General features: G+C 42.3%; 99 protein-coding genes and 2 pseudogenes (1 of these 101 cut by a window edge). 7 read left to right on the top strand and 94 right to left on the bottom strand.

The window, feature by feature from the left end; genetic code table 11:
* Positions 1 to 109 precede the first annotated feature (109 nt).
* From NFR56_RS01625 to NFR56_RS01565, 13 genes are all read right to left on the bottom strand, one after another.
* Entirely contained in the window at positions 110 to 3,649 is a 3,540-nt protein-coding gene (locus NFR56_RS01625; protein ID WP_251457257.1) for a family 20 glycosylhydrolase, read from the bottom strand.
* Between the two features lie 161 nt (positions 3,650 to 3,810).
* Positions 3,811 to 4,944 carry a molecular chaperone DnaJ gene (dnaJ, locus tag NFR56_RS01620; protein ID WP_003004734.1) on the bottom strand — a complete coding sequence of 378 codons (1,134 nt, stop codon included), beginning with the start codon at positions 4,942 to 4,944 and terminating at the stop codon, positions 3,811 to 3,813.
* A 270-nt stretch (positions 4,945 to 5,214) separates the two neighbouring features.
* Positions 5,215 to 5,847 carry a DJ-1/PfpI family protein gene (locus tag NFR56_RS01615; RefSeq protein ID WP_118095882.1) on the bottom strand — a complete coding sequence of 211 codons (633 nt, stop codon included), beginning with the start codon at positions 5,845 to 5,847 and terminating at the stop codon, positions 5,215 to 5,217.
* A 214-nt stretch (positions 5,848 to 6,061) separates the two neighbouring features.
* Positions 6,062 to 7,885 carry a molecular chaperone DnaK gene (dnaK, locus tag NFR56_RS01610; protein ID WP_251457254.1) on the bottom strand — a complete coding sequence of 608 codons (1,824 nt, stop codon included), beginning with the start codon at positions 7,883 to 7,885 and terminating at the stop codon, positions 6,062 to 6,064.
* Between the two features lie 138 nt (positions 7,886 to 8,023).
* Entirely contained in the window at positions 8,024 to 8,548 is a 525-nt protein-coding gene (gene grpE / locus NFR56_RS01605; protein WP_301355021.1) for a nucleotide exchange factor GrpE, read from the bottom strand.
* 24 nt (positions 8,549 to 8,572) lie between these two features.
* Positions 8,573 to 9,607, bottom strand: a complete 1,035-nt coding sequence (gene hrcA, locus NFR56_RS01600) for a heat-inducible transcriptional repressor HrcA (protein WP_251457251.1) — start codon at positions 9,605 to 9,607, stop codon at positions 8,573 to 8,575.
* A gap of 168 nt (positions 9,608 to 9,775) precedes the next feature.
* Positions 9,776 to 10,549 carry a M15 family metallopeptidase gene (locus tag NFR56_RS01595; RefSeq protein ID WP_251457237.1) on the bottom strand — a complete coding sequence of 258 codons (774 nt, stop codon included), beginning with the start codon at positions 10,547 to 10,549 and terminating at the stop codon, positions 9,776 to 9,778.
* Positions 10,539 to 11,240 (bottom strand): histidine phosphatase family protein, encoded by a 702-nt coding sequence (locus NFR56_RS01590; protein ID WP_061591473.1) that lies wholly within the window; start codon positions 11,238 to 11,240, stop codon positions 10,539 to 10,541. Before NFR56_RS01590 ends, NFR56_RS01595 begins: the two co-directional genes overlap by 11 nt.
* Before the next feature lie 123 nt (positions 11,241 to 11,363).
* Entirely contained in the window at positions 11,364 to 12,053 is a 690-nt protein-coding gene (locus tag NFR56_RS01585) for a histidine phosphatase family protein (RefSeq protein WP_251457234.1), read from the bottom strand.
* Positions 12,054 to 12,134: 81 nt separating this feature from the next.
* Positions 12,135 to 13,472, bottom strand: coding sequence for a PFL family protein (locus NFR56_RS01580; RefSeq protein WP_070595600.1), 1,338 nt, complete (start codon positions 13,470 to 13,472; stop codon positions 12,135 to 12,137).
* A 17-nt stretch (positions 13,473 to 13,489) separates the two neighbouring features.
* Complete coding sequence (locus NFR56_RS01575; protein ID WP_003004214.1) at positions 13,490 to 13,756, bottom strand: ACT domain-containing protein; 267 nt, start codon at positions 13,754 to 13,756, stop codon at positions 13,490 to 13,492.
* Between the two features lie 284 nt (positions 13,757 to 14,040).
* Positions 14,041 to 15,162, bottom strand: coding sequence for a VanZ family protein (locus tag NFR56_RS01570; protein ID WP_251457232.1), 1,122 nt, complete (start codon positions 15,160 to 15,162; stop codon positions 14,041 to 14,043).
* Between the two features lie 137 nt (positions 15,163 to 15,299).
* Entirely contained in the window at positions 15,300 to 15,896 is a 597-nt protein-coding gene (locus NFR56_RS01565; protein WP_251457230.1) for a rhomboid family intramembrane serine protease, read from the bottom strand.
* A 325-nt stretch (positions 15,897 to 16,221) separates the two neighbouring features.
* Here NFR56_RS01565 and NFR56_RS01560 point away from each other — a divergent pair, with 325 nt between their 5' ends.
* Positions 16,222 to 16,425 (top strand): CsbD family protein, encoded by a 204-nt coding sequence (locus tag NFR56_RS01560; RefSeq protein ID WP_003016236.1) that lies wholly within the window; start codon positions 16,222 to 16,224, stop codon positions 16,423 to 16,425.
* A 287-nt stretch (positions 16,426 to 16,712) separates the two neighbouring features.
* On the opposite strand, the gene NFR56_RS01555 is transcribed toward NFR56_RS01560, so the two are convergent.
* The 20 genes and pseudogenes from NFR56_RS01555 to rlmB all read right to left on the bottom strand — a co-directional run bounded on the left by NFR56_RS01555 (position 16,713) and on the right by rlmB (position 29,635).
* A complete protein-coding gene (locus NFR56_RS01555) occupies positions 16,713 to 17,414 on the bottom strand; it encodes a DUF3169 family protein (protein ID WP_251457228.1) in 702 nt (233 codons plus the stop codon).
* A 14-nt stretch (positions 17,415 to 17,428) separates the two neighbouring features.
* Entirely contained in the window at positions 17,429 to 17,779 is a 351-nt protein-coding gene (locus NFR56_RS01550; protein WP_049499704.1) for a PspC domain-containing protein, read from the bottom strand.
* A 13-nt stretch (positions 17,780 to 17,792) separates the two neighbouring features.
* Positions 17,793 to 17,975 carry a hypothetical protein gene (locus tag NFR56_RS01545; RefSeq protein ID WP_061591346.1) on the bottom strand — a complete coding sequence of 61 codons (183 nt, stop codon included), beginning with the start codon at positions 17,973 to 17,975 and terminating at the stop codon, positions 17,793 to 17,795.
* Positions 17,972 to 18,181 carry a helix-turn-helix transcriptional regulator gene (locus tag NFR56_RS01540; protein WP_251457260.1) on the bottom strand — a complete coding sequence of 70 codons (210 nt, stop codon included), beginning with the start codon at positions 18,179 to 18,181 and terminating at the stop codon, positions 17,972 to 17,974. The genes NFR56_RS01545 and NFR56_RS01540 overlap by 4 nt, the downstream gene beginning before the upstream one ends.
* A 616-nt stretch (positions 18,182 to 18,797) precedes the next feature.
* Positions 18,798 to 19,082, bottom strand: coding sequence for a hypothetical protein (locus NFR56_RS01535; protein WP_227038813.1), 285 nt, complete (start codon positions 19,080 to 19,082; stop codon positions 18,798 to 18,800).
* A gap of 69 nt (positions 19,083 to 19,151) precedes the next feature.
* Positions 19,152 to 19,286, bottom strand: a complete 135-nt coding sequence (locus tag NFR56_RS09855) for a hypothetical protein (protein ID WP_003004655.1) — start codon at positions 19,284 to 19,286, stop codon at positions 19,152 to 19,154.
* A gap of 45 nt (positions 19,287 to 19,331) precedes the next feature.
* Positions 19,332 to 19,670 carry a Cd(II)/Zn(II)-sensing metalloregulatory transcriptional regulator CadX gene (gene cadX, locus NFR56_RS01530; RefSeq protein WP_000711078.1) on the bottom strand — a complete coding sequence of 113 codons (339 nt, stop codon included), beginning with the start codon at positions 19,668 to 19,670 and terminating at the stop codon, positions 19,332 to 19,334.
* An 11-nt stretch (positions 19,671 to 19,681) separates the two neighbouring features.
* On the bottom strand, positions 19,682 to 20,296 hold the full coding sequence (locus NFR56_RS01525; RefSeq protein ID WP_338146941.1) for a CadD family cadmium resistance transporter: 615 nt from the start codon (positions 20,294 to 20,296) through the stop codon (positions 19,682 to 19,684).
* 299 nt (positions 20,297 to 20,595) lie between these two features.
* Positions 20,596 to 22,659, bottom strand: coding sequence for a heavy metal translocating P-type ATPase (locus NFR56_RS01520; RefSeq protein WP_002893754.1), 2,064 nt, complete (start codon positions 22,657 to 22,659; stop codon positions 20,596 to 20,598).
* Position 22,660: 1 nt separating this feature from the next.
* The gene (locus NFR56_RS01515; RefSeq protein ID WP_002893755.1) at positions 22,661 to 22,939 is read right to left on the bottom strand and encodes a DUF6110 family protein; all 279 of its coding nucleotides are present in this window, start codon (positions 22,937 to 22,939) and stop codon (positions 22,661 to 22,663) included.
* A 180-nt stretch (positions 22,940 to 23,119) separates the two neighbouring features.
* Positions 23,120 to 23,710 (bottom strand): annotated as a pseudogene (locus NFR56_RS01510) (IS256 family transposase); the annotation flags it as partial.
* 487 nt (positions 23,711 to 24,197) lie between these two features.
* Complete coding sequence (locus tag NFR56_RS01505; protein WP_000126416.1) at positions 24,198 to 25,247, bottom strand: DUF389 domain-containing protein; 1,050 nt, start codon at positions 25,245 to 25,247, stop codon at positions 24,198 to 24,200.
* A complete protein-coding gene (locus NFR56_RS01500) occupies positions 25,244 to 25,567 on the bottom strand; it encodes a potassium channel family protein (RefSeq protein WP_001253404.1) in 324 nt (107 codons plus the stop codon). Before NFR56_RS01500 ends, NFR56_RS01505 begins: the two co-directional genes overlap by 4 nt.
* A gap of 13 nt (positions 25,568 to 25,580) precedes the next feature.
* Positions 25,581 to 25,922: a hypothetical protein gene (locus NFR56_RS01495; RefSeq protein ID WP_000397556.1), complete on the bottom strand. Its 342-nt coding sequence runs from the start codon at positions 25,920 to 25,922 to the stop codon at positions 25,581 to 25,583.
* On the bottom strand, positions 25,847 to 26,149 hold the full coding sequence (locus NFR56_RS01490) for a TMEM175 family protein (protein ID WP_004240734.1): 303 nt from the start codon (positions 26,147 to 26,149) through the stop codon (positions 25,847 to 25,849). The genes NFR56_RS01495 and NFR56_RS01490 overlap by 76 nt, the downstream gene beginning before the upstream one ends.
* Positions 26,150 to 26,502: 353 nt before the next feature.
* Positions 26,503 to 26,895 carry a 30S ribosomal protein S9 gene (rpsI, locus tag NFR56_RS01485; protein WP_000075973.1) on the bottom strand — a complete coding sequence of 131 codons (393 nt, stop codon included), beginning with the start codon at positions 26,893 to 26,895 and terminating at the stop codon, positions 26,503 to 26,505.
* An 18-nt stretch (positions 26,896 to 26,913) separates the two neighbouring features.
* Complete coding sequence (rplM, locus tag NFR56_RS01480; RefSeq protein ID WP_002876943.1) at positions 26,914 to 27,360, bottom strand: 50S ribosomal protein L13; 447 nt, start codon at positions 27,358 to 27,360, stop codon at positions 26,914 to 26,916.
* A 152-nt stretch (positions 27,361 to 27,512) separates the two neighbouring features.
* Positions 27,513 to 28,376 (bottom strand): DegV family protein, encoded by an 864-nt coding sequence (locus NFR56_RS01475; protein WP_003010076.1) that lies wholly within the window; start codon positions 28,374 to 28,376, stop codon positions 27,513 to 27,515.
* Entirely contained in the window at positions 28,376 to 28,888 is a 513-nt protein-coding gene (locus NFR56_RS01470; protein WP_003004212.1) for an NYN domain-containing protein, read from the bottom strand. The genes NFR56_RS01475 and NFR56_RS01470 overlap by 1 nt, the downstream gene beginning before the upstream one ends.
* Before the next feature lie 18 nt (positions 28,889 to 28,906).
* The gene (rlmB, locus tag NFR56_RS01465; protein WP_003010074.1) at positions 28,907 to 29,635 is read right to left on the bottom strand and encodes a 23S rRNA (guanosine(2251)-2'-O)-methyltransferase RlmB; all 729 of its coding nucleotides are present in this window, start codon (positions 29,633 to 29,635) and stop codon (positions 28,907 to 28,909) included.
* A gap of 96 nt (positions 29,636 to 29,731) precedes the next feature.
* On the opposite strand from rlmB, the gene NFR56_RS01460 reads away from it, so the two are divergent.
* The gene (locus NFR56_RS01460) at positions 29,732 to 30,694 is read left to right on the top strand and encodes an aromatic acid exporter family protein (protein WP_070594805.1); all 963 of its coding nucleotides are present in this window, start codon (positions 29,732 to 29,734) and stop codon (positions 30,692 to 30,694) included.
* 114 nt (positions 30,695 to 30,808) lie between these two features.
* Positions 30,809 to 34,030 carry an LPXTG-anchored zinc carboxypeptidase gene (locus tag NFR56_RS01455; protein ID WP_251457224.1) on the top strand — a complete coding sequence of 1,074 codons (3,222 nt, stop codon included), beginning with the start codon at positions 30,809 to 30,811 and terminating at the stop codon, positions 34,028 to 34,030.
* Between the two features lie 327 nt (positions 34,031 to 34,357).
* On the opposite strand, the gene NFR56_RS01450 is transcribed toward NFR56_RS01455, so the two are convergent.
* From NFR56_RS01450 to NFR56_RS01405, 10 genes are all read right to left on the bottom strand, one after another.
* Complete coding sequence (locus NFR56_RS01450) at positions 34,358 to 36,025, bottom strand: alpha-glucosidase (RefSeq protein WP_251457222.1); 1,668 nt, start codon at positions 36,023 to 36,025, stop codon at positions 34,358 to 34,360.
* Between the two features lie 66 nt (positions 36,026 to 36,091).
* Positions 36,092 to 37,222 carry an ABC transporter ATP-binding protein gene (locus NFR56_RS01445; RefSeq protein ID WP_118228587.1) on the bottom strand — a complete coding sequence of 377 codons (1,131 nt, stop codon included), beginning with the start codon at positions 37,220 to 37,222 and terminating at the stop codon, positions 36,092 to 36,094.
* A gap of 124 nt (positions 37,223 to 37,346) precedes the next feature.
* Positions 37,347 to 38,207, bottom strand: a complete 861-nt coding sequence (locus tag NFR56_RS01440) for a helix-turn-helix domain-containing protein (protein WP_049485640.1) — start codon at positions 38,205 to 38,207, stop codon at positions 37,347 to 37,349.
* Positions 38,204 to 38,602 (bottom strand): Mini-ribonuclease 3, encoded by a 399-nt coding sequence (locus NFR56_RS01435; protein WP_003004765.1) that lies wholly within the window; start codon positions 38,600 to 38,602, stop codon positions 38,204 to 38,206. The genes NFR56_RS01440 and NFR56_RS01435 overlap by 4 nt, the downstream gene beginning before the upstream one ends.
* On the bottom strand, positions 38,595 to 39,938 hold the full coding sequence (gene cysS, locus NFR56_RS01430) for a cysteine--tRNA ligase (RefSeq protein ID WP_049483812.1): 1,344 nt from the start codon (positions 39,936 to 39,938) through the stop codon (positions 38,595 to 38,597). The genes NFR56_RS01435 and cysS overlap by 8 nt, the downstream gene beginning before the upstream one ends.
* 20 nt (positions 39,939 to 39,958) lie before the next feature.
* Positions 39,959 to 40,825 (bottom strand): GNAT family N-acetyltransferase, encoded by an 867-nt coding sequence (locus NFR56_RS01425; RefSeq protein WP_118228586.1) that lies wholly within the window; start codon positions 40,823 to 40,825, stop codon positions 39,959 to 39,961.
* 12 nt (positions 40,826 to 40,837) lie between these two features.
* Positions 40,838 to 41,455 (bottom strand): serine O-acetyltransferase, encoded by a 618-nt coding sequence (gene cysE, locus NFR56_RS01420; RefSeq protein WP_003018264.1) that lies wholly within the window; start codon positions 41,453 to 41,455, stop codon positions 40,838 to 40,840.
* A 24-nt stretch (positions 41,456 to 41,479) separates the two neighbouring features.
* Positions 41,480 to 43,702 (bottom strand): polyribonucleotide nucleotidyltransferase, encoded by a 2,223-nt coding sequence (gene pnp, locus NFR56_RS01415; RefSeq protein WP_251457219.1) that lies wholly within the window; start codon positions 43,700 to 43,702, stop codon positions 41,480 to 41,482.
* Positions 43,703 to 44,159: 457 nt separating this feature from the next.
* Entirely contained in the window at positions 44,160 to 44,897 is a 738-nt protein-coding gene (locus NFR56_RS01410) for a hypothetical protein (RefSeq protein ID WP_134974606.1), read from the bottom strand.
* Between the two features lie 17 nt (positions 44,898 to 44,914).
* Positions 44,915 to 46,198, bottom strand: coding sequence for a DUF6287 domain-containing protein (locus NFR56_RS01405; protein WP_251457216.1), 1,284 nt, complete (start codon positions 46,196 to 46,198; stop codon positions 44,915 to 44,917).
* Positions 46,199 to 46,352: 154 nt separating this feature from the next.
* Here NFR56_RS01405 and pepF point away from each other — a divergent pair, with 154 nt between their 5' ends.
* A complete protein-coding gene (gene pepF / locus NFR56_RS01400) occupies positions 46,353 to 48,149 on the top strand; it encodes an oligoendopeptidase F (RefSeq protein ID WP_251457213.1) in 1,797 nt (598 codons plus the stop codon).
* 50 nt (positions 48,150 to 48,199) lie between these two features.
* On the opposite strand, the gene trxA is transcribed toward pepF, so the two are convergent.
* From trxA to NFR56_RS01365, 7 genes are all read right to left on the bottom strand, one after another.
* A complete protein-coding gene (gene trxA / locus NFR56_RS01395) occupies positions 48,200 to 48,514 on the bottom strand; it encodes a thioredoxin (protein ID WP_003013593.1) in 315 nt (104 codons plus the stop codon).
* Between the two features lie 12 nt (positions 48,515 to 48,526).
* Complete coding sequence (locus tag NFR56_RS01390) at positions 48,527 to 48,751, bottom strand: DUF4649 family protein (RefSeq protein ID WP_024054957.1); 225 nt, start codon at positions 48,749 to 48,751, stop codon at positions 48,527 to 48,529.
* A 434-nt stretch (positions 48,752 to 49,185) separates the two neighbouring features.
* On the bottom strand, positions 49,186 to 49,455 hold the full coding sequence (rpsO, locus tag NFR56_RS01385; protein WP_003004251.1) for a 30S ribosomal protein S15: 270 nt from the start codon (positions 49,453 to 49,455) through the stop codon (positions 49,186 to 49,188).
* 263 nt (positions 49,456 to 49,718) lie between these two features.
* On the bottom strand, positions 49,719 to 52,406 hold the full coding sequence (locus NFR56_RS01380) for a Cna B-type domain-containing protein (RefSeq protein ID WP_251457210.1): 2,688 nt from the start codon (positions 52,404 to 52,406) through the stop codon (positions 49,719 to 49,721).
* Between the two features lie 370 nt (positions 52,407 to 52,776).
* A complete protein-coding gene (locus tag NFR56_RS01375) occupies positions 52,777 to 53,505 on the bottom strand; it encodes a pseudouridine synthase (RefSeq protein ID WP_251457207.1) in 729 nt (242 codons plus the stop codon).
* A gap of 2 nt (positions 53,506 to 53,507) precedes the next feature.
* Entirely contained in the window at positions 53,508 to 54,659 is a 1,152-nt protein-coding gene (locus NFR56_RS01370; protein WP_251457204.1) for an MFS transporter, read from the bottom strand.
* Between the two features lie 105 nt (positions 54,660 to 54,764).
* Positions 54,765 to 55,928, bottom strand: coding sequence for an MFS transporter (locus NFR56_RS01365; protein WP_251457201.1), 1,164 nt, complete (start codon positions 55,926 to 55,928; stop codon positions 54,765 to 54,767).
* 144 nt (positions 55,929 to 56,072) lie between these two features.
* On the opposite strand from NFR56_RS01365, the gene NFR56_RS01360 reads away from it, so the two are divergent.
* Together NFR56_RS01360 and def are read left to right on the top strand one after the other, a co-directional pair.
* Entirely contained in the window at positions 56,073 to 56,765 is a 693-nt protein-coding gene (locus NFR56_RS01360; protein ID WP_251457198.1) for a cyclic nucleotide-binding domain-containing protein, read from the top strand.
* A 54-nt stretch (positions 56,766 to 56,819) separates the two neighbouring features.
* Positions 56,820 to 57,434 carry a peptide deformylase gene (def, locus tag NFR56_RS01355; protein WP_251457195.1) on the top strand — a complete coding sequence of 205 codons (615 nt, stop codon included), beginning with the start codon at positions 56,820 to 56,822 and terminating at the stop codon, positions 57,432 to 57,434.
* 53 nt (positions 57,435 to 57,487) lie between these two features.
* On the opposite strand, the gene NFR56_RS01350 is transcribed toward def, so the two are convergent.
* From NFR56_RS01350 to NFR56_RS01215, 28 genes and pseudogenes are all read right to left on the bottom strand, one after another.
* Entirely contained in the window at positions 57,488 to 58,492 is a 1,005-nt protein-coding gene (locus tag NFR56_RS01350; RefSeq protein WP_251457192.1) for an NADH-ubiquinone oxidoreductase chain 4L, read from the bottom strand.
* A gap of 83 nt (positions 58,493 to 58,575) precedes the next feature.
* Positions 58,576 to 59,244, bottom strand: a complete 669-nt coding sequence (locus NFR56_RS01345) for a DUF443 family protein (protein WP_251457190.1) — start codon at positions 59,242 to 59,244, stop codon at positions 58,576 to 58,578.
* Positions 59,245 to 59,311: 67 nt separating this feature from the next.
* Entirely contained in the window at positions 59,312 to 59,980 is a 669-nt protein-coding gene (locus NFR56_RS01340) for a DUF443 domain-containing protein (protein WP_251457187.1), read from the bottom strand.
* 334 nt (positions 59,981 to 60,314) lie between these two features.
* Positions 60,315 to 61,556: an aminopeptidase gene (locus NFR56_RS01335; protein WP_251457183.1), complete on the bottom strand. Its 1,242-nt coding sequence runs from the start codon at positions 61,554 to 61,556 to the stop codon at positions 60,315 to 60,317.
* A gap of 101 nt (positions 61,557 to 61,657) precedes the next feature.
* On the bottom strand, positions 61,658 to 64,510 hold the full coding sequence (locus tag NFR56_RS01330; RefSeq protein WP_251457180.1) for an AAA family ATPase: 2,853 nt from the start codon (positions 64,508 to 64,510) through the stop codon (positions 61,658 to 61,660).
* A gap of 319 nt (positions 64,511 to 64,829) precedes the next feature.
* Complete coding sequence (locus NFR56_RS01325; protein WP_251457177.1) at positions 64,830 to 64,979, bottom strand: hypothetical protein; 150 nt, start codon at positions 64,977 to 64,979, stop codon at positions 64,830 to 64,832.
* 14 nt (positions 64,980 to 64,993) lie between these two features.
* On the bottom strand, positions 64,994 to 65,671 hold the full coding sequence (locus NFR56_RS01320) for a DUF8309 domain-containing protein (protein ID WP_251457174.1): 678 nt from the start codon (positions 65,669 to 65,671) through the stop codon (positions 64,994 to 64,996).
* 37 nt (positions 65,672 to 65,708) lie between these two features.
* Positions 65,709 to 65,976: pseudogene (locus tag NFR56_RS01315) on the bottom strand (type II toxin-antitoxin system YafQ family toxin).
* Positions 65,969 to 66,232, bottom strand: a complete 264-nt coding sequence (locus NFR56_RS01310) for a type II toxin-antitoxin system RelB/DinJ family antitoxin (protein WP_251457171.1) — start codon at positions 66,230 to 66,232, stop codon at positions 65,969 to 65,971. Before NFR56_RS01310 ends, NFR56_RS01315 begins: the two are co-directional and overlap by 8 nt.
* Positions 66,233 to 66,333: 101 nt before the next feature.
* A complete protein-coding gene (locus tag NFR56_RS01305) occupies positions 66,334 to 68,211 on the bottom strand; it encodes a DUF262 domain-containing protein (protein ID WP_251457168.1) in 1,878 nt (625 codons plus the stop codon).
* Positions 68,205 to 69,515 (bottom strand): DUF262 domain-containing protein, encoded by a 1,311-nt coding sequence (locus NFR56_RS01300; RefSeq protein ID WP_251457166.1) that lies wholly within the window; start codon positions 69,513 to 69,515, stop codon positions 68,205 to 68,207. The genes NFR56_RS01305 and NFR56_RS01300 overlap by 7 nt, the downstream gene beginning before the upstream one ends.
* Before the next feature lie 96 nt (positions 69,516 to 69,611).
* Positions 69,612 to 74,006, bottom strand: a complete 4,395-nt coding sequence (locus NFR56_RS01295; protein WP_251457163.1) for a PolC-type DNA polymerase III — start codon at positions 74,004 to 74,006, stop codon at positions 69,612 to 69,614.
* A 196-nt stretch (positions 74,007 to 74,202) separates the two neighbouring features.
* Complete coding sequence (locus NFR56_RS01290) at positions 74,203 to 74,607, bottom strand: DUF3592 domain-containing protein (RefSeq protein WP_251457160.1); 405 nt, start codon at positions 74,605 to 74,607, stop codon at positions 74,203 to 74,205.
* Between the two features lie 145 nt (positions 74,608 to 74,752).
* Positions 74,753 to 75,307, bottom strand: a complete 555-nt coding sequence (locus NFR56_RS01285) for a hypothetical protein (protein ID WP_134974595.1) — start codon at positions 75,305 to 75,307, stop codon at positions 74,753 to 74,755.
* Between the two features lie 195 nt (positions 75,308 to 75,502).
* Positions 75,503 to 75,805: a DUF4176 domain-containing protein gene (locus tag NFR56_RS01280; protein ID WP_134974594.1), complete on the bottom strand. Its 303-nt coding sequence runs from the start codon at positions 75,803 to 75,805 to the stop codon at positions 75,503 to 75,505.
* Positions 75,806 to 75,862: 57 nt separating this feature from the next.
* A complete protein-coding gene (locus NFR56_RS01275; protein WP_338146940.1) occupies positions 75,863 to 76,513 on the bottom strand; it encodes a DUF443 domain-containing protein in 651 nt (216 codons plus the stop codon).
* A complete protein-coding gene (locus tag NFR56_RS01270; RefSeq protein ID WP_251457148.1) occupies positions 76,507 to 78,045 on the bottom strand; it encodes an OmpH family outer membrane protein in 1,539 nt (512 codons plus the stop codon). Before NFR56_RS01270 ends, NFR56_RS01275 begins: the two co-directional genes overlap by 7 nt.
* Positions 78,046 to 78,147: 102 nt before the next feature.
* Positions 78,148 to 78,444: a DUF4176 domain-containing protein gene (locus tag NFR56_RS01265; RefSeq protein WP_251457145.1), complete on the bottom strand. Its 297-nt coding sequence runs from the start codon at positions 78,442 to 78,444 to the stop codon at positions 78,148 to 78,150.
* A gap of 98 nt (positions 78,445 to 78,542) precedes the next feature.
* Complete coding sequence (locus NFR56_RS01260) at positions 78,543 to 79,103, bottom strand: hypothetical protein (RefSeq protein WP_070590432.1); 561 nt, start codon at positions 79,101 to 79,103, stop codon at positions 78,543 to 78,545.
* A gap of 19 nt (positions 79,104 to 79,122) precedes the next feature.
* Positions 79,123 to 80,475 (bottom strand): hypothetical protein, encoded by a 1,353-nt coding sequence (locus NFR56_RS01255; RefSeq protein WP_134974678.1) that lies wholly within the window; start codon positions 80,473 to 80,475, stop codon positions 79,123 to 79,125.
* A gap of 1 nt (position 80,476) precedes the next feature.
* Positions 80,477 to 80,833, bottom strand: coding sequence for a DUF3958 family protein (locus NFR56_RS01250; RefSeq protein WP_049491009.1), 357 nt, complete (start codon positions 80,831 to 80,833; stop codon positions 80,477 to 80,479).
* On the bottom strand, positions 80,833 to 81,186 hold the full coding sequence (locus NFR56_RS01245) for a TIGR04197 family type VII secretion effector (protein ID WP_049491010.1): 354 nt from the start codon (positions 81,184 to 81,186) through the stop codon (positions 80,833 to 80,835). Before NFR56_RS01245 ends, NFR56_RS01250 begins: the two co-directional genes overlap by 1 nt.
* Before the next feature lie 12 nt (positions 81,187 to 81,198).
* Positions 81,199 to 85,620 carry a type VII secretion protein EssC gene (gene essC / locus NFR56_RS01240; RefSeq protein ID WP_134974677.1) on the bottom strand — a complete coding sequence of 1,474 codons (4,422 nt, stop codon included), beginning with the start codon at positions 85,618 to 85,620 and terminating at the stop codon, positions 81,199 to 81,201.
* A gap of 3 nt (positions 85,621 to 85,623) precedes the next feature.
* Positions 85,624 to 86,913, bottom strand: coding sequence for a type VII secretion protein EssB (gene essB / locus NFR56_RS01235; RefSeq protein WP_251457142.1), 1,290 nt, complete (start codon positions 86,911 to 86,913; stop codon positions 85,624 to 85,626).
* Between the two features lies 1 nt (position 86,914).
* Positions 86,915 to 87,157 carry an EsaB/YukD family protein gene (locus NFR56_RS01230; RefSeq protein WP_003013697.1) on the bottom strand — a complete coding sequence of 81 codons (243 nt, stop codon included), beginning with the start codon at positions 87,155 to 87,157 and terminating at the stop codon, positions 86,915 to 86,917.
* Positions 87,158 to 87,613: a type VII secretion protein EssA gene (essA, locus tag NFR56_RS01225; RefSeq protein WP_024054630.1), complete on the bottom strand. Its 456-nt coding sequence runs from the start codon at positions 87,611 to 87,613 to the stop codon at positions 87,158 to 87,160. It lies immediately after the preceding gene.
* Positions 87,610 to 90,633, bottom strand: coding sequence for a type VII secretion protein EsaA (gene esaA / locus NFR56_RS01220; protein WP_251457139.1), 3,024 nt, complete (start codon positions 90,631 to 90,633; stop codon positions 87,610 to 87,612). Before esaA ends, essA begins: the two co-directional genes overlap by 4 nt.
* 131 nt (positions 90,634 to 90,764) lie before the next feature.
* The gene (locus NFR56_RS01215; protein WP_031576577.1) at positions 90,765 to 91,052 is read right to left on the bottom strand and encodes a WXG100 family type VII secretion target; all 288 of its coding nucleotides are present in this window, start codon (positions 91,050 to 91,052) and stop codon (positions 90,765 to 90,767) included.
* Between the two features lie 477 nt (positions 91,053 to 91,529).
* On the opposite strand from NFR56_RS01215, the gene NFR56_RS01210 reads away from it, so the two are divergent.
* A complete protein-coding gene (locus NFR56_RS01210) occupies positions 91,530 to 92,081 on the top strand; it encodes a hypothetical protein (RefSeq protein ID WP_251457136.1) in 552 nt (183 codons plus the stop codon).
* A gap of 53 nt (positions 92,082 to 92,134) precedes the next feature.
* On the opposite strand, the gene NFR56_RS01205 is transcribed toward NFR56_RS01210, so the two are convergent.
* The 16 genes from NFR56_RS01205 to NFR56_RS01130 form a co-directional block, all read right to left on the bottom strand.
* Positions 92,135 to 93,985 carry a proline--tRNA ligase gene (locus tag NFR56_RS01205; RefSeq protein ID WP_251457133.1) on the bottom strand — a complete coding sequence of 617 codons (1,851 nt, stop codon included), beginning with the start codon at positions 93,983 to 93,985 and terminating at the stop codon, positions 92,135 to 92,137.
* Positions 93,986 to 94,000: 15 nt separating this feature from the next.
* Entirely contained in the window at positions 94,001 to 95,260 is a 1,260-nt protein-coding gene (gene rseP / locus NFR56_RS01200) for an RIP metalloprotease RseP (RefSeq protein WP_021154371.1), read from the bottom strand.
* A 36-nt stretch (positions 95,261 to 95,296) separates the two neighbouring features.
* On the bottom strand, positions 95,297 to 96,100 hold the full coding sequence (locus tag NFR56_RS01195) for a phosphatidate cytidylyltransferase (RefSeq protein ID WP_023919527.1): 804 nt from the start codon (positions 96,098 to 96,100) through the stop codon (positions 95,297 to 95,299).
* 9 nt (positions 96,101 to 96,109) lie between these two features.
* Positions 96,110 to 96,859, bottom strand: coding sequence for an undecaprenyl pyrophosphate synthase (locus NFR56_RS01190; RefSeq protein WP_003009971.1), 750 nt, complete (start codon positions 96,857 to 96,859; stop codon positions 96,110 to 96,112).
* A gap of 154 nt (positions 96,860 to 97,013) precedes the next feature.
* Positions 97,014 to 97,340, bottom strand: a complete 327-nt coding sequence (yajC, locus tag NFR56_RS01185) for a preprotein translocase subunit YajC (RefSeq protein WP_003004444.1) — start codon at positions 97,338 to 97,340, stop codon at positions 97,014 to 97,016.
* Between the two features lie 156 nt (positions 97,341 to 97,496).
* Entirely contained in the window at positions 97,497 to 97,742 is a 246-nt protein-coding gene (locus NFR56_RS01180) for a hypothetical protein (protein ID WP_251457130.1), read from the bottom strand.
* A 225-nt stretch (positions 97,743 to 97,967) separates the two neighbouring features.
* The gene (locus NFR56_RS01175) at positions 97,968 to 100,097 is read right to left on the bottom strand and encodes an AAA family ATPase (RefSeq protein WP_070845809.1); all 2,130 of its coding nucleotides are present in this window, start codon (positions 100,095 to 100,097) and stop codon (positions 97,968 to 97,970) included.
* Between the two features lie 356 nt (positions 100,098 to 100,453).
* On the bottom strand, positions 100,454 to 100,753 hold the full coding sequence (locus NFR56_RS01170) for a hypothetical protein (RefSeq protein WP_049523162.1): 300 nt from the start codon (positions 100,751 to 100,753) through the stop codon (positions 100,454 to 100,456).
* 18 nt (positions 100,754 to 100,771) lie between these two features.
* Positions 100,772 to 101,152, bottom strand: coding sequence for a hypothetical protein (locus tag NFR56_RS01165; protein ID WP_049474433.1), 381 nt, complete (start codon positions 101,150 to 101,152; stop codon positions 100,772 to 100,774).
* The gene (locus tag NFR56_RS01160; RefSeq protein WP_134974673.1) at positions 101,131 to 102,732 is read right to left on the bottom strand and encodes a lipase family protein; all 1,602 of its coding nucleotides are present in this window, start codon (positions 102,730 to 102,732) and stop codon (positions 101,131 to 101,133) included. Before NFR56_RS01160 ends, NFR56_RS01165 begins: the two co-directional genes overlap by 22 nt.
* Before the next feature lie 2 nt (positions 102,733 to 102,734).
* Complete coding sequence (locus NFR56_RS01155; protein ID WP_070594768.1) at positions 102,735 to 103,121, bottom strand: DUF1310 family protein; 387 nt, start codon at positions 103,119 to 103,121, stop codon at positions 102,735 to 102,737.
* 186 nt (positions 103,122 to 103,307) lie between these two features.
* Entirely contained in the window at positions 103,308 to 103,706 is a 399-nt protein-coding gene (locus tag NFR56_RS01150; protein ID WP_070594767.1) for a DUF1310 family protein, read from the bottom strand.
* A gap of 107 nt (positions 103,707 to 103,813) precedes the next feature.
* Entirely contained in the window at positions 103,814 to 104,578 is a 765-nt protein-coding gene (locus NFR56_RS01145; RefSeq protein ID WP_003016067.1) for an amino acid ABC transporter ATP-binding protein, read from the bottom strand.
* A 19-nt stretch (positions 104,579 to 104,597) separates the two neighbouring features.
* A complete protein-coding gene (locus tag NFR56_RS01140; RefSeq protein ID WP_134974671.1) occupies positions 104,598 to 105,284 on the bottom strand; it encodes an amino acid ABC transporter permease in 687 nt (228 codons plus the stop codon).
* Positions 105,285 to 105,287: 3 nt separating this feature from the next.
* The gene (locus NFR56_RS01135; protein WP_003004525.1) at positions 105,288 to 105,980 is read right to left on the bottom strand and encodes an amino acid ABC transporter permease; all 693 of its coding nucleotides are present in this window, start codon (positions 105,978 to 105,980) and stop codon (positions 105,288 to 105,290) included.
* Positions 105,981 to 106,046: 66 nt separating this feature from the next.
* Positions 106,047 to 106,401, bottom strand: partial view of a transporter substrate-binding domain-containing protein gene (locus NFR56_RS01130; RefSeq protein ID WP_003004175.1) — the final stretch only. It continues 524 nt past the right edge of the window; 355 of the gene's 879 nt are visible here — the last part of the coding sequence; the start codon falls outside the window, past its right edge; the stop codon is at positions 106,047 to 106,049.

Genomic DNA, 106,401 nt, shown 5'->3' with positions numbered 1-106,401 from the left:
TACAGCCCTACTCAACTGTGCGGAGGTGGGACGACGAAATCGAATTCTAACGAATTACCGATTTCTGTCCCACTCTCCGAACTTCGACCTGTTACAAATCTACTAGGTCTTAGTCTCTTTTTTTATTTTTCAAGTCCATTCCTGCTGCTCCTAAGATCGCCCCTAGTAAAGCGAGTCCCAGAGCAGATTCCACTCCTGTTTCTGGAAGTTGCTTGTTAGAAGATACTGCTTCTGAACGAACCTCTTTTTCCACAGCTGCTGGAATTGGCGTTGGGGTATTTACTGATGCTACTGGTTGATCTTTCGAAATCACTTGAGGTGTTGAAGGATCTGAAACCATTTTGTTTACAAGCACATCTGACTTCACTGGTGCTTCTACTGAAGGGCTTGTTGGGATCACGACTTCTTTGGTACCGACTTCAACAATTTCTGCAACTGGCTCTTTAGCAACTTCTGTAGCGATCACTTTTCGACTTTGATCAAGTGCCGAAACCTCTACATACTCAAGATCTTGCCCTTTAACCCCAGCCTGGATCACTCTGCGTTCTCCTTTAGCGAGATCTGGATTGGTCCGTTCCACAAGGTCAAAACCAAGTTCTTTTTCTACGATTTCAAGACTTGGTTTGTCTTCCACTAGGGCTTTGACGTCATTTTCAGCCAAGCTACCCACTTGCGTAATTGGCTTGAGCCCTGCAAGGGCTTGGGTCAGAGTGGCCACTTCTTGATCCACCTGATCTTGATGAGCACGGCTCACATTCCAATTCAAGCTATCTAAGACTTTCGCAAGTGCTGCGCGAGATTCTGGTGTGTAAATATCTAGATCTGTTGGCACCGTAGCAACTGCTTTTCTAAGAGCAGTGAAGTCTGCTTTGAAATAGTCCTTGTTATGGTTGGCAAAAGCTTCCATGAGATCAAAGACATTTTTTTCAATGTATTCTTCACTTGGGGTATCACACCAAACAGCTACCATGCTACCGACCATAGGCAAAGATGTTTCAGGATATGTTGTACTTGGGAGTTGTCTAAATGGAGTAGCGGCTGCATTGGCAATCGCTTTTTCAATATAACCACCACCTGTTTCAGGTGTTCTTCCCAAAACATAATACCAGTCTCCGTTGGTGTTAAGGAATTTGTAGCCCTTGTCTGCTAGGTACTGCGGTGATGCGAGGTTATAGCCCCACCATCCTTTAGACCAGTAGGAAATCAAGACGTCCTTGTCAAAAGCAACATCATCTTCATCTCCATAATAGAAGCCATCGTTAAAGGCCATTGGCTGCAAGCCTTTTTCACGCGCCATAGCTGCAAGACTATTGGAATACTCCGCAAATTTACCATAGAGGTCATACCACTTGAGGTAGTACCAACCTTGCGCACTGGTAGCGTCATTGGCATATTCATCTGTTCCGTAGTTAAAGATCTTAGACTTGTCTTTGAAGTAGTCCATGTACTTGCCAATTAAGGCTTTGGTAAAGTTGACTGCTGCCTCATTGGTCAGATCCATGGTTGTTTTTGAAACCGTATCAAAGCTGGCTTGTGGGTTTTCAATGCCCAATTTTTCCATGGCCACCAACAAAGCATCCATGTGGCCAGGACTATTGACTGCCGCAATCAAGCCGATTCCTTTAGCAGTCGCATAAGCATGGAGTTCATCCATTTCTGTTTGGGTCAAGGCTTGGCCATTTGGATCATCGTAATAGGCCTTGGTGCCTTCTAAAATGGCCTTTTTCACATCATCACTAGCATAGGTTTTGCCATTGGCTTCCACCGTCATATCATCGAGGACGAAGCGCATGCCATCATTTCCGACAAGGAGGTGCAAGTCAGAATAACCCAGCTCACTGGCCTTGTCTACGATCCGTTTCAACTGATCCAGCGAGAAGTATTTGCGACCTGCATCGATCGAGATGACCTTCTTCATGGCGAGTTTTTCTGCTGCTTCTTTTGCAGCAACTTCTTTCGCGTAGCTTTCTGTATACACCAAAGCATCTTGAGCTGCTTTGAGATGATCGATCAAGGTTTTGGCCTCTGCTCGAGTCGTGTCTGCTCCTGCCCCTTCTAAAGCTTTTTTGGCTGCCGTAAAGGCTACTAGGGATTCCGGTGTATAGTGATCCAAATCAGTTGGAGCTTCTGAAAGAGCTTTTTCGACCACTTCAGGATCTGCTACAAAGTAGTCCGCATTCTTGTCCGCGAAGGCATGCATGAGCTTAAAGAGAAGGTCTTTTTTGTAGGTTGCGGATGGCGTATCTGCCCAGGCAGCTACCATGCCACCGATGAAAGGCACCTTGGCCCCGTCATTTTTTTGAACCACATCAATCGCTGACTTGGAAATTCCTTCGAGGCCTTGATCAAGGTTGTACCAACCAGATCCAGCCTTGTCCCGTCCAAGCACATAATACCAAGCATCATTGGTATTAAGAATCTGATGACCTAGTTCAGACAAGAGTTTTGAAGAAGCGACATCATAGCCGTTCCATCCACCTGTCCAGTAGGACACAATGATATCCTTGTCAAAAGTACCATAGGAAGTATCGCCATTGTAGTAGATTCCATCATTGAAGGCCATTGGTTTCATCTTGTGTTTTTTCACAATAGCTGCTAGATCATTGGCGTATTGAATGAATTTTTCATAGCCTTTTTCTGGATAGCCTTCACCCGGCCAATGCTTGCTGGCTTGGAGAACCTGCCAACCATGGGCATCTGTGGCATCGTTGGCATATTCATCCAAACCAATATTGAAAATATCTGCCTTGCCGCTGAAATAAGCCGCATACTTGTCTACCAAGGCCTTGGTAAAGTCTAAGGCTTTTTGGTTGTCCAAATCAACTGTCCGAGCTGATTTCTTTGTACCAAAATAATTAAAGTGAGGGTTTTCAATGCCCAATTGTTCCATGGCCGTCAGAATCGCATCCATGTGACCTGGACTATTAATGGTTGGGATGACACCCACTTTCTTCGATTTGGCGTAGGCCAAAATATCATCCATTTGAGCCTGGGTCAAGGCTGTCCCGTTCGGATCATCGTAATAAGCCTTCGTCCCTTTTTCAACCGCATCCGTCACGGCTTGGCTAGAATAAGAAGTATCTCCCACTTTCAAAGACATATCATCCAGCACAAAGCGCAAGCCGTCATTTCCAACTAGAAGATGCAAGTCTGTATAACCCGTCTTACTAGCTTCATCAATGATTTCCTTGATTTGGTCAGGCGAGAAATACTTGCGACCGGCATCGATCGAAACAATCTTTTTCTTGGCTAATTTTTCTTCTTGGTCAGGATCTTTAGCAGGCGTTTCCGTCGCTGCTGTCGTTGGTTGAGCTGCCACATCCGACTCTGCGACAGAGCTTGCTTCTTCGCGAATCAAACGGTCAAGATCTGATACCCGCAATTCTCGATCAGGCAGTGTCGGTTGACTTTGATCGACGATTGGGGCAGGAGCCGTTGGTTTTTCTACTGTTGGCTGAGAAGCTTCCTCATTGGGGGAGAGCGTCGCCTCGCCTTCGCTTGGCTGAGTTGGAACTGTCGTTGCAGGACTTTCAGTAGTCGTCGGTGTATCTGCAGCTACAACATGAGCACCAGCAAAAAATCCTATGAGCACCGAAGCAGCTCCTACTGCATACTTGCGAATCGCATAACGTGGTTGATGTGATTTCATCAGGACCTCCTAAATTGTCTTTGTAATCGTTTTCTTAAATTTACCACGATATCTTAATAAATTCAATGAGGGGTCACATTATTCTTTAATTAGGAGAGGAAGTTCTTGGATTCGATCCAAAATAAAACGAGCCCCTTACTCAAAAGGAAACTCGTTCATTCTTATAAATCATCTAAAGCATCTTTGACCTTATCAAAGAACCCTTTTTTCTTTGGGTTGACCTTCAAATCACTTGCTTCCGCAAAGGCTTGAAGGGCTTCTTTTTGCTTGTCGTTTAAACCAGTTGGGGTGACGACATTGACAGATACATATTGATCCCCCATAGCACCACCACGTAAGCTTGGAGCCCCTTTTCCACGGAGGCGGAATTTCTTACCGGTTTGGGTTCCTTCAGGAATGACCAAATCGACATCTCCGTGAACAGTTGGTACATGAACCGTATCTCCAAGAGCTGCTTGGACAAAGTTCAAGTCTAACTTGTAGTAGATGGTTGAGCCATCTCGTTCGAAGCGATCGCTCGGCTCAACATTGACAACAACATACAAGTCACCATAAGGTCCACCGTTAAAGCCAGCTTCTCCTTGACCAGCTAAGCGGATTTGTTGACCTGTTTCAACTCCTGCGGGAATCTTGACGTTCACGCTATGAGCTTGTTTTTCATGACCTGTTCCACGACAAGTCGTACATGGATCTTTGATTTCTTGACCACGACCATGACAGACATCACAGGTCACTTGACGGCGCATCATCCCAAGAGGGGTTTGCGTATCCACATTGATGACTCCAGAACCATGACAGCGTCCACAAGTCACCGGACTAGTCCCTGGCTTAGCCCCAGAACCATGACAGGTATGACAGCTAGCTTCCCGATGGTACTTGACTTCTTTTTCCGCACCAAAAATCGCTTCTTCAAACTTGAGATTGACGCGGTATTGGAGGTCATCCCCTTGACGAGGAGCATTTGGATTACGACTTGCACCACCACCAAAGAAGCTAGAGAAGATGTCTTCAAAGCCACCAAAGCCAGCACCATCAAAGCCACCAAAACCGCCTGCTCCACCACCGAAGCCACCATTGGCACCCGCAGCACCATATTGGTCATAAGCAGCCCGTTTTTGTTCGTCACTCAAAGTCTCGTAAGCTTCTTGAACTTCCTTGTACTTTTCCTCAGCACCAGGCTCCTTGTTGATATCTGGGTGATATTTTTTAGATAATTTCCGATAGGCTTTCTTGATCTCATCTTGAGATGCATTCTTTGAAACGCCCAAACGGTCATAAAATTCAGTATTGTTCATAATTCAAGATACAAAGGGCGTTAAACGGACACAGCCAAAATAGGAGTTTTGACGACGGACGCTTGCGTCCTAGAAAAATCTATCTTTTTGGCACAGTCCGTAGCCCGTGTTCGATTGCGAACACTCTTTGTTCCTTTCTATTGATGTTGTGAATCAAACCACGATTTAGGTCGGGTTCAGTTCCTTTCTTTTATATTGAGTAAGAATTTCTGGAACCCGTGTTCAGTTACGAACACTCTTTGTTCCTTTCTATAATTTTCATGTAAATCTTTAGAGGCTGTTTTCTATACTTCGCTTCACTTGATCAAACTCTTGGTCCGATAGAGTAAATATCAAATCCTCTTCTGAGTAGTCGTTTCGTTCTTTAAAATAGTTGTCCGTATTCTCTGCCAACCCTAAGCTTAGAATTACTTTTCTTGCAAACTCTTGATGGGCAAAACCGATAGCCGTAATGATTTGTTTATCTTGCACAACCAGTTTGGGTTGGAAATTCTCACGTGGAAGAAATTCAAAATAATCAAAGAAGTTTTGCCAAATTCCACCTGTAAATTTCGTGTCCTTCAACAGACCTGCTTTCGCTAATAAAAGAGGCGCTGAAGAAATGGCTGCAATGAGGACATCTTGCCCACCAAGGTCCCTCAAGAACGAAATCAATTTCTCATCCTGTAGAGCAGGTCCAATGTTAACCATTCCGGGCAAAATCACACAAGAATACTCTTCTATACGGATTTGATCTAGTGTTTTCGTTGGTTGACAGGGCAAACCATCCTCAGAGACCACCATCGAATGATCTGAAGCGGCATAATCAATCGTACTATCAAAAGACAGAGCTAAAGTACTCGTTAAAGCAGTTATCTCATAAAGAGAAAAATTAGGATAAATGATACAAAGTACTTTTTTCATACGCAACATCCTCTATTTTACCGAAAAACAGAGGCTGGGTTGCAACCTCTGGATTTCTTCTTATACTTACTAGTTTAAGTTTTAAAAATCAAACTAGTAATGCTGAATTGAGCACGCCCTAACCTCTTGGTGAAAAAGATAAATCTTTCTAGAAACTAAAGTTTCTGCGTCAGATTTCCTATTTTCACTGTGAGGTTTTAACGGGCTTTGCATCTTATTTTTCTGTAAACTCTCCGTCTACGACGTCATCGCCTGCGTTGCCTGTTGCTTGTGCGCCTTCTGCTCCTGCTTGTGCTTGTTGCGCTGCTGCAGCTTGTTCGTAAAGTTTAACAGCCAATGCTTGTGCTTTTTCGTTCAAGGCTTCAAGTTTTGCTTTCATTTCTTCAAGGTTACCTGATTCTTGAGCTTTTTTAAGATCATCAAGTCCTGCTTGAGCTGCGTCACGTTCTGCATCAAAGCCTTTGCCTTCAGTTTCTTTGATGGTCTTTTCAGTCGCAAAGATAGCTTGGTCTACTTCGTTACGAAGGTCTACTTCTTCTTTACGTTTCTTATCCGCTTCAGCGTTTGCTTCTGCATCTTTCATCATGCGGTCGATTTCTTCGTCTGTCAAACCTGAGTTTGATTGGATAACAATGGTTTGTTCTTTTTGAGTTCCAAGATCTTTCGCTTTAACAGATACGATACCATTCTTATCGATGTCAAATGTTACTTCGATTTGTGGGATACCACGAGGTGCAGCTGGGATATCAGTCAATTGGAAACGTCCAAGAGTCTTGTTATCTGCTGCCATTGGACGTTCCCCTTGAAGAACATGGATATCAACGGCTGGTTGGTTGTCTGCTGCAGTTGAGAAGACTTGTGATTTAGATGTTGGAATAGTTGTGTTACGGTCGATGAGTTTTGTGAAGACTCCACCCATTGTTTCGATACCAAGTGACAATGGTGTTACGTCAAGAAGGACAACGTCTTTCACATCACCAGTGATGACACCACCTTGGATCGCAGCACCCATGGCAACAACTTCATCAGGGTTCACTGATTTGTTTGGTTCTTTACCAGTTTCAGCTTTAACAGCTTCAACAACGGCAGGAATACGAGTTGAACCACCGACAAGGATAACTTCGTCGATATCTGACAAGCTCAAACCTGCATCTGAAAGGGCTTGACGAACTGGAGTTTTCGTACGTTCCACAAGGTCACGAGTCAAATCATCGAATTTCGCACGAGTCAAGGTCATTTCCAAGTGAAGAGGTCCAGCAGCTCCTGCAGTGATGAATGGCAAGCTGATTTGTGTTGAAGTGACACCAGAAAGGTCTTTCTTAGCTTTTTCAGCTGCATCTTTCAAACGTTGAAGGGCCATCTTGTCTGTTGACAAGTCGATACCGTTTTCTTTCTTGAATTCTGCTATCAAGTGGTCGATGATTTTTTGGTCAAAGTCATCACCACCGAGTTTGTTATCCCCTGCTGTTGCCAATACATCGAAGACACCATCACCCAATTCAAGGATAGATACGTCGAATGTACCACCACCAAGGTCGAATACCAAGATTTTTTCTTCTTTGTCAGTCTTATCCAAACCATAAGCAAGAGCTGCTGCAGTTGGTTCGTTGACGATACGTTCTACTTCAAGACCAGCGATTTTACCAGCGTCTTTAGTTGCTTGACGTTGAGCATCGTTGAAGTAAGCTGGAACTGTGATAACTGCTTTAGTTACCTTTTCACCAAGATAATCTTCAGCGTAACCTTTCAAGTATTGAAGGATCATAGCTGAGATTTCTTGTGGTGTGTATTCTTTGCCGTTAGCAGAAACTTTTTCAGAAGTACCCATCTTAGATTTGATAGAGATGACTGTATCTGGATTTGTGACTGCTTGACGTTTTGCAGCATCACCAACGATGATTTCACCGTTTTTGAATGACACAACAGATGGAGTCGTGCGGTTTCCTTCTGGGTTTGCGATGATTTTGCTTTCAGTTCCTTCAAGAACTGCCACTGCTGAGTTTGTTGTACCTAAGTCAATACCGATAATTTTAGACATATGTTTTTCTCCTTAAATTTATCTTCTTTTTTTCTTTTTGATATTTTCCCTTAAGTGGCGGGAAATATCTTCCTTGCAAGCCTCCGGCTTGCGTCTTATCTTTCTTTCATAGTTTAGTGTCGTTTCGGACAAGGCAGACTAGTTATAAACCACTACCATGGCTGGGCGCAGGATGCGGTCATGGAGTTTGTAGCCTTTTTGGAAGACTTGTGCGATGGTGTCTGCTGGATGTTCATCATCTGCAGGCAAGGTTTGGATGGCCATGTGGTAGTTATGGTCAAAGGCTCCGTCCGCTGGAATTTCTTCAATTCCTTCTTCTTTCAGAGCATGTACCAAACTTTCTTGGACCATTTCCAAGCCCTTCTTCACATCATCTGTCAACCCTTCGACGGCAAGGGCACGTTCGAGGTTGTCCAGTGATGGTAAGATCGCTTTTGCCAAATCTTGGCTACGGTATTTTTGTAATTGTTGACGTTCTTCATTGGCACGGCGCTGAATGTTTTGCATTTCTGCATGAGCACGAAGGTATTTATTTTCAAATTCCTCGGCACGCGCTTGTGCTTCTTCTAACTCAGAAGGTTGGTTGCTTTCCTCTACAACTTCTTCAGTTGTTTGGGCAACTTCCTCTTCTTTCACGTCTTCTTTTTTGATATCTTCTGTCAAGGCATACACCCCTTTCATTTGGTCTTAATTTACTTCATAATGGTTGCTGTTGAGGTAACGGTAGTAATCCGTCAACTTCATGACCAGTACTCGGCCGATGACATTGACCAGGCTAATCACACGCCTGTAATCCATCTCTACGGGACCGATCACATGCATGAGGGCCATCCCACGATAAGGAACTAGGAACTTGTGGCTAATCACTGTCACATTCTTCAAGGCCTTCTCTTGGGATTCTGCAACCAGGATCTGGGTCATTTGGTCTTCTGGCATCCCCCCTCGCAACTCGAGAGCTACGTGTTGGGGATTATCTAAGAACTGATAGGTCTGAAGATCGGCGTAGGTTAGTGATGAAACCTTTCCTTCCACAAAAACCAGTTCTTGAAACAGTTGCGAGAAGACGTAATCAAAGAGATCCAGCACATTGTCTGTCGTCTTGAAATAGCGCTGTACAATCTGTGGAATCTCCGTCCGTAGGCGGTAGTGGATATCCAAGACTGTATTTCCAATGAAACGTTCTTGAACCAGCTGATGGAAGATCTCCAAGTCACTGGTTAAGAAATTCTTTGGAATGGCAAATTGTACAGTGACAGGCTTTGATTCATCCAAGGTCAGAACCGCTAAAGCATCGTGGTTGGATAAGGAAACAATCTCAAAACCAGTCAAGCGCTGACGTGTCGGTTCAACATCCTGAATCACTGCGGTGTAGCCAGTCATCTGGGCTAGTAACTTGGCCGTAGCATCCAAGATATCGTCTAACTTAAAGGCTTCGAAATCAAAGGCTTTCACCACCTGGTAGACATCTTGCTCATCAATCAACTCTAGATCAAGCGAGTTCTGAACAAAATATTGAAAACCAGCTCGGCTAGGCATGCGGCCACTCGAAGTGTGGGCCTTTTCTAGTAAGCCTTGTTTTTCGAGAGCAGCCATGTCGTTTCGAATGGTCGCACTACTGGATTGAATCACATCTTGTAGCGCTTTTGAACCAACTGGTTCGTGGGTCTTGGTAAAGATATCGACAACAAGATTGAGAATCTCATTTTGACGTTCTGTAACCATGACCTCACCTCTCTTTCATTTTTTAGCACTCTAAACACTTAAGTGCTAAACCATGATTCTATTATACACCCATCCAAAAGAAAGTCAAGAGAAAAATCCAAAAAATTAGCACTCTTTTTTCAAGAGTGCTAAAAATCATTCTTAAGACCTAGAGAAGTGAATCTCCTCTTATTTGCCAGCTTTTTTCAAGAGTTGAATATATTCTTCCAATACTAGCTGATGCTTGGCCATATACTGAGCATTTTCTACGCCAACATAACGGAAATGCCAATTCTCAAAATTCACTCCCGTGATGTTGCTCTTCCCATCTGGGTAGCGAAGGACAAAGCCATATTGCGGTGCGATGGCAGCCAGCTGCATGCCCAACTCATCACTTTGACCAGCTTCGACACTCATATCAATGGCAAGCCCTGTCTGGTGTTCACTCGCACCAGGGACCTGTACCTGGGTCTGCACCTGCTTTTCAGCTTCTTCGTGCGAAAGGCCGCTAGCCTCTAGTTGCGCAACACGTTCATTATAGAGCTCTGTTTGCTCGGCCACACTTCGATAGCCTGATATCAAGGTTTCTTCTGGGGCAATTTTTCGAGCAGCTTCTAAAAATTGACGAGTTGGTTCTACAATCCGACTATCCACTTTGATAGCATCCACATCTGTCAATTGTGGGTTCAACTCAGGCTTCACATTGTCACGATTGACCAAGATCAACTGCCAGTCTTTGGTCGAAACGGCTGGTAAATCTGATTTTTCTTTCTTTTTCTTAGAAGAAGAGGGAGTCGTTACAGCTGTTTTTTTAGCCTTCCAAAACTGAAGCCCTGAAAACAAGCTTGGTTTCGCTAAGTAAACACCAATTCCTGATCCAAGGACCACAAGAAGAAAGAAACTCAATAGGTAAGGCCACCATTTCTTACGTTTTTTTCTTGCGCGTCTATACTTATTCGTCATGGCCACCCTCTAGAAGTTTTGCTCCAACCTTACGATAGGACATATCCCCAATCTTTTCAATACTGAAAGCACCATCTTCATAAGCCAAAACCGTCACGCTTCCGTTGTCCAAGACCAATTCTTCGACCGCTTTTGGATCGATGAGATAAATCAAGGTCGTAATGGTCATACCATGGCTGACCACAATAGCATTACCACCACCAGCTGCTTCTACCTCTTTTGCAATGGCCTCAAATCCTTCTAGGATCCGGCCACTCAAGGTACCCCAGGATTCAGCCCATCCAGTGGTATCCACTTCGACGATCCCTTCTGCTAACTCCATCAGGCTCAACTGATGGAAATCATCGACCTTAAAGACACGGGGTAAAACTCCCATGAAGAGATCGCCATCATAAGCACCGTCAAAACTACCAAAACACCATTCACGGATCCGTTTGTCATAACGATAAGGGATTTTTCCTGTCAGACCAAGTTCTTGAAGAATAATTCCCATAGTTTGAATGGTGCGTCCAGAATCACTCGAAACAGCCTCTTCAAAAGAAAGCCCAGCTTCCTTGAGACCAAGTCCTAATTCTCGAATTCCACGCTCTCCTGCTTCTGTCAGCGGAGTGTCTGACCAGCCCTGTGCCCGCCCAATGGTATTAAACATGGTTTTTCCATGACGAGCAATATATAATCTGGTTTTTGTCATTGTATTACCTCCGTATGTATCTCTTTCATTATATCATTTTTTGCAAAAAGAAAGTAGGAAAGCTCTTACAAGTTTTGAGAAAAAGAAAAGGCCATGACCAAAGGGTCAGCCTTTCATTATGGACTAGGATTCTTGCAAGCTTTCACCGACCTCACGGTAACTGCTATCTCCAACCCCCTTAACTGTCAATACTCCATCTTCATATTCTACAAGGGTAACACTACCGTTTGAAAGAGGCAAATTGAGATTTGGTTTTCCTTCGACCAAGCAGACCAAGGTCTGAATGGTCCAACTATGGCTGACCACCAAGGCATTGCCTCCACCATTTTCTTCTACTTCTTTGGCGATGGCTTCAAAACCTTCTAGGATTCGGCTTTTCAAAACTTCCCATGGTTCAGCCCAATTTGCTGTGTCCACTTGGCAAATTCCATTAGCCAAGTCTTCCAAGGTCAAGGTCTTATAATCCTCCACATCTAGCACACGCGGCACGACACCATGAAAGAGCTCACCACCGTAGGCTCCATCAAAGCTTCCGAAACACCACTCGCGAATCCGCTTGTCAAAGCGATAAGGAATTTTTTCTTTTAAACCCAATTGATCAAGTATGATCCCCATGGTCTGAATGGCACGACCTGAATCACTGGAATAGGCTCGGGTAAAGTCCAAACCAGACTCACGCAAGCCGATCCCTAGAGCCTCAATGCCTTTTTCTCCTTCTGCTGTCAAGGGTGTATCAGACCAGCCTTGAGCACGGCCAATGGTATTAAACATGGTTCTCCCATGACGAATCACAAATAATCTTGTTTTAGCCATCTTGTCTCCTTTTGCAAGAAAAAAGTCTGGAGTTTCATCATCACAGACTTTTCTATTTTCTACTATTATACTAGATTTCTCTTAGTTTTTAAAGCTATGAACCGGAGCCGGAATTTGACCACCACGGGCAATGAAATCAGCTGACGAAGCTTTGTTGACCTTCATTACCGGAGCAGACCCAAGAAGTCCTCCAAGCTCTAACATATCACCTTCTTTTCCATAAGGAATGATGCGAACCGCTGTTGTCTTTTGGTTGATTACCCCGATAGCTGCTTCATCTGCGATCATGGCTGCAATGGTCGTATCTGGAGTATCAGCTGGGATAGCAATCATATCCAGACCGACGGAACAGATAGCTGTCATGGCTTCCAATTTTTCCAGGTTGATATGACCTGATTGAACCGCTGCAATCATCCCTTCATCTTCTGAGACCGGAATGAAGGCACCTGACAACCCACCGACTTGGTTACAAGCCATGATGCCGCCTTTTTTCACTTGGTCATTGAGCAGAGCTAGCGCTGCTGTAGTTCCATGGGTTCCAACTACTTCAAGCCCCATCGCTTCAAGGACACGGGCAACCGAATCCCCAACAGCCGGTGTTGGCGCGAGAGACAAGTCTACAATTCCAAACTCAACACCGAGACGTTCACTAGCCATTTGACCCACTAATTGTCCAACACGAGTGATTTTGAAAGCTGTCTTCTTGACTGTTTCAGCCAAGACATCAAAGCTTGCACCTGGAACTTTTTCAATGGCCCGTTGGACGACACCAGGTCCGGAAACCCCAACGTTGATGACAACATCCGCTTCACCGACACCGTGGAAGGCACCCGCCATAAATGGATTATCTTCTACTGCATTTGCAAAAACTACGAGCTTACCAGGCCCCATTGGATCTGCTTGGGAAGCTTCTTTAATGATACGGCCCATATCTCGGACAGCGGTCATATTGATCCCCGTCTTGGTCGATCCAATATTGACTGAAGAGCAGACAAAATCCGTCTCTGCAAGAGCTCGAGGAATGGAATTGATGAGGATTTCATCCCCTTTTTGGTAGCCTTTTTGAACAAGGGCTGAGAAGCCACCGATAAAGTTGACCCCAACTTCTTTGGCCGCACGGTCCAGCGCTTTGGCAAAGGGTACATAATCTGTCGCATTGGTTGCTGCCCCGATAATAGAAATCGGAGTGACCGAAACCCGCTTATTCACAATGGGAATGCCAAGTTCTGCCGCAATCTCATCCCCCACAGCTACCAAATCTTTGGCCTTTGTCACAATCTTATTGTAGACTTTTTCTGCCGCCTTTTCGATATCTGGATCGATACAATCTAGAAGGGAGATCCCCATGGTGATGGTCCGAACATCGAAGTTCTGCTCCTCAATCATGGCAATGGTTTCTGTTACCTGTCTAATGTCCATCATTCTCAACCCCTATCTTACAAATTGTGCATAGCATCAAAAATCGCTGCGCTTTGGATATTGATTTTCACATGCAGAGACTGACCGAATTCTTCCAACTCTGAACGAAGCTGTGTGAAATCTTTTTTCTCATCTGACGATACGACCGCCATCATGGTAAAGTATTCATCCAATACAGTTTGAGAGATATCATCGATATTGAGTCCTAATTCTGCTACTTTCGTTGCAACACCCGCTACGATTCCTTTTTGGTCTTTACCAACGACTGTAATAATTGCTTTCATTTCACTGCTCCATTCTATCTATTTGCTTCCATTGTAGCACAATCCCCTTAAAATCGCCCTTCTCAACTGGGAACGTTCGGATATTTTTATGTGTATAAAAACAATTAAGAGGCTGGGACAAAAGTCCTAGCCTCTTAATTGTTTTTGGATTGTCGAGCAAGACGCGGTGGTTGAGTGGGCTCTACTACGCTGATTTCATCAGCTTTTACAGCCCTACTCAACTGTGCGGAGGTGGGACGACGAAATCGAATTCTAACGAATTACCGATTTCTGTCCCACTCTCTCTATTTTGACGATTCAGTTTCATCCTTTAAGAGCTCTTTCTTCACGCGCACCGTACTCTCATACTCAGCCCCAGCTAGACGGTCAAACAGAAAGCGACGATTGAGCAAGACGATGGCAAGGGTGAGAATCAGGTACAATAAGAGCACAAAGAAGAGCAATAAAATCATGGACAGGGTTAAGAGGGAATTGTCCGTCAAATCGCTATTCAAGAGCGAAATCAAATAGAACAACCCTTGAGGAATCAGATAGAAATAACCTACTACCAGGATTCCCCGCCAGATGGTGCGAAGCCATTTTTGCTTGTCAAAATGCAAGCGGAATTTCAATAAAGCCATTCCCAAGGTTTTGCCCCGCCACAAGGGAATCAAACCAAAATAAACAGCCAAAACCGCTACATAAGGAATCGTCTCTAAACGCTCGATTACCGCGTAAAGCAAGGATAGCATCACAAAGTCGATCAAGAAGGCAAGACCCGTCCGGAAACCAGATACTCTGGTTCCTACTCGGAAAGAATGTTCGTCAATTTCATCTCGTGTTGGCAATAACCATACCAGGAACCAACCAAGCAGATAACCCACTCCACCACCAGTGGTATTTTGAATAATATCATCGACATCTGCTAGGCGGTAAGGACCCGGATATAGAAAGTAGAGACCTGATAACTGGGTCAGCTCCAAAAAGAGACTAAAGAGGGCTGTCAGGAGAATCGTTTTCTTAAAACCACACTTGAAATAATAGCGTAGATACATCCCAAAAGGAATCAACATCAGAACATTAAAGGCAGGCACATAAAAAGTTGGATGCTTAAGGGCTTGAATCCATGTACCAGTCTGCGCTAAATCAAAGGGGCTCTCCTTGAAAAAATCCACTACAAAAGCAAAGGGATGGAGATTGACCATTTCCGAGTAGTTAGTATGAATCTTACTTGGATCCGGCAGAGGCAAGATCACCAAGAGATAGACCGTCATCAAGTAAAGCATAAAAGAATAGAAAATCAGCACCCGCAGTTTATTGACCGAACCATATTTTCGATAATTCAAAATCATGTAGGGCAAGGTCAGCAAAAAGGCCAGGAAAGGAAAGAGCTGAACAGCGGTTTTGATTGTAGAAATGTATCCCATTGTGTCTCCCATTTACCGTTATAAAAACACCCTTTGCACAATGACAAAAGGTGATTTTTTCATTGATATAGAGTATTATACGGCCTGGTAGAGGAAGAGTCAAGGAAGCACGATGAAAACCTTACTCAATAGTCGGCTTAATTGCTACCTCTCTCCTTCAAGACTTTACTTCCGATAAAGACCAATAGATAACTCACAATCCCTGAAAGATGCAATAGTGTTGAGATCCATCCGGTGATTGCTGGTAAGAGCATGAGGCCAGATAGAAAAATTAAGAATAGATAAAACAGTTTTACGGTGCGTGAAAATTCTTTCCACACGTTTGGCAGGAGCATAATCCCTCCGGTTACAAAGGCGTATCCTACAGCAGAGATCCCTGTTGCCTGAATGTCTTGCCCCTGGGTTAAGAGGTGAAAAACGATGGAAGAAAGGACTGTCGCCGTCACAAAAACAATCAAGACTTGTCTGGAGCCTCTTTTTCTTTCTAGCAGTCCTCCGAAAGGAAGGATCATGAGCCCATTTAACAACAAATGGACCCATAAAAACCAGATAGGTGCGCCTTTACTACCGTGCATCAGGGTCCCACTGACATATTGCCAACCATAGACCGGCTTCGAATGAAAGGCCAATAGGTCATACATAGCATCCCCATTAAAGGAAGTCAACAGGCCGAGCAACAAACAAGTTAAAGACAAAGTACTGACAACGGGGTAGGTTTTGAGGATTCTTTTCATGTTTCTCTTCTCTTTTTCAAAAAATAGCGTTACGATGTATCCATTCACGACCATTATACCATTTATTTTATTGGAGACAGAAAAGTTTTTTGCTTCTTTCATTTCAAATCTTTGCTGTAAAAACGAAATATCGTGACTTATTAGTCGCTCACGATTTGCCTTCAGATCAAAAATCGATCCTGCTTTCAGAATACCGTAGCGAAAATTTGACTTTCCATTTCAGAAGGCATATACTTATATTAATCTGAGCTAAATAGTTTTAATTTTTTAAATGAACTGTCTTAAATTCAGATTAAAAAACTATTTACTTAACGGAGGTGACGCTATGTCATTAGAAGAAAAATTGAACCAAGTAAAAGGCTCTGTTAAAGAAGGCTTCGGTAAATTAACCGGCGATAAAAAAACAGAAGCTGAAGGCACTGCTGAAAAAGTTGCTTCAAAAGCAAAAGAAGTTGCTGAAGATGCAAAAGAAGCTGTTGAAGGAGCTATCAAGGGCGTTAAAAATATCTTTCATAAAGACGACAAATAGTCTTTAACATCCTAGACCCACTCTATTTTCTATCGTCATGTTTGACCGTGGAAGATAGGGTGTTTTTTGTTTTTCATTCATCTTAGGTATAGAAAAAAGAGCACCCCGAAAGGTGCTTTTTATAACGATTGTCTATCTTTAAAAGAAAGATTTACTAAATGGTGCTGCTTTACGATCTTTTCAGATTTTTGTGCTATCACTTTATCTTGAAACAGACTAAATGTTGATTGACTCATCCCTCTCAACATCGTCACCTCCATTTTCGACACCATTCATAGAAATCCCTGCTATTTAAAGTAACGTTTTGTTTTTCTTAATTGTGCAATATTGATATAGAGATGGATGACAGCCGTTATAAGGACACCAACTAACTGCACTTCACCAAGGATGATAGATAAGGCAAATAAGATGATATAGACAGATGGTAAGATTAGCTGATTGAGTTTGAACAAGATTAAATAAGCCTCTACCATTTCCGCCTGTTTCTCTCCCTCATCATAGGTTTCTAGATAGTCTAATACCTCTTTTGGTGTGGCTAAAATAGAGAGCTGGTAATTACGAATTTTGCTCGTTGTTTTGACACAAAAACTTCCAACAAGAATGGTTAATACTGCTAAGAGAAAAGCTGATATCGGTAAATCGTGGCTAGGCAACACTGTAACCAAACTGAAAAGCATACTAACTTGCAAAACATTGTAAGCAACTGTCCCAAAATCTAGAGAGCGATACATCTTGATATAAGCTCGCTCATTTAATTCATCATCTTCTTCTGCTAGGTAGCTATCATAAGCCTTCCTACTATTCATAATAAAATAAAGAGCTACTATGGTCGATAGTATTCCCAGACAGAAAAAGAAGGTTGTTAAAATAAACTGTACTTGCTCTTGAGAAATGTTTAAATGAAGATTCGTAAAGGCAACACCAAACATTCCGATTAAACCACCCAACAATAAACTTCCTAACAATAGTAATAAATGTTTCTTTTTCATTTTCTATCTTCTTTCTAAAATAAACCTAGCAGTCCTTGAACCAGAGCATGCCCAAATCCAAAAGTCGCCGTTAAAACTTGATCACCAAAACTATTCAGGAGAATGGCAACTAGATAGAAAAATAGAATCTTGTACCCTGATTTTTTGATGACTACTTCAAGAGATTCATTTCCCATCCAGCCAGCTAAAAAAGCATAACTTATCACTGTGAGAAGACTAATTTCTATCGAAGATAGAAAAAGCAAAACGGCTAATGCACGAATCATCAGAGGGTCTACATTGAAATAACGGGCGATACCGGCACAAACCCCTGCAATTTCTTTATGTTCGGTATCTACTTGAAAATCTGCCAAAAACTCTTTCATAATCTTACTCCTTTTATACTCTTTCTTTTACTTTCTTTTCTATCCGCTCAAATACTAAACTAAAAATCAAGCTACTCCAGAAAAAATAATTACTGTCTAAAATGTGAAACCATCCCAGCAAGGTCCCGATCATCATCGAAACATTTGCTATAAAGGCAATGATACAAAGATAATAAATTACTCTATATTTGTTCATGATTCTTCCTCCTCTAAGCGAAATACCGACTCTACTGGCTCATGAAATATCTGAGAGATTTTCAAGGCGATAATAATAGAGGGGGTATACTCATCACGCTCTAGCAAACTAATGGTCTGCCTAGATATACCTGCTAGCTTGGCAAGCTCAGTTTGGTTTAAACCATCACGAGCGCGAAGCTCTTTTAAACGATTATTTAGCTTCATATTTACCGATTGTCTATCAAATTCAGCCACTTCGCTTAGATATCCCCAAAATGGTAGAATTTGATTTTTCCTCCTTTGTTATTATATAAGATATTATTACCGATATCCTCATAGTTTCTCCGTTCAAAGTCTTATTTCTTTAACTTGATTACATTGTAACATATCTTTTTATTTTTGACAATGATATTAGTCAAAAATGTCATTATTTTTGTCATTTTGTAAATGATTTAGGTCAAAACTCTTATCCTGAATAAGAATTGATTTGATATTTTTCTAAATAGAGGTGAAATGGATACTTAAAATCAAAAAAATAACGGGGTGAACTTTGTATTTTGGAAACAAAAAAGACAGCCAAGAGAATACTCTTGAATGTCTGTAAACGTTGATAGTATCGTATTGATTAACGTTTTGAGAATTGTGAAGCTTTACGAGCTTTCTTAAAACCTGGTTTGGAAAGTATGAGTTTCAGTTGGATTAAAAATAGCGTAATATCAAGGTTTTTCAGAACGATATCTACTGATTCATTTCATAAAATTTGAATCAATATTTTTTAAACGGGGGAATAGTTTAGGTCTGTAAGTATTAAAATAATACACCTAACTTTGGTCACCGTTTTCTAGTTATTCACTCTTTTTTCAGATAGTGTTTTTAAAGTTATGATGTAAAATGCCGCAATCAAAACACTATACATCATAATCGGAGGATAGAGAATTAAGGATAGAATCAATCCCACTCCTTTAATTATTAGGTCAGGTATCAATAACTTTCTATATTGTGCGTTAGCTTCAAGTAATTCTTTCTGATCTATATTGGGTTTATCAATTACTTTATGTAAAAACCAGTTTGCTACCGTTGAAACAATAACGATCAGTCCATAAAAGAGCTGTGCCGTATGATTCATGAAATGACTACTAACTATTCCAGTAGCATAGGACATAAATGAAACAAAAAATAAAAGATACAAATCCTTTCAAATTCCTCCCTTTTCAACTTGGCTAACTTGACCTGCATTACCTAGGTCGCTTTGCTTTAAATTATACTTTTTTCTTAAACATTTGCTACGAGCAGGTCTTTCTTGTGAGTAATTTTCATCAAAAAATTTCATAGATAAGTCCTATATATAATCATGGAAAAGTAGTAAAAATAGTTGTTATCCTAGTTGATTAAAAAAATCTCTGATTTCCTCATCTTTTATAAAATAATATATAATTTTCCCCTCTCTTCTAGTATCCAAGATGTTTTGATTGGCTAGTTTACGAAGATGGTGAGAGGCAGATGCCATACTGAGATTTAGTAAACAGGCTATATCACAGACACAGAGTTCTTCAACAGCAAGGAGATAAAAGATGATATTTATCTGTTTATTATCGGTAAACTTTGATAAAATACGAAGTGATTTTTGGACTTTTTCCTTTTCAAGGTAGTTCGTTGCGGTTGTAACATTTTGTTGATTAATAACATCCACTTGACAGATACTATCTTTTTTCATATTTTTTTCTCCTAGCCGAACACAGCCCATAGCATGTCAAAGCTGTTGTTTTCAATCAGGATATACATCCCCAATCCTAAATAGACAACGGCAATAAACCATCTGCTATATTTTTCCAAAGTTTCTCCAACAGAAGGGACTTGTGCCAATTTTTGGGCAGAAAAAACCAAGAGATAAATCATGACTAGAAAAGTAAGTAAAGTCACTATCAAATTCGCTAAATTTAAGGTGGTAAAATATGGGACAAAGACACCAATATTGTCAGCGCCACAACTTGCAAAAGTAATCATAGCGACTAGAAAAATCAAGTTTTTATTGTCTTTTCGCAAACCATCTTTTGCAATAGCTTCTCCATCAGAATCTCCTAAAAGCAAAACTTTGAGGCCTAGGAAAATTGGAATCAAACCGAGTAAACCTAAAATCTCTTTACTAGGAATATAATTTAAGACAAATGCAAAAAGTAAACTTAGCAATATTAGACTAACAGAGCCTAGAAATTGTCCTAAATAGATGTTAATGATGTCTTTTCTGCTTTTTCTTTTGGCAAAAAATAACATTAGGATAATAAGTAAGTCTACGGCTGTCCCAGAATACAGGATTATTGAAGTAACAACATTTTGAACCATAAAGCACCTCATTCAAATATATTTTTGAATGTATTTTAACATTAAACTTTGTAGATGTCAACTTAAAATCCACCAATTAATAATTGCATGTCAATATTTGTATTGTGAAACTAGTTTCAGAAATATATAGTCTTAAAGTATGTCCACTGCCAATGGTTTTTTCAATATTTAAAAGGAGAGAACCAATTTGGTCCTCTCCAGGGTATAATTTTCCATCAACCCACTACAGTTGACAAAGAGCCGTTATTCTCAAATGAGACAACTCCTTTTAGTTTTTATAACCTCAGCTTCTCGGTCTCTTACCTACTTTTAATAGAAAGACTACGAAGGACGATTCTTAAAGTAGTCAGATTGTGCAATATCGAAAGATTAGATGGGCTTAACCAATTTAACAACCCAAATCCAATTAAACTTCCATTTATTACAACTGTTTCTTGAATATTTCTTTGAATTAATTTCTGCAACGATTCAGATAAAGAATTCAATTCCTCGAAGAAATCTAAACGATTATCTAATAATAAAATATCACTCATCTGCTTAGAAATATCAGCACTTTCATTCATCACAACCCCAATATCTGCAAGCGTCAAGGCAGCAGAGTCGTTTAACCCGTCTCCAACCATCAAAATAGTTCGGCCAGCTTTCTGTAATTCCTGAACCAACTGAAACTTACCATCTGGTTTTAAATCAGTATAAACGTTGTCAAATGGCAGATCTTTAACCAACTCTTCTGTTCTAGCCAACGTATCACCAGTTGCCAGAATCAGTTTTTTCCCTTGGCGCTTTAGCTTTTTCAATGCAACTTTCGCCTCGCTTCTCAAGGGAGTGTGGATACAAAACATCCCAATTAATTCTTTCTTATAAGCCAAAAACAATAAATTGTAATGAGTCTTATATTGCTCAATCAAGGCCAGCTGCTCAGAACTAATTCTTACCTGTTCGTCTTGCATTAGTACATAATTTCCAATGACAACCGATTGACCATCAATTTGCGATTTAATCCCTTTGCTTGCAACATACTGAAGCTTGCCATGCATTTCTTCGTGTTCAATGCCTTCAATTTCAGCTTGTTTAACAATTGCATTGGCAATAGGATGATAGATATGTTCCTCCAAACATGCACTTATTCTTAAAATATCTTTCTCAGTATAATCTCCGAAAGGAAGAACCTTTTCAACCAAAGGATAACTCGTCGTGATGGTACCCGTTTTATCAAACAAGAAAGTATCCACTTCCAGATATTTTTCTAATACATCACCATCTTTAATAACCATTTCTCGATTTAGACCTTCCTTTATGGCCGTAAGGTAGGCTACAGGTGTGGATATTTTTAGAGCACATGAAAAATCCACCAATAAAAAGGAAATGGCTTTTGAAAACGAACCTGTTAACAGATAAGTCAAACCAGCACCTAAGAAGTTATATTTTACAACCTTGTCTGCCATCCTAATAAAATGACGTTGTTTTGTCTTCTTACTCTCTTCAGATTTTTTCATCAGATTGATGAGTTGCAAAATACGACTGTTTATCTGATTATCAGTCACACGAATTCTTAACTCTCCTGTTTCCAAAACAGTATTCGCACATACAGAATCTCCCTCTTTCTTTTCAACAGGGAAGCTCTCTCCAGTCAAGGAACTCTCATTGACCATGCCTAATCCTGAAACCACTTGGCCGTCAAACAAGATTTCATTACCTTGGGAGACAACTAATACATCACCTACTTGAACATCAGAACTCTTGATGCTGATGACCATGTCTCCCCGCACTAAGAAAACATCACTTTCTTTAGCAAGAAGGCTTTGTTCCAAATCTGTTGCTGTTTTTTTTAAAGACCACTGATCCAGATGATTACCCAAATCAAGCATAAACATGATGTTGCTAGCTGTCTTGGATTGGTTCATAAACAAGGACAACAAAATGGCCGAACAGTCCAAGACCTCCATGGTTAGTTCCTTGCGCGCTAAAGTTTGATAGGCTTCTTTGACATAACCCAAAGCCTGATAACAAGTCCAAATATAACGAATAGGGTAGGGTACAAAACTTCGAAACAGCAAACGCTTAATCGCTGCACCCGATACAATTGAATAAGCACTCTCTTCTCTACGAATGGGAAGAGTCATCAAGTCCGAAACTTTCCCCTTGTCAATTTTTTTTAAAAAGGCCTCTGCATTTTCTAATACAGAGAAGCCTTCTTTCATACGTAGAGTAAAGTGCTGCTGATCCATATAAAACTGAATAGAGTCGATCCCTTTTTCATCTTTAGCCAAGGAACGAAGATAATCTTGAATATCCAAGGTCAGTGAAAACGAGGACGATAATCGGATATGTTGATATCCTCTGTGTAGCACTTTAAAAGACATATTATTCACCTGTCAGGCTATCTAATTGTTCTTCTTTCTTTTCCTGTTCGTATAAATATTTAGCGTCTTGTAAAACATCATCACCGTGTTGTTTTACAACAGAAACAGATGCATCCAGTCCATCTTTCAATTTGTAAGCTTTAGCCAAGGCCTTAGAATAGCCTTTCTTAGCTTCTTTACTTGCTAAGACTTTCAAGCCAAGCGTCCCAAATGCTACCCCTCCTAAGAAGAGAGATGATTTTTTCGCAACTTTTGCGACGTTTAATACTTCTTTTAACATGTTTATTTCCTCCTTGTAACTATTGTAGCGAAAAATGACAGCAAAAGCAATTGCTGATATCTGATATATAGATAAAATTCTCTATACTGATATTTAATTATATTATGATGAAAACAATATACTTTATTTTTTGATACTGTAAATAATTATGTGTAAACACTTAAGTAGAGTTACGGAGTGTTAATTAAATAAGCTTTCAAGTGTATCAGAACATTGACCAAACCCTTTATGGATTCGTTGACTTTGCTTGAAATTATAATCTTCAAACAACGTAACTAAGTAACGTTCCAGAGCCTCCTCATTAGGAAAAAGAACCTTCTTTTTCGTTTGATGTTTGATTTCTTTGTTAAGAGACTCAATGAGGTTTGTCGAATACATGCTGTGCCAAATCTGGTAGGGAAACTGATAAAAAGTTAAAAGATTATCCGTCTTCTCCAGACTTTCCATGACTTTCCTATACTTTGGTTTCCATTCGGCGAGAAAGTCCTCTAAAGCTTGTCCTGCCATTTCTAAATTTTCAGCACGATAAATCATTATAAATTGCCCCAGAATAACCGCTCTATCTGCTCGTTTCACTTTACTAGCTAGATTTCGACTAATATGAATTAAGCAACATTGTTGTTTAGCTAATGGGTGAGCCTGACTGATAATCTGCTCAAGCCCCTTAAAGCCATCTGTAACTACAAGAGAAATCTGTTGGATTCCTTGGTTTTGAAGCTTGTCTAACAGGGTGGACCAAGAAGCATTGTTTTCTTGAGGCAACTGTGCATAGCATATCTCTATGCGACTAAAGTCGCTAGAGCTATCCTAATTGCGCACCGCCAGTTCTCATAGAAAAAAACACCTTGCAAGATGCAAAGTGTTTTCGTTTGTATTCTGCTGTCCAGTAACGAATTAACGTTTACTAAATTGTGATGCTTTACGGGCCTTTTTCAAGCCTGGTTTGGAAAGTATGAATTTCAGTTGGACTAAAAACAGCGTAATATCAAGACTTTTCTCCGCTTTTATAAAAGCGTTTTTCCAATCAAATTCAACTAATTTTATCTAAATGGTGTGGATTTTACCCCCAAAATTACAGAGAATGGAGCTGATAAACACTAAACGTTCACACCATTAGTTAAATGATTTTTTTCATCATTTTTCTTAGATGATAGAACTTCTAATTTATTTCTTATTCAAGCAAAAACAACCTGCTATAAGTAAGAAAGAGGAAGATACAAGAAAAACACGGCGTAAAAACCGATTCAGTTCATTGTCCTCAATCCTTGTCTGCTTCATTTTCTTTTACGAGATCGTTTTGTGAATCTTTTTCAGAGAGTTTTTGATCAATATACTTGTCAATGTTTTCATAAAATTCCTTGGTCGCTTCACTATCTAATGTTGGCGAGTTCTGAACTTGATTCACTTTCAATTGAACAGATTGAATACCGTAAGAGGCTTGTTTTTGGTGGAGTGTTTCTAATTCTTCTTCTGAAATCGGATCTCCAACAACCGTCAAGACCAATTCATTGTTACTTGACTTGTAGACTTGATTAATAACCGTATAATTGGCGAACTCTTTTCCTACAAACTGTTTGATCCCTTCTTTGCGCGCTTGTTCTATTGTCAGAGTAACTGCCGAATAGCTAGCTGGAAGAATCAACAATACAATCAAAGAAATCAAGCCAATTCTCATTTTAATGCTCAGCTCTTTAAATGAAGTTAAAGGAGATTTTCTCATCAAAATTCTTGTTCCAACAATGTTGGCTAGCATGATAAAGACACAGTTGATCAAGAAAAGATAGAGAGCCCCCAATAAAAATCGTACATTCCCATTAGCTAAACCATAGCCAGCAGTACAGATAGGCGGCATCAAAGCTGTAGCAATGGCTACTCCTGGCACGATATTGTTTGCTTCTTTTTTCCTTGAACCGATCACACCAGCAATCCCACCAGCAATAGCAATGAGAACATCCCAAATGGTTGGAGAGGTTCGTGCGATCAACTCGCTACTTGCATAAGACAAGGGAGAAATCCAGAAATACAGAGTCGAGACAAGCAAACTGACCAACACTTGAGTCAATAAAACCTCTAGAGATTGCTTGATTAAACGCGTATCAAAAATAGCTAAACCGAATCCCAGTCCAACAATCGGTGTCATGAGAGGTGAAATTAACATGGCTCCAATAATAACAGCTGTTGAATTCATATTTAGACCGATAGAGGCAATAAAAATTGCACACATCAAAATCGCTGTATCTCTCAATCGAACATGAAGGTCATCGTATAATTTCTCACGGTATTCCCGTGTTGAATAATTGGCAGTCATTTGTCCTCTCCTCTTTCCTTATTTAAATCGGTATAATAATTAATAATAACAGCTGATAAACAGCCAAAAAATATGAGCCCATAAATCGTCAAGAAGACACTGGTAATCCTTCCAATCAAGGTCACAGCTAGGAGATCCCCGTAGCCGACAGTCGTCGAAGTCACAAAAGCATACCAAAGACCGTCTCCGTAATTTGTGATAGCAGGTTCAACTAGGAAAAGCACGCCTCCTGACCCAAAAACAAAGGTCACAAAACTCAGAGCAAACCGAGTAAAACCCGTAACCTGTATAATATGCCATAACATTTTTAAACGTCTCATTTGTTCTCCTTATTCATACTAGCTCCTGACCGAGCCGTTTTTTCCAATAATCAAAGTGAAGATAGGACATGATCTCCATCAGAGAAAGATAGACAAACTGATAGATCTGATTTAAGCTGATTATCAACTGATATTGTTTGAAAAATGACTGGAAGAAAGACCAGATATGACTGTCTTGAATCAGTCCCTTCTTAACATCAGACAGGATATTAGCTAAAGCTCCCAAGGACTGAAACGGTAAATCCTTGACATTTATATAGATCCGGTCCACCACATCATTCAGACTGGTATCTTGGATGGCATGAAATTCTCCAAAGAGAACTCCTGCCGCTCCAAGAGTAGAAACAAATTCCACCAAATAATTTCTGAGGAAATTTTCTCAACCTTTTCCCATAATGTGTTTAGTGCCATCCATAACGATCCCAACCAGAAAAAGGAAAGAAAACAAGCAAAGAAATTTTGCCGTAAATCCCAAAAAGCTTCAAGACTTGGTGTTGTTGGTTTTTCTAACTCTAAAATCAAGATGGTCATAATAATTGCTAGAACAGCATCTGTCAATACAATTAATCTGTCTTTCTTCATCGGATTGCATCCCCTTTCTTTTTTGTAACATTCTATCTTATCGCATAATATTGGATATTCTTTCATAATCCGACTACAAACAAAAATAAACCAAAAAGTCTGTCCCTATTATGCTATATTTAACTCTAGAAGTATTCATCCATCTAATTAATAAATATATCATATTTCACAATAAATGAATACTATCAAAGATTCATCCCCTTTCACTTCATCATTTAGTGTTGCTTAGATTTATCAAAAACAACCAAATTTGTATTAATTTCAAGTATCACCTAGTTACAAAAATTTGGGGTGAACAGAAAAAGCATCCCGTATTTTTGATACGAAATGCTTTCAATAAGTTTAAATAAGTTTTAACGTTTACTAAATTGTGATGCTTTACGAGCTTTTTTCAAGCCTGGTTTCTTACGTTCAACTTTACGTGAGTCACGTGTAAGAAGTCCTGCGCGTTTCAATGAATCGCGGAAGTCTGGGTCTACTTGAAGAAGGGCACGAGCGATACCGTGACGGATAGCTCCTGATTGACCAGCGTATCCACCACCTACAACGTTAACGAAAACGTCGTATGAACCTACAGTTGAAGTAACTGCGAATGGTTGGTTGATGACCAAACGAAGGTCAGCGTGTGGGATGTACTCTTCAACATCTTTTTTGTTAACAGTGATTTTACCAGTTCCTGGAACAAGGCGAACGCGTGCAACAGCGTTTTTACGACGTCCAGTACCTGCATATTGTGCTTGTGACATACTTTATTGTTCCTTTCCTTAGATAAGTCCTGAAATATCAAGAACTTCTGGTTGTTGTGCAGCGTGAGTGTGCTCAGCTCCAACGAATACTTTCAATTTCATACCTTGAGCGCGGCCAAGAGTATTGTGTGGAAGCATACCTTTAACTGATTTCTCGATCAAACGTACTGCATTTTTAGAACGAAGTTCACCAGCAGAGATTGATTTCAATCCACCTGGGTGGTTTGAGTGAGTGTAGTAGATCTTATCAGTTGCTTTTTTACCAGTCAATTTAACTTTTTCAGCATTGATAACGATTACGAAGTCACCTGTATCAGTGTGAGGTGTGAATGTTGGTTTGTTTTTTCCGCGAAGCACGCTAGCAACAACTGCTGAAAGGCGTCCAAGAGGTACATCAGTTGCGTCAACAACGTACCATTTGCGTTCTACTTGGCCTGGTTTAGCCATGAATGTAGTTTTGTTCATGATTTCTCCTATATGAATGTCGTTTTTGTTTACAGGGCGGATGTTCCGGTCCGCAAGTTATTTGAAAGGTTCCGGGGCCTTACAAATGGGGTAAACAATACCGCCTACTATTGTATCAAAATTCTAAGATAAAAGTCAACCGATTTGGAAAATTATTTGCGATTTTCTTTTCCAATGACAAATCCGATCAAGGAATTCGGGCCGACGTGGGCTGAAATAACCGGTCCAAGAGGCATCACGAGAACTTCATCGATGCCTTCAAGCGCAAGCATTTCTTGCTTCAGTGCTTCGGCTCCTTCTAGATCGTTGGTATAAGATACCAAGGCTGTGCTTTCACCGATATCTGCTTTGATCAGCTCCAGTAATTCCCGGACAGCTTTTTTGCGTCCCCGAACCTTGCTAATAGGGACTAATTTCCCTTCCGCATCTATCCAGAGAATGGGTTTGATGCTGGCCAAACTTCCCATGATCGCGGCACTTTTTGAGAGACGGCCGCCACGCATGAGGTGGTAGAGGTCATCAACTAGGAAATAAGTCCGCAGTTTTGGCGCTAGGTCCATGATTTCTTCTTTGGCTTCTGCTAATGAACGACCTGCATCACGCGCAGCTACTGCTCGCATGACCAGATAACCCTCTCCAATCCCAGCAGCCTTCTGATCGACAATCTCGATCACGGCTTCCGGGTAGTCTTCTAAAACCAGGTCTCGTGCCATGACTGCACTCTGATAGGTCCCAGATAAGACTGATGAAAAGGCCACATAAAGCAGATCTTTTCCTTCTTTGGCAAATTGTTTAAAGGTTTCCTGAAATTGGCCCACATTGACCTGACTGGTTGTCGGTTTGGCCCCATTTTTCATGGCTTCTAAAAGCTCCGGGCTGGTCAATTGAGCTTGGCCTACTGTCTGGTAAACCGTCCCATCTAACTCAATGGTCAAGCCAAGAATGGTCACCTGATGTTCCTTGGCCCAGTTTTGGTCTAAATCTGCGGTCGAATCGGTTAAAATAGCAAATGTCATTACTTGTCTCCCATCATTTCTTGTAATTGTCGCAATACTTCGTGATCGAGCGGTCGCATGGGTGGTTTTTGATCGTTAACCACTCGCTGCGCTTGATTGAGGTTTCCTTTGACGACTGCGACCCGTTTTTCTAACTCTCTGGCAGATACCCGAAGAGCTCCTTGAGCAAAGACGGTCCATTGCTCATTTAAGTCACTGGTCGCTACTGATACTTGGTGGAGGGGCGTGTTAAGCTCTGCCGCCAAGCGCTCGATATAGTCATCTGCCGTCTCATCCTCACCGGTAAAGACCACCTGAACATTGAACTCCTCATAGGTCTGCCGCACTCCTGGCATATACTGGGCATCAAAGACACAGATGACTTCGATTCCTTCAAAGCTAGCATAGTGGCTCAGTTTTTGCAGGAGGATATTGCGGGCTGCATCGAGCTCACTTTTTTGAAAGAGCTGGCGGGTCTCCTGCCAAAAGGCAATCATATTATAGCCGTCAACCAATAAGATTTTTCGTTTCATATCATTGCCTTTCTAGGATTATAGTCGATTGCGAAAGACCTCATACATAAGGATGGCTGCTGCCACACTGGCATTGAGGCTTTGCACATGACCATTCATGGGAATGGTGATCATCTCATCGACTTGTTTTTTGATATTGGCTGAGATCCCTTTTCCTTCATTGCCAATGATCAAGGCTAACTTGCCAGCCGTATTCCACTGATGAGATGGCGTGCCGTTCATGTCGGTTCCAAAGATCCAGAAGCCCTCTTCCTTTAGCTTGTCTAAGGTTTGGCTAAGATTGGTCACACGCGCAATGGGAATGTGTTCCACTGCTCCGGTAGAAGTTTTTGACACCACTGGGGTCACCCCAACCGCTCGGTGCTTAGGAATGATGACTCCTGAGACATTGGTCGCATCAGCTGTCCGCAAGATAGATCCAAGATTGTGCGGATCTGTTAAGCCATCGAGAATCAATAAAAGCGGGTTCTCTTCTTGGGCTGTCTGTTTCAGAATCGCTGCCAAGTCGGTGTAAGCAAAGGCTGCCACTCGAAGAACAAAGCCTTGGTGAACAGCTCCTTCTGTCATTTCCTGCAGGGTTTTCTTTGGCGTCCAAGAAATCGACACTTTTTTCTCAGCTGCTAAGGCCTTGATCTTGTCGACATTTTTCCCTCGGAGGTCTTCTTGAATATATAATTTATTGCCTGTATTGGCTTGTAAAGCCTCGGTGACTGCATGGACACCGTATACGATATCGTTATTTTCCATAGAACTAGTATACCATAAGAAAGGAGGATGAGGCCAATTCATGATATAATGAAATGAAATCTATCTCAGCGAAACTAGTAAAATAGAAAGGAAACCATGCCTCTTTTTCAACGAACCATTAAGCTCACCTTGGCCACCTGTTTAGCAGCTGCCCTTGCTTATGCTCTGGGCTTGACCTATGCCATCTCAGCTGGCGTCATTGCCATCTTGAGCATCTCTGATACGCGTCGCAGTACCATCAAGCAAGCCTACCAGCGCTTTATGTCGACCTTGCTAGCCCTTGCTATCGGAAGTCTCGCTTTTTCCTTTTTTGGATTCAACCTCTGGGCACTGGGAGTTTTTATCGCTCTCTATGTTCCTGGTGCCTTTCTATTGGGTTGGCAGATCGGTATCACCCCTAGTACGGTGTTGGTTACCCACCTCTTGATTGAGCAGTCTACCTCCTGGGGGCTCTTGCTCAATGAACTTGCTCTCTTTTTAATTGGGACCAGCTTTGCCTTGCTGGCCAATCTCTATATGCCTTCTAATCAGGGAGCGATCGATCACTACCATGATGTTGTTGAAGACCAACTGAAAAAGATCCTTGGTCGTTTTGCGGAATTACTTAGTAAAGGGGATGGTCGCAATGATGCTCGCTTGATTAAGGAGTTGGATGGTATCCTAAAGGACGCTTTGAAGCTAGTTTATCTGGACCATTCCAACCACCTCTTTCACCAAACCAACTACCATATTCACTACTTCGAAATGCGCAAGCGGCAAAACGATATTCTGCGGGATATGGCAGAAAACGTCAACCGCTGTCAGTTGGCGGCGAGTGAAAGCATAATCCTAGCTCAACTTTTTAAGAAAACGGCCCAACAGTTAAGCCAGAAAAATCCTGCCCAAGATCTTCTAGATGATATTAGTCAGTATTTGGCGATCTTTCGCGAACGTCCTCTTCCTAAGACCCGTGAAGAATTCGAAACACGCGCCACCTTGCTCCAACTCTTAAGAGACTTAGAAACTTTTATCCAGGTCAAGGTTGATTTTTACCAACAATTTCATAAGGAGACAGAATAGACAAAAAGGCCCTTGCAAGATGCAAAGGCTTTTTTATTCGGGGTTTTGTTGTAAACACTTTCCTAAAATGGTATACTAGAAACGGAAAATAACTTTTTAAGGAGGGTCTTCTATATGAAGTCTTCGTATAAGAAACATTTGTACACTACAACACTCAGCCTCTCAGCGGCTGTCTTGCTTTCCGTTATCGGTCATGGCCAAGCTTCAGCCGATAGCTTAGAAGCGCCTCAAACAGAGCCTAGCACGGCCCTTGAAGCGACACCTGCTACTGAGCAACCTGTGACCGCCGAGACGACCAGTCCCGCTGCATCCACAGAAGTAACTCCTGCTAGTCCTACAGAAACCGCAGCGACTTCTGATGCGGCTTCTACAACAGAAGTTGCTCCAACCGCTAGTCCAAGCACTACCCGTGCTACAACGACCGCTGACCAAGCGACTCGATTGACGGATAGCACCATTTATCTCTCTGAAAAGAGTACGATTGATGACAAAGTCCAAGAAAAAGCTCAAGCTGCTGGCAAGATCAGCTGGACCTTAGACAATAAACCTCTCTCTGAGTGGAAAACCTGGGATATGGAGACAGGAACACTGAGCAAGGATCCATTCCTTACTATCACAGAGACCGCAAACGGCAATGATCTGGATCTCCACATTGACGTGCAGGATCTCTTTGGTGAAGATCTCAGTCTTCGTAGCCCAAATAATATTCGCCGGACTTACCGCAACTACATCGGCAACCATGAACTGGTCGGGACCAATGCAGACTTAGGTGTGACCATCAATAAAACCCTTGTTTTTAGACCTTACCAAGACTACCATACACATGAAGAGATGCTGGCTGCCATCGAAAAATCCAAGGAAGAAGCGAAACCCGATCGTTTAGTGCAGCTGGAAACTCTTGGCAAGAGTGCCCAAGGCCGGGATATGAAGATGGGGATCGTGAGCAAGGACCAAGCCAGCATTGATCACTACCTTTCTAGTACCAACCCTACAGCTTTGACTAAGCCAAGTGAAATGCTGGCAGCTCTGAAGGACAAGACCTTGGATTACAAATTACCTGTCTTAGTCCACAACACCCACGCGGATGAACAACCAGGCATTGATATCATCACAGGCCTCTTCAATACTTTTGCGACCAAGGAAAAGGTGACCTTTAACACCACCGATGAAGCTGGAAATGCTAAAACAGTCACGCTAGATATTCCAACCTTGCTCAATAAATTCATCTTCTTATTTGACTTCACGGAAAACCCAGATGGGGATGCTCTCAACCTGCGGGCCCTAGCAAACGGGCTCGATCCAAACCGGGATGCCAGCTACCAAACCAACCCTGAAGTTCGCACGGTTATCCAAATGATCAACAAATGGAATCCAATCGCTCTCTACGACTTACACGGTTTTGTCAAAGAATTCTTGATCGAACCTGCAACTCCACCACATGATCCGAACTTCGAATACGATCTTCTGTCAGATCTGATGCTAGAAAATGCCCATCATATGGGACGGGCAGGAGTTGCCAATTCTAAATACGATAGTTACATCATTCCAAAACTGGATTGGGGCGATGGCTGGGATGACTCCTTCTCTGGCTATACAGGAGTTTATGCTGTCTACCATGGTATCTTAGGCCATACTATCGAAATTCCGGAAGGAAATGAAGAATCCTACAAAGCAGGTCGCAATGCTGTCCTAGGAGGGATTGACTTCCTCAACCAAGATCCGGACCGTCTCCTTGAGATGCGTCTCAACTTCTACCTGCGCGGTCTCAATAAAACCGAAGATCCAAAAGCCGAAAATGAACTGGTCGGCCCAAATGGAGAAATCGTTGGACGTGTGAAAAATGGTCGTCCGAAATTCTTCCCAGACTACTACGTCATCCCAATGAGCCTCGACAAAGACAACGATGCCCAAGAAGCCTTCAATATGATCGACTACTTCAAACGCAATGGTGTCCTCGTCAAGGAACTCAAAGAAGATATTGGCAACTATAAAAAAGGGGACTTAGTCATTGACATGGCCCAAGCCAAACGTGGCTATGCTAACCACATTCTCTACAAGGGTTCCAACGAATCTGCCTGGGCTGCTATGTACGCAGAGTTGCTGGTAAACTTCCCAGATATGAGAGGGTTCAAGTCCGAACCTGTCTTTGCGGATGGTCTTTTCAACGGAAAATTAGGAGAAGTCACCACCACCCGCGCCACTCGTACCTCTGAGATCGATCCAAAAGCTCCTTACTATGTGATCGCAAATACCTCAGCCAGTGCCGTTAAAGCTGTCAACCAGGCTATTGCACAAGGAAAATCTGTCTACCTAACAGATGATGGCTACATCGTTGACCGCGATACCTTTGCTTCGCTCCTACCAAACTATGCCATTTATGGTGATGCCCTCTACAAGGTGCCTAGTGGCCCAACCTTGAAACCGATGAAGGTCTACTCTCCAAACTACCACTATAATTGGGCTGGAGTAGATGCGCCTGCTCATACTAGTTTGGTCCTTGAAAAATTAGGCTTCCAAATCGTCAATACGCCAGAAGAAGCGGATGTTGTTATTTTGGAAAGCAATCGCTTTGACGCTTCCATTTTTGGCAAGAAACCAACCCTTGTCATTGGCGGGGAAGCCATGCAAAAATTGGAAAAATTGGGAGTTCTTACAGGATTTGACGCTGAAAAACTAAAAGGCGGTAGTGACTACGAAGGCTTGATGAAAGCGATCATTGATGATCAGGATCCATTGACCAGCGGATACAAGAAGAATACCCTCTTCTACTCCAACTCAGGAAACTGGATTGAAAAGGTTCCAGAGCATTTCAAGACCTTGATGAGCATCGCTCCAAGCGATTATTATATTGCAGGTTGGTGGCCACATAACGATGTTCTGGCTAACAAAGTCATGGCCATCTCTGGAGAACTGATGGGACAACCACTCTTTGTCTATGCAGGAAATCCAACCAACCGTCAACACCCTGTCCACTTCTTCCGCTGGGTAACCAATGCGATCTTTGGCAGCAAGTTGGCAAGCTTGATGGATTACGTTCCAGCTAAAGAACCAGATCAAGTGGTAGTTCCAATTCATAACCAAACAAGCAATCCACAGCCAATCTTGGCCAAGAAGGACACTCCTAAAGTGCTCCTTCCACAAAAAGAAACAACTGTGGAAAATGGAGAAAGCGTGCAAGCTTTGACTTACCAAGTAGGACAAAGCTTCCAAGAAAGTCCAGCTAAGGCACAATTGCCACAAACTGGAGAAGACACAACCGCACACTTCATTCTTTCAGGCTTCTTGTTAGCCGTTAGCGGAGGCTTCCTCCTCTTGAAAAAGAAAGAAGTTGAGTAAGTTCCAGGTTTAGACTTGGATGACACGAAAAGAACCTTCGCAGACGCGAAGGTTCTTTTTGGAGATAAAATATCTTTCAAAACTTTCCTTAGGTGAGTACGGACGTCAGCGAACTTCTTCGAAGTTCCATGACTTAGTTTTGAGCCTAAGGTCTCAAAACTCCCGAGTGTTTGAAACAATAATGTTTCAAACACTTTTCTCACAGCGGAAAGTTTCAGTTTATACTTGAATGATTCTAAAGTATAGAAAACTTTTATAATGTTCTCCAGAATATTTAATGAACATACTATTCTACATTAAATCCTAACACTGATGCAAAGTTTCTCCTTATTCCACCAATTCCAACACAACCGTTTGGTAAGGAGCTAATTCTAGCACTTGGTCTCCTTCTTGGAATAATCCTGCTGTATTATTTAAAACGACTGTTTTAATCGGAGCTGGCAACTCCAAGGTGGCCTGGCGATTTTGGAAATTGCTGACAACCAAGAGACGCTTGTCCCCACGGCGTTCAAAGGCGATGATGTTTTCACGGTCCCGATACGCTGGGATCATATCTCCGAATCGGATGGTATTTCCATAAAGGGGATGGCGATACAAGGCCGTCAACTGGCGATAGTAATTCAAGATGGAATTTGGATCCTTTTCTTGATCTTTCACATTGATGGCAACATTTGGTTTGGGACTGATCAACCAGGCTGTTCCATCGCTAAAGCCCAATCCTGGCTCCGCTGACCACTGCATGGGTGTCCGCGCATTGTCCCGGCTGTAGTTGGCAATCGCGGCCAAGGCTTCTTCCTCGCTTAAACCAGCTTCTTTCGCGACGTGGTAGCCATTGATGGTTGCGATATCATCAAAGTCCTCCACCGATTCAAAGACTTGGTTTTCCATCCCAATTTCTTGGCCTTGGTAGATAAAAGGAATTCCCTTACGCAAAACCTGAATAGTTCCCAGAGCTTTTTTACTGGTATCGTTTACTGGACCTTCCGCAATATAATGGGACACCCCACGAGTCTCGTCGTGATTCTCGATAATGGTCGAAAGAACCCCAATGCTATCCGCGCGCTCATGGGCTTGGAAAATACTTTCCTTGAGTTCATCTGCAGTTGGAAGAGCATGGTCGAACCAGCCTTTTCCTTCCTGACCCAGCATGGTTTGTTTGAAGTCAAAGATGGAAGAGAAGACACCATCTTTTCCAATAAAGAAGTGCAATTCTTCATCGGTTTCATTGAAAACTTCCCCTACAGTGAAGGCATTGTACTTGGCGAAAGTTCGCTCCTTTAACTCTCGCAGGAAAGGTTCAATCGGTTGGGCATTGACCAGCGATTCCGGCACTGGAACCAGGCCATTGTCACGATCGGACGGAAGCGAACGCCATTCTAAATCTTTTTTAATGTTGATAATGGCGTCAATCCGGAAGCCAGCGATTCCCTTGTCCAACCACCAATTGATCATCTTGTAAATCTCTTCGCGTAAGACAGGATTTTGCCAATTGAGATCCGGCTGATCCTTGTGGAAAGAATGGAGATAGTATTTGTTGGTGCCAGGAACTGGTTCCCAGACACTGCCTCCAAAGTAACTTTCCCAGTTGTTGGGTTCCTTGTCACTTTCGATGAAATAAAAGTAGTCCGCATAAGGTCCATCTGGATCCGCTAGAGCTTTTTGGAACCACTCGTGATGACTGGAGCAGTGGTTGACCACCAAGTCCATGATGATGGAAATGCCCCGTTTCTTACCTTCCGCAATCAGCTCCTCCATATCTTCCATAGTTCCAAAAATAGGATCAATGGCATAATAGTCAGAAATATCATAGCCCTGGTCAATAAACGGACTCTTGTAAATAGGCGATAACCAGAGGATATCAATCCCCAAGTCTTGAAGGTAATCGAGTTTCTCCGTGATCCCTTTTAAGTCCCCAACACCATCTCCATTGCTGTCTTTGAAGCTTTTTGGGTAGATCTGATAAGCGACCTTCCCCTTCCACCAGTCTTTTTCCATGTTTTGTCTCCTTAAAATGAAAGAAACTGAGACATATCGTCTCAGTCTCTACAGTTTCAGTAGGTATTAGTATACTGTTTTTTCAGTTTCTTTGTCGAAGAAGTGAGCTTTGTTCAAGTCAAATCCAAGTTCGATGGTTTCACCAGTTCCAAGGTAGTCACGTGCATCTACTTTAGCGATGAATTCGTTGTCACCAACTTGGCAGTACAAGTGAGATTCTGAACCAAGCAACTCAGATACAGAGATGGTTGCTTTCACGACTGATTCTGGGAATGTTTCAAGGAAAGCAGCTTCTGTATTCACGTCTTCTGGACGGATACCAAAGATCAATTCTTTACCATCATAGCCTTTTTCTTTCAAGACTTTCAAAGCACCTTCTGGAACTTTCAAGTTCAATCCATTGGCAACGATGTGTCCACCTTCCAATTTCACGTTAATGAAGTTCATAGCAGGGCTTCCGATGAATCCAGCTACGAATTTATTCACAGGGTTCTTATACACTTCTTGCGGAGTACCGATTTGTTCTACACGTCCGATAGTACCTGTACCAGCTGGGTTTTTAGTAGCAGACATGATAACGATACGGTCAGCCAATGTCATCGCTTCTGTTTGGTCGTGAGTTACGTAGATGGTTGTAGCTCCGATACGACGGTGGATTTTCGCAATTTCAGCACGCATGGATACACGAAGTTTAGCATCCAAGTTTGACAAAGGTTCGTCCATCAAGAACACTTTTGCATCACGGACAATGGCACGACCCATGGCCACACGTTGACGTTGACCACCAGAAAGGTCAGCTGGTTTACGATCCAAGAATTCTTTCAAGCCAAGGATTTCAGCTGCTTCTTGTACACGTTTGTCGATATCTTCCTTGCTGTATTTACGCAATTTCAAACCAAAGGCCATGTTATCGTACACAGTCATGTGTGGGTAAAGAGCGTAGTTTTGGAATACCATGGCGATGTCACGGTCTTTAGGTGCCACGTTGTTTACAACGACACCATCGATGGAACATTCACCTTCTGTGATATCTTCAAGACCAGCGATCATACGAAGAGTAGTTGATTTACCACATCCTGAAGGACCTACGAAAACGATAAACTCTTTGTCTTTGATGTCCAAGTTGAAGTCTTCAACTGAGTAGTGTTCGCTGTTTGGATATTTTTTGTATATATTTTTAAGATTCAATTCTACCATGATGGTACTCCTTTGATTTTTATAGTTCTATTGTAAATGAAAACGTTTTACATTTCTATGGCAAGTCTCACAAAAAAGAAAAAGAGTTTTGTGCAAGTTGCACAAAACTCTGGATTGATTCCGTTTAAATCACATCTTGTAAAACTAAATGATAGCACAGGGCTAGATCTGTCAGATTTTTCAACTGAAGACCCGTCAACTCCTCCCACTTATCAATCTTGTATTGGAGCGAATTGCGGTGGAGATAGAGTTGTTGGGCGGCCTTGGTTACGACTGCCCCATTGTCCCAAAGAGCAACAATGATGTCTTGCAATTGATCTTGACTTTCAATCAACTGATGCAAGCTTGCTTTGATTGGGGTAAGATCCAAATCTGCCTGCTCGATTCCCCACAGATAGAGTTGAGAAAAGCGATAGACACCTTGATGGCCTTCTCGAATCCAAGCTCGAAAGACAGCCTGTTCTGCTCGGATGACAGGAGACACTTTCCCGTCTTTAGACTCGGTCCATACTTGCCCGACCAAGATAGATAAACGAATATTGAAGTCATACTCCATGGCAGAGACAGTATCTTTTAAGATATCGGCCACAGGTAAAGACTGGTCTTGGTCCAGAATGAGCACATAATCTTGTCCGCTCAGTTGCAAGGTTGCTCGGAAGTTGGGCAAGAGTGTCTGCATCATCTCTAACCAAGAAGCCGTCCCTTCCGCTGTTGAATGCGAGATGTGGCAATAGACGAGCTGCATTTTTTTGATGACTTGAGGGGCTTCTCCCTTTCCATCGATCAGGTACTGGTACCAAGGATTAGGGGCAACCTCTTCTTCACCGCCTAACCAGGAAATCAATTGTTTTTCTCGCTCGGTTAGCTCTTCTTCCTTCAGCAGCAACCATTGATGAGCCTGAAGGGGAATGGCTACATAACCAGCTGGTGGATTGGCTTGATCCGTCACCTCTGCATGAGGAAACCACTCTCTGATATTTTTCACTGCTTTCTTCCTTCTTCTACTTGCTGGATGCACCAGTCAATCAGCTCTTCTAGACGAGAGAGCTCCCCCGTCATATGGAGATAGCCCATGACAGCCTCAAAGCCTGTCGACATCCGATAAGTCACGACATCCGCATTTTTGGCCTTGGTATGGCTATTGGTATTGCGACCGCGTTTGTAAATCTCCAACTCTTTTTCCGTTAGAATTTCTTGCTCCAGCATGCTTTCAATCAAGCTGGCCTGAGCTCTAGCAGATACATAGCGGGTAGCAGCCTGGTGAAGCTTATTAGGCTTGGTCATCCCTTGAAAAATCAGGTGTCTGCGAATATACATGGAATAGACCGCATCTCCCTCAAAGGCAAGGGCAATCCCATTGATTAGATTGACATCAATCACGTGTCCACCTTACACCTTCTTTTGTATCCAAGAGCTTGATTCCTTGTGCAGCCAATTCATCGCGAATGGCATCTGCTCGCGCAAAATCTTTCTTAGCCCGCGCTTCCTGACGTTCAGCGATCAAGGCTTCAATATCCGCATCCAAGACTTCTTCGACAAAGACCACTCCAAAGACTTCTAACATCTTGGTCAAGGCATCCTTAACGTCTTGATTGTAGTGACCTGAATTGATCCATTTGGCCAATTCAAAGACGACAGTAATCCCGTTTGCCGCATTGATATCTTCATCCATAGCCGCGATAAACTTGTCCACAAAGCCTTGCAAGTCTGCTGGATCCACTTCTCCTGTAAACGGCTGTTCATAGGTATTTTTCAAATACTTGAGGTTGGTCTCCGCATCTCGCACCGCTTTTTCTGTGAAGTTAATGGGCTTGCGGTAGTGCTGGGTCGCAAAGAAGAAGCGAAGCACTTGGCCGTCGATAGTCTTCAATGCATCATGCACGGTGATAAAGTTGCCTAAGGACTTGGACATCTTGACATTATCAATATTGACAAAGCCATTGTGCATCCAGTAATTGGCAAAAGTTTTGCCTGTTTTAGCTTCAGACTGGGCAATCTCATTGGTATGGTGTGGAAACTCAAGGTCGGCTCCACCACCGTGGATATCAATAGTATCCCCTAAAATCCCCGTTGACATGACCGAACACTCGATATGCCAACCCGGGCGACCAGGTCCCCAAGGACTGTCCCAAGAAATCTCACCTGGTTTGGCAGCTTTCCAGAGGGCAAAGTCGACTGGATTTTCCTTGCGAGCTGTTTCCTCATCTGTCCGACCTGAAGCGCCTAGCTCCAAGTCTTCTAGGGTTTTATTGGCTAACTTGGCATAGTTGTGGGATTTTTCCACACGGAAATAAACATCCCCTTGACTCTCATAAGCATAGCCTTTTTCGATCAAGTCAGCGACAAAGCGAATGATGTCATCCATAAACTCGACCACACGAGGATGGCGAGTTGCAGGTTTCACGCCAAGAGCCGTCACATCCTCACGAAAAGCCGCAATGTACTTGTCTGCCACTTCCTGAGGTGTGATACCTTCTTCTTTGGCACGGTTAATGATCTTATCATCCACATCTGTAAAGTTGGAAATGTAGGCAACTTCGTAGCCACGATACTCAAAGTAGCGACGAATCGTGTCAAAGGCCACCGTTGAGCGGGCATTCCCTACGTGGATATAGTTGTAAACCGTTGGCCCACAAACATACATGCGGACCTTTCCTTCCTCGATGGGGATAAATTCTCGCAGATCACGAGACATGGTATCATAAATTTTTAACACGCTTCATTTCCTTTCTGTTTCTACTCTTTTGGCTTCAAGTAAACCACCTGAGTCTGTGTGACAAAGCCAATCTTTTCATACAAGCGTTTGGCACCTACATTGCTGTCTTCCACTGCAATCTGAAATGCCTTGTCATTTTGCGCAATGAGTTGGTTGACGAGGGATTTTGCTAGATAGCTTCCGTAACCTTGCCCACGATAGACTTCAGCAATCGCAAGTCCATAAAGGTAATTGCATTTTCCAGATACATCGACCGTACAAACGCCAATCACTTGACCTTCTTTGAGTAATATGTACAGCAGACTATCAGGATCCTTTAAAGCCTCTGAAATGTATCTGTGGCTCACTTCCGGTGCTTCCACTTCATCTGAAAAGGTTTGGTGGTGGAGCTGGGCAATGGCTTCAAGATAAGAAGGTTTTGCCAAGAGCACATCGACATCCGAACGGGAATCTAATGCATAAGCGGTTCGATCACGTCCTAACCAGGTTTCTGTTTCGTCATCCTCGTCCAGTCCCCAATTGCTGGCAAAATCAGGATGATTCTCTAGAAAAACACGCTCTGTTTGAAAAGTTACAGACTCAATTGGATAAGATGCCGTTTCTTTCTCAAAACTTCTATACAAAGCTTGCGCAATTCCCTGACGACGATGATTAGGATGGACCAGGATCGCCACATCCACATCTTGGTCATCTGCATAGACGGTTAATAGGCCAACAAGTTCACCTTTTTCATAATAAAGGAAAAAGGCGGGCATATCGGGGTCAAAATTGAGCATATTGGAGAGATAAGGATCCCGAAACGTTCCGTCATAGTTCTGACAGACGGCAATAAGGGCTTTTGCTTCCAGTAGTTGGTGGTCATTCAATGTGTTGGTTGATTGAATCACGTAGCGATCTCCTTACAAGCTCGAAGACCGATGACTGGCTTCCTTGGCATGCTCCAGCTTGTTCATGTAGTATTCGCGTTTTTCTTCTTCTTGGTGAATGACTGGTTCGTCTTTTCGACCGTGCACCCGCACGATCTTGGCAGGAACACCGACAACGGTCACATCACTTGGTACATCTGAGACCACGACAGCCCCTGCTCCGACTTTGGCCTTAGCTCCAATTTCCACCGGGCCGATGACTTGGGCATGGGCGGAAACCAAGGCTCCCTCACGTACCGTCGGATGGCGTTTGCCGACATCCTTTCCTGTTCCCCCAAGGGTCACCCCGTGATAGAGCATAACGCCTTTTTCAACAATGGCTGTTTCCCCGATAACGAGGCCCGCTCCATGGTCGATAAAGACACCAGAAGCAATGGTCGCACCTGGATGGATCTCGATCTGAGTCCAAAAACGCCAGAATTGGCTGTGCATCCGCGCCAAGAGCTTAAAGCCATGGTTCCACAAAAAGTGGGAAACACGGTGAGCTGCCAGTGCTTTGACGCCCGGATAGGTCAAAAGGACCTCCAGCGAGGTACGCGCTGCTGGGTCATTTTCTTTTACAATATTGATGGTTTCACGCCACCATCCCATACCGTGCTCCTCCTTTTCTAATGATTATTCTGAATCTTTTTGTGTAATGGTAAAGTCTTTTTTAGGTTTGTGGTCTTTATTGTGGTGACGAGGACGATCACCATGGCGAGGACCCTTTTCACCTCTTTCTTCTGTATGTTCAGGTTTTGGCGGACGTGGTAAGAGTGCCTTCATAGAAGCATCGACACGACCTTTTTCATCAATCTTGATAATCTTGACATCCACTTCATCGCCGATCGCTACCAAGTCTTCAACACGGTTGGTACGAGTCCAAGCCATTTCAGAAATGTGAACGAGGGCATCCGTCTTGTCAAAGAGGTTGACAAAGGCTCCGAATTTCTCGATCCGAACCACTTTGGCATGGTAGACTTCATCCACTTTGGCTTCACGCACCAAACCAGCAATGATTTCCTTAGCACGGTTAATGGCATCTTGGTCGCTCGAGTAGATAGATACGTTTCCTTCTTCGTCGATATCAATCTTAACGCCTGTTTCAGCGATGATCTTATCGATGGTTTCTCCACCCTTACCGATGACAATCTTGATCTTGTCGACATCAATCTTGATGGTATCAATTTTCGGAGCAGTTGGAGCCAATTCTGGACGAACTTCTGGAATGGTTGCTTCAATGACATCAAGGATTTCAAAACGAGCTTTCTTGGCTTGAGCAAGTGCTTCAGTCAAGATTTCTGCAGTGATCCCTTGGACCTTGATATCCATTTGAAGGGCTGTAATTCCGTCACGAGTTCCTGCAACCTTAAAGTCCATATCTCCAAAGTGGTCTTCCAAACCTTGGATATCTGTCAATACGGTGTAGTTGTTTCCATCTGAGATCAGACCCATGGCAATACCAGCTACTGGTGCCTTGATTGGCACACCACCAGCCATAAGGGCAAGCGTTCCCGCACAGATAGAGGCTTGAGATGAAGAACCATTTGATTCTAAGACTTCTGCTACCAAACGGATGGCATATGGGAATTCTTCCAAGCTTGGCAATACTTGAGCAAGGGCACGCTCACCGAGAGCACCGTGACCAATTTCACGACGACCAGGCGCACCGTAACGACCTGTTTCACCAACCGAGTATTGTGGGAAGTTGTAGTGGTGCATGAAGCGTTTCTTGTACTCAGGATCCAAACCATCGATGATTTGCGTTTCACCCATTGGTGCCAAAGTCAAGACAGAAAGAGCCTGAGTTTGTCCACGCGTAAAGAGACCTGAACCGTGAACGCGAGGAAGGAAGTCAACAACCGCATCCAAAGGACGGATTTCATCGACCTTACGACCATCCGGACGAACCTTGTCTTCTGTAATCAAACGGCGCACTTCTGCGTGTTCCATTTGTTCCAAGATTTCAGCCACGTCGCGCATGATGCGGTCAAATTCTTCGTGGTCGGCATATTTTTCTTCGTAAACTGCTGTGACTTGGTCTTTCACTGCTTGAGTTGCAGCTTCACGCGCCAATTTTTCTTCAACTTGAACCGCTTTTTGAAGGTCACTGTTGTAGGCTGTGATGATTTCAGCCTGCAAGTCAGCATCTACATGAAGCAATTCAACTTCTGCTTTTTCTTTCCCAACTGCCGCAACGATTTCTTCTTGGAAGGCAATCAATTCTTTAACGGCTTCGTGCCCTTTGAGAAGAGCTTCCAACATGATTTCTTCTGACAATTCTTTGGCACCAGACTCTACCATGTTGATAGCGTGTTTGGTACCAGCTACTGTCAATTCAAGAAGAGAGCGCTCTGCTTGTTCTTGCGTTGGGTTGATGATGATTTCCCCGTCCACATAGCCTACTTGTACCCCAGCGATTGGTCCGTCAAACGGAATATCTGAGATAGAAAGTGCCAATGATGAACCAAACATCGCTGCCATTGGTGCAGATGCATTTTCATCGTAAGAAAGGACTGTGTTGATGACTTGCACTTCATTACGGAAACCTTCCGCAAACATTGGACGGATCGGACGGTCGATCAAACGCGCTGTCAAAGTCGCATCTGTTGAAGGACGTCCTTCACGTTTCATAAAGCCACCAGGAAATTTCCCAGCCGCATACATTTTTTCTTCGTAGTTGACTTGAAGTGGGAAGAAATCCCCAGTTGCCATTTTCTTAGACATAACGGCAGCAGTCAAGACAGTTGACTCACCATAACGCACGACAACAGAGCCATTTGCTTGCTTCGCAACCTGACCAGTCTCTACGATTAACTCACGACCCGCAAAAGTCGTTTGAAACACTTGTTTTGTCATTGTAATCCCCTTTGGATTGATAAAATTATACGACTTGCCTACAAAAATCAGGATACAAAGGGCGTGAAGAATCCCGTATGAAAATAGGAGATTGACGCAGTGTGCCACGCACACCAGGAAATCTATCTTTTTCACTAGGGATTTAGCCCGTGTTCAACTATCAAGATACTAAGGCCGTCAAAAGCAAAGTAAAAATAGGAAACTGACGAAGTCTTCGATGAAGACAAGACAGTTTATCTTTTTTACACAGCTTTTCGGCCGGGTTCAATTACGCATGATAGCATTGATTGACGCAGCCCATCTATATGTTATATCCTCATCTTTGTATCCAAGCACGTATACCTTTTATTTTAACATATTCAAGCCCAAAAGAAAAAGGCTTTACGGGCCTTTTTCTGCGAATCTTCCAAGAGACCTATATAAAAATTTTAGATCCAGGTATAGCTTCTATTTATTTTTAAGATTTCACGAATTCTGTACTGTCGACATAAAAGCGTGTTTTATGGGTTCCACCCTTGTAATTCTTGTTGTTGCGTTTCAAGACAAAACGTCTGTATGGATCAGAAGTTCCTTGGATAGTCGTTGTCACTTCAACTGAATCTTCATTGACCACCCATTCATCCGGTGAAGGGATTTGCATCGGTGGCATCGCTCCTCCACGACCACCAGGTACAATTTCGTAGAAGGCCTTGTCTTTTGTCGAATAGAGCCAGCCGTCCTTCTTTTCGTTTGTCAGTTGGATGAGCTTGTCTTGTGACAGACTACGGATAGAGTCCGATGTCTCTTCAGCATTCAATTTATCAATGATATCTTGCAGATTATAGGTTCCCGGCGTGTAGGTATTGTAGTAATCAATGAACATGTCTTGCGGGTAACCATCAACCGCACCGTGATCATTGTTCAACTCCAGCAAACGAGTCGGTTGCACCTGAAGTGAATAAGTCAAAGACGCACTGTTTTCAATAATCGAGTAGATATCCGCTTGGTCTGCTTTTGACAAGGTTCCAATGGCTTCTTTATCATGTTCATCTGACTTAGCTTCTTCTGTTTGCTCTTTTTCTTGGGCTTTGTCAGATGATTTTTTGACCGATGAAGCTCCTACCGGACTGTGCTTACGCTCATAGCGTTTTGGAGCGCAAGCTGCTAGGGAGAGCAAGAGGGCTGCAGCTAGTAAATATGTTCCAATTTTTTTCATGTTTGTCTCCTTATTTTTTAGTTCACACGGTAGTACAAATCGTTCCCATTCGTAGCATCACTCTTACTCCAGTAAATGGATTCACTGCCACCTTCTCTTGAAGGAATGAAAAGAATAGGCGTGTCATTCGTTGCCCCAGGCATCCGACTAACTCCGTGTAAATTGCCTTCCTTGAAGTAAAAACCAGAAAATTGAACACCATTGACAGCACTACCATTGACCTTCACAATTCCTTGCGCATCAAACTCAATACTCGTACCGTACTTATTTTTCCAAACTCCCGCTACACTTGAGAAATTTCCAGCTTTTATTTCATCTAGATTCATCTCAGTGCTTGTTTTGGCAGGGGCAGGAGCTGATTCGGCATTTCCATCCACTCGCGTTGTATAGTCAAGGGCAATCCAGCCTTGTCCAGATTCTAATTTGCCCCAGGTATGACCATCCGCATCTATGGTTTCCGTAATGGTATGAGTTCCTTTTGCGATCATTCCTGCAGATGGAGCTGAAGTAGATGGTTCTTTTCGAATACGAAGATCCGACACACTGACTTGCACTTGGAAGCTTTCTGATTTTTTCTCTTCTGCTTTTGCTGTTGATTTGGAATCCCCTGAACCGTCAAAAGTTTTCCAGTCCAGCTTACTGAGGTCCAACTGCTTGGCTGAAATCCCAAGAGCCTTCTCTGCTGTTTGGTCCCCACCAATTTGAATGGTTGCTTTCTTTTCTTCCTTGGCTTCCCCTTTTCCTAGCGAATAAAGGGTCAATTCCCGGTCTGGGCTCACAGATTGCCAAGTGGCGTAGACAATTTGCCCATTATCAAAAAGGTCTAGGCTGGAGCGATAGCCACCAACCGCAGCTGTATAAGCTGTATGGAGCAATTCGGCTTCTTGACCCTTGAGGTAATAGATGGCAGAAACATATTGTTTTTTTCCAGTGTATTGATTGGACACCAAGAGCTCATCCACACCATCTTTGTTCAAGTCTGTAAAAGCGTATTGGAAGGTTACCGGAGTTCCTAAGCGCTCCAAAGCATCTAGATAGATGCTTTCTTCTGAGCCAGATTTTATCTTACCTAATTCCGCAAACAGGCCTGACTTATCGCCATTTTTAAGAGCTGTATCATACTTAGCATACCGCTCCAAAACCTCTTGATAATACTTTTGACCCGTATCCTTCTTTTCTTTTTTAACCGATGATGACGTTGCTGTCTTTGGTTTACTTTGGCGTTCATAGCGTTTGGGCGTACAAGCCACCAGAGCTAGAACGGACGCACCCGCCAGTAGTGAAATCATAACCTTTTTCATAAAAACCTCCTCATTTCTATCCTAGTATATCAAAAATGGTCAATTTTTCCAGCTCTTTCAAGATTTTTACACAAGCATTTTCCCCTCTCCCTCTATGTTTCTGTCCTATTTTCTGCTATACTTAAGGAAGAATACCGATCAAAAGGAGAACATTATGGAATTAAAAAAACGTTCTGAATTTCCTGAGAACGAACTCTGGGACCTCACAGCCCTTTACCAAGACCAAGAAGACTTCTTGCGTGCCATTGAAAAAACACGTGAAGAAATCAATGAATTTGTCCGTAACTACAAGGGTAACCTCCACACCTTTGAAGACTTCGAAGCTGCCTTTGCCATCTTTGAACAGATTCAGATTCAACTCAGCCACATTGGTAACTACAGCTTTATGCCCCAAACGACTGACTTTGGCGACGAAGCTTTCGCAGAGATTGCCCAAGCAGGGATGGATTTCGAAACTTGGGCCAGCGTCGAACTTTCCTTCTTTGATGATGCTTTGGTCGAAGCAGATGAAGATGTCCTCGAACGCCTGGGACAACTTCCTCACCTAACTTTTGCCATTCGCCAAGCCAAAATCAAGAAAGCTCACTACTTGGGAGCTGATGTGGAAAAGACCTTGACCAACCTGGGTGAAGTCTTCTACGGACCACAAGACATCTATACCAAGATGCGGGCAGGCGACTTTGAAATGGCTGATTTCGAAGTGGATGGAAAAGTCTACAAAAATAGTTTTGTCACCTATGAAAACTTCTACCAAAACCATGAGAATGCGGAAGTTCGTGAAAAAGCCTTTCGTTCTTTCTCAGAAGGTCTCCGCAAGCACCAAAACACGGCTGCTGCTACCTATCTAGCTCAAGTCAAGTCTGAAAAGCTGATTGCAGATATGCGGGGCTACGACTCTGTCTTTGACTACCTCTTGGCTGAGCAGGAAGTAGATCGTGCCATGTTTGATCGCCAGATTGACCTGATCATGAAGGACTTCGCTCCGGTCGCTCAAAAATTCCTCAAACACGTGGCCAAGGTCAATGGCCTTGAGAAAATGACCTTTGCTGATTGGAAGTTGGATTTGGACAGCGCGCTCAACCCAGATGTCACCATTGATGATGCTTATGACTTGGTCATGAAATCTGTGGCACCTCTTGGAGAAGAATACTCCCGCGAAATTGCCCGCTACCAAACCGAACGCTGGGTCGATTTTGCAGCCAATGAAGGCAAGGATTCCGGTGGTTATGCCGCTGACCCATACCGTGTCCACCCTTATGTCCTCATGAGCTGGACAGGACGGATGAGCGATGTCTACACCCTGATCCACGAAATCGGACACTCTGGTCAATTCATCTTCTCAGACAACAACCAAAGCTACTTCAACGCCCACATGTCGACCTACTATGTGGAAGCTCCTTCTACCTTTAACGAGCTCCTCCTCAGCGACTATTTGGAACACCAGTTTGACGATCCTCGTCAAAAACGCTTTGCCTTGGCTCACCGTTTGACAGATACCTACTTCCACAACTTCATCACCCACTTGTTGGAAGCAGCCTTCCAACGCAAGGTTTACACCTTGATTGAAGAAGGTGGCACCTTCGGTGCTAGCAAGCTCAATAGCATCATGAAGGAAGTCTTGACAGAATTCTGGGGAGACGCCGTTGAAATCGATGACGATGCAGCCTTGACCTGGATGCGTCAAAGCCACTACTACATGGGGCTTTACAGCTATACCTACTCAGCTGGCTTGGTTATCTCAACAGCGGGTTACCTGCATTTGAAGAGCTCCGAAAACGGAGCTAAAGATTGGCTAGACCTCCTTAAATCAGGTGGTAGCAAGACCCCACTTGAGTCAGCTATGATCATCGGAGCAGATATCTCAACTGACAAACCACTTCGCGATACCATCCAATTCCTTTCAGACACTGTGGATCAAATTATTGCTTACAGTGCAGAATTGGGAGAATAAAATTCAAAAAAAGCTAAAGAAGGTTCATTCTTCTTTAGCTTTTTTGCTTTTTAACTCAACTCAGCCACAATGGCCTTAATTTGTGCTGCGGTATGCACTCCTGCTACTTGTTTAACAACCTGCCCATCTTTTTTAAAGAGCAAGGTTGGGATGGACATAATGCCGAAAGCACGCGCTGTTTCTGGATTTTCATCCACGTCCATTTTTAGGATTTTTAACTCATCTTCCGAAAGTTCTTCCGATAATTTTTCTAAAATAGGAGCTTGCATGCGACATGGACCACACCAGGTTGCCCAAAAGTCTACCAAGACCAAGCCTTCTTTTGTTTCTGCTTCAAATGTTGCGTCTGTAATTGCTTTTGCCATTTTCTTTCTCCTTTAGTTTTGGTACTGGGTCAAATCTTGCTTCATCAAATAGAAGAAGACATCTCCGTAAGTCCCTTGGTAATCCAATTCATGCCCATTATAGGTCAGTTTCACAACAGGATAAAAATCTGCTACCCCAATCAAGCAAGCTTGTTGGGAGCGTTCAAACTCATCGTAGGAATCAAAATGCATGACTCTTTCTTGTTTTGCACCATCTAGATATGTAATATCAATCATATCGATAACCTCTATTTCTTAAGATGTGTCTATTGTAACTCTGTCAATTACATCTGTCAAATAAAACGACTTACTCAGAATCATGAATCTTGTCCGAAAAAAGATAACAAAAAAGCCCTCTGAATCCAGAGAGCTGTTTTGAGCTCGGGCTAAAATCTTGGTGAAAACAAAAAATCTCCCCGAAGGGAGATAGATCTGGTCTATTTTACCTTACGATGCTAGGAACCGTAGCCGAAGATTATACTCGAGTATATCGAGGCAAGGTGACAAAAAACAAAAAAGCTACTCAACTAGAGTAGCCTTATTTTCAAGATATGCTCAATTGAACACGGCCTAAGCACTTGGCAAAAAAGATAAAATCTCCTAGAAGCTGAAGCTTCTTCGTCAATTTTCCTATTTTTGCTTTGTGCTTTTGACGGCCTTTGTATCTTGAATTAACGACGAAGTCCAAGAGAGTTGATCAACTCACGGTAACGGTTAACGTCGTTTGTACGAAGGTAAGCCAACAAGTTACGACGGCGACCGATTTTCTTCATCAAACCACGGTAAGTAGCGTGGTCTTTTTTGTGTTGTTTGATGTGTTCGTTCAAGTGGTTGATTTCCCAAGTAAGGACAGCAACTTGTACTTCTACTGAACCAGTGTCACCTTCGTGACGTGCGTATTGTGCAATGATTTCATTTTTTTTCTCTTTTGAGATTGCCATGATAAGCTCCTTTTCTTTATGCTCTATCCGAGTGGCAGGTTTGGCATATCCTGCTACCAAGAAAGAGTTAGTTGTCTATTCGACCTTCTTATTCTATCAAGATTTCATCTTTCTGTCAAACACTTATGTTTCCTTTGAGAGGAGCTTTTCACTTTTCTAAAAAGAACCTTGGGAATTTGGACAGTTTGATGGATCATTCTTCAAGCAACTTATTCAAAAAGACAAATATCTTTTGGGATATTTGCCTTTTATCGGTATGAAGCTTATTTCTCTTTCCGTTTACCACGCAAGAGCAAAGCCAAAGCAAAAATTGCTAAGAGTGCACCGAGTATGGTCAACCCGTAAGCAACAACTTCACCAGTTGATGGAAGAATTTTTTTCTTTCCTTCTTTTGGTGTGGTTGGAGTTTCTGGTTTTTCCGGTGTGCTTGGCGGCGTTGTTGGTGGTGTCGTCGGTGGCGTTGTAGGAGGTGTTGTTGGCGGTGTCGTTGGTGGGGTTGTAGGCGGTGTCGTTGGCGGTGTGCTTGGTGGTGTGGTAGGAGGTGTTGTTGGTGGCGTATGACGGTTGGTTACCGTGAAACCATCAATGTTGCTTGTATAACCTGCTACTGGATCCTCTGTAATCGTGTAGGCAATCTTCTTACCTTCCTTGTATACGGGTAGATCCGTGAAGCTTGCCTGCCAATTATCAGTAGCTGTGATTTCTTTTACAGCTACTTCTTGACCATCCGCAAGGAGACGAACTGTGATTTTTTCAGGACGAAGATCATCTTTATTGTCTGCATCATCCCAGATCTTCTTGACCGCTACTTCTGTTACTTCTGGTGTGCGGCTATTGGTGATCACTACATTTCCCTTGTTACTGTCATCGACCGTACTAGTATAGCCTTTGACTGTCCCAACTTCTTTCACTTGGTACTGAATCTCTTTGCCTTTCGCTTTTAGAGGCAAATTGCTAAAGGTATGGGTCCAGTTATTTTTAGCAGAAAGTTCCACTTCTTTTCCTTGAGCTTTGCCATCTGCATAGAGCTGTACCTTAATGGCGCTTGGACGTTTGCCATCTTGGTCATTGTTGTCTTCCCAACGTTTTGTAACAGTAACGCTGGTTTTACCTGGCTTGTAGCTATTGGTAATGGTTGTTCCATCAATCGCAGCAGAGTAATTGGCTACTGTGTCTTCTGTGACTGTGTAGACAATTTGTTTGCCGTGATTGTATTTTGGAAGATTGGTAAAGACTGTCTTCCAATCAGTCGCTGCACTTAGCTCTTGGCTAGCTACTTCTGTACCATCTGCAAGGAGACGAACAGTGACCTTGTCAGGACGAACGCCATCTTGGTTATCATTGTCTTTCCAAACTTTCGTTACTGGAATCTCAACAACTTCTGGTGTCCGACTGTTGGTAATATTGGTTCCTTCAATAGTCGCTTCATAGCCTTCAACAGGTTCTTCTGAAACAGTGTAGGCAATGACATTGCCAGCATCATCGACCACATCGAGATTATCAAAATGATAAGCCCAAGTTCCTGTAGCATCTGGTTTCACTTCTTTAGAAGCAACTTTAACTCCATTTGCTAGGAGGTTGACGGTGATTTTTGATGGACGCTTGCCATCTTGGTTATCATTATCATTCCATGTCTTTTGACCAGCAACGCTTGTTTTTTCTTTTTGGTTTACGACATCACGAGAAATCGCGAGGTCATTTCCAAAATCATCCTTGCTGATCTTGATAGGTTTTTCAGAGAGCACATAGCCTGTCGGAGCTTGAATTTCTTTAACCGTATAAGCTTGTTTGATCAAACCAGTAATGGTGCCAACACCATTCTCATCTGTCGTAATGGTTCCCACTTGCTCACCTGTATCATCTGCTGTCACAGCAAAAACAGCACCTGCAAGAGCCTGACCATTTTCACCTTTTTTATGAATAGTGAAGGAGTATTTCTCACCATTAAATTTTCCATCAAGGAACTGATACAGAATATCTGCAACCTTATTTTGCTCCTTGATTTCTGTAGCTGTCATGCTAGCATTGTTTTTGTAGGATGTATTGATGGCTGGGACCTTGTCCAAATAAACATCATAACGAATCGTCATTCCTTGTTCTGGAGCTAGATCTCCAATATGAACCGTTAGAGAACGACCATCGGCACTGACAACAGGGGAATAATTCTTCGTGACATTTGTGGTGTCTCTTAAGTGATAGGCGCCATCTTCGTTATCGATCTGCCAAGTTCCAGTATGGATGTTGATAGAATCTGCTTTGATTTTTCCATCTGTAAAGGCCAATTGGTCTTTAATATCAATATTATGAAGAGCTGTGTGACCTTGATTGATGTTCAAGGTATAGGTCAATTTTAATTTATTATCTGAGTTGGTCCAGCCCCATTTGCTAAAGACTTCCGGAGTAGGAGGATTTTCACCCGGATTGACCCCTTTGTAATCGATATTCCCACCTGAAATCACTTTCTTATCGATCGTAAGAGTAAAATCAAGTGTCTTTTGCCCTTTGACGACTTGGTGGTCTACACGCGCAAAGAAACGCAGTTTCCCTGTCACATTGGCCATTCTTTCAGGATAATCCGTGTAGGTTACAGTGATGACTTTTCTTTGATCATCTACCGTTGCTGTCGCAACTTTTTGACCACTTTGATCCAGCAGGTCGATGGTGTCCGTTTCAAAGACCTTAAAGTCATCTCCAAGTTGGATAACAGTCTGATCTCCCTTTTTTACACGTCCATTTGGCAACACAAAGTTTGCTTCAACTTGAAAACTTTCCCAAACACCGAGTGGATCTGTAATGGCCCCACCAGTTGATTTCGAGATGTTTACAGATGTCACAACATCATTGATCGTATCTGCATGGACTTTAGCCGGACTATTGGGTTTGGCAAATCCTAAAGCCGCTAGTAAAAATAGGGCAACTGTTGTCACAACAGAATAGAGCCACTTTTTCATAAACGATTTTTCTCCTTTTTCTACGTTTACTAGATAAGGTATGTGAGTCGAAAAATTATCACTACATATTGTGATTTTATGCACAACCCATCTTTTTTCATTATAATCGATTTACTTTGAGAAGACAAGCTATTATATATGCTTTTTTGTATTTTAAGTACATTTTTTTGATACAAAAAAATAGAGAGTGGGACAGAAATCGGTAATTCGTTAGAATTCGATTTCGTCGTCCCACCTCCGCACAGTTGAGTAGGGCTGTAAAAGCTGATGAAATCAGCGTAGTAAAGCCCACTCAACCACTGCGTCTTGCTCGACAATCCAAATACAATTGAGAGGCTAGGACTTTTGTCCCAGCCTCTTGGTTTTTTGCTTATAAGGGAACTCCGAAGACCTCTAGGGACTTGAGTTCAGAAGGTTGGAGTCTCCGCCACTCCCCCAATTCAAGAGTTGGATCTAGCGTTAGAGGACCCATAGAGATCCGCTCTAAATCCACCACTTCCTTGCCACAGGCAGCGACCATGCGCTTGACCTGATGGAATTTTCCTTCTGCAATTTCAATTTCGACATAGGAACTGGCGCTTGTCTCATCCACCTCTAAGATCTGCAATCTCGCAGGCAAAGTCGTGAAGTCTTTGAGGGCAATGCCTGCTTCAAAACGGGCCACATCTGCCTCATCCATGATCCCAGCCACCTGGGCACGGTAGACCTTCGACACATGTTTCTTCGGTGAAAGCATGGCATGGGCGAGCTTACCATTATTGGTCAAAAGGAGCAAGCCATGGGTATCGATATCTAGGCGCCCGACAGGAAAGACTTCCTTGTGACGGGCTGTCTCATCCAATAGATCCAAGACAGTTTGGTGATAGTCATCCTCAGTCGCTGAGATGACTCCAGCTGGTTTATTAAGCAGATAATACACAAAGGTTTCATGGACCAGATTTTCCCCCATAAAGGTCACCTGATCCTTGTCTGGATCAATCTGTAGCTTCCCTGCTGTCTCTTTTTTTCCATTCACTGCGATTTTCTTTTGCTTGAGAAGCTGCTTGACCTCGGTCCTACTCCCCACGCCACAATCCACTAAAAATTTATCTAGCCGCATGATTACTTCCCGCTCTTTCGCACAATCCAAAGGCCAAAAAAGGAAATCAGGATCATGAGGATACCAGAAAATCCAAAAATGAAGGCTGGAGTAGATGAGATCGTCCCTAATAGACTAAGGACAAAGGTCGTTGCGATCGAACCTGTACTACATCCCAAAACCGCCATGGACGTTGCCTGGCTCAAGACCCCTGCTGGCATCTTATCTGACAAGACATTGTAAACTGTTGTAAGAGCTACACTGTAGGCAAAACCTGCAAGGATGGTCACAATGGCGAGCATCCAGAGATTGGTAGAAACCCCGATCAACAGTTGGGTCAAGCCATAGGCCACTCCCGAAACTACCAACAAGCGATCGCGAAACAGCTGGGTCAAGGGCGAGAAGGCCAAACCTGCCAAGATCCCAACAAATTGCATGGCTGCTAAAATAATCCCAGCAGTTTGGGCAGTACCATGCCCTACTTGCTCGACCACACTTGGAATCCGAACGGTGATCATGACATTGGACAAGACGATCGACGCCGCAACGACTGCTAAGCCGAGCGCTGTCCGCCATTGTTCCCCCGTCATCTTGACATCCCGGTGTTTTTCCTCCACTGCTTCCGTCATAGATCCATATGGCACAAATAAGAGATATAAAAGTAAGATTGGAATACTGATACCGTAGACGAGAAAGGCAGCCTGCCAGCCAAAGCGAATCAAGAGACTCACTCCAAAGGTCAAAACAGCTGTCCCAACAACCTCTGCAGAACCCCGAATGCCAAGGGTTTGGACACGTTCTTTTCCTTTATAGCGCTCACTGATAATGGCAATGGCAGAAACATTGAGCAAGCCAACCGCCATCCCGAAAATAATCCGAGACAAAAAGACAACCGGATAAGCTGGACTGATTAAGGGAATAAAGCCACATAGAGCGTAAGCGACTAGGCCTATCACAATCATCTGACGCTCTGAAAATAGGCGCCCAATCCATTTATTGAAGATGAGTGAAACCATGATCCCTGCAGAAGGAAGCGAGACCAAGAGCTCAATCATGCTGTGAGGAATTCCCTTGTAATAGGCAAACATGGCCGACTGCGCACTCGAAATCGAAAACGAGGTCGTCAAAATAAATGAAAGCGCGAGAATACTCACTTTCTCCATGATTCTTTTCATTATTTTTTCCTTTAAACTAATCTTTTTTTCACACTCCTCCTATAATAACACGAGCTAGTGACAGGACGCAATAGATTGAATTAAAAAAACGAAATGATTTCTCCATCATTTCGTTCGTGCTAGTAATTGTGAGGCGAAGACTCCTGTTAGGAGCATCAAAGCACCAATCCAGACAAAGAGCAGATGATTGGAAGGAGCTAGTGGCGTCACCAACTGGATGAAGAAAGAAGAGACGGCTGATCCGAGATTGCAGCCAATCAAGACAAGCGAGGTCGCAAGATTCAGGAGATTAGTCGGAATTTTTTCAGATAAGTGATAGAAGATACTGGTGACCCCCGTACTGTAGGTAAATCCTGCCAAGAGGGTTCCTAGAACCAGGCTCCACAGCTGTCCAGACAAGCCAATCAAGGCTAAAGCTAGACCGAAACCAAAGCACATGATCATGAGCAAGTTCTTTTTGAAAACATGTGTCAAACTAGCAAATCCCACTCCCGCTACAATCCCTGTCAATTGCATCAGACTTAGGACTGTTCCAGCTGTTGTCGCCGTTCCCATACGAGCGTCAACAATGATATCCGGCACGCGCAGGCTAATGATAGAATTGAAACAAATGATGATACCAGCAATCACGGCTAGCATCAGACTAAAACGCCATTGAGGGGAGCGAAGGCGTGCGGAACCTTTCTTTTTCTCCTTCAAGCTAGCCTGTTTTTTCCCCTTAGGATAGGGGACAAAAAGGATATAGAGGAGTAAAATCAAGTAACCACCTCCATATACGGCAAAGATCGCTGGCCAGCCTAGGGGTAAGAGTTGTCCAACAATAAAAGTCAAGATGGCAGAGCCCACCACTTCAGCAGACCCCCGATAGCCCAGCATCCGAGTCTTGTCATTGCCTGAGTACCGTTCACTGATAATCGAAATAGCCTTGGCATTGATCATTCCTGTCCCCAAACCAAAGAGAATACGACTCAGAAAGATGAGAGGATAGTCCTGCACGACCAAAGGCACAAGGCCGCTAGTTGAAAAGAGCAAGAGCCCTGCGACAATCATCTGGCGCTCACTCATCCACCGCTCGATCAGGCTATTTAAAAAGAGCATGACCACAACCGCAAAGGCCGGCAGGGAAACCAAGAGTTCCACCTGGCCTGCTGAATATCCGAATTGGCTAAAATAGGCCTTCATAGCTGGCAAACCGGCTGTAATTGAAAAAGATGAGATCAGCATGAGCGACAAGCTCAAGAGACTGATTCTTTCCATTGTTTTTTTCATTTTTTTATTTCCTACACTTTACTGGTAACATTTGACTTTACTATTTTTTTAGAAAAGATTCAAACTAGTATTTTCAATAGAATCCTAGTATAATCAATTTAGAAAGAGAAAAATAGGACATTTGTCCTATTTTAGGAGATTGAGATGAAAAAAATTTCCCCATCTACGAAACTCATGGAGATCATCACTGATTACCAATTGGATCAGATCTTTCCAGGTGACTGTCTTAGTCAGCTGGACCTCGTTCTCTATCAGGCTGGAGAGTATATCTGCCGCCAGGGTTCTGACCAAGATGTCATTCCTTATTTTCTCAAAGGTCGGCTCAAGATCGTCCACAGTCTTGAAAATGGTAGCGACACCATCCTTGAAATCCAAGAAAAACCTGGACTGTTAGGAGAGATTGAGCTCCTGCTCGATCGGGTCTGTATCACATCGGTCATTACAGACCAAGACTCACTAGTCGTCCAGCTCTCTGCTCGGCATTTCAAGGACCGCCTCCTGCTGGATCCCACCTTTTTGCGCTCTACGGCCAAGACCTTGGCTGAGAAATTGCACCAGATCAACTATTTGGCTCCTGCTAACTTTCATTATTCGGTCAAGGAGCGCCTCGCTACACATTTTTTGGAACATGGTGATGAAAACGGGATCCTCAAGCCCAAGATGAATCAACTGGCCCTGCGTTTTGGGATCAGCTACCGCCACCTTAGCCGCGTGATCAAGCAGATGATTGACGAGGGGTTGATCCAAAGAGAAGGGCGGGTCTATACGATTTTAGACCAAAAAAGAATGGGCGACTTGTCCATCAAACACACGGAAACAACTGACAGAAAACTTTAATTTCACGTTCTTTTGTGTTATCATGGAAGGTAGAAAGAAAGTGAGAGTAAGACAATGAAAGCAATTGAAAAAGTTACAAGAGCATCCCATTTGATTGATATGGATGACATCATCCGCGAAGGAAATCCAACACTTCGAGCTGTTGCGGAAGATGTGACCTTCCCTTTGTCTGATCAGGAAATTATCCTGAGTGAAAAAATGATGCAATTCTTGCACCATTCTCAAGACCCTGTTATGGCTGAAAAACTTGGCCTCCGTGGAGGAGTGGGACTCGCTGCTCCTCAGCTGGACATCTCGAAACGCATTATCGCTGTTTTGGTGCCCAATCCAGAAGATGCCGATGGCAACCCACCAAAAGAAGCCTATAGCCTTCAAGAAGTCATGTACAATCCAAAGGTTGTTGCCCATTCTGTGCAAGATGCGGCTCTTGGAGATGGGGAAGGCTGTCTCTCTGTAGACCGCAACGTCCCAGGCTATGTGGTTCGACATGCCCGCGTGACGGTTGAGTATTTCACAAAAGATGGGGAAAAGAAACGCATCAAACTCAAAGGCTACAACTCCATCGTCGTTCAACATGAAATCGACCACACCAACGGCATCATGTTCTATGACCGCATCAACCCAAACAACCCATTTGAAATCAAAGAAGGCCTTTTGATATTAGAATAGCGTAACCGACAAAAATACCTAACTGAGAAAACTCTCGGTTAGGTATTTTTTTGTTATTTTTTGCCTTGCTTTTTATTCGAAAACTTACGCATGATGGTACGCGCTATGCTAATGAAGAAGTCCAAGACGATTCCTAGGGTAATCATTCTGACAAACCACACTAATAAAATTGGTCGTCTTACCTTTGCATCAGCATATCCTAAATGATCAAGTGCTACAATTATCAATAGATAGCTCACTATTTCTAACGGAATACGAAGTTTAGCTTTTTTCAGACTGAAGCCTTTCAACCAATTCCATAGTAAATCCCACAACGTCGGATTATTCTCAGGTTCATCCTCCCAGTATTCCTTGCTTTTTGTTTTCAAATACAAAAGGTAGCCCACTTCTGTCAGCAACTGAGTAAAGGCGTAACTGAATAGTATGCTTACGGATACTCCTAGCACCACTCCATAATAGCCAGTAAGGGCCGCTCCTATCATGGAGCAGACGAAGATGATCGTTAGGGCATTGCTACTGTAACTACTTGATTTTGCGAAATAATTTCCCAAGGTTCTAGTTGGTGAAAAGCCAATCTTTAACTGCTTCTTAAGCCAAAAATAATGATAAATAAAGCCCAATAAGGTACAAATCACAAGAAAAGGAATGACGATGAAGCCATATTTTGGGAAACCTACCTCAAATTCTTTATTTGCCAGAGCAGAAACAATGATGAGCAAGCCCATGACTTGGAGCGATAAAAACATTCCTGCATAGGTGAATAAGAGTAGAGTCGTTGACAACACTTGTCTTCTATATATAAATGCCCCCATTAACGACAAGAAAAATGCAATGATATGGTAAAGACAATAGATGACAAGGATATCAAAAAACCAATGACTAAATGGTTTTATACCTTTCGATACATCATACGAATAAAAACAAAGGATTTCAAATGCGAACAGTAATACGCCTGTCCACGAATTGATCATCATAGCCGCTGAAGCGCGTGTATTGGCTAAACTTTTAAAGTAGACTTTGTTCGCCTGCTCAATATCGACTTTCTTTTCGTTTTTCATGACATGCTCCTTTCTAAAAAATTGTTTTAAGGTCCAAAAGCAGATGGACGCTGCTCTTACTTCTGAATTTCACTTGACTGGATCTACTTGACTTTAGCTTTGAAAGAGATAATTGGGGAATAAAAAATTAAATTCCCAGAGATAAAAAACAGAAATGATGAGATTAATAGACCAAAATGTATTATAAAATTGGGCTCAAAGTTTATTAAAATTGCATAACATACTGCAATGAACATGACTATAAGAAAAGTTACATATATTAAAAGTAATAGTATGTTTTTTATATATTCAGGAAAGCAATACACTTTTCGAGGTGTTTTATCTGCCACAATTTCCTGCATCCCTTCCCCTCTACCCATCCAAATCCGAAGTCCCACTACAAAAATTAAAATCAACATCATCAAGGATAGATTAAGCAAGTGAGAGGTAAAATTGAGGTATTTTTCTATTGGAAACGCCCTTGCCAATAGCATGGAGGTTACACCTAGACCAAGGGATGTCTTCCCAATTTTGTTATTCACTAAACTCTGACGCTTCTTGTCTCGTTCAAATACTTTTGGAGCTATGGTTTCTACTTCATCCTCGGTAAGTTGATAGGCTTTATGAGGGATAAAATAAACAAACCACGGAAGAAAATAGGTAATGATAATCGGCCGATCGACTTCCATCAAATACCACTCTCCATCAACTTTTAATAAATGGTAACGAAAGTTCATTTTGGGCAACCGTTCGATTTTTGCTGGTTTAAACATAGATTGATCTTTCTTGATAGTTATAATTTTCAGCAGAGAAACAAGTCCTTACTGAATATTATTTTTCCTATTTTTTTATTTTTACCTTATAATCCTCGCCTGGAGCATATAAGCCTAAAATAGCTGATGCTAAATACATAAATGAAGTAATAAATAGGACCATATGAACAATTAAATTTGGTTTAATTTTACTCAAAACTGAGTAAATCATTGCACTTGACAAAAACAAAGGAACTATCAACAATAAAAGATTTCTTAGTACTATCCTAAATTTTACGGGGCGACAATAGATTCTATTAGCTTTTTGAGAAGCTATCATTACCGTCTCTATTTTCCTAGTACTCAGCCAAATACGAAGTCCAATAACAATACATAGAACAAGGATCATTAGCACTAGATTAAGTAGATGGGAGCTAAAATATAAATAATCCTCTATTGGAAAAGCTCTGCCTAGTAAAACTGCTAAGGAACCAGCACCAAGAGCTGAAATCCCTGCTTTAGTCTGACTTGAAAGTATGTTCTTATCTCTTTCAAGCACTTTTGGAGCTATTGTTTGTACTTCATCTTCGGTCAGCTGATAAGCTTTATGGGGGACAAAATAGGTAAACCATGGGAGAAAATAACTTGTCACAATTGGCCGATCGATTTCCATTAGATACCACTCATTCTCTACTTTTAACAAACGATATCGAAAATTCATTTTTGGCAAATACTCGATTTTTACTGGTTGAAACATAGATTGATCTTACTTTCTATACTATTTTATTCTTAGACAGTCATAATTATCTTATTTATTCATAAAAGAACATACCATCCATCATACCTGATTTTACTTTGATGATCAAGTTTTGACCAAAAAAGTATCCAACTTCTTAACAGTTGGATATTTTTTACCTTATTATTTTTTGGCGCAGTGGTTTATTGGAACTACTCCTACCTACGGTACTCGTACTTCCTAATCAACTGTGCGGGGGGACTAAAAAGGTCCTGTGGACCTTTTTTGCCCGAGCCTTAAAATCGAAAAGCGAGGTAGAAATCGAGACTGCGTCTACCGATTTCTGTCCTGCTCCCTATATTGCCCAATCTCCGTTGCGGAAGACTGGGACGCGGGTGCCGTCTTCTCGGATGCCGTCGATATTCATTTGGCTTGAGCCGATCATGAAGTCGACGTGGACATCTGAGCGATTGAGGCCGGCTGCTTCGAGTTCTTCTTCTGTGAACTCTGCGCCACCTTCTACGCTGGTTGCATAGGCTGCCCCGATGGCCAAGTGGTTAGAGGCATTTTCATCAAAGAGAGTATTAAAGAAGGTAATGCCTGATTGGGAAATTGGACTTGGATCTGGGACGAGGGCACATTCACCCAAGGCACGCGCTCCCTTGTTTTTGAAGACCAAATCTTTCATGACTTGATCGCCTTTTTCTGCTGTGATATCCACAATTTCTCCATTTTCAAAGGTCACTTTGATGCCTTCGATGATGTTCCCATTGTAGCTAAGCGGTTTTGTGGAAGTGACATAACCTTCTGCACGACGGAAGTCAGGAGCTGTGAAGACCTCTTCTGTCGGCATATTTGGCAAGAAGCTTTCACCTTGGGCATTGATGGCTCCGGCAGATTCCCAGACGTGGTTTTTCGGCAAGCCAAGAGTCAAATCAGTCCCAGGAGCTGTGTAATGAAGGGCTGAGAATTGTTCTTTATTAAGTGTATCTGCCTTGCTCTTCAAAATAGCAGCATGCTCTTCCCAAGCCTTGACTGGATCTTCTTCGTACACCCGGCAGGTCTTGAAGATTTGATCCCACAGGAGATCCACTGCTTCTTCATCGCTCGCCGCATTTGGGAAGACTTTTTTCGCCCATTCTAAACCAGCTGCTGCAGCAACGGTCCAGCTGACCTTGTTGGATTGAGTGGCGATGCGCATTGGTTTCATAGCCATGCCCAAAGCCTTGGCAGAAGCAGAAAGCTTCTCTGCATCAACGCCGTTCAAGGCACCTGGATCAGAAGAACGGACACCCAAACGACTAGCCTTGTGTTCCAAGAGGTAGTTCATCTCTGCAATCTTATAGTCAGGCACGTTGTCCAAGCGATCCATCGGTGCATGGAGGAATTTTTCCCGGGTAGCAAAATCATCTGCCCATTGGATGATTACTTCGTGTGCCCCCAAGGCATAGGCTTCCTTCACGATCAAGTGGGCCAATTCTCTTTGTTCCACATCGATGTTCAAAGTCAAGGTATGGCCAGGTTGCACGTTGATGCCGTTCGCCACCAACAATTTTGCGTATTTTTCGAGGTTTTCTTTAAAATTTGGTAAAACCATTTTTTTCTCCTTCATAAGTGAATGATCTCTTCCTAGTATACCATAAGTCCATGCAAAAAGGATTCCGCTCCTGCAGAATCCTGTTTCTTGTTCCTTCTAGCTTAAGGAAGAACATAGCCTTGATCATCTACCGTATGGGGATGTTCTGTATTGCCATTCTCCCTCAAGGCTTCCAAATCTTGATCCAAAATCGAATTGTAATCCGTACTACCTTCACGGGTTACCCGAGTCGATACTTGGCGCAAGAGTTTTTCATTAAGATTGCGGACCCAGCGACCATTACTATGATCATTGGCACGCATATAATTCTCTCTGACGATCTCTCCATAAAGAGCTTCATTGACTTGGTAGCCTTGCTTGCGCAATCCCAACAGACCGATCTCGACGATCTCATCTGGACTATAGTCTTCAAAGTCAAATGTAGTCGGGATCCGACTTTGCAAACCTGAATTGACCTGCAAGAAGTCATGCATCTCTCTGGTATAGCCAGCAAAGATTATAACGATATCGCGACGGTGGTCCTCCATAAATTTGAGGACTTCATCCAAAGCTTCCTTCCCAAAATCATCATTTACACCGGTAAAGAGGGTATAGGCCTCATCGATAAAGAGGACACCACCCAGTGCACTCTCCAAAACTTCACGCGTCTTCAAGGCTGTATGCCCTTGGTAGCCTCCAACCAGATTGCTCCGCGAAACTTCGATGAATTTCTTCTGCTTGATCACCCCTTTTTGGAAGAGGATATTGCCCAAAATACGGGCCACAGTCGTTTTCCCTGTACCGGGATTTCCAAGAAAGAGAGAGTGCAAGGTCGTGTCTTCGACGATGCCACCTTGTTCAGCCCGTTTTTGATTGAACTCAGCCATAGCTACGAACTGTTCCACTTGCTCTTTCACTTTGGCAATGCCAACCAAACGGTTGAGGGCAGCCATCCCATCTTCTTCCTTATCGGCTCCGGCTTGATACTTACCTTGGTTAAGGACAGCATCGATATCACTATTGAGGATGGTCTCAATATCGTCAGAACCTTGGGCCACCACCCGATCTGCCATGGTCTTGGTCAATTGCTCATCCAGGTTACGGATCCAGCGACCATTGCTCTTATCTAGCGAGCCATCATAGGCCCGTTTGACATGACGCGCATAGTAATCCCGGTCTTCGAGCTTGTAGTCTCCTTTGCTTAGGATCATTTCCCCTAGTTGGACAATCTCATCTCCCGTGAAATCTTCAAAGATGAAATTATTTGGCACCCGAGAACGAAGGCCTGGATTGGTCTTTAAGAACTCTTCCATTTCCTTGGTATAGCCGGCAAAGATGATCATAATGTCATCGCGATTATCCTCCATAAATTTGAGGATGGTATTGATCGCCTCGATCCCAAAATCTGCACCGCTGTCCTTTTTATCCAAGCTATAAGCTTCATCAATAAAGAGGATGCCCCCACGCGCTTTTTCAAGCAAGGCCTGGGTCTGTTCAGCTGTTCCTCCAATATTCGAAGAGATCAGATCGGACTCCGTTGCTTCCACAAAACGGAATTCCTCCCCTGAGAGGACACCTGCATCAAAGAGCACTTGTCCCAACAGACGGGCCACCGTGGTCTTCCCTGTACCAGGGTTTCCCATAAAGGCAGCGTGTAAGGTTTGCTTTTCAGGAGCCTTGCCACTGGCGATTCGTTTCTTGTTAAATTCCACCATGTTGATCATTTTCTTGATCTCATGTTTGACTTTTTCAAGACCGATCAGGCTATTGAGTTCCTGAAGAGCATCTTGTTTCTTCTCTGGTCCAGAGCCCGTTGTAGGGGTTGATGCCACCGTTGCATCCGTCGCCTGTCCCGCAGGAACGACTTGCGCATTGCCCTTGGCCACTTCTCTACCAATGAGATAGTCACAACCATCCTCGATTTCCTTGGTCAGATCACGCGCATCGCCCTGCCTATAGGTTATGGTGCCTGCCTTCACAAAGGCCCCACTTTGAAGTCGGATATTGGGATCCGCAATCTTATGGCAAATCAGATGCTCAGCCATCAACACACTCTCATCAAAAACTCCAAATGAAATGGTTTGGGCATTCTCATTCAAGAAAGTCGTTTCTCCAGTCAAAGAAGCAAAGGACTCTTCATAGACGCATAAACATTCTGAAAATGTCGCTTGGTGAGCTCGGATCATACTATTGTATGAATTGATGGAGGTCATACGATCCGAATCCGAATTGAATTGAACATTGTTGTCAAGACAGATTCCAGTTCCTGTAGGCAACTCTATTTTACAGTTTTCAGATTCCCAGATGACATTCCTCAACCAAACTGGTGGAAAATCATTTTCCAGATCTCCACCTGTAATCGTTGAATTTTTTGCGATCACTTCTGAGTCCTTGGCATGGATCGTATTATTCCCAAATTTTTCAATATGGACATTTTCCAAGGTCAACTTGGAGCCTTCGTTTAGCTTTATTTTAGAAAAAATCGTTGAATTGCGAATGGACAATTCCGAAGCGGACATACCGATGGTACTTTGGTGTTTTTCCGGAACCTTCATTCCGACTCCTTCCAAAGTCATTTTCGAATGCGTATCCATATAGATAAAAAATTCATTATTTGTTTGAGTGGTTGCTTCAAAATAGACCTGTTTACAGGTGATGTCTGAGTCATTCCATAAGATCAAAGTAGTATAATTTCCACCAACTTTAAACCACAGATCTTCAAACGTCACCTGAACTCCTTCTACAAATCGGAAGGAAGCCTCAATGATGTTGGTAAACATGCGCCCATTTCCATTAGGATTTGGGACCACATGCCCCACAAAATGAAGGTTCTTGTCGATCTCGATCACTTTATTTGTCGGCCATTGAAAGACATACCCATTTTCAAACTCGATGGTATCCCCATCCTGCGCTTTTTCAATCGCATCCATAAAGTTCCAACTATTGTTGTAAGGCCCTACTAAATATCTTGCCACGCGCTTCTCCTCTGTTTCATTTTTTTTGGAAGAACATCCATTGTATTTCTATTTCCTTGTTACAAACACTTATCACTAAAAATTGTAACACAATCCAGTGCCAAAGAAAACACTTATCCGATCTGAAAGGACTGAAAAGAGGCTGGGACAAAAGTCCTAGCCTCTCAATTGTCTTTGGATTGTCGAGCAAGATGCAGTGGTTGAGTGGGCTCTACTACACTGATTTCATCAGCTTTTACAGCCCTACTCAACTGTGCGGAGGTGGGACGACGAAATCGAATTCTAACGAATGACCGATTTCTGTCCCACTCTCTGTCATCTACTCTTTCAAGGCTGAACATAAGCTGGCTAGAGCAATCGCTCCTGAGAGCATGGCGGTGGAAAGGAGAAGCACATTGTCTGCCACTTCTAGCTTGTACTCAAAGACTTTTTCAGCTGGTTTGTCTTCTGCAAAAATTTCTAACTTCATGTTCCATTCCTTTCTTAGTCATCCTCCTCACCCAGATAGAGACGTCGTGCCTCTGGGCTGTTGCTAAGAATATCGAGATAGGTTTCATACTCATCGGGCAGGGACTTTCCTAATGAAATATCTAGCTCTGGATTCACATTTTTCCCAAAAAGAAAGCAGAGATAGAGACGTTCATTGAGCGTAGGAAAGACTTCAAGTGACATGAGCTCAGCCTGACCGACCCGCTCCCAATCTTGCTCTTGGATGTCTGGTAGGATATAGGCTTGGAAGAGGCCCATTAGAGGATTATCCTCTGGTAGGCCACTATCCTTATCCGCCTGAACCAAGGAAAGCCGTTGGCCAAAACCAGCTACTTGGCGATCCCGTCCCTTCACCGAAACTGTAATCGGATGCCCTCCCATATGGCTATAAATCCATTCTTTAGGCAGCCGATAATCTAAGAAAGGGTCAAGATCTTTGACAATCGTTACAGGACTAGAGCGTAGAAACTGACGAGTGACTGCTTTACAAAAGAGAATATTCTCCTCTTTCAATGTCACTCCCTTCCAGCTATTTTCCTCCTTAAAATAGTTAAAAAATACCAGATAGGGCTCTCGCACCATTTGCGCTAAGACATAGACGCCGTTTCGTAGGCGAATGGAAATGACTTTCCCTGACTTCCAGGGGATTGCTCTTTTTTTCTTTTCTATCATTAGCCAACCTCAAACTTAGCGAGGATCGTTGAATCCATCAAAATAAATCACTGTGACTTCCTGTCCTCAGCAAGTTTAAAATCAATTCGTCCTTATCTACTTTGTAAACCAAAAGCCAATCCGGCTGGATATGACACTCCCGAACACCTTGAAAATGCTTGGAATCAGTCAATTGATGGTCACGATATCTGACAGGAAGTTCTTTTTCTTGTATCAGAAAATTCTAACAAGTCTGCCTTCAAACCACGCTTCATTGCCAACTTAAAATCTTTTTTAAACTGTTTATGATAACGAATCTTAAGCACGTAAGTCCTCCATCAAGTCTGAGACTGATTCAAAGGGTTGACTCATATTCCGATTTTGCTCTACATCCGTTAGGACTTGAAGCAACTTCCCATGATCGTCTAATTTAACATCAAAAGGTAAGCCCTGATATTGAATAGCCTGACGAAGGAAAATGTTGATCGCTGTTGTCATATCCATTCCCAAATGATTAAACACCAGTTGGGCCTGCTCCTTAACCTCACTATCCAAACGGATACTCATGCTCGTCTTTGACATATTCTCACCTTCTTTCTATCTATCATTGTAACAAAAAAGAAGGCTATTGTAAATCTATTAGATATACAATAGCCTTTTGAAATTAATGATCAAGGCAATTCTTATGACTTACTTTCTATGAATCTTTTTACCATAGGTAAAATTTCTTTTTCAAGTCCTTTTATTTGATATGATTCCCATTTAGTTTTTTCTGTTATATTAGCCATTATTTGTAACTTTAGACTCTGACGATCAAAAATTCCTTCCCACTGTTTATATTTTGCACTCGGGACTAAATTTCCAAATTTTGAATTTTGACTATCTGTAATGATACAAAGGTTCCCAAAAGAGTGTAAGAATTGATCATCCATTTTCTCAATTTTTTCATCACTATTTGGATGTTGTGGGAACCAATGCTCTATGGAACGACGATAAGCAAATTTGAAATGATCAAATTTAACACCTTTATACTTCCTTCCTAATTCTTCACGGTTTTTCCATAAGATGTAATCAACAAAATTGAATGCATAAACAGGAATATCACCATATTTTTTGAGCATATCTTCCTCGGTGAACAATCTTCCCTCAGCATATCTTACAGCCATTATTTCAAGAAAATCCTTAAAATAAGAACCAAATTCCGGTTGATCTAACTCTTCAATATGGTTGAAGAGGAATTGCAAACTTTCATATAACCAACGACTATCACGATTGGCAGTAAAAGTCACAGCAAACATAGATTGAAGAAGAATGATGTTTTTGTTAATTTCTGAATCTGAAAATGTATTCTTAGTAAAGCGTTCTTCAACTATGTAATGCTCTTTTGCTTTTCCATTTGGCTGGTATTCATAGTAAGTCCCCTTCTGCAAAAACCATTCATCCTTATTTCTGCTTGAAGAATCCATATTTGAATTTCTAACAATGAAATTATCAAAAATATGTTTCATTCTAAGAAGGAATTCACTGAATTCAATAACCCAAGTCTCATTTTTATTTTTTATATCAAATAGAGTTAAGAGTTTCTTATCATCTAACTGAACCTCACTGGTATCCTTACCTTCCCAAATCGCCAATACATGGAGTAAGAAGGTCGGAAAATCAATAACTTGGGTATAGTCACCAAAATCTTTTTCTATTTCTGTAATTTTTTCATTTACCTTTTTCCCTAATATATCAGATAACTTTCTTCTTTCATTTTGATAAAAATCAATATCATCATAAATATTATGAAATGAGTAATTTGAAAAGTGCCATCCGAAAATACGTTCACGCTCCTGAAAATTATCTGCCCTCTTCCGCCTCATCTTAAATTGACTTGCTACTGGCTTATCAAACTCTGCGCAAGCATCCCAGATTCTTGCAAACTTTTGAGCCATTTCTTGATCTATACCGAACTTAGCCATCATTTGCGCCTTAAGAATCTCATGAGCCTCTAGTTGTTCTCCTCGAGAATTGAAACGTTCGAAATAAAGATTCAAATCTAAATCTTTAGGAAGAATACTACGAAAAATGATGACTTTATTAAAAAGATAATCAACGAAGGGCTGAGGTTCAAGTTGGCGCTCTCCTAGCACTTTTTTCAAGGCATCTTTAGCATGTCTGTAACCTCTAGTTAATTCATTTTCATCGTCCTCAGAAATTTTTTCATTGATAAATAGTTTTTGAATATTATCGTTTGATTTCTTCCGAGCTGGGAAGGTAAGATTGACAGCTTTCAATCTATCAAAACCAAACTCATGCTTCAAAGCTAAGGCAATCAAATTAAGTGCTGTTGTCCGTTGTTGCCCATCTATTATTTTGAAAAGATCATTCTCTTCATTAACAACTAATGTTCCAATATAATAATTGTCTCTCTTTTCTTGAAAAGCATCTGCCACATCGTTCAATAATTGTTCAATTTCATCATAAGTCCAAGCAAAATTTCTCTGATAAAGAGGAATAGCATAGGTATCTTCATTTAACAAACGGTTAACGGATAAGCTTATATGTGTTTCTACCATTTATCTTTTTCCTCTTCTATAATTTGTTCCATCGTATAATTTTCAAATAATTCTCTATCTATCTTAACCATGAAATCATTCGGAGTCACAGCATGGGCTAAAACTTGAAATAGTTTTTGAACTTCTCTTTGTCTGAACTTCCCGCCTGCAGCGTAGTTTCCTACAGTAGCGTCATATATGGCTCGAGACTTCACACGGGGGTAGTAAGCCCAAATAAACAAGGTTTCTACTATTTCCTTTGATAGCTTATCTTTTCCAAATCTCTCCGCAAAGAGAGAACAAATGTTTAGAAACAGATTGTGGCACTTGCGATAGCGCCCCTTTGAACTATTGTAAATTTTTAACATACCTTCAGGGTAATCTGAACCATTTTCTTCACTCTTAGGATCATTAAGAATTCCTAACTGTTTATTTAAAACATCTATATGATCTTTAATCATTTGATGAACAGATTCAATATATTCAAAAAATTTGCTTCCATCTATGATTGGCATAGTAATTGACATAGGGAAGTTTTCAATATGACGATATAATTCTAGGTATGGAAAATTCTGATTTAAATCAACACCTTTAAAATCGTCAATAAAATCTTCTGTAAAACGCAGATAAGAACCATAACGCTTGTTAGTTAGTCCTGTTTCTCCCCTAGACCAACGTCTCATACGGAAAAGATGCTTATCAAATAAATCTTTCAGACTTAAATCGTCATCTTCCACAAACTGCTCCCATTTCTCAACAATTTTTTCATCTTCTGAGTCTTGTTGACGCAGATGATAGGCTTTGAGTAAATCATGAGGTTCTAAAGATTTTCCACGATTATTCTGAGAATCAAATAATTGAAAGGCTTCTGCCAAACGTTCCTCTGGCATGATGATACAAGAAATAGAACAATTTTCCAATAAGAATTCGCAAATATCTTTTGCCTGGCTTGTACCAACCAATTGAGTTAAATTTTCCCACTCGTTATAATTTTCGCTTGCATGATAGCAGGATATCTCTCCAAATTCAGCACCTAAAAGTTGATTAGCGCCTTCATAATCCTTTAACTTTTCTAATGAATGAAGAAACAAGGAAATAGAAATTAGTCGTTGTTGCCCATCTACAATATCTAAGTATCCACCATTATCATGAAAGATAACAGAGCCAACTTGATATTCCTTTTTTTCCATAGCATCTCGTAAATCATAAAAAAGATTACGAATATGCTTTCTGTTCCACTTATAAGGTCTTTGATAAGAAGGAATCCGCAAATTCCCTTCTTTCAATAGCTCTCCAACCTTTTTTGAAGTAAATTGAATACTCATTTTATCTGCCTTTATCGTATTTTTTAAAAAACTACAAATTCATATGAATCTGTAGTTAAGGGTAGCTAATTCTTTTGAATAAAAATCATTTATCCATCAAAACAAATCATCAAACAAACTCAACTGATTATCCTCTGGCATATTGCCAAGAATGCCCATTTCATCCATCTTTTCAACCAGGGTCGAGGAGACACCGCCACGCTTACGGAGCTCCGTCTTAGAAAGGAATTCTCCTTCTTCACGCGCCCGCACGATTTGCTTGGCAACGTTCTCTCCTAGACCATCCATAGCGACAAATGGTGGAATGAGGGTGTCCCCATCGATCAAGAATTCTGTCGCCTGACTGCGATAGAGGTCGAGCTTGCCAAACTTGAAGCCACGCTCCCACATCTCATTGACAATCTCAAGGGTGGTGTAGAGGTCGATCTCTACGTTGGAAGCTTCATTATTCTTGCGTTTCTCAGCTATTTCTTTCATTCGAGCTTTCACGGCCTCCAGGCCAGCTCCCATGGTTTTGATATCAAAGGCCTTGGCCCGAATCGAGAAGTAGGCACAGTAATAATAGAGAGGATGATGCACCTTAAAGTAGGCCACCCGAAGGGCCATCATAACGTAGGCCGCCGCATGGGCTTTGGGGAACATGTACTTGATCTTTCCACAGGACTCGATGTACCACTCAGGAACATTGTTTTCCTTCATGGCTTGGATATAGCCATTGCGCTCTTCTTCTGAGATCTTGAGCCACATGCCTTTCCGCACACGCTCCATGATGGTAAAGGCCATCTTAGGCTTGAGCCCTGCGTGCATGAGGTAGACCATGATGTCATCCCGACACCCGATAACGGTCGATAGATCGGCAATGCCCGCCTTGATCAAGTCTTGAGCATTTCCCAACCACACGTCGGTACCGTGAGACAGACCAGAGAGCTGAAGCAACTCGGCAAAGGTCGTCGGATGGGTTTCATCGACCATGCCCCGAACGAAGTTGGTCCCAAACTCTGGGATTCCCAGCATACCAGTTGAAGTCCCGATTTGCTCCGGTGTCACTCCTAGGATATCGGTCCCTGAGAAGAGGGCCATGACACCTGGGTCATCCATAGGAATATCATTCGGATCAATTCCTGACAAGTCTTGGAGTTTGCGAATCATAGTCGGATCATCGTGTCCTAGGACATCGAGCTTGAGGACGTTCTCATCGATATCGTGGAAGTTAAAGTGAGTGGTCTGCCATTCAGCTGTCACATCATCTGCTGGATACTGGACCGGAGTAAAGTCATAGACATCCATATAGTTTGGAATAACAACGATTCCCCCCGGGTGCTGACCGGTCGTCCGCTTGACCCCAGCTGCACCAAGAGCTAAGCGTTCGACCTCGGCATCTCGGTAGTACTTGCCAAAATCCCGCTCATAGCCCTTGACAAAACCATAGGCGGTCTTAGCTGCGACGGTACCTACTGTTCCTGCCCGGAAGGCATATTCTTCCCCAAAGATATCGCGAACATCCAAGTGGGCACTCGGCTGGTCTTCCCCTGAGAAGTTCAAATCGATATCGGGTACCTTGTCCCCATCAAAACCAAGGAAGGTCTCAAACGGAATGTCTTGGCCGTTTTTGCTGAGCTTGTGGCCACAGTTTGGACAATCCTTATCCGGCATATCAAAACCAGATCCATAAGAGCCATCAGTGATGAACTCACTGTACTGGCACTGGCTGCAGACATAGTGAGGCGAGAGCGGATTAACCTCCGTAATCCCAATCATGGTCGCGACAAAGCTGGATCCAACGGATCCACGCGATCCAACCAGGTAGCCCCGCTCATTGGAACGATGCACCAGCATTTGCGAGGCCAGATAAATCACGGCAAAGCCATTCCCCAAGATAGAGGTCAATTCCTTTTCAATCCGCAGATCCACAATATCAGGTAGTGGATTTCCATAGATTTCAAAGGCCTTCTGATAGGTTAACTCGGCAACTGTTTCTTCGGCCTTGTCGATAAATGGCGTATAGAGGTCACCCTTGACCACTTCGACAGGTTCGAAGATTTCTGCCAGGGCATTGGTATTTTCAATGACAATCTTGCGCGCCAAGTCTTCCCCTAAAAAGGCAAATTCATCCAGCATTTCATTGGTTGTACGGAAATGGGCTTTTGGTAGGGGTGCTGGTTGGGCGTTTTCTCCATGGCCGATAGTCCGGTTAATCATGGCCCCTTGCCCAAGACTGCGGACAATGATCTCCCGATAGATCTCATCTTCCGGTTCCAGATAGTGGACATTCCCTGTGGCAAGAACGGGCTTACCTAGGCGATCTCCCACCTCAATCAAGCTCTTTATAATGGTCTGGAGCTCGTCCATGTCCTTGACCTGCTCCTTGGCAATGAGAGGCGCATAGATAGCCGGTGGCATAACCTCGATAAAGTCGTAGTACTTAGCCACTTCGACTGCCGCGTCAACTCCTTGAGAGACGACCGCATCGAAGACTTCTCCTTCAGAACAAGCTGATCCAAGGATCAAGCCCTCTCGGTGGGCATCCAGCACGGTCTTGGGAATCCGTGGGACCCCTTCGAAATACTTGGTCCCAGAAAGAGAGACCAGTTTAAACATATTCTTAAGGCCGGTCTGATTCTTGACATAGATCGTGGCATGCTTGACCCGCGCCTTCTTATAGGAATTTTCATTGATCAGATCGATATTCAAATCCTTGAGATTGGTCACCCCATGCTTTTCTGCTACATCCTTGATAAAGATGAAAAGCAAGCGCCCCGTCGCTTCCGCATCATAGTTGGCCATATGGTGATGTTCCAAGGCGACCCCAAAGCGCTTGGTCAAGTGCCCCAAGCTATGCCATCTAAAATATGGGTAGAGGTTGCGGGCAAATTCCAACGTATCGATGACTGGTTGGGTGATTTTTGGAAGGCCATGACGCTCGTAGTTGACATTCATGAAGCTCATGTCAAAAGTGGCATTGTGGGCGACAAGAACGGTTCCCTCACAGAAGGCCTGAAATTCCTTCAAGACCTGCACCAAAGGCTTGGCCCCACGGACATGTTCATTGGTGATCCCTGTCAATTGGGTCGTAGAGGCCGACAGAGGATGGCCCGGATCGATAAACTCGTCAAACTCCTCAATGACATTGCCCTTGTACATCTTAGAACCGGCGACCTGGATCAAGTCATTGTAAATGGCTGAAAGTCCCGTCGTTTCCACGTCAAAGACCACATAGGTCGCTTCATTGAGATCCAGATCCACCTCGTTATAGGTGATGGGCACATTGTCCTCTACAATATTAGCTTCCATCCCATAGATCAGCTGGATCCCAGCCTTCTTGGCTGCTTTAAAGCCATGTGGGAAGCTCTGTACATTGCCATGGTCGGTGATCGCCACCGCCTTGTGGCCCCACTCAGCTGCCTTGGCAACCAGCTCTTCGACTTCCGGCAGGGCATCCATGGTCGACATATTGGTGTGGGCGTGGAATTCCACCCGGCGCTCACCTTCTGGCATCAGGTCCTTGCGGGTATAATGGACGACTTCCTGGATGTCTTGGACATTCATGGTCAAGTCGCGCGTGAAATTGTTCATTTCGATGTTTCCCCGCACCCGTAGCCAGCTGTTCTTCTTGATCATGTCAAACTTCTGGGCTTCTTCCTCATTTTTGACCCATTTCTGAAGGGAAAAACTCGAGGTATAATCGGTCATCTTAAAGCTGATCAATACCCGACCGGTCCGTGTCACCTTGTGCTCCACGTCAAAGACCACACCCTCAAAGACAATCCGGTTCTCTTCTGTTGTGATCTCAATCATCGGAGTGATCTCAGCCTTGTCTAGCTTAGGTTTAGCTGCCGCCTTCTTAGCCTTGAAATCAAAGGCAGGCTTTTCTTCAACTGCTGGTGGCGGAGCCATCTGGGCCAAGGATTCCATGGCTCGCAAAGTCTCTTCATTGGCTGCTTGGAAGATCTTTTCATTTTCCTGCTCAAAGCGCGCCACTTCTTGCTCTGTCAACTCTTCATCAGACTCCACCCGACAGGTGAAATGCGGAAAACCAAAGGCTTCCAACTGCTTGGCAAGGTTGGGCAAATGGTTCTTACGAAAATGCTCCGTATCAACCGATGAAGGCCCTGAGATGATCAATTCCTGTCCTTCCGCGCGCACCTGCAAGTCTTGATAAAGCCCTTTAAAGCCTTGGCTAGCGCAAGGACCTTCCTCAAAGACCTCACGATAGTAGGCCTGCAATAAATCATCAGAAAAGTCCTGATTGGCCACTTGGATGGTAAAGGTCGCCTGGTTTCCCGTCTTTGAAAATTCGTCCTTCAAGCGCTGGCGCAATTCCTTAAACAAAGCAATCGGCAAGACTTCCGCAAAAGCAAAGCGGAACTCCCAAATCCGACTGACCTTGTGCACCACGACTTCTTGAATCTCCGCATGCAAAAAGGCACTGGAAGATCGCATCTCCAGCGGCATATCCAGCTGATCCATTAAAATTTCAAAGGTGTTGGACATTGTTTCTCCCTTGATCTTGATTCTTTTGCTCGCTTTTGAGTAGCCTACTTTCTAAGCAAAAACAGACCATTCAAAAACATTCGTAACCCTTATTTTATCACAATTTAAGGATTAATTCGAGGGAGAAGTGAAGACGAAAAAATCACCGATAGGACGGTGATTTCTCTTCATCATTTATTCAGTTAGGGCTGATCCATCATTTATACTTCATCCCCATGACGATGGCCACAACTGCCAAAATAGGCAATAAAATTAACATCCAGATTCCAATCCACATCTGCCGTTTAAAAAGCCTATCTAATCCACTATAGCGTTCAACGTATGATTCTTTTGGACAGGCTGGATTATACCAGACCGTCATGGTCGATCCCAGTGGAAAAGCATCTTGAAAAAGATTTCCCTTTGAGACTGTAGAATTGGTGTAAATGGTTATCCTTTGTGCCATCAAATCGATATCGCTAGCCGCTTGATTCGTTTTCCAAGGAAGTGTTGCCCTCACCACCCAATAATATTTCAGACTATTACGATAGGTCTGACCATCCACTCTATATTCTACAATTGGAGCCGCCACAATTTGTGCCCTCTTATAGCCAACTACCACTCCCTCAACGCTCTTTGACGAGAGGGTCTTAATCCTAACTTCTCTTCTATAAGAAATGTCTAAAAAAGAGCACTTCAAACAAAGGAAATCCAATAACAGCCACAGCAATGACTAGAAGTATTCTGATATTGGGCATACCCATCACCTACTTCATCATAATGTCTGTGATACTCAGACTCATCTTCGTTTCATCTGATATCTTCTCTACGATCGAGCTTTGTTCGCTCGTCAAAGGAAGCAATAAGAGAGTCGCTGATTGGGTCGGTAACTTAGGGTTGTTCGATAGACTATACTGGACCACTTGATCTTGATAAATCGAGTGGCCATCATAACTCCAGCTAATTTTAAAGGTCGCATCATGGTCAATATTCGTTGTAGTTTTGTTGACCAACATAAATACTGCATATTCCTGTTGTTCTACAGTATAGGTGCTCCCTGTATAATATACAGTGATATCCCCTTGATCACCAACTCCCGGATGCTCCTTAACTAACTTCTTACCCAGTTCCATCAAATCTGATGTCTTTCCTTCAAATTGAGGCGCAACTACAAATTTCAAGCCCTGTTCCTCTTTAGCAGACGAGGAGGCTTTTGAAGTTTGCTCCGTTTTGTTTGCAGTTACCTTCTTAGCCTCTTTTTTAGGCTGAGCACAAGCTGTTAAAACAAGCAAACTCGCCAGCAATACCATCATTTTTTTCATGGATCATTTCCCTTCTTTTGTGATTGAGTTAGATTAAAAATATTTTCTACTATCATACCGAAAATCAGTTTGAAGAGCAAGTTAGTCACTAGGTGGAGAGAGTTGAGGGAATGAAAAAGAGAGAACTCATGTTCTCTCTAAAATTAATAGTTATAGATTTTCAGTATAAACTATTGATGATAAAATTCTATCGTGTTATTTAGATTTCGTTACACCTTTTTTTATAGTCTCCGAGTTCTCATCAAGCCAACTTTGATAGATTTCAGCAAATCGCTCCTCTTCTTCATCGCTATAACCAGGATATACAACTTTATCCACATCTTCACGATTAAAATAGAATAACTGTTCTGGATTTAATCCTATTGGATAAAATGCAGCAGAATAATCAAAAAGAACACTTTCTCCATTTTGATCAATAGTCACACCTCTATTAAGAATCATGAGTTTTTGACTTCCTTCTTTTAAGTATACAATTGTTCCAATCGGTAATATTGACATTTTTTCTCCTAGATCTATAATTTATTTTCCAAAAATATTTTTAAATATATACTTATATTACAATTCTTTAATTTCATTTAATACTAGAGTCTTATAGTACTCTGGGATTTGTGGCATCCTCATAAACACAAAACCAAACCACGATATAATACCATTCACAATTAATAATGCTCCTTCAGTTCCATTATTAGTTCCTATAAAAAAACTCAAACAAACAATATTAGCTATTATTGTGATATACCAATCAAACATTCGTTTTCCTTTTGGTTCAAAAACAAGACAGTATGATTTGCTTTCTTTAGGAATTCTCGAGTCAAATGTCCGTTTGGCACTTTTTCCATACCAAACGGCCATTAGATAAGACAAAAGCATTGAGAAAGCAAATATCCCCAATTTTAAAATAATTTGTTGACTGACTCCCCAGTTAATAAACGCCTGTTTCATGAACCTATAAGAAATACCAACCAGTGGTTGAACCATAATGGCTACAGTAGATGTTCCTAACCGAGTTTTAGATTTTATTTCAAAACTATCATTGGAAGGAGATAACTCAACCATATTTGCAGTAACTTTCTTAGGAAGCCAACCCAAGAAATAGGATTTCCCTTTTATCGAAGTAGAATCTAAAATGAATTTTTTATTGTTATACTCAACGATTCTAAAAACTGCTATATTCGAATACTTAAATTTTAATTCCAAAATTACCACCCAAAAATTTTCTGTACAGATTTGAAACTTGAATCAATTGCATTTCCAACATTTTTTAATCCCTTATTAAGACTGTCACCAAAATCATTTGCTATCGTTTTGATACCCAAGAAGTTGCTATCATAAGCATAGCCAACAACAAGTCCAACTCCAATACCCGCTGCAATAGACCAGCCAACAGGATTTGAAGCCAAAATTGTAGCAGTACCAGCTAAGTATCCTGATCCTGCACTTGTATAAATCAAACCAGTAGTTAGCATATCAACCCCTACTGCTGTAGCTGTAGTTGTGGCTGCCGTATGCATAAAGGCACGTCCCGCATTCTCTTTTTGCAAATTATTATAATAATCATAGCCTATAAATGCCGAACTTACTGCTGAAATTCCAACAGACGAATTAGTTCCTGGTACTGGAATGTCTACCTCTGAAGCCAAACGTTTAAGGAAACTTTTAGTTGTCTCTTTTACTACATCATTAGTATAACCTTTTACGTTTGAATTCATAGATATATTTACATTACCCATTTTATCTGTTTTTGCAAAGTATTGAATATATTCTGCGAGTTTTGGATAATAAACTTTAATTTTTTCAAGTTGCGATGAGGTAAGTTCTTCTGCGGCTGTAGAACCTACTAGCTCTATAGCCTCCTCATAAGGAATCCCTTCCTTTTCTGACATTTCTTTAGCTGCTGCGTTTAACTTTTTATCTTCAATAGCCTGTTTATGTTTATCGAGAGCTACTTGAACTGTTTCCGGCAATTCTCTATTATAATATCGACTCTTGTAAGCATTGATCTTCTTCACATCATCATCAGATAGTTCTTTACCTTGATTTGCCTTTTCAAGAACCTTCTGATAATCTTCATCTATCTTAGCTTTCTTATCCCATTCGCCTTCGATACTCTTAGCCCAATTCAACGTTTTCCCAGAATGTTTGGGGAATGTCCCACCGAAGCTCGCAAAATCTCCCTGTATCATATTCAATCCGGAAGCCAAGTTTTTCACCACAGTGTCCATGCTCTTAGCACCTTCTCCTGAGAAAACTTCATTGGAACTTCCCGCAAATAGATTCAGCTTGCGAAGTTTATCCAGCTTCTCATTTTTTTGAGATGTTAAACTATCCATGCGAGAAGATATATTTTGCAGGAGACTCTTATCCACGTGATCACTACCTTCCATAGCACGAAAAGTACCTCTAAGGCTACTAATACTACTTTCAAGGTTTTGGATTTCACTTTCAAGTATGGCTGAATCCAGATCTTCGTCCCCAACTTCTGACCGATATTTTGAGGGGAGTTTGGGTACTGCTTCACTAAGATACTCAGAATACATGATCGCCCCTTTAATTAGAGGCGTAATCACACTCACTCCGTATTTTTTCCCTGAATCATAGGCACTCCCTTGCAAGTCACCCGCTCCTTTGAAGTTAGAGAGGGCTTTAACCGCTGAGTTGTAAGCATCGATTCTAGCCTTTCCAACGGAAGACATGGTCTGACCTTGTGCATCCGATGAACTTAATACCATTTTGACCATATTATCAATTCAATTCCTGTTCTACTATTTGTCTCTTTCAATATACGATATAACTATTTCTTTATCTTATTTCAATTTTATTATTTTTTTAATCTATCAGTATTATTCATCAAGACTTAGTCGAGGATAATTAATATTATCTTTTTCCTTTTTGAATTTCTGTTGAAGTAACTCTTCGGATTCGTCAATATAACCTTTAAACCAGACTTTAGCTATGTTTTCTTCGTTAAAAAAATATGCCTGATTATCTAAACTACCATTAGGGTATACACAACCAGAATAATCAAAATAGCCTATCACTCCATAGTTATTGTAAAGTGGATAACGATTTATTATCATTAACTTCACCTCTCCATTATTCAATTGGACAATACTTCCAATTGGCAACACTTCATTCATTTATCTGATTCCTTTCATTTAATTTTAATACTATTCTAAAATTTTTAAAAATTAATTATATTACTTAAGAAACAATAAACATTTATAGTATCTTTAATTTAGGTACTTATTTCTTTTAACAAGGTATCTACTACCTTTTTTCTCATATATAAACGATTAGCAAAACATACATATATAACAAATAATAATACTGAATATATGATTAAACTTAAAAAATTTCCAATGATTAAATAAATTACAAATGAAATTACTAAACTAAAGATAACTGCAATGAAATATCCAAAAACGAGCATTAAGTTCTTCTTTTCATAATGCAAATATTCTAAATACTCAATATCACTAAAAGAAGCCGGATACAGGTCTAAATTCCTATACTGATACTTTACAAAAAAATTTCCTAAAAATATTGAAATTAATGTAAATAATATCAAACTTAAATATTTTATTACAAACACACCAAATATATCCATATTATTAAATAATCGAACGATTGGCAGTGTTATTAAAATAAGAAAAAGAGTATAAAATTGTTGATTTTTAGAACTACCTTTAGGTAATGAAAAATAAAGTTTATTAAGCCTCAAATCATAATAGACCGTTTTATTTTTATAGTTACTCAAATTCACTAATTGTTTATGATTCTCTTTTTTTTCTAACATTGTAAAATATTATCCTTATCTAAGAAAAAACTGAACCTAAGCCACTGAAGAAACCAGAAACTGCATCGCCCACTTCTTTCATTTTTGTTTTTACAGTATTAACAACTGCATCAGAAGAATCTTTTACAAATTTTGCAATCTTATCTTTGTTATCATACACGAAGTCGAAGAGCATCGACCCTGCTACTCCTGCAACAAAACCAATTGCTCCACCAACAACTGTACCTGCACCTGGAACCAGTGCACTTCCAATTGCTGAACCTAATTTAGCTGCTCCAACACCAATCGCAACATGGGCACTTGTCTTTATACCTGCATCAACTATATTTGCTCCATCATTAACCTGCATTGTGAAATCAATAGCCGCACCAATTATTGGTGCTCCGTATTTGGCAACACCACTAACAAATTGACTATAAGCAGGATTAACATTGATTGGAATAGTAGTTGTCCCACCTCCTGCAACTGCTCCCACCAATCCATATTGTGTATTTTGTGGATTATAAGCTAAAATTTTCCAAACAAATTTCACAAAACCTTCAACGCCCTTTTCTATAACTTTACTTTTTGCTAATTCATTAAGAAATGCAACTCCACCACTTATAATTCCACTTCGCAATGATTGATAGGTATCATTTGAAATTTTACCCTCTTTTTTATCCTTTTCAAGTCTATCTAATGCTTTCTTGGAATCCTCATCTAGTTGAGATTTTTTCTCACGCTCTTCCCATTGAGTAGAAATATCAGTAATCCAAGAAGTTTCCTTTGGCATATAAAAAGTTCCACTAAAATTTGTAAACTCTGCTTGAATTTGGCTTAAACCAATTTGAATACTTTGAATTAAAGTGTTAATCGGGCCAACCTCCCCTTCTCCTGAGAAAACTTCATTGGAACTCCCCGCAAATAGATTTAGTTTACGAAGTTTATCCATCTTCTCATTTTTTTGAGACGTTAAACCATCCATACGAGAAGATATATTTTGCAGGAGACTCTTATCCGCATGATCACTTCCTTCCATAGCTCGCAAAGTACCTCTAAGACTACTAATGCTACTTTCGAGGCTTTGAATTTCACTTTCAAGTACGGCTGAATCCAGATCTTCGTCCCCAACTTCTGACCGATATTTTGAAGGGAGTTTTGGTACAGCTTCACTGAGGTACTCAGAATACATGATCGCCCCTTTAATTAGTGGCGTAATCACACTCACTCCGTATTGTTTCCCTGAATCATAGGCACTCCCTTGCAAGTCACTCGCTCCATTGAAGTTAGAGAGGGCTTTAACCGCTGAATTATAAGCATCAACTCTAGTCTTTCCAACGGAAGACATGGTCTGACCTTGTGCATCCGATGAACTTAATACCATTTTGACCATATTACTTTTTCGACTCCTGTTCTATTAATAGTTTCTTTCTAGCGTGGTAGAGTTCATTTAATTGCTCATCCAGCTGATTTTCTCGCTTCTTAATATCCGCTCTTCGTCCTTCAGACCATTCTTCAACCATAGCTCCGATGCCTTCTATACTCACGATTAGATTTTCATAGACTTGGTAGTCTTTGGAAGATATAGGAAGCGTTAAGATCTGACGAAGAGGTTTTAAGCTTTGTCGATGTAGTTCAAACATTTCCTTCTCTGCTCGTTCCACTTTCCTTTTTTCTAGGTTCAGTTGATCGAGCGATTGAGCAATGTTTTTCTTCTTTTTATCGATCTCTTCTAAGGTGATTGGTTTCATTATTCCGCAAAATATCCTGAATTTGGTACAAACTCTCCGCTCTCACCAGGAGCTGCACTGGTTTCTGGTAAATTAGATGTATTGGCATCGATGTTGGACGCAATATTACTATCCATGGCTACAAATTCTGCCGCAACCCCATGAATCAATTCTACAAAATCATTTAGCACACCACTAATTGAGGCTGCATAGTTGGCTTCCTCTGGAATTTTTTCTGCAGCTGTACTATTTCCTGGATACTCACTCGATCCATCTAATGTGACGGTATCAGCTGATGTTATACTTCCTGCCGCACTCGCTATTCCTGAAGCGATAGAACTTGCGACTTCTTCTCTACTCTGTATTGGTGTCATATAGTTACCTCCCTATCCATTCTTGGTGATTTTAAGTTTAATAGCTTGCTTGCGATCATGCAAGTAGATTTCATCTGAAGCAAGACGCGCTTCTCGATTATTATAAGGCTTATCTAGGAACATTTGATCCATCAATCTCATACCGATCATAAACCATTGAGCATTGCCCTTGAGATATTTCGGTACCTCATTGATGTTATTTCCAAGATAGGCATATTCACTTCCTATTACAAAATGCATACCTACTCGTGGTCCATGGTCAAATAGATAGCGTAGATCCTTTTCTGTGAGTCCTTGATCAACAATTGCCTTAAGAGTTGGCATCATGATCAGCCAATCTGAATACAGATCTTTTTCAAGACGTCGATCAACCTCATAGATTAATTGTTTGGCAATTTCAGAAATTTCTTGACTGCTACTAATATAAGTAGAAACTTTATCCTTATAAGCAACACATTCTTCTAATGGATCCACCAGCATAATATGTAATTTTGATCCAAATTGAAGTGCTGTATTTAACAAATGTTTTTGCTGATTTTCCAGTGATTCTGGAGAGTCCGCCATAAATACCAGATTTTTCAAGCGATCAAATGGAATCTTGATCGTTTTGACCATTTCAAAGTCAAGTCCAACTGGAAATTCTAGATTTTCCATAGACTCTTTTACATCCTCACGTCCATAGAAGGCTGCTTCCGTCAACTCATCTGGCACCATTGGGATGCCTGCTGGGGTGCGACCTGTCCACATCTCTTTGAGGCTTTGGACTTGGTCGCGGAGGTTGTTGATGATTTGGATATCATTATCCCCTACGACTGGTAGGGCGAACTGGACGACATCGACTTCGTCACGTTTCATGAGGGCTCGTCCCTTAATGTCTTCCATCGTAGACGCCAGTGGGGTTGCTCCCACGATACCGCGGACTTCAGAAATATCATTTTGTGGCAAGGTCAGCTGGTGCTTGAAGTTTGAATAGAGCTGAGCCCGTAGGTTGTTCTGACGGCTAGCTGTGATGATCAAGTGCACACCGATGCTGAGACCTTCACGGGAGATCCGCATGAAGAGCTTGAAGAGGTCTGTCTCATAAGGCTCGTCCTTCATAGACTCATAGCTATCCATGAGGATGACCATGGTTGGCTCTTGCTTACCGGTCACTTCACGGTAGAGGGCGATGGTGCCGACACCATGCTTAGAGAGGAGTTTCTTGCGGCGATCCAACTCGCGGTTGATGATTCGGATAAATTTCTGGATTTTCTCCGTCTGATCGAGCAAGAGACTATCAGCCACATGTGGCAATTGAGTCAAGGGCGCTAAACCATTGGTTCCGAAATCAAGCAGATACATGGTCAGATTTTCTGGACTCTGTTTGCGAGCCAGATCCATTGCAACTGTCTGAAGGAAAGTGGTCTTTCCTGTACCTGGACTTCCGTAAAGGAGGATATTCCCATCTTTTGACAGATCGATAGCGACTGCTTCTTGCTTTTGCGCTTGCGGGATATCGGCGACCCCGATCAGGACGCTTGGAGCTGTCCGTTTTTGCCAAGCCTCGATTGGCACGACCTTGTCCAACTCATCCAGTGTGATCCGCTCTTTGAGCGGTGGCAACCATGGTTGGGCCACGGCTGCGATGCCTTCTTGTTGGTGCAAGTGGTTGATTTCTTGCACGATGACATCCAGCTCTGTTGGCACTTCCTTGATTTCTTCTGCCATATCCAGACCAGAGAGGTCTTGGTTGAGGACTTCGTATTGACCCAGTTCATTGATCAAATAGATGGTATGGTCTTCGATCCCTAGCTGGTCCTTCTCAGGCTGGTAGTCTGCTCCTGACCAAGCTGTTTGGAAGAGTTCATAGACTTCGTTGTTGCCGACTTGGAGGTAGGCACGACCGGTCTGGGTGATCTCAGCCGCATCTGCCGTCCGCAGCATCTCCATGGAGTCTCCACGGTCTGCCACCTTGAGGGCTAGCTTGAAGCGGGAGTTGGACCAGATCTGGTCATCTACGACCCCAGAAGGTTTTTGCGTCGCAAGGATCAAGTGTACCCCGAGGGAACGCCCGACACGCGCGATAGAAACCAACTCCTTGATGAAGTCTGGTTGGTTGACCTTGAGTTCGGCGAACTCATCACTAATCAAGAAGAGGTGAGGAAGCGGTTCTGTTGCTTCACCGAGTTTAAATTTCTTTTGGTATTGGTTGATATGGTTGACCCCATATTGACCAAAGAGGCGTTCTCGACGATGGATCTCCGCATTGATAGAGGCCAAGGCCCGCATAGACTGGGCACCATCCAAGTTGGTGATGGTCCCAAGCAAGTGAGGCAGATCCTTGAAGAGGTTGGCCATTCCCCCACCCTTGTAGTCGATGAGGAGGAAAGCCACATCGTGTGGATGGAAGTTGACAGCAAGGCTCAGGATGTAAGACTGAATGGTTTCAGACTTACCAGAACCGGTTGTCCCTGCAATCAAACCGTGTGGTCCATGGGCTTTTTCATGGAGATTGAGGTAGACCAAATCGTCCTTCCCGCGCAGACCGATCGGCACGGCCAAACTTTGGTAAGGGGCATGGCTCTCCCAACGACTCAAGACTTTGAGGTCACTGAAAGTTTCCGCTTGGTACATTTCAAGGAAGGTCACAGAGTCCGGAATTGAGCTCTTGAGCTGTTGAATATGCTTGAGAGGGGCAAGGCCGCGCGAGATGGCTTCCTTGTCATAGCCTTCAGGGAAGTGATCCAATTGGAAGTCGAGCTCACGAAGAACTCCTTCTTGCAAGAGCAATTGCCCTTGGTTGCGGTCCTTGATAGAGATAACCGTTTGGATATTTTCAGAAAGAGATGAGAGCACATCTGCTACATAGATAATAGAGCAGCCTAGCTCTGTCGGATCCTCACGGAAGAACTCCATGATGACATGGTCCAAAATCAAGGTTTCATCGGTGATGAGGACCACATAGTGAGGGTGGAAGATCTTGGTATCATTGGCTTTTTCTTCCTCTTTTTGCGCCTTGCGGAGCTTGAGGATCTGATTGAGACTGTTCAAGACCTGATCGCGTGTCCGCTGATTGTAGACAAAGCTACGGACATTCATATCTTGCAGAGTCGCATGAGGCAACCAGCGCATCCAATCCCAGCTTTCTTTTTCCTCTTCTGGAATGATCGGAATAATGGTCAGATCATGGTAAGAGTGAAAGACAGCCAATTGGGCAACGAGGAGTTGCAACTGCTCTAGCACGATGGGACGAGGGCCGACGTACCCGACAGGTCCCCGATTGAGGCTGGCTACAATCGGAAGATTGTCGATTTTTTGATGAGCTTGGAAAAGAGCATAGCCTTCTTCTTCCAAGGCATCTTTCTTCCCACTGCGCTCTTCCTGACCATATTTGAGCTCATAGCTTGTTGGAACCTTGCCCAAGCCCAAACGATAGGCCAAAAAGTCAAAATGAAGCGGTGTTTTTTCGTAGATCCGCGAGTCATAGCGTTTGACCATCTTGGTCAAGTCTTCAATCGCTGGGAAATGGTAAAACATGCCTTCTCTCTGCTTACGAGATAGCTGTTCCAAGTCCTTGGCCTTGTCTTTGAGATAGAGATGGTAGAGCTCCACGCGCTCTTTCTTGTCTTCTTTGTATTTCTTACGATTCTTGAAGAAGCCTTGGACCGAAAAGATCACACTAACCACAGACATGGATACCGTCGCGATGATATAGAGCCCCCGCGGTTGGAAAATGGTGATCAAGAGGGTCACCCCAACCATGATGAGGGGTGGCATGATCAGCTTCAAGAGTTCATCCGATGGCTTTTGAGGCTCCGCTCCCGGAGGATTGATCAAGATCTTGTCCTCCGAACTCCGGTAGATGATCCGCGGAGACCGGTGGTACTCTGGATAGTCCTTGTAGAAGTCATAGCGCGAATGCAAGCGAGGCACCAGATAAGGACTTACTTCGACAGTCCCTTCCACACCAAATTCTTCTGGATAGAGCTTAAAGGTCACATCTCCAATGGCAAGCTCATCCCCAAAGGCCAGTGGAAAAGTCGTTTCACTGACGAGTTTGTGGTTATGGTAGAGTTTTCCGGATAAGAGCTGGCAAGTCCATGTCTGCTCTTTTTTTACAAGGAGAAAGCGCACTGGATAGTGCAAGCGCACATCCGCACCCTTTTCATCTGCTACGAGAATTTCTTCCTTGTCTAGCAGTTCATAGGTATGGACTTCTCCTGTCGCCAAGTAGCAGACCACATCCCCAAGGATTTTGCTATTTTCAAGCACGCCCTTATCTTCACCATACTGGTAGAAGATTTCTCCTTGACTCCATTGGAAATGAAGGGGATTTTCTTGCGAAGCCAGGGTCAACTGAGCTGTTTCTTGATTCGATACAGTCGCTGTTTTTCCCTCTTCTAGCGCTAGCTCATAGCGAAAACCTTTTTTATAGAGTATGATACGTTTTTTCATAGACTACTCCTTGTGGTCGCTAGACTCAGTCGAGCTTGCAGTTGTAGAAGACGAGCTTTCTGTTGAGGAACCTTCTGTAGACGAAGCCGTTGTTGAGCTGCTAGTGGAAGCTTTGGTTTCATCTGTCTCTGCTTCCAAGAGTTTAGAGCGGGCATCCCAGTATTTCTTGTATTCGCCCTCTAGCTCAGAGAGTTTCTTCTCGCGCTGTTCACCAGAGAGTTTTTCGCTATCACGTGTCGCCTTGATTTCTTTACGAAGGGCATAGATGATCAAGTCTGAATCGTCGATCCGCTTGGCTGTATCCAGCGCTTGGGTAAAGTCATGACGGCCGATATAGATCCAGTAGTGGAGATAGAGACTGTCTGATTTGAGCGTGACGTTGTTGAGGATGACCTTCTTTTGGTCCTCTGAGAAATTCAAGCCTTGCAAGTAAGACGTCGCCAACTCGTATTTCTGTGTCGTTGGAAGACTGCTTGGAGCCACTCCCTCCAACTCATCGATCACACCGGTGTAGTCTACTTTAAGAAAAGCAGTATCCGCTTGAAGCAACTTTTCTTTAAAGGGGGCTTGGAAAAAGACCAAATAGATCAAGGGCAAGAGTAAGAGGGCCACTACAGCTGAAAGCCACACTGTTGCCAACTTAAAGATTCGGTGTTGACGACTTGAAACCAAGGTCAAGGTCTTTTCTTCCTCTTCCTTGCGTTCTTGGTAGGCTTTCTCTAGAAGAGCATTCATCTCTTCTAAGCTAGCGGCATCACGGATTTCCACCAAGAAATCTGGCAGATCTTCTAATTCGAGTGTCCCTTGATAGAGCTCCATGAAATCCCAGTCCCCAAAAAGAGTGACCGCATAGCACTTGGCCTGACGCAAGAATTCAACCTGATCCCACTTGCGTGGCACCATCATCCCCGGCACCCCGCGATAAGCGATCTTGACTTGCGCATCCTTGGTCACAAACAAATTGATAGGATGCAACATAAAGGTCACCGGAAGCTCCAAGGCTGGCGCCAAATCCAAGACATTGATAGCTAGACGCAGACGGTCTGAAACCGGTAATTCTTGGATTTCTTCAGCACTCAATCCTAGCGCATCTGTCTGATAGGTCAGATGAATCTGGTCTTGATCCGCTGTCATACTTTGCTCTAAAAACAAGGGATGATGGAGATCCAAAATCCATAAATTGCGTAAATCCTGGCTATCCACTTCTGAACGCTTAAGGTCCAGCCGCCAGCTTGTTTCTTCTTTTTCAAAACGGAAGACTTGTTCTTCCAGTGTAAATTGTTCTTCTTTCACCTTACCACTCCTCAATCTCGATCAGATCACCACTCGTGATCGGATACTCTTGTACCACCTTGCCTTCATCTAGCAAGATGCCCTTATTTACCACGCGCAACTGATACTTGCTTCTAGGCTCCATGGCAGACCCAAAGATCTGATCCAATTCCCGAATCAAGCGTCGCACCTCCATCCGTGTTGGGATTCGGAGGTCATGGCTTGCACCATTCATACGGAAGGTGACATTGATATGTTGGTCCATTTAGGCCTCTTTTCTATAGATTCGATAGGAAATATAGCCAGCAATCCCAAAGAGAAGGGCACTCCAAGCCAGCATTTGCAAGGCTGGAATAAAATCCGACAAACTGGCCGAATTGTCCTCCACATTGGACTCGAATTTAGATAATTTTTGATTTTCAGGCTGGAACAGGTCCGCTTCAGGCCCCGTTTTTTTCTTTCCCTTTATAGCAGAAAACAACTGGCCGTCAGAATCGGTCAATTGTTTCTCTTGCTTGCGTTTTTCATCTGCTAATTTTTTCTGATCCTTCTCATTGAAAAGAGACTCAGTCGCATCCAATTGGCCCCCAAGTGTCTTTTCCTGCTCTGTCTCAAGACGTGAGTTGTTGACCTGCAGACGATTATCAATAAAATCATCTGCAGAAACAACAACCGCTGGCAAGAGACTTAAGACAAAGAGAAGATACATCATTTTTTTCATAAGCTTGATTCAATTTCCTTTGTTTGAGTAAACTTCTTAGGAATGAAGATATTGGCAACCGCCAAAAGTCCGAAGAAGACCAACAATCCGAAGAAGACGCCGATACCGGCTGTTTGTCCATCAAAGTAACCCGCAAACTGTCCTTCTAAAATAGAAAGGAGGTTGACATTTTTCACCAGTGCTGGAAGGCCTGACAAGGTCGCGGTCGTTCCGATCGCGCTTGATAGGTAGACATAGCTGATCAACATGAAGAAGGCCAGTCCCATTCCAATCACACGGAAGTGTTTCAAAAGAAGGTATTGTAGTTGTACCAAGACAAAGCTTGCTAGAACCGCTAAGAACACCCATGAAGGTACATATTCACGACCAACAGAGAGTTGAATACTTGAAATCATTCCGATCACCAGTCCAAGGATGAGAGAAAGTCCCACAAGGACACCGACAGACAAGAGATCTGATTCTTGCAAACGATCCAATTTGAAACGATCCTTAACCTTGCGAATGATTGGTTGAGTCGCAAAGAGATAAGCTGTAAAGAGACTCAAGACTTCCAACATAAAGATCCAGATAAATGGACGGTAGACGTTGATAGTCGCTTTCACAGAAGAAGATTTCTCTGCAACTGGATTTGACAAGAAGTCGAGCAAGACTTCATTCGGCACTCCGTTTTCATAGGCATTGTTGAAGACCTTACGGAAGGCTTCGACGAAGTTCCCATTTTCAGACAATTCCTTGTCGAATTCACCCATCAAGCTCTCTGCATTGCTAGACAATTTCTCTGTATTGCCTTGGGCTTTTTCCAATTCTTTGTTCAATTGACTAAAGATTTCATTGGTAGAGTTAGCAGCTTCTACATTGCTACGAGATGAGCTCTTAACGCCTTCTGTCGAGCTCAATAATGACGTGTATTCAGAACCAAGGGCTGACAAATCTGCATCGGTCTTGGTTTGAGCCTGTGTCACTGTTTCTTGTGATTTTGAGATCTCTTCTAAACGTTTTTGAAGCTCTGCATATTGCGTCAATTGATCGTTGATATTTTGGTTTAGATCCTTGTTGGTGTTTTCGATCGCTTGAAGATTGGCCTGCAATTGTGGTCCCAAGTCTTGCAACTGTTGGAGTGTACCATCTAACTGGGCTTTCACACTCTTCGTTGCATCCCCAGATTCATCCGTTTCAATACTCTTACGGAAGTCCTTTATGTTACTTGAAACAGCAGCCTTCACGATGTCGACCAAAGCGTTTGTTAAATCCATGTCTTCGATTGGATCATAGAGTGAATGACGAACATGGTTGTCATCTTCTGGATAGTAGGCATTGATCAATGCTCCTGCGCGTTGATAATCCAAGGCGATTTCACTAGCTTTCGATGCGTAGTTAGCAACCGCTGTTTTCAAATCTTCTGCAGATACGGTCACACTGGTTGAAGAAACCCCATTCACAAGGACTTCAACATCAATCGTGCTTGGCATAGCTCCTCCATCTTCAACAAGGTGAATTTGAATTTGTTTGCCATCTTTCAGTTCGACTTCCTGCTCACCACTGCCTGCATAAGTCTGTCCATCATAGGTCCAAGTATCAACCTTGACCCCTGCAGGGACATGAATACTAACTTTCTGTTTCCCAGATTTAGCATTAAGGACATCCGCAACTGCCGTTAATTTGGCATCCACTTCTGCAGCCAATCGTTTTAATTCATCGGCATTTCCTTTTGCTTGCGCCTTCGTTCCAGCAAAAGCACTATCAAAATCAATCGCTGCGTTGAGATTTCCATACTTATTCAAATTCAGACTAGCAGGATCTAAAGACGGAAGTTTTTCAATTGCTTGACGAATGTCATCATCCGCTTTATCTCGAGCCTTGCTGATAGTTTCGATTTTTGGCTTTCCAAGCAAGGTACGAAGAGTGACTTTGTCTCCTTCTTTTAGACCATAGTAGTCAAGGATCTTCGCTTTTACAGAAGACGCGATGTTATTTTCGTGCTCATCTAATTTGTCGCGTTCTGCCTTGATCCCTTTTTCGAGGTCTGCCACACGATCATTCACATCTTTTGTCAAGCCTGCATAAGTCTTGGTACCTGAAGCATCTCCTTCTGTTTCAGTTGATTGACTCAATTGTTTGGTAATTGCTTCTTGGTTTTGTTGTAGATTCTTATACAACTCTTGCGTCTTTTCACTGACAACAGACTGGTTCATAGACATCAGCTGGTTCATGAACTCTTCATGGCTAATTTTATCCTCAGAGCGTTGTTTGATCAATGTGTCGAAGTTTTGACCGTACTGATCCTGAGATTGGGTCAATTGATCAAAAGCCTGTGTATAAGACTCAAGGACTGTCTTCAAGGCATTGTTCGACTCAACAGATGACGTAGACAAGCTATAGAGACTTGGGAAGATATTCTTGGAATCCAAGGCTGAATCTAGCAAGTTGCTCCGGTAAGAACCAATGTTGGTCGATTGGATTTTGTTACTTGTCTCCACGTTCTTCTGAGCTGTATAAAGATTGCTCAAAATGCTGACCATATACATATCAACCAACTGGCTATTCAAGTCTGAAACGATATCTTTAGCGACTTTATTGGCCTCGTTTTCAACCTGAGAATTTCCAGCCGCATTGACCTTATACGTCACCGTGGTCTTCTCTGCATTGACCGCGTTCACTTCCAAGACCTTCTCTGAGAAGTCACTTGGAATGACAATCATCAACTGGTACTTGCCATCTGCAAGACCTGACTCAGCAGCTCCACGAGGGAGTACAGACCAGTTTTGCGAATTATCCCGCTCGATATTCTTTACATAGCTAGCCCCAAGGTTATATTCTTTATCATTCAGTTTGACCGCCTTGTCTTCATTGACAACCGCAATGTTGAGCTTAGTGTTTTCTGTCGTTTGCACGGTCTTTGCTTCGTTTTGCTTTTGGTTCTTTTGAACCGTCGTATAAAGACCCACTACAGATCCCATCAAAAGGAGCACAACCGCACTCTGACCGATGTATTTTAACCATTTTTTATTTTTAACTTCCATACCTTTTCCTTTTTCTAATTCATAGATACAAAATAGGGGTTAGGAATTAAGAATCTAACCCCTATTTTCTATATATCAAAAGACAAAAGGGTGATCTACCTACAAGAAGTAAGATCACCTCCAAGACTATCTTAGTGGATTTGTGCAGCGATATCTTGGTCAGTTTGTTCAACGATATCAGCGACTTTGATCAATTGAGCGTTGATGTCTTCCAACAATTGAGCGAATTGTTTGATTTTTGGAGACAATTCGTTGAATTGTGCTTCAAAGCTATCAAATGCAGATCCATCCCAGTTTGCGTCGATGACTTGTTGTTCATGAGTCAAAGTGTTAAGGATTTGATCGATTTCTTGAGAACCTTGTGCATAGCGTTGTGCTGATTGACGTAGTTCTTCTGGAGTTAATTTAATTTGAGCCATATGTTTCTCCTTTTGGGCTGATACCCTTATATTTTTTCCATAAACAATACATTTTAGTACGAATTAGTAAAATGCCAGATAACTGTATATTTTACCTTTTGCTCCCTTTTTGTATTATTTACTTAAAAATATCTTAATGAAATATTGCCAGAATGTCAAGTTTAGAGGGCTAACTGATAAAACATTGTAACTTTGTTACAATTGTGTAACACTTTGTCATAAACATGTAATATATTTTCTGAATTCCTTGCCCCAGTAGTCTCCAACTAGTATTATTTCCGGAAATAAAAGAAGACACTCTGTCCTTTCATATTAACTCGACACATAGATTAAAATTGTTGATTTTAGGTGTTTTTAAAAGCAAATTTTGAAGATTTTTGTATATTTTTTCATTTTTAAAACTTTTATGGTATAATGAAACCTGTTCAAAACTTGTTTCATACAAGATCGAACACCATTAACCTATAAGGAGTATTTATGAAAAAATTTCTACTTACCGCTGTCTGTCTACTTGCCCTTACTGCTTGTAGCCAAGGCCAACAAGGAAAAGGAACTACTAGCGCTTCTTCCAAGCAAGAGGCCACTCAAACCCAAAAGGAGCAAGTCCAAACCAAGACCTTTGTTAGCGACCTCGGTGATCACTACCAAAACAAAATTCAAATTGGCTACAAAAAAGATGAGATTGTTTCGATGACCATCATGGGCGTTGCACCAATACCGGAAGATATGCAAAAATCAGATGTCGCTGAATTGAAGGAAGTCTACCAAGAAGAAGCTGATAAAGCAAATTCCAAACGCGGTGTTAACGGACAAGCTGGGATCAACACAAGCATCAAAATCGATGATGATAAACAGACTTATACAAACGTTATGCATGTTGATTTTACTCAAATGAAAAAAGAAGATTTTGTGAAATTACTGGCTGATCAAGGGGAAGAAACCAACACTACCATGTTGAAATATCTTAAAGACAAACCACAAGATCTCTTTACCTATTTCAAAGATCAAGGCCTCAAAGAAGATAAATAAAAAGAGCTCTCTGAGTTCCTTAACACCTGGTTAAGGCTCAGAAAGCTTTTTTCTTATTTGTTCAAGATTGAAAGGGTTTCAAGAAGATTATCCGCATGCACTTCGATGGTATCTCCTGTCGCTTTGATTTTCACTTCAACGATGCCTTCAGCTGCTTTTTTACCAACTGTGACACGAATTGGAAGCCCAATCAAATCACTATCGCTGAATTTGACACCAGCTCGCTCATTTCGGTCATCCACCAAGACTTCGTAACCTTTATTAACCAAGGCTTCTTCAATCCTATTGGTCAAAGCAAGACTTGCTTCATCCTTGACATTGACTGGAATCAAATGCACATCAAATGGCGCCAATTCTTTAGGGAAGTTAATTCCCCAAGCGTAACGGTATTCCCCTTTTGGAGTCTTATTGACAAAGAGGCGTGCATGTTGCTCCATAACAGCTGAAAGAAGACGGCTGACACCGATTCCGTAGCAGCCCATGATGATTGGAACTGCACGACCGTTTTCGTCCAAGACATCTGCTCCCATGCTAGCTGAGTAGCGTGTGCCGAGTTTGAAAATGTGACCGATTTCGATCCCACGTGCAAAGTTCAAGACCCCTTTCCCATCTGGTGAGATTTCGCCTTCACGAACTTCACGAATATCCACGTATTCTGCAGTAAAGTCACGTCCTGGGTTGACACCAATCAAGTGGTAGCCTGTTTCATTGGCACCGACTACTGCATTACGGCTGTCTTGTACCTTGCGGTCTGCGATAATCTTAACATTTTCAGGAAGATCAACTGGACCGAGAGAGCCAAAATCAGCTCCTAATAATTCTTTCACTTCCACTTCGGTTGCAGGTTCAAAGAAATCTGCGCCGAGGTGGTTTTTCAACTTCACTTCATTGAGCTGATCATTGCCTACAAGAAGGGCAACAACTGGCTCTTCATCTGCAATGTAAACCAAAGTCTTGATAGTCGCTTCTTCTGGAACATTCAAGAAGGCTGCCACTTCATCAATGGATTTGACACCTGGCGTTTCTACGCGTTTTACTTCTTCTTCCGCTACAACACGGTTACTTGGTTTGTATTCATTGGTAGCCATTTCCAAGTTGGCAGCATAGGTTGATTCACTTGAATAGGCAATGGTATCTTCCCCAGAAACCATCCATTTGAGCAATTCTGCTTTGATTTCTTCTTGGACTTCTGCTGGGATCTCATCAAAGGAAGCCACTGATTTGTCTAAAACAACCCAACGATCCAAGTCTGTACGAGCAGGTGTAACAGCCATAAACTCTTGGCTATCTTTTCCGCCCATGGCACCACCATCACCGATGATGGCTTTGTAGTCGATGCCACTGCGTGTGAAGATCCGCTCATAAGCTGCCTTGTATTCATCATAAGTGACATCCAAGCTATCGTAGTTCGCATGGAAGCTATAACCATCTTTCATAATGAACTCACGGGTCCGAAGAAGACCGTTCCGTGGGCGTTTTTCATCGCGGTATTTTGGTTGAATTTGGTAGAGATTCAACGGCAATTGTTTGTAAGATTTTACTGAGTCGCGCACAATAGCGGTAAAGGTTTCTTCGTGAGTTGGACCTAAGATAAAGTCAGAGCCTTCACGGTTTTTCAACTTATAGAGGTCTTCCCCGTAAGTTTCGTAACGACCAGATTCACGCCAGAGATCCGCACTCAAAAGGGCTGGAGCAAGCATTTCTACTGCTCCAATTTTTTCGAATTCTTGGCGCATGATGCCTTTTGCTTTTTCAATCACTCGATTTGCTAATGGCAGATAAGAATAGACACCAGCTGATACTTGGCGAACATATCCTGCACGCAACATCAAAGCATGGCTAATGACTTGGGCATCGCTTGGCATTTCGCGAAGCGTTGGAATCAACATTTTACTTTGTTTCATGGACAATATCCTTTTCTATTTCAAAAATAATTTCATAATATCATTCCAGGTGACAGCAATCATCAAAATAACCATTACAGCTACACCTGCAAGCGTCATATAGGTTTCTACTTCTTGTTTCAGTGGCTTTCTCCGGACGACCTCGATCAAATTGATCAAGATTTTTCCTCCATCCAAAGCGGGAATCGGGATTAGATTGAAGATCCCAATATTAATAGAGAGCATGGCCATAAGAGACAAGACTGCTGGAATTCCTAATTGAGCAGCTTGTGAGCTGGCATTGTAGATGGCAACCGGACCACCCAGTTTATTGAGACTAAAGTGGAAAATGATATCTTTCAAAGCTCCCAAAATCCGTGTCGCTGTATTCCAGGTATCTGTAAAACCAGACAAGAGTTTATCCACAAATCCTGTCTTGAGGCCATTTGTCACACCCAGATAGTAACGATTCCCTGACTTGGTTGGCTTTACTTTAACTTCTTTTTCTTGGCCGTCTGTTTTGACTTTCAGGGTCAATTCAGGAGCCGTCTTGCTGTCCTTGGTTGCTTTCTCGACAGCATCAGTCAGCTCATCCCAGTTGCTAACGGTATCGTTGTTAACTTGAAGGATCTGAACGTTGCTTTTGACACCGACCTTAGCCAGCGCCCCATCGGGTGCCACCTGAACATTGTTGCTGTAGTAGTCAATCGCACCACCGCGCATAAAGGCTAGAAGTGAGTAGACGACAATACTGAGGATAAAGTTGTTCATAGGACCCGCAAAGTTGGTGATCAACCGTCCCCAAATGCTGGCATTCTGATACTGAACATCTCTCGGCGCAATCCGCACTTCTGTCCCATCTTCCTCAACAATGGTCGCATCATGATCGACATCATAAGTCTTAGTCTCATCGAGAACCAAGCCCGTAATTTCCAGTTTGTCTTCAAAGTCAAACTGGGTAACATTCATGGGAAGGGCTGTCTGATCCAGATTCTTTCCTGAAAGATTGATCCGGACGACCTTACCAGCCTCATTTAGCGTCAAGCTGACAGGCGTTCCGGTTTTAATCTCAGTTGTATCCTCACCCCAGCCAGCCATCCGAACATAGCCACCTAAAGGTAGAATGCGAATCGTATAGGCTGTTCCATCTTGACCAATATGGGCAAAGATCTTTGGACCCATCCCGATCGAGAATTCTCGCACCAGGATGCCCGATTTTTTTGCAAAATAGAAATGACCAAACTCGTGAACGAGAACGATCACTCCAAAAATAACAATAAAGGCAATAAACTGCATCGTTCTATACGTGGTTTCCTTTCTATCTCTTCTGTCTTAGAACAAGCCCAAGAAATGCATCAAGGGAAAGACAAAAATCAAACTATCAAAACGGTCTAGAACACCGCCATGTCCTGGAATAAATTTCCCAGAATCTTTCACACCGAAGTGGCGTTTAATCGCACTCTCTACCAGATCTCCAAACTGACCTGCGATACTAAAGAGGATGGTAAAGAAGATCATAGCAAGAAAACCATGTCCACCCGCCACAGAACGATCCACGATCATATAGATCACAGTTACCGCAACTGCAGACAAGATTCCCCCAAGACTGCCTTCAATCGTTTTATTAGGAGAAACCGCAGGCATGAGCTTGCGTTTCCCAAACCGACTTCCTACTAAATAGGCACCGGAATCTGTCGCCCAAACAATAAAGAGGGCTAAAAGAACCTTATCAATACCAGCAATTCGCGCATCTACTAAGGAATGGAAACCAAGTCCAACATAAAAGCTAGACGCAATGGGATAGACCACATCTTCATAATTGTAATTCTGAGCAAGAACAGTTGTTCCCATGAGAATCAAGACAACCAAACCATAAGCAATCATATTGCCATCTGCTGGAAGGTAAGGGAGGTAGTCCTCGATCGGCAACGTCAGGACAAAGGCCGCTAACATGGCTAGCGCTCCTTCAAAGGTCGCTGTCTCAAGCCCCTTCATCTTGAGCAATTCATGAACCCCTAGCATGGCGATCAAGCCAATCACAATCTGGAAGAACACCCCTCCAACCATTACTGTTGGAATGAAAAAGAGCAGGGCAATTCCTCCAAAAATCACACGTTTTTGTAAATCTTTCGTCATCATCTTCTCCTAAACACCACCAAATCTCCGATGGCGATGGCTATATTCTACTATGGCACTTCGTAGTGCTTCCTCTCCAAAATCTGGCCACATCACATCTGTGAAATACAACTCACTGTATGCAGCCTGCCAAGGGAGGAAATTACTCAAACGGATCTCTCCGCTGGTACGGATAATCAAATCCGGGTCCCTTAGGACGCGTGGCAAACTCTCGGTATAGAGAGAATCTGCGATCATCTCTTCTGTGATATCTTCTGGACTGAACTTCGCATCCAAGACTTCTTGGGCGATCTGCTTCACTGCCTGAGTGATCTCAGCACGTCCACCATAATTGAGTGCGAAATTCAGGATCAAGCCTGTATTGAGATGGGTCATCGCTTCTGCTCTTTCCAAAGCCTCTAGCGTTTCTTTTGGTAATTTCTTGGTATCACCGATCATTTGAATCTTGACATTGTTGCGATGCAATTCGGGGACGAAACGATCATAAAACTCGACCGGCAAGTGCATGATGAACTTGACTTCATCTTCAGGGCGTGTCCAGTTTTCCGTAGAAAAGGCATAGACCGTCAAGACCTGAACCCCCATATTTTTTGCTGCAATCGTCACTTCTTGGAGAGCTTCCATCCCTGCCTTATGACCGAAGACGCGCGGTTGCATCCGCTTTTTCGCCCAGCGACCATTGCCATCCATAATGATCCCAATGTGTTTCGGGACTTCTAAAGGTATCTCGATTTTTTCTTTTTTCTTAAAACGAAACATGTTTTTCTACCTATTTCAATATTTATCGCTTCATTATACCATAAATCCCCATAAAATAGGGACTCTGGCCTCTTTTTTGAACCAGCAGGACTTTCCTTCATCACATCGTCCTATTTGCTCACCAAAAAAGAGGCCCTTGCCTCTTCTTTGATGATTATTCTTCGATGGCTGAATCAGCATCTGAGCTAGCACCTTCTGTCGCAGTAGCTGAGATTCCTTCTGATACAGGAAGAACTGTTTTGATCGCTCCCAATTCAAAGGTCAGGTAGACACCATCAACATCCAAGACAACGGTCTTGCGGTCTGTATCGACTTCATCGATGGTTCCGTACAAGCCACCAATCGTGATGACTTCATTTCCTTTTTGAAGTTTATTCAAACTTTCCATCCGTTTTTGGTACTGTTTCTTTTGGCTACGGCTCATGAAGTACATCAAACCGACCATAAGAACGAGCATAATTAGCAAACTTCCGCCTTGCATATGTTTCTCCTTTAATTTTCATATATGCTATACTATATCAAATTTCGCCCGTCTTTTCAAGTTTTCCCATCCTCTTCAAGTAAAATCAGACTCCAGTCTCAGAGAGGAGGCAAGTTTTGCTGAAAAAGAAAAAAACCACGAAAAGTGGGCTACTGACTAGTCAATCGTAATGCCATACTTTTCATGATTCTCATCATACCAATCAATCAAGTCCAAAGCCGTTTGATAGGTAATATTTTTGATTTTACTCGTTCCCTTCGTCAAAGTCGCCAAGCTCATTTTGCTGATGTTTGTTTCAGTTGCGACACGATAGCTCGTCAAGCGACCGTCAACCATCAGTTGAACAACGGCTTCCACTTTTCTGTATTCGGGAGTTGAGTAGATATCAATTGTATTGCTCATCTTACTTCCATTCCTCAAATTTTATTCTTGTATAGATTATATACTTATTTTCTTTATTTATTAATAATTTTGCTCAAATTGGATTAATTTCACTAATTATTGATGTTTTTCCACCCCAAATAGGAGGATTTTGGCCTTATACGGCGAATAATTTCCCCCAGGTGGGAAGAAAAAATAAAGACTGCTATATGATAGCAGCCTCTATTTTTCACAAACTAATTCGCCTTAGTCTGCTTGTTTATCAGTGTTTTCTTCCTTCTTTGTGTCTTTTTCTCTAATCACAAGGACACCATCTTCCATGTCTGCTTCAAGATGTTTAGCATCCAAGTTATCCAAGTGGAAGTCTGTGACTTTGTCACGGATTTGTTGTTCAACTACCCGACGGAGTGGACGAACTCCCATCACTTCATCATAACCTTCTTCAGTCATATATTCTTTGGCTGCATCGCTCACTGCCAAGTCGATTTCTTTCTTAGAAAGGGTCTTATTGACATCTACCAACATCAAATCAACAATCTTAGAAAGGTCTTCCTTGCTCAAGTGTGAGAATTCAATGACAGCGTTGAAACGGTTCAAGAATTCTGGACGGAAGTAAGGTTTCAAACGATCCATGAGTTCTGGTTTATCCGCATCTTCTGTCAAGTTGGCTTCGTAACCAAAGCCAGCGTTTGAAGTGGCGATAATCACAGTGTTCTTGAAGTTTACAGTGTTCCCTTGACCATCAGTCAAACGACCATCATCCAAAACTTGGAGAAGAAGTGTGATCACTTGAGGATCCGCCTTTTCAATTTCGTCAAGAAGGACGATTGAGTAAGGGTTACGACGAACACGTTCTGTCAAAGTATTGCTATTGTCATCATAACCAACATAACCAGCTGTTGTACCAATCAATTTAGAAACGGCTGTACGGTCGCTGTATTCTGACATGTCCAAACGGATGATGGCATCTTTGGTACCGAACATATCAAGAGCCAATTGTTTAGCCAACTCAGTCTTACCAACACCAGTAGGACCTACAAAGAGGAAGCTACCGATTGGGCGGTTACCTTCGTCAAATCCTGCACGGTTCCGACGGATAGCACGTGCCACTGCTTCAACGGCTTTATCTTGACCGATAACCTTGGTTTGCAAACGGTGACCCATATCTTTCAAACGTTCGATATCAGTTGCACCCATTTGTGACACTGGAATACCCGTCATCCGTTCTACAGATTCGGCCACATCGTTGATTGTTGCTGTTACTTTATGGTCTTCCGTATGGTTTTCAATTTTCTTTTCAAGTTCTTCGATACGAACTTTTGCATTAAGAGCTGCTTCGTAATCTTCTTTAGCAGCTGCAGCTTCTTGTTTAGCTTTTTCTTCTTCAATTTCATGTTCCACAGCATGGACATCTGTTACTGGATGTTGGGCTGCCAAGTGAGCAGCTGTCACATCGACCAAGTCAATGGCCTTATCAGGCAAGCTACGTTGTGGAATGTATTGGATCGAATAATCAACCGCTGCTTTCAAAACTTCATCTGGCAAGATGACATTGTGGTGTTTTTCATAAAGATCACGGATCCCTTGGAGAATCTTGAAAGTATCTTCAGCTGATGGAGCATTGACTTTCACTTCGTTGAAACGACGAGCAAGAGCTGCATTCTTCAAGATGGTGTTACGGTATTCATCTTGAGTCGTTGCCCCAATGACTGTCAATTCCCCACGTGAAAGAGCAGGTTTGATGATATCCGCAAGACCTTTAGAGCCTTGACCATCACCTGTGCTACCTGCACCAAGGATTTGATGGATTTCATCAAAGAAGAGAATAACATTTCCCATAGCTTTGACTTCTTGGATCAGATTTTGAATATTTTCTTCAAAGCTACCACGGTATTGCGTACCAGCTTCTAGACCAGAAATATCAATCGAGATGATTTCTTTGTTTTTGATAGCCGCTGGAACATCCCCGTTCACAATAGCTTGTGCCAAACCTTCTACAACTGCTGTTTTACCAACACCGGCATCCCCTACAAGGACAGGGTTGTTCTTGGTACGACGAGACAAGATTTCAGCCGTTTCTTGAATTTCTTTATTACGTCCGATGACCGGATCCAATTTTCCTTCACGGGCTTCTTCGGTCAAGTTACGACCAAGTTTTGCAAGGATCCCATCTTGTTTCATTCCTTTACCTTGATGGTGTTGCACTTGCTCACTTCCTTCATTTGGAAGTTGACCAGTTTGGCGGTAAATAGCGAATTCTTCTGGTGTCACTTCACGACCGTTGATCATGTAGCGACGGCTTTCAGAACGAAAACCACCCATGTTTCCCATTAGTTGATTGAAAAGATCATCCATATTGTTAAAGTTGTTGTTCATATTGTATACCTCTAATTTACATAATTTTAATTCATTCTTGAAAATTAGCAGACCAATTGGCTGCTGTTTGATTGTTTACATAATTTTAATTCATTTATTTAATAATAGCCCTACAGGCTAACAGTTTCTATTTTTCCTTTTATCAATTAGTTGTCTTAATTCTGGAAATAGCATATCACCATCTCCTTTCCACTATTGATCTTGTAAACCAGTAGGCTTTTTCAACCTCTTTTTGTTTACATAAATTATTATAGCGCAGACTGAATTCTTTGTCAACACTTTTTTACATAATTTTTTAAATTTATTAAAAAAATCTGGAGTCACTCCAGATTCCATATTTAAATAGAAGTTCTTGGCTAGATAGATTTAAATTTACCAGCTTTTTCTTGAATAACCGTCTGTACATTTTTAGCAAATTGACCCACCATGGATTGATCCAGTTGCTTTCCAACGACCTGGACGTCTTCTTCGGCTACTGTTGTAATCGCAGTCAAGCCATCATTGTAACGTTTCTCAACTCCTGCCTTGCAGGTCAATAAAACGGGCGCATAGACAACCCGGATTAAATCTTTTTCAAGTTTCTTTCGGCTTTCGATGATCCTCATCTTATCTTTCATATCTAAATCAAAGAAATCTTTGACTGGACTATCACCCATACTTCCTCCTCTTCTATACTATGAAACTTTATCTTGTGCAAACTCCTCTTCCAGTTGGCGTCTATCTTTCCGGTAGGATTGCCATAAATTCTCTTCCTCGATTTCGATCTGTTTTAAGGCTACTTGTGCAGCTTCTCTAGCTTCGAGATCATACTCTTCGATACAGCGATGGAGGGACTCCCATCCACAACTGACATCAACCTCCTGCTTTTGTAAAAAGGAAGCTGCCATCGCATATTCTTCTTCCAGCATCTGGGTGAAGAGCTGCTGTTTTCTTTCCACTAGGCAACGCTTTTCATCTAGCTCCAAGCGCGCTTTTTGGAACTCTCTTTCCAAGTGATCTAGTTTCTTTTCCTTTTTTGAAAGAGTAGATGAAATTAATAAGCTAGTTGTTCCCACTGGTTCATTTCTCCGGCTATTTCTTGATCTTTTGCTTTTAAGAGCTCAATTCCTGCATTCACTTGCTCGTTTAAAGCATGAAATTCATTCGATAAGGACTGATATGCAGCCAAACGGTTGTCGAATCTTTCTCTTACTTCAGTGACAACTGTTTGCCTTGTTGCACCAGCCTGTGCATAGGCCTCTTCTACTTCGGAAAGATTGAGAATGAAGCCTTTCGGAACGGTCTGTAATACTTTCTCCAAAGCTTCTAAATCTGTATCCAGTTGTGCCTTAGATTTCTGAGCTTGCTCCAGCCCTTCATCCACTACTCGAATCAGCTCATCAGAAGCCAAGCGCGCCTGCAAAGCATCCAAATAGATCCGTTCACTTGAGCTCAGTCCACCACCTGTTTTTTGCAATTTATCCTTTAAGCGATAGTAAACCTTCATCCGCTCTTCAATGATTTCCTTGCGAGTGATGGCTTCCGTTCCCTTTTCAAGAACCAAATTCCCATCCTTATCATAGATATAACCATGCATCATGTGCTGCAGGCCAGTATTTTTCAAATTCTTAGTTTTGAGGTGCTTGACTATCCCACTGGATTCCTTGCTTCCAGAATCCTGATAGCCCAAGCTAACCAAATCTTTATGGTCAATGTGGTTGTAGATTTTGTACTTCAGCGCATCTATACGCGCTTTTTGCTCGGGTGTTAAGATGGGATAGGCATTAGGGCCATTATATAGGTGTACGGTCCCAATATGAGAAGCTTCCTCTTCCGTCAAGCAGGCAAGCGCATACTGAATATTCATAGACCCCAGAGAGTGACCGTATAGATCGATCTTGGCATTGGGATATTTTCGGATCACCTCTTTCAAATGAGCTGCAGCATCTTTAAACTGCGGAGGCGGGAAAGTCCCGTTTTCATCATTGTATTTTTTTAAAAAAGCAGCTCCCACTAAAGCGGGAAATTTAACCTGTTCTTCGGCTGTTCTTTCTGCAAAAAAGCCGACCACATCTGATGCTTTTTCCTGTACGAAATTGCTGACAGGATTATCCAGCGCTTTTTTCATAAACCTACCTAAGGGAGTGGCCTCCGATGGAAGATTAACAGATGTAGGAATAATTGCATCTTCAAAAGCTTCTACAGCATTGTTAAAACCATCTTTAGCCTTATCTCGCGCATAATTCTTCGCATATTTTGTTGCATACTCGCTTGCACCACCAGGGTTCAAAATATTGGAAGCTGCTGGCAAATCTGTCTTTACCCAATCCGTATATGTATCATGGAGTAATTTTTGTGTACTTATTTCAGTTTCAGATCCCTTCATCAAGACAGTCACGTCATGGATTTGGGCACGCGCTTCATCAGAAGCAGTATAGGGGACTGCATTTTGTTGCGCGCCTTGGCCATTATTAGTAAGAACGAAGACCTGCTCCTCATTGTCATTTACGTTATCATAAATATGGGCAACATTACCAATGTATTCGTCTTTCTTCGTCCCAATTTTAAACTTTCCATTTATTTTGACATCTTTTTCGTATTCAAGTAGAGCAGCTTTAACATTTTGTTGATCATTGAAATTTAAATTATTAGCCATTATCACTCCTTATCTAATAAATCACTTAACTCCTCTGTTTCCCCAAAATAGGTCTCTTCATATTTCCCTGTTGTAGCGTCCTCTTGTATAGTTGTGCTTAAAACTAATTTTTCATCATTATTTATAACTATTTTTACTAATAGCCCTCCCATCGGATTATAATCTAAATCATCTTTAGAGATTTTATATGATTTTATTTTTCCTTCTGGAGTAAGAGCTTTAGGATCTAATTTTTTCAACATATTTTCAATCGCCACTTTCATCTTCTTACTCTCTGCGATTTGAATCATTTCTTGTTTCTTGGCAGATTGTCCATTAAAAAAGCTACAACCTCCCAAACTTAAACCAAATAGTATCATAACTAATACAATAAATTTACTTTTTTTCATCTTCTTCCCATTCTTTCTTCAGGTTTCTTAGAATTTATTATACAAAATTCTATTCATACCTGAAATGTTACTTTTGTTAAAAAATGTTGCCAAATCGTTACAAGCACTAGCTATTAATGTAACATATTGGTTTTGATACAGAAATGTTTCTATTTACCTATATTAGGGGTATTTACCTAATTGAGTCTATTTTCCAGTCTCTTCTGCTTTACTTAACAGATCATCTAATTTTGCTGAAATACCGTAACTACCTGCTCCGAACTGTCCTGAATCTTCCATTTGAACAGTCGTATCGATCGTTAACTTTTTATCGCCATTGATCACAAGATAGACATTCATCCCTCCCATTGGATTGTATTCCAATTCACCTTTTATCAGGGTATAGGAGTGAATGACTCCTTCTGAAGTGAAAGCTTTAGGATCGATACTGATTAACAAGTGTTTTATCGCTCGCTCCATTTTCGTGCTTTCTGCAATCTGAATCATTTCCCTTCTCTCAGCAGCTTTATCCGTAAAAAGACTGCAACCTCCTAGAAACAAAGTCAGTAAGAATAGTAGTACAAATCGTTGTTTTTTATCAGTCATATTTCCCTCTCACTTATATTATTCGTAATGATTTTTAAAAAATGACCCAATTTTTAAAAATTTTTTCCAGATCCTAAAAAACACACCCTTACTGGGTGTGTCTCCTGTTAAATCATGTATTCAACGCTATAAGTGGCGTCGGATAAAATCCGTGAAAGGAATTGTTTGGTTCGCTCTTCTTTTGGACTGTTGAAGAATTCATGGGGTTCGTTTTCTTCGATGATGTGTCCGCCATCCATAAAGATGACGTGGTTGGCCACATCACGCGCAAAGCCCATCTCATGGGTTACGACAACCATGGTCACTCCTTCTTGGGCCAATTGCTTCATGACATCTAAGACGTCACCGACCAACTCTGGGTCTAGCGCTGAAGTCGGCTCGTCCAGCAAGATCACGTCTGGTTTCACTGCGATGGCACGCGCGATTCCGATCCGTTGCTGCTGGCCACCTGACAATTGAGAAGGATAGTAATCCTTATAAGCAAGAAGACCAACTTTTTCAAGGGCTGATTCTGCCCGTTGGATGGCTTCTTCTTTTGGAATCTTACGAGCTACAACCAGTCCTTCTAAGATATTTTCAAGCGCTGTTTTGTTGGCAAAGAGATTGTAATGCTGGAAGACAAAGGCTGTCTTTTGGCGGATTTCTAGAATCTCTTTTTTGCTGAGTTTTGAGAGGTCGTACTCTTTTCCACCTAGGGTGAGGTGCCCTGTATCTGCCTTTTCCAAGTGGTTAAGGCAGCGAAGGAAGGTTGTTTTTCCTGATCCAGATGGACCCAAAATAACGACGACATCCCCTTGGTTGACCTTGAGATTGACATCTACCAGGACCTGGTGGTCCTTAAATTTTTTCGATACGTGTTCTACTTCTAACATCTTTTCATTTCTCCTTCTTCTATGCGAGTGTCAGGCGTTTTTCTAAGCGATTGAATCCCCATTGAATCACCCCACAAATGACAATATAAAGAATAAAAATCACTAGATAGGATTCAAAATATTGATAGCCATAAGAGGCTTCGACCTTGGCAATGGCGGTGATATCCTTGATGGTCATGACAAAGACAAGGGAGGTTCCTTTGACCAAGTTGATAACCAAGTTACACAAATTGGGAAGGGCTGAACGCAAGGCTTGTGGAAAAACAATGCGGATGTAGGCTTGGCGATTAGTCAAACCAATGGCTTGCGCTGCTTCTAGCTGGCCCTTATCCACAGTCAGAATGGCTGACCGTAGAATTTCAGCAAGACTCCCCGTTGTCATCAAGCTAAAGATGATAAAGGCATAGTAAATGGGATTGATCTCAAAGACATTAAAGTGACTACCAATACTCTTAAAAAAGCTATTTAAGAGACTGGGAAAGAGACTATAAAAGAAGAGAATCAAGAGAATCGGAGGTGTCGCGCGGATAAAAGCTAAGTAAATCACTGAGAAACTGCGAACACCTTTGACCTTATAAATCTGACCGAGTGCCAAAAAGAGGGCTGGAAAGAAACTCAAAAGAATTGATACGACCATGATCATAAGGGTCACTGGAACACCACCCAAGGTGGCTAGAAATGCTTTACTAATAAAATTGAAATCCATAAGCTACCTTTCTGTTACACTGAGTCGTTTCTCAAGGAGTTGAGCGGAGAAGGAGATCACAAGGGCAATTCCCCAGTAGATCACTGCGACAGCTGTATATGTTTCGAGGGAATAATTCCCAAGATTGCGGCTGATCAAGTTGTTGCCTGCTCCCATGATATCGATAAAGCCAATGGTATAAGCCAAAGCGGCATCGCGCATGAGGTTCAAGATGGCAGTTGTCATATTTGGAAGAGCCACGCGAAAGGCTTGAGGAAGGACAATCCGCCAAATGGTTTGAGCCGGCGTCAAGCCAATACTCAAGCCCGCTTCCATCTGACCTTTTGGAATGGCCAAATAGGCTGCCTTGAAGACCTCAGAGATCATCGCAGCAAAGAGAAGAAACATGGCAACAAGGACAAAGACAAACTTGGACCAGTGGTCAATGTCAATGCCCAACCACCAGTTCAAAAATTGGGGCAGTCCATAAAAGACCAAAAAGAGCAAGACAATCGGAGGGGTACAACGCAAGGTAAAGACATAACCTTTTGCCAGACCTGCTCCTACCTTATCTTCTGATACTTGTGCCCAGGTCAAAACCAAGCCAAATGCAGAACCGAGAACCGTCGTTAACACCATCAAAGCCAGGGTCGCCGGTAGAGCTTGGACCAAGGTTGGAAGAAATGACCAGACCTTGGAAATGTCGTATGAGACCATGTTTCTTTTCCTTTCTGTATCCGTATAGAAATAAGGAAGCTGGGGCTATGCGCACCCAGTTCCATCTTATTTCTCTTTATCTACATAACTGAAGACATCTTCACCGAAATATTTTTTCGACAATTTAGCAAGTGTGCCATCTTTTTCTAATTCTTTGATGGCCTTGCTGTATGCTTCCGCAAATTTTTCGTTTTTCTTATCCTTATGGATCAATGGGTAAGTTGGAATTCCTTTGTAGGCAAACCAGCTCAGTTTATCCGCATATTGGTGGTAAGAACCATCTTTATCTGTGACAGCTTTTTCAAAGGAAAGTTTGATGTCAAAGAAGGCATCGTAACGTCCTTCAAGAACCCAAGCATAAGCATCTGCGACTTTGAAAGATTCCGCAGCTGTTAATTCGATTTGTTGGTCTTTATGCTTT

Source organism: Streptococcus caecimuris (assembly GCF_943193075.1).
Classification (GTDB): domain Bacteria; phylum Bacillota; class Bacilli; order Lactobacillales; family Streptococcaceae; genus Streptococcus; species Streptococcus caecimuris.
This window is presented reverse-complemented; position numbering and strand designations above follow the sequence as displayed.

Excerpts from the sequence above, each read along its gene's own strand:
- NFR56_RS01625 (WP_251457257.1), bottom strand. The coding sequence starts at position 3,649 with ATGAAATCACATCAACCACGTTATGCGATTCGCAAGTATGCAGTAGGA.
- dnaJ (WP_003004734.1), bottom strand. The coding sequence starts at position 4,944 with ATGAACAATACTGAATTTTATGACCGTTTGGGCGTTTCAAAGAATGCA.
- NFR56_RS01615 (WP_118095882.1), bottom strand. The coding sequence starts at position 5,847 with ATGAAAAAAGTACTTTGTATCATTTATCCTAATTTTTCTCTTTATGAG.
- dnaK (WP_251457254.1), bottom strand. The coding sequence starts at position 7,885 with ATGTCTAAAATTATCGGTATTGACTTAGGTACAACAAACTCAGCAGTG.
- hrcA (WP_251457251.1), bottom strand. The coding sequence starts at position 9,607 with ATGGTTACAGAACGTCAAAATGAGATTCTCAATCTTGTTGTCGATATC.
- NFR56_RS01595 (WP_251457237.1), bottom strand. The coding sequence starts at position 10,549 with ATGACGAATAAGTATAGACGCGCAAGAAAAAAACGTAAGAAATGGTGG.
- NFR56_RS01590 (WP_061591473.1), bottom strand. The coding sequence starts at position 11,240 with ATGACAAAAACCAGATTATATATTGCTCGTCATGGAAAAACCATGTTT.
- NFR56_RS01585 (WP_251457234.1), bottom strand. The coding sequence starts at position 12,053 with ATGGCTAAAACAAGATTATTTGTGATTCGTCATGGGAGAACCATGTTT.
- NFR56_RS01580 (WP_070595600.1), bottom strand. The coding sequence starts at position 13,472 with ATGGACATTAGACAGGTAACAGAAACCATTGCCATGATTGAGGAGCAG.
- NFR56_RS01575 (WP_003004214.1), bottom strand. The coding sequence starts at position 13,756 with ATGAAAGCAATTATTACAGTCGTTGGTAAAGACCAAAAAGGAATCGTA.
- NFR56_RS01570 (WP_251457232.1), bottom strand. The coding sequence starts at position 15,162 with ATGGGATACATTTCTACAATCAAAACCGCTGTTCAGCTCTTTCCTTTC.
- NFR56_RS01565 (WP_251457230.1), bottom strand. The coding sequence starts at position 15,896 with ATGAAAAGAATCCTCAAAACCTACCCCGTTGTCAGTACTTTGTCTTTA.
- NFR56_RS01560 (WP_003016236.1), top strand. The coding sequence starts at position 16,222 with ATGTCATTAGAAGAAAAATTGAACCAAGTAAAAGGCTCTGTTAAAGAA.
- NFR56_RS01555 (WP_251457228.1), bottom strand. The coding sequence starts at position 17,414 with ATGAAAAAGAAACATTTATTACTATTGTTAGGAAGTTTATTGTTGGGT.
- NFR56_RS01550 (WP_049499704.1), bottom strand. The coding sequence starts at position 17,779 with ATGAAAGAGTTTTTGGCAGATTTTCAAGTAGATACCGAACATAAAGAA.
- NFR56_RS01545 (WP_061591346.1), bottom strand. The coding sequence starts at position 17,975 with ATGAACAAATATAGAGTAATTTATTATCTTTGTATCATTGCCTTTATA.
- NFR56_RS01540 (WP_251457260.1), bottom strand. The coding sequence starts at position 18,181 with ATGAAGCTAAATAATCGTTTAAAAGAGCTTCGCGCTCGTGATGGTTTA.
- NFR56_RS01535 (WP_227038813.1), bottom strand. The coding sequence starts at position 19,082 with ATGAATCATACGGCACAGCTCTTTTATGGACTGATCGTTATTGTTTCA.
- NFR56_RS09855 (WP_003004655.1), bottom strand. The coding sequence starts at position 19,286 with ATGAAATTTTTTGATGAAAATTACTCACAAGAAAGACCTGCTCGTAGC.
- cadX (WP_000711078.1), bottom strand. The coding sequence starts at position 19,670 with ATGAAAAAAGATAGTATCTGTCAAGTGGATGTTATTAATCAACAAAAT.
- NFR56_RS01525 (WP_338146941.1), bottom strand. The coding sequence starts at position 20,296 with ATGGTTCAAAATGTTGTTACTTCAATAATCCTGTATTCTGGGACAGCC.
- NFR56_RS01520 (WP_002893754.1), bottom strand. The coding sequence starts at position 22,659 with ATGTCTTTTAAAGTGCTACACAGAGGATATCAACATATCCGATTATCG.
- NFR56_RS01515 (WP_002893755.1), bottom strand. The coding sequence starts at position 22,939 with ATGTTAAAAGAAGTATTAAACGTCGCAAAAGTTGCGAAAAAATCATCT.
- NFR56_RS01505 (WP_000126416.1), bottom strand. The coding sequence starts at position 25,247 with ATGACTGCCAATTATTCAACACGGGAATACCGTGAGAAATTATACGAT.
- NFR56_RS01500 (WP_001253404.1), bottom strand. The coding sequence starts at position 25,567 with ATGAGACGTTTAAAAATGTTATGGCATATTATACAGGTTACGGGTTTT.
- NFR56_RS01490 (WP_004240734.1), bottom strand. The coding sequence starts at position 26,149 with ATGAAGAAAGACAGATTAATTGTATTGACAGATGCTGTTCTAGCAATT.
- rpsI (WP_000075973.1), bottom strand. The coding sequence starts at position 26,895 with ATGTCACAAGCACAATATGCAGGTACTGGACGTCGTAAAAACGCTGTT.
- rplM (WP_002876943.1), bottom strand. The coding sequence starts at position 27,360 with ATGAACAAAACTACATTCATGGCTAAACCAGGCCAAGTAGAACGCAAA.
- NFR56_RS01475 (WP_003010076.1), bottom strand. The coding sequence starts at position 28,376 with ATGACATTTGCTATTTTAACCGATTCGACCGCAGATTTAGACCAAAAC.
- NFR56_RS01470 (WP_003004212.1), bottom strand. The coding sequence starts at position 28,888 with ATGAAACGAAAAATCTTATTGGTTGACGGCTATAATATGATTGCCTTT.
- rlmB (WP_003010074.1), bottom strand. The coding sequence starts at position 29,635 with ATGGAAAATAACGATATCGTATACGGTGTCCATGCAGTCACCGAGGCT.
- NFR56_RS01460 (WP_070594805.1), top strand. The coding sequence starts at position 29,732 with ATGCCTCTTTTTCAACGAACCATTAAGCTCACCTTGGCCACCTGTTTA.
- NFR56_RS01455 (WP_251457224.1), top strand. The coding sequence starts at position 30,809 with ATGAAGTCTTCGTATAAGAAACATTTGTACACTACAACACTCAGCCTC.
- NFR56_RS01450 (WP_251457222.1), bottom strand. The coding sequence starts at position 36,025 with ATGGAAAAAGACTGGTGGAAGGGGAAGGTCGCTTATCAGATCTACCCA.
- NFR56_RS01445 (WP_118228587.1), bottom strand. The coding sequence starts at position 37,222 with ATGGTAGAATTGAATCTTAAAAATATATACAAAAAATATCCAAACAGC.
- cysE (WP_003018264.1), bottom strand. The coding sequence starts at position 41,455 with ATGGGATGGTGGCGTGAAACCATCAATATTGTAAAAGAAAATGACCCA.
- pnp (WP_251457219.1), bottom strand. The coding sequence starts at position 43,702 with ATGACAAAACAAGTGTTTCAAACGACTTTTGCGGGTCGTGAGTTAATC.
- NFR56_RS01410 (WP_134974606.1), bottom strand. The coding sequence starts at position 44,897 with ATGAAAAAAATTGGAACATATTTACTAGCTGCAGCCCTCTTGCTCTCC.
- NFR56_RS01405 (WP_251457216.1), bottom strand. The coding sequence starts at position 46,198 with ATGAAAAAGGTTATGATTTCACTACTGGCGGGTGCGTCCGTTCTAGCT.
- pepF (WP_251457213.1), top strand. The coding sequence starts at position 46,353 with ATGGAATTAAAAAAACGTTCTGAATTTCCTGAGAACGAACTCTGGGAC.
- trxA (WP_003013593.1), bottom strand. The coding sequence starts at position 48,514 with ATGGCAAAAGCAATTACAGACGCAACATTTGAAGCAGAAACAAAAGAA.
- NFR56_RS01390 (WP_024054957.1), bottom strand. The coding sequence starts at position 48,751 with ATGATTGATATTACATATCTAGATGGTGCAAAACAAGAAAGAGTCATG.
- rpsO (WP_003004251.1), bottom strand. The coding sequence starts at position 49,455 with ATGGCAATCTCAAAAGAGAAAAAAAATGAAATCATTGCACAATACGCA.
- NFR56_RS01380 (WP_251457210.1), bottom strand. The coding sequence starts at position 52,406 with ATGAAAAAGTGGCTCTATTCTGTTGTGACAACAGTTGCCCTATTTTTA.
- NFR56_RS01375 (WP_251457207.1), bottom strand. The coding sequence starts at position 53,505 with ATGCGGCTAGATAAATTTTTAGTGGATTGTGGCGTGGGGAGTAGGACC.
- NFR56_RS01370 (WP_251457204.1), bottom strand. The coding sequence starts at position 54,659 with ATGAAAAGAATCATGGAGAAAGTGAGTATTCTCGCGCTTTCATTTATT.
- NFR56_RS01365 (WP_251457201.1), bottom strand. The coding sequence starts at position 55,928 with ATGAAAAAAACAATGGAAAGAATCAGTCTCTTGAGCTTGTCGCTCATG.
- NFR56_RS01360 (WP_251457198.1), top strand. The coding sequence starts at position 56,073 with ATGAAAAAAATTTCCCCATCTACGAAACTCATGGAGATCATCACTGAT.
- def (WP_251457195.1), top strand. The coding sequence starts at position 56,820 with ATGAAAGCAATTGAAAAAGTTACAAGAGCATCCCATTTGATTGATATG.
- NFR56_RS01350 (WP_251457192.1), bottom strand. The coding sequence starts at position 58,492 with ATGAAAAACGAAAAGAAAGTCGATATTGAGCAGGCGAACAAAGTCTAC.
- NFR56_RS01345 (WP_251457190.1), bottom strand. The coding sequence starts at position 59,244 with ATGTTTAAACCAGCAAAAATCGAACGGTTGCCCAAAATGAACTTTCGT.
- NFR56_RS01340 (WP_251457187.1), bottom strand. The coding sequence starts at position 59,980 with ATGTTTCAACCAGTAAAAATCGAGTATTTGCCAAAAATGAATTTTCGA.
- NFR56_RS01335 (WP_251457183.1), bottom strand. The coding sequence starts at position 61,556 with ATGGTTTTACCAAATTTTAAAGAAAACCTCGAAAAATACGCAAAATTG.
- NFR56_RS01325 (WP_251457177.1), bottom strand. The coding sequence starts at position 64,979 with ATGAAGTTAGAAATTTTTGCAGAAGACAAACCAGCTGAAAAAGTCTTT.
- NFR56_RS01320 (WP_251457174.1), bottom strand. The coding sequence starts at position 65,671 with ATGATAGAAAAGAAAAAAAGAGCAATCCCCTGGAAGTCAGGGAAAGTC.
- NFR56_RS01310 (WP_251457171.1), bottom strand. The coding sequence starts at position 66,232 with ATGTCAAAGACGAGCATGAGTATCCGTTTGGATAGTGAGGTTAAGGAG.
- NFR56_RS01305 (WP_251457168.1), bottom strand. The coding sequence starts at position 68,211 with ATGGTAGAAACACATATAAGCTTATCCGTTAACCGTTTGTTAAATGAA.
- NFR56_RS01300 (WP_251457166.1), bottom strand. The coding sequence starts at position 69,515 with ATGAGTATTCAATTTACTTCAAAAAAGGTTGGAGAGCTATTGAAAGAA.
- NFR56_RS01295 (WP_251457163.1), bottom strand. The coding sequence starts at position 74,006 with ATGTCCAACACCTTTGAAATTTTAATGGATCAGCTGGATATGCCGCTG.
- NFR56_RS01285 (WP_134974595.1), bottom strand. The coding sequence starts at position 75,307 with ATGAAAAAAATGATGGTATTGCTGGCGAGTTTGCTTGTTTTAACAGCT.
- NFR56_RS01280 (WP_134974594.1), bottom strand. The coding sequence starts at position 75,805 with ATGTCAATATTACCGATTGGAACAATTGTATACTTAAAAGAAGGAAGT.
- NFR56_RS01270 (WP_251457148.1), bottom strand. The coding sequence starts at position 78,045 with ATGGTCAAAATGGTATTAAGTTCATCGGATGCACAAGGTCAGACCATG.
- NFR56_RS01265 (WP_251457145.1), bottom strand. The coding sequence starts at position 78,444 with ATGAATGAAGTGTTGCCAATTGGAAGTATTGTCCAATTGAATAATGGA.
- NFR56_RS01260 (WP_070590432.1), bottom strand. The coding sequence starts at position 79,103 with ATGTTAGAAAAAAAAGAGAATCATAAACAATTAGTGAATTTGAGTAAC.
- NFR56_RS01255 (WP_134974678.1), bottom strand. The coding sequence starts at position 80,475 with ATGGTCAAAATGGTATTAAGTTCATCGGATGCACAAGGTCAGACCATG.
- NFR56_RS01250 (WP_049491009.1), bottom strand. The coding sequence starts at position 80,833 with ATGAAACCAATCACCTTAGAAGAGATCGATAAAAAGAAGAAAAACATT.
- NFR56_RS01245 (WP_049491010.1), bottom strand. The coding sequence starts at position 81,186 with ATGACACCAATACAGAGTAGAGAAGAAGTCGCAAGTTCTATCGCTTCA.
- essC (WP_134974677.1), bottom strand. The coding sequence starts at position 85,620 with ATGAAAAAACGTATCATACTCTATAAAAAAGGTTTTCGCTATGAGCTA.
- NFR56_RS01230 (WP_003013697.1), bottom strand. The coding sequence starts at position 87,157 with ATGGACCAACATATCAATGTCACCTTCCGTATGAATGGTGCAAGCCAT.
- essA (WP_024054630.1), bottom strand. The coding sequence starts at position 87,613 with ATGAAAAAAATGATGTATCTTCTCTTTGTCTTAAGTCTCTTGCCAGCG.
- esaA (WP_251457139.1), bottom strand. The coding sequence starts at position 90,633 with ATGGAAGTTAAAAATAAAAAATGGTTAAAATACATCGGTCAGAGTGCG.
- NFR56_RS01215 (WP_031576577.1), bottom strand. The coding sequence starts at position 91,052 with ATGGCTCAAATTAAATTAACTCCAGAAGAACTACGTCAATCAGCACAA.
- NFR56_RS01210 (WP_251457136.1), top strand. The coding sequence starts at position 91,530 with ATGAAAAAATTTCTACTTACCGCTGTCTGTCTACTTGCCCTTACTGCT.
- NFR56_RS01205 (WP_251457133.1), bottom strand. The coding sequence starts at position 93,985 with ATGAAACAAAGTAAAATGTTGATTCCAACGCTTCGCGAAATGCCAAGC.
- rseP (WP_021154371.1), bottom strand. The coding sequence starts at position 95,260 with ATGCAGTTTATTGCCTTTATTGTTATTTTTGGAGTGATCGTTCTCGTT.
- NFR56_RS01195 (WP_023919527.1), bottom strand. The coding sequence starts at position 96,100 with ATGACGAAAGATTTACAAAAACGTGTGATTTTTGGAGGAATTGCCCTG.
- NFR56_RS01190 (WP_003009971.1), bottom strand. The coding sequence starts at position 96,859 with ATGTTTCGTTTTAAGAAAAAAGAAAAAATCGAGATACCTTTAGAAGTC.
- yajC (WP_003004444.1), bottom strand. The coding sequence starts at position 97,340 with ATGCAAGGCGGAAGTTTGCTAATTATGCTCGTTCTTATGGTCGGTTTG.
- NFR56_RS01180 (WP_251457130.1), bottom strand. The coding sequence starts at position 97,742 with ATGAGCAATACAATTGATATCTACTCAACTCCCGAATACAGAAAAGTG.
- NFR56_RS01175 (WP_070845809.1), bottom strand. The coding sequence starts at position 100,097 with ATGAACAACAACTTTAACAATATGGATGATCTTTTCAATCAACTAATG.
- NFR56_RS01170 (WP_049523162.1), bottom strand. The coding sequence starts at position 100,753 with ATGGGTGATAGTCCAGTCAAAGATTTCTTTGATTTAGATATGAAAGAT.
- NFR56_RS01160 (WP_134974673.1), bottom strand. The coding sequence starts at position 102,732 with ATGGCTAATAATTTAAATTTCAATGATCAACAAAATGTTAAAGCTGCT.
- NFR56_RS01155 (WP_070594768.1), bottom strand. The coding sequence starts at position 103,121 with ATGAAAAAAAGTAAATTTATTGTATTAGTTATGATACTATTTGGTTTA.
- NFR56_RS01150 (WP_070594767.1), bottom strand. The coding sequence starts at position 103,706 with ATGACTGATAAAAAACAACGATTTGTACTACTATTCTTACTGACTTTG.
- NFR56_RS01145 (WP_003016067.1), bottom strand. The coding sequence starts at position 104,578 with ATGTTAGAAGTAGAACACGTATCGAAAAAATTTAAGGACCACCAGGTC.
- NFR56_RS01140 (WP_134974671.1), bottom strand. The coding sequence starts at position 105,284 with ATGGATTTCAATTTTATTAGTAAAGCATTTCTAGCCACCTTGGGTGGT.
- NFR56_RS01135 (WP_003004525.1), bottom strand. The coding sequence starts at position 105,980 with ATGGTCTCATACGACATTTCCAAGGTCTGGTCATTTCTTCCAACCTTG.